A 115,343-nucleotide genomic window follows, 5' to 3' on the forward strand; every position below is an offset into this window, starting at 1 on the left:
CTACCTTTCTACCTATTAAATTCTCGAATTTGGCCCGGTAAGGCTCATAATTTACCCCGCCGTAAATAAAGAGGTCAAAATTTGGAAAAAGATCCCCAACCTTTTTTCCTGTTTTTTGCTGAAGTCTTTCAAAATACATTTGCACCCAGGAGGGAATACCGCTAATCACGCTCATATTCTCATTTCGGGTTTCCTCCACAATGGCATCTACCTTGGTTTCCCAGTCTTCAATACAATTGGTTTCCCAGCTGGGCAGCCTGTTTTTTTGGAGATAGGAAGGAACATAATGCGCCACGATTCCTGAGAGCCGGCCCAGTTTCACTCCATTCTTTTCTGAAAGCTCGGGGCTACCCTGTAAAAAGATCATCTTTCCATCCACAAATTTTGCGTTTCCTGTTTCTGCGATATAGCACAAAATCGCATTTCGGGCGGCATCGATATGTGTGGGCATTGATTCTTTAGTAAGCGGAATATACTTTGCACCGCTGGTAGTTCCCGAGGTTTTGGCGTAATAAAGCGGTTTCCCCGGCCACAGTATATCGGGTTTTCCCGCCACCATTTCGTCTACATATTCGCGTAACTCCTCATAATCCCTAACGGGCACGTTTTTGACGAAATCGGCGTGGTTTTTTATGTTTTCGAAATTGTGATCTTTTCCGAATTTGGTGTTTTTAGCCTGTTCAATTATCTCACGAAACACCTTCTCCTGGGTGGCTTCCGGATGTGAAGCCCAGGAATTGATTTTCTTTCTTATGTAGGCTGCGAATATTTTTGCAGCAAATGCTTTTAGAGACATATTTTAATCAAAATCTATATAATCTGTTGGGTCTACAGGCACTCCTTCGTTCCAAAGTTCAAAATGCAGGTGAGGGCCTGTACTAAATTCTCCGGTAGAACCTGCAGTGGCAATCACTTCGCCGGCTCTCACGGTGTCTCCCTGTTCTTTGGTAAGGGAGGCATTGTGTTTATAGACCGAAAGCAAACCGTAACTGTGTTTTAAAATCATCACATAACCCGTAGCTGTGGTCCATTCAGCGAAAATAACTCGCCCATCGGCTACGGCTTTAATCGGCGAATTTCGTGCTACTACTATATCTACCGCGTAATGCCTGTTTTTAGCGTCATAAGCTTCAGAGATCGAACCTTTAACCGGTGCAAATAATGAAAAGTCTATATTATCGGTATCTCCGGGAAGCAGATTATACTTGTCTTCCTGGGCTACCTGCTCACGTAAAAGCGAGTCGGCACGCGAGGGTTCTATGGCTTCAATTTCAAGATATTCTGAATTTCCCTCAAAGGTAGAATCACGGTTTAAAGCACCAAAATCGCTCTCCCCGCTAAGCACGCTTTTAATAGAATTTAAATACTGGTTATTGATGCGCAACACCCGTTGCAAAGAATCTGTTTTATAAGCCAAAGTCGCCGACTGTCTTTTAAGCTCGGCACTGGAATAACCCGGGATATACTCCCTTAGAGGGGTAAAGGAAATAATTATTGTGGTAAGTGCGATTAGAAAGATAGCACTGGCCGTGACTGTGACAAACACATTAAGCCGGGTGAGTTTAAATGAGAGTCGTTCTTCAAAAGTGTCTTCATTCAAAATAACCAAACGGTATTTATGCAGAAGTTTTTTGGCGAATTTTCTCTTATGTTCTTTAGGTTCGGCCATAATTTTTACAAAGATAAATGAAAATTTCGGCGGAAGGCTGTTCTGCCCGGGCTATTCAAAAGCCTTAAGTTTTCGCAATTCCCTATCTGCCAAAATTTGAAGTGATTAAGCCAGGCTTAGACTGAAAAGCACAGGACCCGGCCTGAATAAATTTACTGCTCATTAACGTATTAATACGTTTATTCTTGTTAAGTTTGTAATATTAAATATAGAGATTATGAATGCATTTATTTTACCGCTGGTTATAGGAGCTCCACAAATTATTCTAATCGTAGTGGTAATTCTCCTGTTATTCGGAGGCCGAAAAATACCTGAATTAATGAGAGGTTTAGGAAGTGGGATCAAAGAATTTAAAGATGCTTCCAAAGATGATGAGGATAAAAACAAAATTCCTGAAGACAAGAAATAAATTTTTCTCCTAAAAATATCGATGCCCAACTTTTTCAGGTTGGGCATTTTTTTTATTTGATTTTTGCCGATTGTAAGATGGCATCCAGTTCAAAAATATTGTCTCTTTTGCCTCGTGAGGGAGAGAAAACAAAACCTTCAAGAATCAAGTACCGGTTATTGGCTTCGTCTCTTACCGCGTAATTCACAAAAGGCCCGGCCATAAAAGCATTTTTCACTTCCCAGGTACCACGGGTTTCATAGGCGAATTTGCCGTCTATCTGGCTATCGAATAGATAAGGAGCATAGGCTTCTTCAGTAATCATATAACTGCCGTCTACCGGCCCGGGAATATGCGCCAAACCAATAGAATCTCTCAGGGCAATAATATTCCCAATTACATTGGTATCTTTTTCTATTCGCGAAAGCGGAACTTCATAGATAAGAATTTCCATATTCCCCTTCTGAATTTCTTTGCGAATCCAAACGAAATTTTCCTCTTCCAGGGCATATCTGTAAGCACTGGGAAATTTAAGCGATAAACCGAATTTTTTCTTTAAACGGGCGTCATCTTTAAGCGATTTGCCCATTCTGCGTTGCTTTTCCTTTAATTCGGTTTGTTTGAATAGCCGAACGATATTCTCGCCTTCCTTATCGAGTAAATCGCTTATTTGCTGCTTATCACCACGAACAATCACCCCGGTTTGAGGCCTTGAGTAAACATTTGAAACAACATTTACAGCGGTATCGGCCGATTCTTCTACCTTAAGAAATAAGCGGTTTTTGCGAACAAAACCCGAGAAGGTAGAGGGTGGAATCTGACTTAATGAGAATAAAGGCTCTTCCTGCGGAAGCCCTTCGACACTGGCCGCCAGGTTTCGTCTAATACTCTCTCCTACTTCCCCTTCCCATAGATCATTTTCAATTACAACAGTAACCTGGTTAATATTTCCTGAAGAATCGGTTAAGACTCTATCAGATTTTTCGTTGGAATCATTACAGGAAATAAACAGTAAAAAGCCTAATACGAGGTAAAGGGGGTTTTTCATTTTTAAAGTTTTAAATTATCAGGACCCGTTAGAAAGCTTCAATTTCATTCCGGGTTTCAGGGTATTATTACCCATTTGGTTCCAAGTCCTCAAATTTTGTACCGTAACGCCCGGAAATTTTTTCGAAATGCTCCATAAGGAGTCTCCGGGTTTCACTGTATAATATTGAGGCGCCTTATTTTGTTGGGAAGTTTTGCTGCTATTATTTGCAGTAGCAACCGGCTTACGCGGATAAATAGTAAGGTATTGCCCCACTCTTAAGTTATTGCTTCTCAGGTTATTCCAGGATTTAATATTGCTCACCCCTACCCCATAAGTTTGTGCAATTTTACCTAAATAATCCCCGCTTTTCACTCGATACCTTATGCGCTCTTCGGCTTCGGTATACTGAGGCAATTCTTTTTTATTTTCTTCAATATCTCTCGCTGCATAATTATAAATCTCGGCTTCGTTGGTTACAAACTTTCCGGTAACCGTAGAGGGCAATCTTAAAACCGATTCCCTTCCTTCAATATGCGGAATCACATCGAGCTTGTATCCCGGATTCAAAAACTGAAGCATTTCCTTTCTCACTCCTGTTACTTTCGCAATATGGTCGAAAGTAAGCATTTGTTTCACGTGTAAGGTATCGGTTTCAAAATAAGCCAGTTCGGGTTTTTCTGGTTGAAACCCGTGCGCATCGGCATACTCGAATAAATACATCGTAGCTAAAAAGGCAGGAACGTAACCGGCAGTTTCTCTTGGGAGAAATCTTCTTAGGTGCCAGTAATTGGTAGAACCACCGCTTCGTCGTATGGCTTTGGAAACATTTCCGGGGCCTGAATTATAGGAAGCCAGGGCAAGGTCCCAGTCTCCAAAAGTTTTATAAAGACTGGAGAGATATTTGGCTGCAGCTTCAGTAGCCAGCATTGGGTCCATACGTTCATCTACATAAGAACTCACATCGAGCCCGTGCATTTTCCCGGTGGCGAACATAAATTGCCAGATTCCGGTGGCACCCACCCGCGAGCGGGCCCTGGGATTCAATGCCGATTCCACGATGGCCAGGTATTTCATCTCTAAGGGAATATCATACTTATCCATTTCGGCTTCGAACATAGGAAAGTAATATTCACTAAGCGCCATAAGTCTTTCCATAGAGCGCTTATTGCGTTTTAGATAAGATTTAATCACGCTTTCCAGCGACGGATTATATTCTACATTAAAAGGGGTTCTGGCATTTAAACGGGCCAAACGGGCCTTGAGGGTATCGGTAGAAAGCTCTTCGAATACAACTTCGTTGTAATCCTGCTGAAGCATTTCTTCCTGCAGGGTATCAAAAAGATCTGAATTGGTTAATTCGGCACGCCAAATCGAGTCTATCCTGGCTGCCTTGGGCATATCTTTAAGCTCTACTTTGGCCGATTCCCTGATTACTGCAGAAATGGGAAGCCTGTCTTTAAATTCAGGGTCGGGATGGGTAAGAACAATTTCACTGCTGTCGACCTTTTGAAAAATCTGAACCCGAAAATTGGCCTTTTCAACCTGTTTCCCGTTTTGCTCTTTCTGTGCATAGGCTCCTGTTACTCCCAGGGCCAACAGCAATGAAAATATCCTTTTAAGCATGGCGTTTTTTATTGTTTGTTAAGAAAACGCAAAATAAACAAAATTCGTACCCGATTAGCCTTTAATGGCTTCAATTCCGGGTAGGGATTTTCCTTCCAACATCTCTAACATGGCACCACCGCCAGTAGAGACATAGCTTACCTGATCTTCGAAGCCGAATTTTTTAACAGCAGCAACCGAATCTCCACCTCCTACCAAAGAGAAAGCGCCATTTTTAGTCGCTTCTGCAATGGCTTTTCCAAGGTTAATTGTTCCTTTTGAAAAAGTATCCATTTCGAAAACTCCAAGGGGGCCATTCCAAAGAATGATTTTTGATTTTTTGATGATTTCAGCGAAATTTTTGGTGGTTTCAGGACCTACGTCCAGTCCCATCCAACCATCGGGAATATTATCAACTGCTTCCACCTGGGTATTGGCCTGTTCAGAAAAACTGTCGGCGATTACCGAATCTACCGGAAGATGTACCTCCACTCCTTTTTCTTCGGCCTTTTTCAAAATTTCCAAAGCCAGCTCCTGCTTATCTTCTTCAACCAGCGAATTTCCAATTTTACCTCCTTTGGCCAAAATAAAGGTATAGGTCATCCCTCCGCCAATAATCAAATGGTCAATTTTATCAAGTATGTTCTCTATCACAGTGATCTTTGAAGAAACCTTTGCGCCTCCAAGTACCGCGGTAACTGGTTTTTCTTTAGAATGTAACACCTTGTCCAGGCTTTCGATCTCACGGGCCAAAAGATAGCCGAAACACTTCTCTTCAAAAAATTTGGCTACAATGGTAGTTGAAGCATGTGCTCTGTGAGCGGTACCAAAAGCATCATTCACATAAATATCTCCCAGTTTGGAAAGTTTTTGTGCAAAATCTTCATCGCCTGCCTTTTCCTCGTTGTGAAATCTCAGGTTTTCCAATAGAAGAATTTCACCAGGTTTAAGGGAATCGGCAGCTTGCTGCACATCTTCTCCCACGCAATCATTAACAAATTTGGGCTCTACGCCAATTATTTCTTTAAACTTGCTAATTATATGTTTTAAGGAATATTTTTCTTCTTTGCCTTCAGGACGACCCAGGTGTGACATTAAAACCACGCTACCACCTTCTTCAAGAATTTTTATTATGGTGGGTTTGGCAGCTTCAATTCGGGTGGCATCGGTTACCTCTCTATCGGCATTTAAGGGTACGTTAAAATCTACCCGTATCAAGGCTTGTTTGTCTTTAAAATTAAAATCTTCTATAGTTTTCATACTTATGCTTTCTTACAAATATAATTTTTTCCGAAGAGATTAAAGTGTATATAAATTTTATATTTGCCTATGCTATTTTCAGAAGTTATCGGGTTAAGTCACCTCAAGAATCACCTTACCACCACGGCCGATAATATGCGAATTCCGCACGCTCAATTGTTTGTGGGAAATAACGGCAGCGGCACTTTGCCCCTGGCCATCGCTTATGCCCGATACGTGCTTTGTAAAAATACCGGCGGAGAAAATAAAAACGGGAATGAAAGCTGCAATCTTAAATTCGGAAATTTCTCTCATCCAGACCTGCATTTTGCCTTTCCTGTAGCCACTACAAAAGAGGTGAAAAAGCACCCGGTTTCCTCTAACTTTTTAACTGAATGGCGGGACTTTTTGAAGTCAAATCCCTACGGAAGTTTATTCGACTGGTATCAAAAACTGGGCATAGAAAATAAACAGGGCCAAATTGGTGTAGATGAAGCCCAGGATATCGTAAAAAGACTATCGCTCAAATCTTACGAAGGCGGATTCAAAGTGATGATTATCTGGATGGCTGAAAAAATGAATGCGGCAGCCGCCAACAAATTGCTTAAGCTTATCGAAGAACCACCCAAAGACACCCTGTTTTTATTGGTTACCGAAGATGAAAAGCAAATTATTCAAACTATACGTTCCCGTTGCCAGGCTTTACATTTTCCCCCGCTACCCGAAAACGACATTGCCGATTTCCTTATCAGGAAAGAAAACTGCAATGCGGCTGAAGCTTTAAAAATCGCTCACCAGGCAAACGGAAGTTACACCCGTGCACTTCATCTTATGAAAAAGGATTCGGGTGACGAACAATTCGAAACCTGGTTTATTACCTGGGTGAGAACCGCTTTTAAAGCCAAAGGGAATAAAGCCAGTATCCTGGGTCTTATTGACTGGAGTGAAGAAATTGCCGGTGCCGGGAGGGAAACCCAGAAAAACTTTTTGCTGTATTGTATGGATTTTTTCAGGCAGGCCCTTATGCTCAATTATCAGGCCCGCGATTTGGTGTATTTGGAACCTGCTACCAAAGGTTTTCAGCTGGAAAAATTCGCGCCATTTGTACACGGCGGGAATATAGCGGCAATCACCAAAGAACTGGAAGAGGCAACTTACCATATTCAGCGAAATGCCAACGCACGAATTATCTTTACCGATTTATCCATAAAACTAACCCGACTATTACACGCTAAATAATTGTTTATGGCAAACTTACTTAACCACATTACCGAAATTCTTATTTTAATCTTTATCGCAATTACCTTTCTGCAATCGGGCATCGATAAAGCAACCGACTGGGATGGAAATATCTCCTGGTTAAAAGGTCATTTTTCCAAAACCATACTTGCAGGCAGTGTTCCGTTTATGGTGGGAGTGATTTTGATCATAGAGATCATCACCGGGGTTCTGGCCATTTTAGGAATCATCTGGCTTTGGTTATATTCCGAGGCAGATTTCGCCCTGTATGCTGCCATTTTAGCCTGTATAACGCTGTGTATGCTGTTATTTGGACAGAGAGTCGCCAAAGATTACGCAGGGGCTTTTACTTTAACAGGATACTTTATCATTAGTATTTTTGGAGTTTATCTGCTTTCATAGACCAAGAAGCTATAAAATAAAAACGGCCTGTTGCATCTAAAACAGGCCGTTTTTATTTTTGACTAATTTAAACTTAGTCTTTCTTATATCTCTCGTTTAGATCTTTTAAAATTTCTTCGGTGATATCACGACCTTCTTCAGCATACATAATGCTGGCAGATTCGTTAGACCCAAAGATATAGGTATAGTTGTTCTCTTCTCCATATACCTTTACATAGTCTTTTACTTTATCTACCAAAGAATCTATAGCTGCATCGCTTTCCTGGCGCAATTGCCCTCCAACAGTTTGTTGCTGCTGCTGAAGTCTTTGCTGTTTTTGCATTAACTCCTGCTCGCGCTCCTGTCTCTGGGTATTGTTCATACTCCCCATTTTTTCCTGGTATTCCTGAACCTCCTTCTGAAATTCTCTGGCAGCAGAATCCAATTCCTGTCTTACCGACTCAGAACGGGTGTTGAATTTAGCTTCCACATCTTTCATTTCAGAATATTCCTGAATTAAACGGGTGGTATCTACATAGGCAGTCTTTTCATTCGAACAGGCTACAAACATTCCGGCAGTAATTGCCACTATAAAAAGTTTTTTCATTTTGCTTGATTAATTTATTTCGTGACAAAGGTATAAAACATAATTTTTAATCCCTGTCTAATATTTATTGGCTTCCACCCAAAAAATCACAACAATCAAATAAACTGATAATAAAAAATTCTAATATAAAATTACTTTATCAAAAAAGAGGTAAATACAAGCCTTATAATCAATTTAAAAAATAAACCCACCCAGAACCCTGTAATTTAGGCCTAAAAGAGCTTAAAACGTCTTAAAATCGAAAATTTAGCTTTTTTTGAAGAAATAGACTAGGGAAGAATACTCTGAAGTTTGTTTTGCCTTTCTATTCGATTTCCACCCGTTTAAAAAAGCGACCGGTAAATTAGTTTTCCCGGTTTTATATTTTTCAGATAAGAGAGATACATAATAGGCATCGAAAATCAGCGGGCGGGTTTTTAAAAGTTCAAAGCCATTTTTTTGAAGTAAACTTTTTAAGCCGTTTTGGGAAAAATGCCAAAGGTGTCGGGGCACGTCATAAGCGGCCCAAAATTCTTTATATTTTTTTGCGTCATAACTTTTAAAGTTAGGCACGGCAATCACCAAAATTCCATTTTGCTTTAGAAGCCTTTTAAAATTTAAAATTTCGGCTTCAGGATCTGGAAGGTGTTCCAGCACATGCCAAAGGCTTATGACATCAAAATTATCCTGGGTAAGCATTTCTAATTTTTCGAAAAGTTGCAGGCCTTTTTCTTCAGCTCTTTTTCGGGCTTCCCTTCCAGGTTCGATCCCGTAAATTTCAAAATTTTGTTTTTTTGCTTCTATTAAAAAATCACCGGTGCCGGCCCCCACATCTAAAATTTTTGCCTTGGGAAAATACTCCTGTATCCAGCTTATTTTTTTCTGAAGCATATACTTTTTTACGCCTCCATAAATTTTATCGCTAAGAGATTTTCGAGAATCTGAATGGGAGATATAATTCTCGCTTTTATAATACTGCTGAAGATTTTCGGGAACGGGTTCGGTTTTTAAAACCTCTGTTTTTTCATCGGCAAGCAACTGAAATTCCTCCCCGCTTACCAGGTAATCTTTACAGCTTAAAAATTGATTTTGAAATGGCATAAAGGCTAAAAATAAAACCCGGGATTTTAGCCCGGGAAAATTATTGTTCCACGTGGAACGGCACAAATTTTATCTTCCCATATAAACAAGAAGCACCGAAATATCATTAGGACTTACCCCGCTAATTCGGCTCGCCTGGGAAACGTTTACAGGTTGAATTTTATTCAACTTTTCACGAGCTTCAAAAGACATCGATTTGATTTTACTATAATCAAAGTTCTTTGGAATTCTCACCTCCTCGAGTCGGTTGAGTTTATCGGCGTTGTTTTTCTCCTTCTCTATATACCCGGAATACTTCACCTGAATTTCGGTTTGGTCTAGCATCTCTTTATTTAAATTATGCTCCTGAATATAATCTTCAACACCGGGAAATTTTCTGATATCTTCCATACTAATTGAGGGCCTGGAAAAGATCTTAAAGATCTTATCGCTCTGCTTCATCGGTGAAGAATTATAGTCTTCCAAAACAGGATTCGCATCTTCGGGCACCACACTGGTTTCTTTGAGAAAGTTTACAAAATCAAAAGATTTTTGTTTTTTCTCCTCCATTTTCTTGAGGCGCTCTTCCCCGGCTAATCCAATTTTATAGGATTTTTCTGTTAGCCGAAAATCGGCATTATCCTGTCTAAGCAGGGTGCGATATTCGGCACGGGATGTGAACATCCTATAAGGCTCTTCTGTACCTTTGGTGATGAGATCATCGATTAAAACCCCGATATAAGCCTCGTTTCTTTTCAAAGTAAATTCATCTTCTTCCTTTACTTTTAAGGCCGCATTAAGTCCTGCCATCAAGCCCTGAGAAGCTGCTTCCTCATATCCCGTAGTACCGTTAATTTGGCCGGCAAAATAAAGCCCTTCCACCAACTTTGTTTCCAAAGTATGTTTTAACTGCGTGGGCGGAAAATAATCATATTCGATCGCGTAACCCGGCCTAAAAAATTTTACATTTTCAAATCCGGCGACACTTCGCAAAGCTTTAAATTGAACATCCTCGGGCAGTGAAGTTGAAAAGCCATTTACATAAACTTCCACAGTATCCCAACCTTCGGGTTCTATAAATAATTGATGCCGGTCTTTATCGGCAAAACGGTTGATTTTGTCTTCTATCGATGGGCAATATCTGGGACCTATACTTTGAATTCTTCCATTAAACATAGGCGAACGATCAAAACCTTCTTTAAGGATTTCGTGCACTTCGTTAGAAGTGTAAGTCATATAACAGGAGCGCTGTTTTTCCAGGGGCCTGGTTTCATCCAGATAAGAAAATTTACCCGGCTTCTTATCCCCGGGTTGTTCAATCATTTTAGAATAATCGAGCGAACGACCATCTACCCGAGGGGGAGTTCCGGTTTTCATTCGGCCAGCTTCAAAACCGAGATCAACAAGATCTTTTGTGATTCCGGTCGAGGCTCTTTCACCGGCTCTACCTCCACCAAAGTTTTTATCGCCAATATGAATCAATCCGTTTAAAAAAGTACCATTGGTGAGCACTACAGATTTACCAAAAACTTCAAGTCCGAGATTGGTTTTTACGCCAACAATTTTATCGTCTTTTACGATTAGCCCGGCAACCATTTCCTGATAGAAATCGAGATTTGGGGTACGCTCCAACCTTAGTCTCCAGTCTTCGGCAAAGCGCATTCTATCACTCTGCACCCTGGGGCTCCACATGGCAGGCCCTTTAGATTGGTTAAGCATTTTAAACTGGATGGCACTGGTATCGCTCACCAGGCCACTGTACCCGCCAAGAGCGTCGATCTCCCGCACAATTTGCCCTTTTGCAATCCCACCCATAGCCGGGTTGCAGCTCATTTGGGCAATATTCTGCAAATTCATAGTGATAAGCAGGGTTTTTACACCCATATTGGCAGCAGCAGCGGCAGCTTCACTACCGGCGTGCCCGGCTCCTACAACTATAACATCATATTCCTTTTCAAACATAAAAGCTCTGCTTTTTCAGTTATTGTTCCACGTGGAACATTTGAATTTTTTCCTCTTCCTTCTGTCGCATTACACGACTTTCACTTTCAGATTTATCCTTATATCCGCAAAGATGAAGTAGGCCGTGAGCCATCACCCGAAGCAATTCGGTCTGGAATTCCTGGTCGAAATTCTGTGCATTTTCAACGACTCTTTCGGTGCTTATGTAGATGTCACCGCTAAGAAGATTTCCAGAAGTATAATCGAAACTGATAATATCGGTATAGGTGTCGTGATTTAAATAATCTACATTGATTTTGTGCAGATATTCATCGTCACAAAAAATATAGTTGATCTCACCTAATTCTTTAGCTTCTGAAGAAGTTATTCCCGCCAACCAGGCCTGGTATTTTTCCTCCCCTTCCAGTTGAAAGTCATTTTCTGAAAAAAAGTTAATCTTCTGTTCGCTCAAAATATTCTTTTACTTTGCGTTTATAATTTGGCCGCAAAGGTAAGATTTGTCTATTTAATATTTCGGTGGAATTGAAATATTCTTTAGCCTTAAGAAGTTGATCCTGGGAAGACTTGTTGAATTCCTCCAAATTCGTAGTTGCCTCTCTTCTATCGTCCTGCCCCTGTTGTTTTTCTGCCTCTTCAAATTTCAGCAATTCATGTTGTAAATCCTGAAAGTTCTCCAGTAAATCGGGATCAAAAGATTTCTCCAGAAGCTGCTCTTCCAACTGCTGCATTTTTCGTTCCAAATCCCCGGTTTTTTCTCCGCTGCCATCCTTCTTGTTGAGTTCTTCCAGACGCCTTCTTAATTCCTGTTGTTGCTTGTAAATTTCAAAGAGATCAGAATTCATTTGTTCTTCACCTCCACCTTCTTCTTTTGGTTTTCCTTCACCATGTTTTTCCAGGCCTTCCCTGAATTGTTCCTCCAATTCCTGTTGTTGCTGAATAATATCGGGCAGCTGAAATTCCTGTTCCCCTCCCTGCCCGGGATTCATATTCATTTGCTGCTGCATATTGCCAAGAATATTGCTTAGCAAATACGCGAGATTATTAGCCCCGGTAACTACGTATTGCTGACTGGCAGTTCCCTGCGGAACTTCATTATCAGAAAGCCTTTCAATCGCCTGCTCAAGGTCAAATTCTATATCGGTTAAATTCTTTGTAATCTCTTCATTGATGAAAGGATTCTTCATCGCCAGTGCATATAAACTATCGTCTATATGTTCAAAATGTTCCCGTAAAGTATTCTGTTGTCTCAGTGCAGCAGCATAAGCAGGGTTTTCTCTTCTCATCTCACGGAATTCCAATAATAGATCTTCCTGGTTGAAAGAAAAACTTACAAGATTATCAAGTATCTGTCGAAGGCTTCCAATGTCAGCCTCCAATTGCTGCATTGACTGCTGCTGGCTGCTTTGCTGCATTTTCTTTGACATTTCCTGCATTTGCTCACCGGCTTCCTTTTGATTTTCCCCGGCTTCCTTTTTCTTATCTTCCTGTAATTTTTGTTCAGCCTCCTGCATTTCTTTCTCTATGCTTTCTTCATCAATAGAATCGCGGCCAAGTTCTTTGGGCTCTTTTAAATCTTCATTATCCTTTTCCAGTTGATCCATCGCCTCCTTAAATTCCTGGAATTTCTCATTTATTTCCTGTTGTTTTTCAACTGAATTATTTTGTTCATCCAATCCTAAATCTTCCTGCTTTTTCCCAAGTTCATCAAGATCTCTGGCCAGTTTTTGAAGCTTTTCCTCTACATAATATCTTTTGGTAATCTCCAGCAACTGTTCAAGATTTCGTTCCCCGCTTTGGTTCTTTTTAGACAGTTCATCTAATTTCCTGCCCAGTTCTTCCTTTTCAAGTTTATTGGCTAATTCTTCAAGTTGCCTGAGCAATTCTTCCTGTTCTTTTAATTCTTTTTCATTTTTTTCAAGCCTTCTTTTTAGCTCCTGGTTGAGTTCCTTATTCTCGGGTTCGATGCGTTCTTCCTCAAAACTTTGTTTTAGCTTTTCAGAATAATTCTTCATTATTTCATTCTGCTGTTTTTGTCTTTCCAGAAAATCACGAAGCTTTTGACGCTGGTTATAATTAAGCTCCCCAGATTCTTTTTGAAACCTTGAAATTTCTCCTAATTGTTCCTCGGAAGTTTTCATTTTTTCCAGGCGTTCCTGAATTCCCTGAATCGATTCTCCCTGTCGCTGAAGATTTTCGGTTTCTACCTCGGCCCTGGTTTTTTTCCGATAAGAAAATACTTCAGAATCTTTATATTTCGCCCCGTTTACCCCGTCATTATCCCAAACCCTAAAATACACCTGATAGGCCTGCCCGGCTTCCACTTCAAGATTCCCGGGAAAATCCCGATAAAATTCGGCCAGAGAAGATTTTGAAACCGGAATTTTCACTTTATTTTCTCCTTCGGGATTGCTTTCAGGAAAATATCTCAATTCCAAAAGGCTAATCGCATAATCATCGCTTAATTTCCCGTAGAAATAAAGGCTTTCCCCGTCAAGACTATCTACTTTTTTAATTACCTCAATCTCAGGTCTTTCGTCTGGAATTACCGACAACAAATAGTTAACAGGTTCATAATCATCGATTTGTGAATTTGAAGCGCTTATGCTATAAGCGGCATCCCGATAAATATTCCGGCTATAGTCGAGGCTGTCGTATTCAACGGGCAGCTGCAACAGGCTATCCGAAAATTTTAAATGTAATTTTTGAGCATTTAAACTTTTAAACCGCCAGGTAATTTTAGTGCCTTCGGGAATTACTGCATTTCCCGTAGAATTTAAAACCTCATTCGTTCGGGCGGTATAAGCGGGATAATCAAGATGCATTTGCATGTCGAGGATCCTGGGAACTTTTACTACTTCTATTCGATTCTCCAGGCTAACATTATTGGCATTCAATTCAAAATCCAGGTCAGATTTAAGCCCGGTAAAATTATATTCAAATTTCCCCGTAGAAGTTTTTCGCATAAAATAATTCTGGCCCTTAAATTTAAGACTTATCTCTTCGGGAATCAGTTTTCCCATTGTTTCTACCTGAAGTAAAAACTCCTCCCCTTCTCTAACTTTAAGCTCATCGTTGAGAATTAAAAAAGAAAATACTGCAGGGGCTGTATATTCCTTATTGTAGTTGAAAAACCTTTCGGAAGGACCGGTTAAAAGACTGGCCTGGCCACTAAGTATAAAGGCCAAAATTAATATGATGGGGAATGCAGCGTATTTTATGTATTTCGAATTCTTTTTAAAATCGACTGCACGGGAAAATGGAATCGGCGATAATTCGGCCGATTTCTGTTCGATCCCGGCCAGGAGCAATTCGCTTTGTCTCGAATTTTCCCTGAGCTGAAGCAGGTTGGTCAATTTGTCGTTCACTTCAGGAAAGTGTGTACCAATAATTTCGGCAGCCCGGTGACGGCTTATACCTTCCCTTAGCTTAAATAATTCAAGTATGGGTTTGAGAATAAAAATTCCGAAGAGAAAAATTTCGACTATAAGAAATGACCAGAATAAAAGACTTCGGCCAGTGGTACCTAACCAAAGAAAATGTTCGATTAAGATATTCAGCAGAAAATAAAGCAGGCCTATGGCAAGAAAAAGAAGCATTCCTTTTATGAGACGGTTTAAATAGTACCGCCGCATAAAGGCTTCCAGCTTTTGTTCAATACGTTTAAACTCCCCCATTTTCCTTTTTCCACTAAAAGCCTAAAAATACGATAAAAAAGACAAAATTCAGGATGAGAGATTTTCGAGAGGGAATTCAGCAAAAATCGATTTCTGCGCTATAAATAAGCTTGTATCTTTGTGCCCTAAATCAAAATTTGATTATGACTGCTAAAGTAAGAGTTCGTTTTGCGCCAAGTCCTACAGGACCATTGCATATTGGAGGAGTTAGAACCGCTCTATACAACTACCTATTCGCAAAAAAACATAAGGGTGATTTTATTCTTCGCATAGAAGATACCGATCAAAACCGTTTTGTGGAAGGAGCCGAGGAATATATTAAAGAATCTTTGGAATGGTGCGGAATACCCTACGATGAAGGCCCGGGGAAAGAAGGAAAATTTGGTCCTTACCGCCAGAGTGAGCGAAAGGAAATCTATAAAAAATATGCCGATGCCCTCATCGAAAGCGGCAATGCCTATTATGCCTTCGATACAGCTGAAGCTTTGGATGAACACCGAAAACAACACGAAGAAAAAGGAAAAACCTTTATTTATAACTGGCATAATCGCTTAAAGCTCGATAATTCCCTTAGCCTGGAAAAAGAAGAGCTTCAAAATCGCCTGGAAAATGGTGAAGAATATGTGATTCGTTTTAAAGCACCTGAAGATGAAACCTTAAAACTAGAAGACGAAATACGGGGTGAAATGAGTATTGATACTTCGGTATTGGATGACAAGGTTTTGTTTAAAAGCGACGGGATGCCCACCTATCACCTGGCCAATATTGTTGATGATCATTTAATGGAAATCACTCACGTGATTCGTGGAGAGGAATGGTTGCCTTCATTGGCCCTGCACGTGTTGTTATATCGTGCATTTGGCTGGGAAGTGCCTAAATTTGCACACCTTCCATTAATTCTAAAGCCACAGGGAAAAGGAAAATTAAGCAAACGAGATGGGGATAAAATGGGCTTTCCGGTTTTTCCATTAGAATGGAAAGACCCAAAAAGCGGCGAAGTTTCCAGCGGATACAGAGAGGAAGGCTATTTTCCGGCAGCGGTGACCAATATGCTGGCATTTTTAGGCTGGAACCCGGGAACCGAACAGGAATTTTTTAAATTGAATGAACTGGTTGAGGCTTTCGAATTAAGCCGGGTTCAAAAAGCAGGTGCGAAATTCGATCCTGAAAAAACCAAATGGTTCCAGCAACATTATCTTCAGCAGGCAGATTTAGAGGTACTCACCGATAAATTTGTAGAGGTATTGGAAGATAAAAAAGTAACAGCTGAAAGAGATTTTGCCAAAGCGGTAGTTTCGCTTATGAAAGAGCGGGCGGTTTTTGTACAGGATATTTGGGAGCAGGGTTATTTCTTTTTTATAGGTCCTACCTCCTACGATCCCAAAAATGCGAAAAAAGCCTGGAAAGAGGATACCGCGAAATTAATGCTGGAGCTGGTAGAGTTGTATAAAAACCAGGAGGATTTTAAGGCTGAAGCGGTTCAGGAACGTACAAAAGCCTGGATTGGTGAAAAAGAAGTAGGCTTTGGAAAGGTAATGCAACCGCTACGTCTGGCCCTGGTTGGTTCCTTACAGGGACCCGATTTATTCGTAATTGCAGAATATATTGGCAAACAGGAAAGCAATGCGAGAATTCAAAAAGCGATTGAAGTACTGGGATAGAACCTGGATATATTAAAATAAAAAGCCTGTGACACAAATCACAGGCTTTTTTATGCGTTTTAAGCAACGATTTTCTATTTCGAGGAGACTATTACCCTTTTTACTCCAATAATCTTGGAAACAGCCTTTAAAATGATCGCTTTTTCGGCTATAGAACCCAACATACTTCCCATTATAGAAATTGGTGATAAGGCCGATTTGGTTTGAGCCATTTTTAATTTCATTTCCTCCCTGTCGATCTGGGTTTGAAGTTTTAAAATTTCAAGATCTCTGTCTACTTCTTCAAATGAACTGTACACTTTCATAATCTATTTTTTAAAAAAACTTCTGGAGAATTTGCGAAGAACGAGGCGTTCAAGGGGTTTTCTTCCGAAGATTAAAAATAATATCATCAAAAGAACATAGATACCGGCTACGATAAAATACCCTGCCGATGGCGAATCAAGAGCCTGGCTAATACTTATTGCCACAGCAACCGAAAGCAGGATTAATGCCAGAATAAAAAAAATAGCCAGAACAAGGCCAATTGCAACAGCAATTACACTTTTCGTGGCTACTTTAAAAAATTCGAGTTTATAATATTCAACATTGCTTTGCGCAAATGCCTGAATATTCTCGTTTAACTCATCTATGCTTTTTGATATTTTTTCAAATGCCATAAATTAAACTATACTACGGCTTTATCGGGTTTAGAACCTCCCTGGCCTTTGCCGCTTTTTTCCTCTTTGTGCAGTTTGGAATTTTGCTTGCGCAGTTCTTCCAGTTTATGCTCCATAGCTAATAGAATATCGTCGGCTTTATGGCTGGCAGATGAAAGAGTTTCTTCCAATCTTTCTTCAAAACTTGCACGGGCCTTTTTAGCTCTGTCACTTAGATTAGCCGAAGTTTCCTGATATTTTTTAGATAGATTATCCTGAGCCTTTCGGGCGTCATCCTGTAACTTCTTTCTGGTTTTCTCACCGCTCTCTGGTGCGTAAAGAAGACCGATTCCTGCTCCAATTGCAGCACCGGTAATAAGGGCCAACAATGTGCTTCCTGTATTTGCCATAATGAAATTTATTTTTATTAGTTAATGCAATCAAAGATACAAGATGCCTTGTTGCATCGCTGTTAATGAGCGGTTAATATGTTAAATTTCTTTACTAAAAATTTCTTAATACTATTTAAGTTTAGCCCAGGAATCACGCAATCCAACAGTGCGATTAAACACCAGCTTGTCTGAAGTAGAATCTTTATCCACACAAAAATAACCTATGCGTTGAAACTGAAATTTATCCTGTACTTCTGCATTGGCCAGCCCGGGTTCCAGGTATCCGGTAATTACCTGCAGGGAATCAGGATTTACAAATTCAAGGAAATCCTTTTCCTTATCCTTATCGGGTTCTGCTACGCTAAATAAGCGATCGTAAAGGCGAATTTCGGCTTCTATGGCGTGTTTTACCGAGACCCAGTGCAGGGTTCCCTTCACCTTTCTCATAGACTCCTCTGTACCGCTACCACTTCGGCTTTTAGGATCGTAAGTACAGTGAATCTCCTTGATTTCACCATTCTCATCCTTAACCACTTCTTCGCCTTTTATGATGTAAGCATTTTTTAATCGTACTTCTTTCCCCAGCGTTAACCTGAAAAATTTACGATTGGCCTCTTCTTTAAAATCTTCTTTTTCGATATAGATTTCTCTCGAAAACGGGATCTCTCTGCTTCCGGCCGACTCATCTTCCGGGTTATTCTCGGCTTCCAACCATTCTTCCTTATCTTCCGGATAGTTCGTAATAACCAGCTTCACAGGATCTAAAACAGCCATAACCCTCGGTGCCACTTTATTGAGATCTTCGCGGGCACAAAATTCCAGATGGGCCACATCTATGATATTTTCCCTTTTTCCAACTCCAATAGAATCGGCGAAATTTCTAATGGCACTGGGTGTATAACCTCTTCGTCTTAATCCTGAAATGGTGGGCATTCTGGGATCATCCCAGGATTTTACCACTCCCTTTTCAACCAGTTGCATCAGTTTTCGCTTGCTCACTACGGTATGGCTTAAATTTCTCCTGGCAAATTCGCGTTGTTTTGGAAGAAAATCTCCCGGCTTACTTACCTTTTCAACAAACCAGTTGTATAATTCTCTATGCGGAAGAAATTCAAGCGTACAAAAAGAGTGTGAAATACTTTCAATAAAATCGCTCTCCCCGTGGGCCCAGTCGTACATTGGATAAATCTTCCACTCGCCTTTGGTTCGGTGATGATCTTTATGCAAAACCCTGTACATCACAGGATCGCGCATCAACATATTGGGAGAAGCCATATTGATTTTGGCCCTTAAAACGTGGCCTTTTTCAGGAGTTTCCCCATTTTTCATCTGCTCGAAAAGTTCCAGATTTTCTTCTACTGACCGTTCCCTGTAAGGACTTGCTGTTCCGGCCTGGGTGGGTGTGCCCTTTTGAGCCGCAATTTCTTCGGAAGTTTGGGAGTCTACATAGGCATCTCCGTTTTTTATCATTTCAACAGCCCAGTCGTAGAGCTGTTGAAAATAATCTGAAGCATAGCATTCCTTTTCCCATTTAAACCCAAGCCATAGCACATCTTCTTTGATGGCATCAACAAACTCCTGTTCTTCTTTTATAGGATTGGTGTCATCAAACCTAAGATTAACCGGGGCATTATACTGCTCCCCCAATCCAAAATTTAAACATATCGAGGAGGCGTGACCAATATGCAGGTATCCGTTAGGTTCAGGAGGAAATCTGAATTTCAGCTCTTCCCTTTTATAATTAGCTTTAAGATCTTCTTCTATGATTTGCTCAATAAAGTTGAGCGATTTTTTGGTTTCCGACATAACTTCTTTCAAAATAAAGCGCAAAGTTACCAAAAATAAGATCGCCAGAAACACCCATTCCCGGCTAATAAGCTCTATTTTTCCCGCTCTGGCATTAGACCTATACCCCATAAAATTTCATTTAAGCTATCTTTGCCCAAAATGCAGTTATGGGAAGCATAAAACTTAAAAATATAAGAGTATTCGCTTATCACGGATGCCTGGTAGAAGAAGGCAAAATTGGCAGCGATTACAGAGTAGATTTAAAAATTAAAGGGGACTTATCGAATTCAGCCAAAAGCGATGAATTAAAGGATACTATAGATTATGTACATCTAAATCATATCGTCAAGGAAGAAATGGCGATTAGATCGAAACTTTTAGAAACAGTGGCCGAGCGGATTCTAAACCGGATTTTGGAGGAAATTCAACTGGTACAGCAGGTTAAGGTCGCGGTTTCTAAAATTAATCCACCTATTGGGGGAAATGTGGCTATGGTAACAGTAAGCCGCAGCAAATCCCGATAAAATTTTGGTTTCATAACCTAAAAATTTTATTACATTTGCCATCCAATTTACGGCATCGTGGCCGAGTGGCTAGGCAGAGGTCTGCAAAACCTTGTACAGCGGTTCGAATCCGCTCGATGCCTCCAAAAAGCTCCTTTTTTAAGGGGCTTTTTTTATGGATGAATTTTAATGAAAATTAAATGGTAAGTGGTTCTCTAGAGGCTTCGGGACGCTCTATTCAGTAAAAATAGCAGCTTATTCGGGTGCCTGCTGAAAGTCGTACTCGTTAAGGCTGTCACCCGGGGTAATGGTTTCAATCTGATCTTTGATATTGTTTACCTGGTCGGGAAAAAGGCCCTGGCTTATTAAGATTCCACCGAAGACGATAAGCATAATGCTTATTCCCTTTTTCATATAATAAATACGATTTGGAGTAAGCTTTCTATTAAGTTTTTTGGCCAGTAAAATTTTAAAAATATCGATTATGAGGTAGGTTATTAAAATGGTGCTGAAAAAAACTGTAATCCGGTTTGGCTCCATTTCGAGTTTGGGACCAAATACTATGATAAGGCCCAGCCAAAATCCCAAAACACCCACATTGATAAAATTTAATCCAAAACCTTTGGCAGCCAGACCAAAATAATCGCTTTTATTGAGTTTTCGAATTTCGGGAGTATCATCTTCCTGTTGCAAAACCCTTTTGGTTTGAATTAAACTCATAAGTCCGTAGGTGGCCAGAATAGCCCCTCCAAAGATGAATAAAGCAGGATCATCTTTTATCCTGGTAAGCAGTTTTGTAGTACTAAAATAAGCGATGAGAAGAAAGATAACGTCGGCTACAATAACTCCTAAATCGAAAGCAAAAGCAGCTCTGAATCCCTTAATTGCGGCGGTTTCCAGCAACACAAAAAATACAGGGCCCAGCAAAAATGCCAAAAAGAAACCCAGCGGGAGTGCTGCCAAAATATCCTGCATCATAATTGAGAATTATTCAAGCAAAGGTAGGATTTTAGTTCTTTTTGATAACCTTACCACCAAATAAGGTATCCTCTTCAATGTATTTCGGATTTCCGTATACGTTTACAGTGCCGCCGGCGCGAACTTTGGCAACTACCTCCCCGCTGGCAGAAATATCGCCAACGCCACCCGCGCTTATGCGTATATTGGTATCTATACTTAAATGATTTTTAGCGTAAAATTTTCCGCCTGTATTGATATTTACTTCCTGAATATCGCTTTCGCCTTCTATTTCTATAGTCGCACCGGTAGTGACATCGGCATTTAAAAGCTTCAGCTGAACCCGGGCAAAAATATCTGAAGCTTCCGAAGCATTTAAAGTTAATTCTTCCTGTTTTACTTCATTTTCAAAACGCACCGAAGCATTTTGACGGGCATCTAATACCTGGATTTTAGCATAATAAAGTTTAACTTCAGTATCATCTTCATCCCAGATATTATCGATGCTTACGCGAATTTTAAGTTCTCCGTCATCGATCTTAAATCTCACTTTCTCCCGGCTTTTTCCGGTGATTTCGGCCCGGTTGCTGTCACTCTCAATGAGTTTCACGCTTAAGCCGTTGTAAATTTTAACCCGGTTAAAATCTTCCAGCTCGTGAGTGGTGATTTGTGCGTTACCTACTGAAACACAAAAGATGAATAGTATCAGCAAAAAATTCTTCATAACTTCTCTAATCTTCCTTCTTCCCGTGCATATTGAAATCGAGGTGGCGCTTGGTAAGATCGGCATTTTTCACACTTACGTAAACCTCATCACCTAACTGATATACATTTTTGGTTTTTCTACCTACAACCGCATAATTTTCCTGGTCGAACTCGTAATGATCGTCGCTTAGGTCGCGTAAACGAATCATTCCCTCGCATTTATTCTCAATAATTTCAACGAATATTCCCCATTCGGTTACTCCTGAAATGACACCCAAAAACTCCTGGTCCTGGTGATCCTGCATAAATTTCACCTGCATATACTTGATGGAATCCCGCTCAGCATTGGTGGCCAGGTTTTCCATTTCACTACTATGGTGACATTTTTCTTCATATTCCTCTTCACTGGCGGTTTTTTCATCGTCTAAATACCGCTGAAGCAGCCTATGTACCATTACATCGGGATAACGCCTAATCGGGGAGGTAAAATGTGTATAATAATCAAAAGCCAGCCCGTAATGGCCTATATTTTCCGTGCCATAATAGGCCTTACTCATAGTTCTAATGGCCAGGGTATCAACAAGATTTTGTTCCTTTTTGCCCTGTACATTTACCAATAAATTATTTAAGCTACTACTTATTTTTTTCTTGTTGCTTAAGTTTAATTTGTGCCCAAATTTGGCAACAAGGCTGCCTAATGCTTCTAATTTAGAATCGTCGGGTTCATCGTGACAACGGTACACAAAGGTTTTTTTCTCTTCGGCTTTACCAATGTATTCGGCTACCTTTCTGTTGGCCAGAAGCATAAATTCTTCAATTAATTTATTGGCTTCTTTTTGAACCTTGAAGAAAACTCCAACAGGTTCGTTTTCTTCATCAAGATTAAATTTTACTTCCACCTTATCGAAAGAAATCGCTCCCTCGCGCATTCTAACCGAACGCATTTTTTTTGCGAGTCGGTTTAATTCCAGCACGGCACTTACGATCTCGTCCTGAACTTCATAAGCTCCCTCTCTAATCGAAATTTCTTCAGGAATTTTATTGCTTTCGGTTTCGATGATATGCTGAGCTTCTTCGTAGGCGAATCGCGCATCAGAATAGGTTACCGTTCTTCCAAACCACTGATTTTTAACCTTTGCATCCTTATCTAATTCAAATACTGCAGAGAAAGTGTACTTTTCTTCATTAGGCCTTAATGAACAGGCATTATTCGATAAAACCTCGGGTAACATGGGAACCACACGATCTACCAGGTAAACCGAAGTAGCCCTTTCATAGGCTTCCTCATCGAGTATAGTTCCGGGTTTTACGTAGTGTGAAACATCGGCAATATGAATACCAATTTCAAGATTTCCGTTTTCCAGCTTTTGGAAACTCAGGGCATCATCGAAATCTTTGGCATCGGCAGGATCTATGGTGAAGGTCAACACATCACGCATATCGCGGCGATTTTTGATTTCTTTTTCCTGAATCGAGGTATCCAGATTATTGGCAAAATCTTCAACTTCTGCAGGGAAATCGTGCGGAAGCCCATATTGAGCCAGGATTGAATGAATTTCGGTATGATGTTCGCCGGGAGTTCCCAGCACTTTTTTGATATTTCCGAAGGGTGAATCGGCTTTTTCGGGCCATTCTTCAAGTTCTACCACAACCTTATCCCCGTCTTTTGCATCGTTTAATTTATTGCCCTGTACGAAGATATCGGTATACATCTTGGGATCATCGATCACCACAAAACCAAATTCTTTCTTCAGTTGAAGAATCCCAACAAATTCATTGCGTTTTCGATTAATAATACGGGTTACTTCACCTTCAGATTTCTTATTTCTTCGCCTGTTGAAAACATAGATTTCAACCTCATCGCCATGAAAAGCAGTGTTGAGATTATTTTGCGAGATGAAAATATCGTCGTTTAAATCCTCAACCACCACATAGCCAAAGCCTTTGGTAGTCATATCGAGAATCCCGGTATAGTAATCTTTAGATGAATTTATCTTAAACTTACCTCTTTCAACCTCTTCAATCTGATTCTTGGCCGCCAGTTGGGCAAGTTTTCGAATAATATGATTGCGGCTGTTGGCATCATTAACGCCAAGTTTGGCAGCAATTTGTTTGTAATTAAATGTTTTCCCGGCCTCTTTTCTCATTATTCCTGTAATACTCCTGGCCAGATCTCCCTGCCCTGCAGGGTTCTTTTTTTTCTTCTGTTTACTCATTCTTTTGTAATAATGGATAAAATTACTGCATATAAGTTACAATAGATTAATTTGAGTGTAAAGTTTTGTTAAGCAGAATTTAAATGTGAAAATTTTAAGAAAATATACCCTGCGAAATGAATAAGGGAAAACCCCTAAAATTTGGTATAAAATTTGAAAATGTAAAAGTTATCTTAAAACATTCTTAAATTTGAATTAACTTTAAAATTGGCCTAAATAGCTAATTTTAGATTCTGAAAACCAGGGAGATGAAAAAATCGCAAAGCATATCACTTCTTTTTATCCTCATTTTTTTGTTGGGTATTTTAGGTACAATTGGGTATGTAAATCGTTCCTTAAACAAGAAATCTGAAATCGATTTGCATATCTCCCCGGTGCAGCAAATTAACAGGGCAGCTTTTCAGGTTTAAGTGCTATCTTTAAGTAACTCATTTTTAATACTATGAAAGAGTTCACTTTTCTGGCCAGCTTCACTTATCCCCACGAATACGCCGTATTGCGGCTGGTCTTTGACCAGGAAGGCATTAGATATTTGCTAAAAAATGATACTTTAATAGGCTTGCTACCTTTTTATTCCTACGCCCTGGGAGGAATAGATTTACTGGTTCACTTCGACGACTTTGAAAAAGCAAAAAAGATTTTCGATCGGTTTAATGAAGATCCAAATCATCTTCGCATCGTATAGTTGTTAACAAGCTTATTATTATTATTTATTTCTTCTTTTTTAAAAAATTAAAAATGATGGTGTATTATGGGCTGTTAATTTGTGCAATAAAATTCTGAAGCTTTATTTGTTAAATCCGATACTTGTATTCACTAACAACTTATTAACATTGCTTTAAATTTTTAAAGTCCTGATTCTCTAATGATTTTAAGACTTAGTTAACAATAGTTGAAAAAGAAATCTTAATAGCAGCGCTTGAAAACTTTCATAAAAATTCTTGTTTACAACCTGTTTTTGATTGCTCATAACTTTGCCAAAAATAACCCACTTATAATTTGAGTTATCCAGAAAAAAGTTGCTATTGAAATTTTACCCGTATAAAGCAAATCTCTTTTTTATTTAATCATCAAAGTTTATCCACATGTTTGTGTAAAACGCAATACCTTGAAAATTAAGTCACTTTAAAAAGTAATTAACAAGGCTGTTTATTACGGTTAATAACCCAATTTCTTAACTTTGTTCTCCTAAAACCCATATTATGAAAATCGCCATAGGAAACGATCACGCCGGTACCGAATACAAAAAAAAGGTAGTTGATTTGCTAAAAGAAAGAGGAATTGAAGTAACCAATTATGGTACTAACTCTAATGATAGCGTAGATTATCCCGATTTTGTGCATCCCGTAGCCAATGATGTTGAAAATTCAAAAGTAGATTTCGGTATTATTATTTGTGGCAGTGGGAATGGTGCAAATATGACCGCCAATAAGCACCAGGGTGTAAGATCGGCTTTATGCTGGACCAGTGAAATTACCAAACTTGCCAGAGAGCATAACAATGCCAATATTTTAAGTATTCCTGCCCGTTTTGTTTCAGAAAACCAGGCCCTGGATATGGTGAAGACCTTTTTAGAAACCCCTTTTGAAGGAGGCCGTCATCAAAACCGAATCGATAAAATCCCGGTGCAAAATTAATGTCACATAAGCATTCGCACTCTCACCACGATCATACCCATTATCACGGTCAATTAGCGGGACGTAATTTAATAATTACCATCCTCCTTAATACATTTATTACCCTGGCCCAGGTAATCGGTGGTTTTATAAGTGGGAGTCTCGCGCTGCTTTCTGATGCGCTGCATAACTTCAGCGATGTTATTTCGCTTGTGATAAGTTTAATAGCGCATAAACTGGCAAAAAAGGAAGCCAGTCTCAATAAAACCTTTGGATATAAAAGAGCCGAAATAATCGCTGCTTTTGTGAATGCCGCTTCTTTAATAGTGGTTGCCGTATGGCTCATTATAGAGGCGATTGATAGATTCAGAAACCCTAAAATTATAGATTCGGGCCTTGTGATCTGGCTGGCTGTTTTTGCGATTTTAGGCAATGGTTTCAGCGTGTTGCTATTGAAAAGAGATAGCAAGGTTAATATGAACCTTAAATCGGCTTATATTCACCTTTTTACCGATATGCTGGCCTCTGTGGCTGTGCTTGCCGGCGGATTATTGATGAAATACTACGAGATGTACTGGGTAGACTCGGCACTTACTTTAGCCATCGCTCTTTATCTTATAGTAGTTGGCTGGGATTTGCTTAAAAACTCAACCCGGGTGTTGATGCTCTTTACTCCTACCGATATCACTTTGGAAGAAATCGCCGAGAAAATTGCTGAAATTCCGGTTATTAACAACGTACATCACGTTCATGTTTGGCAATTGAATGAAGATGAGACCCACCTGGAAGCCCACGTAGACTTTAACGAAAATATCAACTTACAGGAATTCAATATTATTCGCGCTCAAATTGAGGAACTGGTTTATAAGGAATTCAACATCAACCACGTAAATATTCAACCCGAATTTGGACGCGACGGAAATAAAGATTTAATAGTACAGGACTAGATGCAGATAGAAATAAAAAAGTTTGAAGAACTTAATTTAGATGAATTATATAACATACTTCAGCTAAGGTCTGAAGTGTTCGTGGTAGAACAAAATTGCGTGTACCAGGATATCGATGGCAAAGACCGGGATGCCCTGCATATTTTAGGAAAAAAAGATGGAAAAATCATCGCCTATACCCGTTGTTTTGACAGCGGATATTACTTTGAGGCTGCTGCCATAGGCCGGGTGGTGGTAAAAATGAATCAGCGAAAATTTGGTTATGGGCATCGCATTATGATTGTTTCGATCGAAGCTATAAAAACCCATTTTAAAACTGAAAAAATCAAACTTTCGGCACAGCGCTATCTTACAGCCTTTTACGAAACGCACGGATTTCACCAAACCGGGGAACCTTACCTGGAAGATGGAATTCCGCATATCGCGATGGTGAATTATGCTATTTCAGAATAGTGGAATAACGAGTAGCATCGTTTAATACTTTTTGTGCCTCCTTTATTTCAGGATTATGCTGCACATAATATTCGTATAAACCTTCTTTATAAAAATATCGCTTGATGATCTCATCGGTTAATAAACTGGTGATTTCAGGTTTTTTATCTTCCAGTTCCTGTTTTTTATCGGCTTCAATTGCTGTTGAAATCTCCTTATAGCGCGGAAGCACCAATTGTTCCATCCCCTCATCTTTGGCTGTAGCCAGTAATTTTTCCAATTCCTTTTCAGTATTGGTTTGGTAGGTGAAATCTATCTTCTGAAGATATGTTTTAAAGTCATTCCAGTTAGCTTCAGTGAACTGAAAATTTTCAGGTTTTTGTAGCTCATTTTTATAGTAATAATCAGTAGCAAAATCAAAAATAGCATCCTGTACCAACAAGGCTGTGGTAATCTCAGAATAAGCTGAAGTCTCCAGTTTTATATCGGGTTCAATGCCGCCTCCGTCAAATACCTTTCTACCGTTTCGGGTAGAGAATTCAGTAAAAGATTCATTTTTTAGGGCATTTCCTTCCTTATCCCTGTTGCGGTAATTTAAAGCCTGAATACACCTTCCGCTGGGAGTATAATATCTGGAAATTGTGATTTTTAACTGGGTGCCATAAGCCAGCTCTTTGGGTCTTTGCACCAAACCTTTTCCGAAGCTTCTCGCACCAATAACCACTCCCCTGTCTAAATCCTGCACCGCTCCGGCCACGATTTCACTGGCCGAGGCACTTCTTCCGTTCAGCAGCACAGTTAACGGGATTTTACTGTCTATCGGCTCTTTTTGAGTGAAATATTCCTTGTTGTATTTATCGATGACCGATTTTGTGGTAGTGATAAGTTCTCCCTTGGGAATAAAAATATTGCTCACATTTATCGCCTCTCCCAGCAATCCGCCCGGGTTACCTCTTAAATCCAGAATGATCTTATCGGCTCCCTGATTTTTTAAATCTTTTAAAGCCCTGGCCACTTCGCTGGAAGCTTTGGCGTTGAATCGCGAAAGTACAATATAGCCGCTGTTATCGTCCAGCAGGCGGTAAAATGGAACAGCTTTCAGGTTTACAGAACCACGGGTTAAAGTGGTGGTTTTAATGTCGCCCTGCCTTTGGTATTTTATTTCAACCGGGCTGTTGGCAGCTCCATTAAGCAATTCTCCCGCATCTTCCTGAAAATCTTCAACACGTATCCCTCCAATCTCCAGAAGTTCATCTCCGGGCTTTAAACCGGCCTTGTCGGCAGGATAATCTTTATAGGTTTCCAGGATGGTAAGTTTATCCTTTCCTGCTTTCACCGCAGCTCCAATGCCGGTATATTCTCCCGAGTTGTTAATTCTTGCAGCCTCAACATCCTGCTCGTTCCAATAGTTGGTGTAAGGATCCAAATCGGCCAGCATAGATTGGATAGCGGTATCCATTAGCTCTGCAGGGTTGGTTTCCTCTACATAGTTCATATTGATCTCCTTGAACAAAGTGGTGAAGATTTCAATTTGCTTGGCGATCTCGAAAAAATCGCTGCGGTAGGTGGTGCTTCCCATCACTAAGAAGGCTCCAGTTATTAGTACAAATCCGGCTTTTAAAACTCTATTTTTCATCGCTCGTTTCCTTTTCATTAAAATTTTTAAAAATATGCCGAATGCATTTTTCCAACTGTGAATAACTGCTTTCTTCCCTGGAAATATAAATAAACATTAAGGCGTATGACTTATTGATTTCATTGTCAACAAGGTACTTATTTTTTCGGTAAATTTCGCGCATCAGGCGCTTGATTCTGTTTCTTTTAACGGCTGTTTTTATCAGTTTTTTCGGAACCGATACCGCAACCTGAAACTGACTTTCTCCAGCCTGCTCCAATGGAAGATAAACCAGCTTAAGCGGAAATTTCTTTAACTGCCTGCCCTCGGTGAACAGCCGGTCTATGATAATTTTACTCTTGAGTTTTTCTTTTTTTCCGAAGCTTTGATCCATAGCTCAAAAGTAACCAAAATTAAGCCGTGTCTTTTGGCTGAAGGCCATAAAAAAGCCTCCCTGCAGAGGAAGGCTTTTTGAAAAATGTTGAAAATGTATTATTCTGAAGTATTTTCAGCTTCATAAACATTATCCTCGCGGTTAACATCGGCCATCATCTGCGAAGGATCGATCTCAATTTTTGCAATTTCAGAAAGCGGGATATCCAGGCTCATTTCATAAGTTGGATAGGCCCAGGCCCAATCTTCCAAAATTTTCTTTGAGTCATCTGCCAATGGTTTTTCCCATCGCATCATTCTCAGCGGGATATAATAAAGGCTGGTCTCTCCTCCTGTGGTGGTCACCTCTACCTCTACCGGCATTGGCATAAGCCCGTTTCGCTGTAATTTAACTTTTGTTCCCTGGTTTTCTTCGGAAACTTCAGCGATAGCATAGTCGATTTTATTGGTGGTTTGAGTCCAATCCATTAAATACCAATCCAGTTCTGCTCCCGAAACTTTTTCGGCTACACGAATAAAGTCATTTGGAGTGGGATGTTTAAATTTCCAGTCGTGGTAATATCTTTTTAAGGTTTTTTGAAGGTTTTCTTCCCCGATGATGTAACCTAACTGAGCCAAAAATACAGCTCCCTTAGAATAAGCTGAAGCACCATAAGCCCCATTTAGCGCAAACCTGTCGGCGTGGGTACTCTGCGGCTGCTCCACTCCCGAATTGGCCAGGGCCAGGTAGCTGCGGTAAGAACCAGAATGTGGATTTTCAGAATTTTGATCCATCACTTCATTCATCGCCAGGCTCGAGATATAGGTGGTAAAACCTTCATCCATCCATTCGTGTTTGCTCTCGTTGGTAGCCATTAAATGCTGAAACCAGGCGTGAGCGAGTTCGTGGGCTGTTACTCCTACAAGGCTACCAAAACTGCGCTCTCCGGTGATTAGGGTTAACATGGCGTATTCCATTCCGCCGTCACCGCCCTGCACTACGGTATATTGATCCCAGGGATAGGGGCCTATATGCTCATTGAAAAACACCAGGAGATCTTCGGTTTTCTGCTGAAGATTTTTCCAGTTTTCTTTGATCTCTTCATTGTCTTTGTAAAAGAAATGAAGCACTGTACCATCGCTGGCGGTTCGTTTATCGTGAATATATTCAGGATCTGCAGCCCAAGTGAAATCGTGCACCTGTGGAGCTACGAAATGCCAGGTATGTTTTTGACCTTTTGCAGGCTTTACCTTTACGCCTTCATCTTCGTAACCGTGACCAATCTCATTAGGGTTTTGAAGATAGCCAGTGCTGGCTACGGTATAATTTTTATCGATGCTTAGTTTTACATCAAAATCACCCCATACGCCGTGAAATTCTCTGCCAATGTAGGCATCGGCGTGCCAGCCTTCAAAATCGTATTCGGCGAGTTTAGGAAACCACTGGCTCATAGAAAGTGCCACGCCTTCAGAAGAATTTCTTCCCGATCTTCTAATTTGCTCAGGCACCTGCCCCTCGAAATCCAACTTGAAGGTGGTTTTCGTTCCGGGTAAAATAGGTTTATCGAGTTCAACTTCTAAAACAGTTCCCGAAACTTTATTTTCAAGAGCTTTTCCATCCTGTGTGAGATTGGAAATCTTTAAGTATCCCTGCTGCTCGGGGCTAAGTTTTGAGATTCTGTCACCCACTCTCCTATCGGGATCCTGTATGGTTCTTGAGCGAATATCCATCTCAGAATCGGGCTGAAAAGCATTGAAATAAAGATGATAAAATACCCGGTAAAGCGTATCTGGAGAGTTATTGGTATATACCAATTCCTGTTTTCCCGTATACCGGAAATTTTCAACGTTCATATCGACTTCCATCGTATAATCTACGTGCTGTTGCCAGTAGGAAGTATTGTTTTGAGCAAAACCCAATCCTGAAATTAAAAGGCTTAGGCTTAAGATGATTTTCTTCATAAGTAAGTTTTATTATTTGGTCTGTGAAGCTAAAATTAAGGCGTTATAGAGATTTACCATTTTACCTGAAGTAGAAAGTTCAGCAAAATCCTTTACCTGGCTTTGCTCTTCTCCTACTCTAACTCTGGCCTTAACCGGTAATCCGCTATTCATAATTACCTGTTTTACCTGGGCGGCGGTTAATTTTGGATAAAATGATCTTATAATGGCTGCAACCCCGCTTACCGCCGGTGCTGCCATAGAAGTTCCCTGTAGATATTCGTATTCGTTATTTGGTGTGGTAGACCAGATTTTGGTGCCGGGTGCAAAAACATCCACGTTTCTAATTCCGTAGTTTGAAAATCCGGCTACAAGACCAGATCCATACTCATAATTTAAAGCTCCTACGGTTAGGAAATTATCCACGAATTCTTCAGGATTATCGGGATTCTGGTCGTTTGGATAAACGCGTTTTACCTCTAAATCGGTACTTTCATTTCCGGCTGCATTAACGATAAGCACATCATTTTCGGCGGCATAGCGAATCGCATCTTCCACCCATTCAGGATTTGGAGAAAAATATTTTCCGAAGCTGGTATTGATGATGCTGGCACCATTGTCTACGGCATAACGTATGGCGAGGGCGATATCTTTATCGTATTCGTCTCCATCGGGTACGGCTCTAAGCGTCATGATAGCTACATTGTTTGCCACTCCTTTAATCCCGATATTGTTATCGCGATTGGCCGCAATAATCCCCGCCACGTGGGTCCCGTGTTTTAAATCTTCTTTATCTGAAGAAGGTCCCATCACATTAGGATTTCCGTAGTCGGTATCATTGATGTCATAGGGATCGTCACCAACTATGGCTCTCCCGTCGAGCTCCATATTAAAATGGGAATCCAGTCTATCCTGGTAGTACTCGATGGCCTCATCGAGCTCGGCTAAGGCTTCAGGAATATTTTCATTTACATTATCCTGAATTTGCTGCAGCATCGCCTTATACTGCATAAGTTGCTGATTGTCGGTTTGTAGGGCCGATAAATCTTCTTTGGTGTAATCTTCGGTTCCCAATTGTGAACTTACTGCCGCGTGGGCATTGACCAATTGTTGCTTGATTTGCTGATATTGATTGATATTCTGCGTGGTTTCAGAATATTCCTTTTCATACTCGGCTTTGGCTTCCTGGTAATAGATATATTCAGCTCTATCTGCAGTAGAGATCGAACTGGCAGGTTTGTTTTCATATTTTGGGCGCAGGCGCTTGTAAATACGGGTATATTCCATATTTTCTTTTACCGCATCACCCAGAAAATTCCAGCCGTGTATATCGTCTACATAACCGTTGTTATCATCGTCTTTTCCGTTATTCGGAATTTCATTCGGGTTCCTCCAAATACTGCCCTGCAGGTCTTCGTGCTCTATATCTACCCCGCTGTCTATCACCGCGACGATAACCCGTTTTCCTTTTTGATTTTTAATGATTTCAGTATAGGCCTTATCCACACTCATTCCCGGGATGGTGTCCGCAATCAAATCGGCTCCCCCCCAACCCTTAAGCTGGGTTTCAGAAAGGTCACTGATTTTTAAAGGGATAGAATCTATATTCGAAATTGGGGTGGAAACAATAGTGGGTGCACTACTGCTACAGGCCGAAAGCAAGACCGCAAAAGCAGCCGCGGCCAGGGGACGATAAAAAGGTATTTTCATAGCTTGTTTTTAATTGAATAACTCGTTAAAGGTATAGGTTTTATCATATCTGGGACCTTTCTCTGTATTTTTCAGACTTATGATCTCGTTATGCGCATCGTGTTCCATAAACAGGAAATATTCTTCTTCTATTGCCTTCTGAAGAAATTTTTCTTTTTCTGAAAGCGTTAATAATGGGCGGGTATCATAACCCATTACATAAGGCAAAGGCACGTGGCCTGCGGTAGGCAAAAGATCGGCCATAAACACCAGCTTTTTGCCTTTGTAGGTAATATGCGGAATCATTTGTTTATCGGTATGCCCGTCTACAAACAGTACGTCAAAACCTAAATTTTCAGCATTTACCTTTTGCTCTCCATTTTTACGATCAATAAAATTCAACTGGCCGCTCTCCTGCATAGGCAAGATATTTTCTTTTAAAAAAGAAGCTTTTTCGCGGGCGTTGGGTTTGGTGGCCCATTCCCAGTGCTCCTTATTGCTCCAGAAGCGGGCATTGTTGAAGGCCGGTTCAAATCCGCTGCGGTCTTTGTTCCATTGAATGCTTCCACCGCAATGGTCAAAATGCAAATGAGTAAGGAAAACATCGGTGATATCATCTCGATGAAATCCGGCTTTTTTTAAAGATTTATCAAGCGAATGATCTCCCCAGCGGTAATAGTAACTGAAGAATTTTTCGTCTTGCTTATCTCCCAAACCATTATCGATTAGAATGAGCTTGTCGCCATCTTCAATGAGAAGGCAGCGGGCTGCGATATCTATCATATTATTTGAATCGGCCGGGTTGGTTCGTTGCCAGAGGCTTTTGGGGACTACCCCAAACATAGCTCCGCCGTCGAGTTTAAAATTCCCGGCTTCAATAGGATATAATTTCATGAATTACAAAATTTTTGCGGGTATGCAAATTAATAAATGCCGGGAAGAAAACCGAGTTTATTTATGATCCACTAAAAAAATCACTTTTTCATCGGGTAAAATGTCATCCCTGTAATGAAAGGGACGGGTACTTCCCTGTTGGTTTTTAATCACCAAGGGTAAAATTTCTCCATTTGTGCTTCGATGATTTTTAACCCACTCCCGCGTAGAAATTTCTTCTTCGATAAGTTCTTCAGTTTCTCTGAAATTCCCGGTATTTAGGCGATGAATCCAGGGATCGGGGTCGGTTTTGTTGGCAAACATAGAGGAAGCGCCCACGGGGTCCAGCAGGTCTACATCGGCACCATCTTTACTGGGAGCAACCAACACATATTTATTGGGTACGTAAAAGAATTCATCGGCCTGCCTGGCGGCCAGCAGGTTGATTTCGCTGTTTCCGGTAAGGGCGATAAAAGTCGATTTTTCAGCTGCTTTGGCCTCTTCCATGGTTTCTTCCTTTAAAATATTTCCGTGCAAGGCTTTAAAACCTTCTTTTTGGGCAGCATTTACAAAATCCCGGTTGGCATCGACAAGAGTGATATCGGTATCGCCTTTGAGTTTATTGGCCAGGTAAATCCCCAGCGGATTAGCCCCCAGAATGAGATAACCCTGCCTGGATTCCTGGTGAATTAATTCTCCTCTTTTTTTCAGCCAGTTGGTAGTCCAGGTTAAAAATACGGGCACGGTAAGCGTGGTGAGTATGGCCATAAATACAAGAATGGAAAAAATTTCAGCAGTGATAATTCCCATTTGCAGGCCAATTCCTGCAATAATAATTTCAACGGCGCCACGGCCATTCATCCCGGTTCCCACGGTAATTCCTTCGCGCCAGCCATAACCGCTGGGAAGGTAGAATAATGCGGTTCCCAGGATTTTCCCCAGCATAGCTACTCCAATCACCGCTACCAGTAGTATTAAATCGGTTTGAAAAACATCGAGGGTTACGTTAAACCCGGCAGTCACAAAGAAAATAGGGGCCAAAAAACCTATCGAGATATCGTGAAAAATATTGGTTACCTCTTTTGAAATTTGTCGGTTAAAAACCCCGTCTCTAATGAATAGCCCCGCCATAAATGCTCCTAAAATACTGTGAAGCCCTGCCATTTCTGCCAGTTCTGAAAACAGAAAAACAATGATGAGAATAAGGGTGAAATGCATGGTGCGGCTTTTCACATCCATTTTGGTGAGATACCTGCCAAGTAAAGGCATCAGGTAAATCCCGGCGAGCACAGTCGCAGCAAAGAAAAGTATGGCTTTAGTAGCTACCCAGGCTATGCTCAGGGTATCAATATTTCCTGCATCTACATAACTAATAATTCCAGCAAAAATCACCAGGGCCAGGGTATCTGAAATAAGGGCACCGGCCATAAGCACGTAGGCAATTCGGGTATTGAGCAATTTTAAATCGACCAGAATGCGGCTTTTTGTTGCCAGGGAGGTGACCCCCACGGCAATAGCGACGAAAACCGCCGCGATTTGAGTTCCCCCAAACCAGATTATGGTATAATAACCCAGGGCAAAAGGCACGATAAACCCACCTACTGCCGCTAATAACCCGGCCCAACTGGCCTTGCCCAGGTCTCTGAAATTAATTTCCAGGCCTATATATACCATAAGCAAAATGATTCCCACCTCGGCAAGCACATTGAGCATTTCTGAAGTTTCCATAAGCCCAAATACGGCAGGACCCAAAACTATCCCTATGACCAGCTCTCCCAAAATCGCAGGATAACCAAAACGTTTCGCTGCCGAACCTCCTATCCAGGCGGCTATTAAGATGATGAGAATGTTTAAAATATTGAGTTCTTCCATAGTGAAGTGGTGGTTAGCAGCCGTAAAATAGGTTTTATTTGAATTTCAACAAAATTAAGACTGCGATTAGCCCGCCATAACCGAATGTTAGGGAATCTATAAAAGCGAAGGGGGAAATGGTGGGATGCTACTATTTTCCTATTTTTACTAAGCTTTCCTCAGCTAAATTATGCGAGATATTAAGGGGGAAGTTTTAAACTATACCCGGCCAATAGACTGAACTATGAATGAATTTCTCGAAATTTTACAACACGAATTTGAATTGCCTTTTTCAAATCCTGTTCTGGTTTTTGCCCTTATTCTTTTAATTATTCTTATTTCCCCAATTCTCTTCAGGAGATTGAACATTCCCGGTATTATCGTATTAATCATAAGCGGAATTATCATCGGGCCCTATGGTGCCGGTCTTTTGGAACAAAATGCCGCTATAGACCTATTCTCCAAGATCGGGTTGTTGTATATCATGTTTATCGCGGGTCTGGAACTGGATATGAATCAATTCAAAATCAATAGAAATAAAAGTTTGCTTTTTGGATTTTTCACCTTCATCTTGCCGCTGGCTATCGGTTTTCCGGTTTGTTATTATTTACTGAATTACGATTTCAACGCCAGCTTTCTCACCGCCAGTATGTTTGCTACCCATACGCTGATTTCCTATCCTATTGTAAGCAAGATGGGGGTCTCTAAAAATGAAGCCGTGGCCATTACCGTTGGAGGCACCATTTTAACCGATACTGCTGTACTTATAATTCTTGCGGTAATTCTCGGAAATGCCCAGGAAGGTGGCCTGAGTATGGATTTTTGGATTCGCCTGGTGATCTCCCTCAGTATTTTTGTGGCTATCATGTTCTTTCTGGTTCCGCGAATCGCAAAATGGTTTTTTACAAGACTCGAAAAAGAAAAACATTCCCATTATATTTTCGTGCTTGCCGTGGTTTTCCTGGCCGCCTTTCTGGCTGAATTGGCCGGGGTAGAAGACATTATTGGAGCCTTCCTGGCGGGATTGGGCCTTAACCGTCTTATTCCTCATTCTTCAGCCCTTATGAACCGAATTGAATTTATGGGAAATTCATTGTTCATCCCATTTTTCCTTATAAGCGTGGGAATGTTGGTAGATATAAGCGTAATTCTAACGGGCTGGATGGCTATAGCCGTGGCATTAACCCTTTCTATAGTTGCAATTTCAGGGAAATGGCTGGCTGCATTTTTCACACAACTGGCTTTTAAATACACTGCAGCCCAGCGAAAAGTAATTTTTGGCTTAAGCTCGGGGCACGCCGCTGCCACCCTGGCCGTGATCATTGTGGGTTATAATGCTGAAATTATAGATATCAATATTCTTAACGGAACTATTATTCTTATTCTAATCACCTCGATTGTGGCCACATTTGCTACTGAAAAGGCAACCGCCAAAATGCTGGCTGAAAAAAAGGATATCAATCCTGAAGAGATCAAGCAAACTGAGACCTACAAGATGGAAACCATCCTGTTACCTCTGGCCAATATGGTGAATTTCGATAAGTTGGTAGAGTTTGCCATTTTAATCAAGGATAAAGCTTCGCTAAATCCGGTTTCGATTCTTTCAGTAGTACCAAACGATGAACAGGCCGAATTGAATATAGCACAGGCCAAAAACAAACTCGACGGATTTGTATCACAGGCTTCGGCTTCAGAAACCGATGTGGATATTACCGCTACCATAGACCAGGATGTGGCGCAGGGAATCTCCCGCAAATCCCGTGAATTGATCGCCGATCTCATCATTATGGGATGGCCTACCAGTTCGGGAGATGAAGTTGTAATCGGGGAGAAGATGCAAAGCATAATAGATCAAACCAAAAAAACTGTTTTTCTATGTGACGTGCGCAAACCCTGGGCTACTAACGAAAAATTAATTGTAACGGCTCCTGTTGGTTTTGAAGAAATGCCGGGATTTGAACTATGGCTTAAAAAAGTGATCAAAATGGCCGAAGAATTGAGCATTCCCATTGTGATGTACTGTTCAGAAAAAACCCAACAAAGCATAGAGTCCAAAACCGAAGAATTGAATCTTAGAGCGCCTTTTGAATTTAAAAAATTCAACAACTGGGATGATTTTCTTGTTATCGCCAGAGATTTGGGGTCTGAAGATATCATTATGCTGGTTAGTGCCAGAAGGGGAACTCCGGCTTACCGGGAGATACTGGAAAGTATTCCCTATAAAATGGAAAAATACTTTGAAGAAAACACCAGGATTATTGTGTACCCGCAATAATTGAAGCCGAAAAATTTGAATAGGAAAAGGCCTATTCTTCCACAGCGTCCATTAATTCATCGGTGATTTCGAGGTTGTGATACACATTTTGCACATCTTCATCATCCTCAAATTTATCGGCCAGCTCAAGTATTTTCTTTGCATCTGCTACAGGAAGTTCCAATCGGTTCATTGGGATTCTTTGAACTTCTGAAGATTTTGCTTCAATATTGAGATTTTCAAGTTTTGAAGACATAAGTCCGAAATTGGTAAATTCAGTATAAACCGTGATAAAATCTTCCTCTTTTTCGATTGTGGTGGCTCCGCCTTCGATGAGTTCCAATTCAAATTCTTCCAGGTTCATGGCGATTTTCTCGCGTTCAATTACAAAGACCCCTTTTTTATCAAAAAGAAATTCAAGAGAACCATTAGTTCCCAGGTTTCCGCCATTTTTCGAAAAAATGGAACGCACCGAGGCTACAGTTCTGTTGGTATTATCGGTGGTACACTCAACGAAAAAAGCGATGCCATTTGGGCCATAGCCCTCGAAGCTTACCAATTCATAATTATCGGCATCGGCGCCGCTGGCTTTCTTTATTGCGCGCTCGATGGTGTCTTTGGGCATATTCACTCCCTTGGCGTTGGAAATAGCGTTTCGCAACGCCGGATTGGCCTCGGGATCTGGCCCGCCACCTTCTTTTACAGCCACACTAATTTCCTTGATCGCCCGGGTAAATTGTTTAGCGCGTTTTTTATCCTGTGCGCCCTTTCTATGCTTGATATTCGCCCATTTGCTATGTCCCGCCATTATATTTAGTCTTTAGTCTGAAGTTGGTGGACTAACAAAATTAAAAAACTTCATAAAAATAAAAAGGCCTCGAAATTCCAGCGAGGCCTTAGTAAAAAATATAAAAATTTAGAATCTAATCATTCAACTTCAGCACTGCCATAAAGGCTTCCTGTGGAATTTCTACATTTCCAACCTGTCGCATTCGTTTTTTACCCTTTTTCTGCTTTTCAAGAAGTTTTCTCTTCCGAGAAATATCTCCTCCATAACATTTGGCGGTAACGTCTTTACGCAGGGCTTTTACGGTTTCCCGGGCAATAATTTTAGACCCTATAGCCGCCTGAATAGGAATATCGAATTGTTGTCTTGGAATTAGTTCCTTCAGCTTTTCACACATTTTCTTACCTATATCGTAGGCATTATCTACGTGAAGCAGGGCAGAGAGGGCGTCTACCACATTTCCGTTAAGAAGCACATCTACCTTTACCAGTTTAGATTGTCGCATTCCGATAGGGGAGTAATCGAAAGAAGCATAGCCCCGGGATACGGTTTTTAGCCGGTCGTAGAAATCAAAAACAATTTCGGCCAGAGGCATATCAAACGATAGTTCCACGCGTTCGGTGGTAAGATAAGTTTGGTTGGTGATTTCCCCTCTTTTTTCGATACAAAGGCTCATCACATTCCCAACATAATCGGCCTTGGTAATGATGGTCGCCTTTATAAATGGTTCTTCAACACGATTTAAGGAAGAAGGCTCCGGCAGGTCTGAAGGATTATTTACCAGGATAAGATCATCGGGGTTCTTATTGGTATAGGCGTGGTAAGACACGTTGGGAACGGTGGTGATCACAGTCATATTAAATTCTCGCTCCAGCCGCTCCTGAATGATCTCCAGGTGAAGCATTCCTAAAAATCCGCAACGAAATCCAAAGCCAAGCGCTGCAGAACTCTCGGGGGTAAAAACAAGAGAGGCATCGTTAAGCTGAAGCTTTTCCATCGAACTGCGCAGTTCTTCGTAATCTTCGGTATCTACAGGGTAAATTCCGGCGAATACCATAGGTTTTACATCCTCGAAACCGGCAACAGCCTCGGTGGTTGGATTTTTTGCATCGGTAATGGTATCACCCACTTTTACCTCGCGGGCATCTTTAATTCCGGTGATGAGGTAACCTACATCCCCGGTTTTTATTTCCTGTTTGGGTTGCTGTTTTAGCCTTAAAGTACCTACTTCATCGGCAAAGTAATTTTTTCCGGTAGCTACAAACTTGATATTCTGACCTTTTTTAATACTTCCGTTAATTACCCTGAAATAGGTTTCAACCCCACGAAACGGGTTATAAACCGAATCGAAAATCAGCGCTCTTAGCGGTGCATCTACTTTTCCGCTGGGAGCCGGGATACGGGTGATAATGGCTTCAAGAATTTCTTCAATTCCCACTCCTGTTTTTGCACTGGCAGGGATCACATCGGCAGGATCACACCCCAAAAGATCTACGATATCATCGGTTACTTCTTCGGGGTTTGCGCTGGGGAGATCTACCTTATTCAAGACCGGAATGATCTCCAGGTCATTTTCCAGGGCTAAATACAGGTTAGAAATGGTTTGTGCCTGTATACTTTGCGCCGCATCTACCACCAGCAAAGCTCCTTCACAGGCAGCGATAGAGCGCGAAACCTCATAAGAGAAATCCACGTGGCCGGGAGTATCGATTAAATTAAGCACATATTTTTCACCTTTATACACATAATCCATTTGAATGGCGTGACTTTTAATCGTGATGCCACGTTCGCGTTCCAGGTCCATACTGTCCAGCAGTTGTTCCTGTTTTTCACGATCGGTCACCGAGCCGGTAGAATCTAAAAGTCGGTCGGCAAGGGTACTTTTTCCGTGATCTATGTGTGCGATGATGCAAAAGTTGCGTATATGCTTCATATTCTAATCTATACTGAAAAGAAGGCAATTCACCTTCAAAATTAAAGTGTACAAATATAGGGTATTTTAAAGAAGGCTTCGAATCCTTTTAATCCCGAAATGCGTAAATTTTCGCAAGCTTTAAGCTCTCAATTGCTTTTTAAAATTCTGCTGAGACTTTTTTTGCGCCGGATTTTCTTTAAGGCCAAAAATTTTTAAAAGCTATTCTGTTTTTATAAAAATTTAGAATAAGTAGCCGGGTTTTTAAAAAAGTTTCTTTTTTTTGTAGGAAGCATTTTTATTATAGGTTTGTTAGGAAATCCTAAGGTTTTGTTTAACAGTAATAAACCTTACAACATTCTTTGAATTATGGCAGCACAAGCTCAGGCATCTAATAGCAGCACCAATAAGTCGATCATCATAATTGGAGCGCTTTTCTTCATTTTCGGTTTTGTAACCTGGTTAAACTCCCTATTAATACCTTATCTCGAGATTGCCTGTGAATTAACAAAATTCCAATCCTTCTTTGTCACTTTTGCCTTTTATATAGCCTATGTGGTGATGGCGCCAATTTCTACCAAGACTCTAAATTGGTTAGGATTCAAAAAAGGTATGTCTGTAGCGCTCATAGTTATGGCTGTGGGAGCCCTGTTATTTATTCCGGCTGCCATTATGCGTACCTATTTTCTTTTTCTTGCCGGCCTGTTTATTATGGGTAGCGGCCTGGCAATTTTACAAACCGCTTCGAATCCTTACGTAACCATAGTTGGGCCGGCTGAAAGTGCAGCAAAGCGCATTAGTATAATGGGGATTTGCAACAAATTAGCAGGTGGAATTGCCCCGATCCTTATCGGATTTTTCCTGCAGCTGGATAAGGCCGATGAATTGCAGGCAAAAATTTCTACCCTTAGCGCAGCCGAACGAATTGAAGAATTAGATGCAATGGCCCTGAGAGTAATTCCGCCTTATATAGGAATTATCATCGTGTTGCTATTGCTGGCCTTATGGGTTTTTAAATCGAGCTTACCAGAAATAGATACCGATGAAGAAGATGAAGACCTCAGCCTTCAAAATGCAGGGAAGAAGAGCGTTTTAGATTTTCCGCATGTGATTTTGGGCGTAATAGCGCTATTTTTATACGTTGGAGTAGAGGTAATAGCCGCCGACAGTATTATTAGTTATGGGATGGAACAGGGAGTTTCACTGAGTATTGCAAAATACTTCGCCACTGGAACTATGGTCGCTATGGTGATAGGATATTTAATAGGAATTGTGAGTATACCCAGGTTGGTAACTCAGGAAAATGCCTTAAAAATTTCAGCAGTAACAGGAATTCTGTTTTCTGTAATTGCCATCTTTACTTCAGGTTATGTCTCCCTGGCATTTATAGCCCTTTTAGGATTAGCTAACTCATTAATGTGGCCTGCCATCTGGCCTTTAGCTCTGGCCAATGTAGGTAGGTTTACAAAGGCTGCTTCTTCCTTATTGGTTATGGGAATAGCCGGAGGGGCTATCATTCCGTTAGCCTATGGAGCTCTTGCAGAAAACTGGAATGCCCAGGATGCATATTGGGTACTTATTCCCTGTTATTTATTCATCCTTTTCTTTGCAGTAAAAGGTCACAAAATCAAATAAAATTTTAAGCTTATGAAGTTCGTTTCTTATTTACTTCTGCTCTCATTTTTTCTGAATTTCCAGGCGATAAATGCCCAGGAAGAAAATTCAGCAATAAACCATATCATCCCGGCACCTTCTAAAATCGAATGGAAAAACGGGAAATTTCGTCTCCCAGAGCGAACCACGCTTTGCTACGGAGAGGGTGCCCGCACCGCCGCAAACTGGCTGAAGAAATTACTTGACAATACCCAGGCGCAGGCTTACCCAATGCGCGGGGGCGAATGCAACGGATTCAACCTTGAGATCAATCCCGATTTGGAAGGAGAGCTGGGCCGGGAAGGCTATAAGCTCGATGTTTCAAAAAATGCCGTATTGATGGAAGCTGCTTCTGAAGTCGGATTATTCTATGCCGTGCAAACCTTTAGACAAATGCTTCCGGCGGGAATCGAAAAAGGAAAAATTTCCGAAGAAATCGAATTAAAACAGGTAAGCATTACCGATGTTCCGCGTTTCGAATGGCGTGGATCTATGCTCGATATTTCCAGAAGTTTCTTTGGAGTAGAGTACATTAAAAAGCATATCGACAGGATGGCTCTTTATAAGCTCAATCGCCTGCACCTGCATTTAACCGACGACCAGGGTTGGAGAATAGAGATAAAGCAATTGCCTGAACTAACGAATAAAGGAAGTATGGGCGCTGTAAAAGGTGGCCAATCTGGATTTTTAACCCAGGCGCAGTATAAGGAAATCCAGGATTATGCCCTGGCGAGAAACATTATGATAATTCCTGAAATCGATATGCCAGGCCATATTTATTCAGCCTTAATGGCCTATCCCGAGCTTAATTGCGATGAATTTGCCAATCTCGAACCAAGAATGGCCACCCCTCCCGCGCTTTTCCATGAGTATAAAGTGGGCTGGAGCAAACTCTGTCTTGAAAAACCCGAGATCTATGAATTTGTAGCAACCGTCCTGGGCGAAATGGCAGAGATTACCGAGGGGCCTTATTTGCATATTGGTGGCGATGAAATCAAAGATAAACGCTATAAAGAATTCGTAGTGAAAGCCGATTCTATAGTGCGTGGTCTTGGAAAGACGACAATTGGCTGGGAAGAGGTGACTCAGGCCAAAGTAGATGAAAGTTTAATCAGTCAGCGCTGGAACGGGAAGACCAAATCTGAAGTAAGTGTTAGACAGATAGAGTCTATTTGTTCAGCCTTTTATTTTGATCATGCCAATATTCCCGGACAGGAGTTTACCAATAATTGGTGTAAGAAATCTGGTGTTTCCTTAAAGAATGTGTATTCGGTTAAAATAAATAATAAAAATGTGATCGGGGTAGAGGCCCCGGTTTGGACTGAAAAAGTACTGAGCAATGAAGCTGCCGACGACAGGTTCTGGCCTCGCAGCATAGCGATGGCCGAGGTGGGTTGGAGCCTCCAGGAAAACCGAAATTATGATGATTTTTTAAACAGGCTGGGCTCGCACGGGCAACGCCTGGAAAATATGAAAGTGAATTTTTTCAGAAGTCCTGAAGTGGAATGGAATAATGAAAGCGGGGCAGGAGTATTTTCAGATTTTATGCCTGCTCAATAGTCGATAAAAAATTTAAAAAGAAAAGGAAAAATGCAGCAAAAGAATCCCGATACCGAAAAGTCCTCTATTTATAATGATTTAGAGAAGATGAGCACCCAGGAGTTGCTCAGCAACATCAATAAAGAAGACAAAAGCGTTCCCGATGCTATTGAAAAACAACTCTCTGCCATTGAAAAGCTGGTACAGGTAATCGTTCCCAAAATGCAGGAAGGGGGCCGTCTTTTTTATATAGGCGCCGGAACTAGCGGTAGGCTGGGGGTTTTAGATGCTTCGGAATGTCCTCCCACCTATGGCGTAAGCGATGATATGGTAATAGGTCTTATTGCCGGGGGCGATATTGCCCTTAGAAAAGCCGTTGAAAACGCTGAAGATGATACCGAACAAGCCTGGAAAGACCTTCAGGAATATCAAATTTCAAATCAGGATGTGTTGGTGGGAATAGCCGCTTCAGGCACCACCCCATACGTAATTGGCGGAATCGAAACCGCCCGCAAAAATGGAATAGCCACCGGCTGTATCACCTGCAGTTCCGGGAGTCCGCTAGCCGCAGCCAGTGAATATCCCATAGAGGTAATCACAGGCCCCGAATTTGTTACCGGAAGCACCCGAATGAAGGCCGGTACCGCACAAAAACTCGTGCTCAATATGATATCTACCAGCGTTATGATCAAACTTGGGCGCGTTAAAGGCAACAAAATGGTAGATATGCAACTTTCCAATAAAAAACTGGTAGGTCGCGGTACCCGAATGATCATGGAAGAACTTGGGGTAGATGAAAAAACGGCTTCAGAATTGTTAAAAAATTATGGCAGTGTTCGGGCCGGAGTGCAAGCCTATCGGGAAAAACTTAAATAAAAATTTTATTTAAGTCAGGTATTTATTTAAAAAAAATCTTTAAAATTTCATCATTTTAATTATTACCATATATTTAACGTTTAGAAATCTATATATTTTTAAGCGGATATAGGTATTTCTACTAACAGCTAACAGATTTATTAAAACAAATTTTACATTATGGAAAAACGATTGCGTAAGCCTTTATTACTATTGCCGTGCTTCTCTTCAACTTACATAGATGCACAAAATTTTAAAGAACCTTTTAAATTATAAGCAATGGAAAAAAATAATAAATTAGGATATAAATATTACCATATTGGATTAATATTCACTTTATTTTTTATAGGGAATATAAATGTATTTGGACAAACAACACAATATAGCTTTCAGGGAACTGTTGTTGATAAATCGACTAATTTACCTTTGTCTGGTGTAGCTGTTTTCCTTCAAAACACGAACAGAGGTGCATCTACAGATTTTGATGGAAATTATACTTTCACCGCGAATTTAGAGCCAGGAAATTACACAATCGTAGTAGATTATATTGGTTTTAAAACCCAGCGTAAAAGCATAGAGTTGGGAACTGATAGTATGATTACGACTAATTTTGAATTAACAGAAGACTTACTAAATTTAGATGAAGTTGTAATCACAGGAAACGTTATTGGTACCAATAAAAGGGCCTTAGCAATTAACCTATCTTCTGTAGATGCCGATAATCTTACCAATAATGCTTCAGTTCAGGTAGATCAGGCTCTTCAGGGGAAAATAACCGGAGCTTTGGTGACGCAAAATTCAGGTGATCCTGCAGGTGGTATCTCGGTTCTTTTACGTGGCGCTAGCAGTCTAGGAGGCAACCAACCGTTATATATTTTAGACGGAGTAATTTTAAATAATTCAAGCAATGAGTTGGTAGATATTGGAGGTAATTCTCAAAATAGATTAGCCGATTTAAATCCTGAAGATATTGCTAAAATAGAAGTAATAAAGGGTGCTGCTGCCTCAGCTATATATGGTTCAAGGGCCAATAACGGGGTTGTTCAAATCTTTACCAAAAAGGGAAAAAGTGGAGAGACCGTATTTAATTTTAATACTACAGTAAGAGCCAGCAGTCTAAGAAAGGAAATTGAGTATAATACTGCACCACTGGCCTGGGAAGATCCGTTTGATAGAAATAATTTAAATACAGTACCGGTTCAAAGATATAATCTTCAGGATGAAATTTTTGAAACCGGTATAGGGATAGAAAATTTTCTTTCTATGAGTGGAGGAGACGAGGATACCCAATATTATATATCGGCGGCTCAAACCAATAATGAAGGAATTGTAAAGAATACAAATTTTAACAGGATTAATTTTAAAACCAATGTTGTTCAACAGGCTTTTGATTGGCTAAAGGTGACCGGTGATTTTAATTATTCCAGAAGTGTTAGCGAAGATGTGCCAAATGGGGGTATTAATGCAGCTTATGGTGCGATTACAGGGTTTTTATTTAGCGATAATTCAATTAATCCTGCTCCCAACGAATCTGGGGTGTACCCGGTTACTTCACTTCTTGTTCCCAGAACGAATCCGGCTGAAGCAGTAAACAGGTTTGATTTTGGTAATAAAACAAATCGATTTATTACCAGTTTTAAATTGGATGCAGATATCACTGAAAATTTAACCGCATCCTACGTTTTTGGATTAGATTATTATAACCAATCTGCAACTGCCTTTTTACCCGTAAATAATACTTCCTCAATCGGGGATGGTTTTGCTCGTCGTTCTGACAGAAATAATTTTCAATATAACAGTGATTTAAATTTAAGTTATGCTGTAGATCTCACGGAGGATATTGAGTCGACTACCATAGTAGGTGGAACTTATCAATTTCAGGAGATAGAAACAATTTCCATTCAGGCTACTGGTTTACCACCTGTGATAGAAACGGCTACTTCAGGTGGGATCTTAGAACAGGGTGAAAGCAGAATTCCTTTTACTTTATGGGGTGGTTTTGTACAACAAACTTTTGGATTTAAGAATAAACTTTATATAAATGGTGCGTTAAGAACAGATGGGTCTTCAGTTTTTGCTGAAGATCAACGTAATCAATTATATGCTAAGGGAGGCTTTTCTTATATAATTTCTGAAGAAGATTTTTGGCAAGATGTTTTAGGTGATACTTTTAATACCTTAAAGTTACGTGCAGCCTGGGGTCAATCGGGAGGACTTAGCGCGCTACCAGCATTTAGTCGATTTACCAATTTCACCCCAGGGGCAATCAATGGACAAAATAGTTTAATCTTAGGTTCGCAGCTTGGTAATATAGATGCATCTCCGGAGCGCCAATCTGAAACTGAAATAGGTTTTGACGCTGGGTTGTTTAATGGAAGAGTAGGAATTGAATTTACTTATTATCAGCAAAAAGTTTCTGACCTTCTTCTAAATAGAGAGTTAGCCCCTTCAGCAGGTTTTGCTTCCAGATTTGAAAGTGTTGGAACTTTGGAAAATACGGGTGTGGAAATTATGCTTAGAGCAAACCCAATTAGAACAGATGATTTTAATTGGAACATTTCCACAACATATACCAGTAATGAAAATGAAATAACGAATGTAGCAGGTCAACAATTTGCCTTGGCCGGAAGTTTTTCTACTAACTACGTAATTGAAGGTGAATCTTTAGGTGTTTTCAGAGGTTCATTTTATGCCAGAGATGAAAACGGAACGATTCTTTTAGATGATGCTGGTTATCCGTTTCGAGGTACTAATGAAGATGGATCTACAGCTAAAGTAATTGGAGATCCCAATCCAGATTGGTATGGATCTCTTATTAATGAATTCAGTTATAAAAATTTTAATTTTAGAATTCAATTTGATGCAGTACAGGGCTTCGATGTCTTTAACTGGAATAGAAGGCTTTTAGATAATGTTATTTTTGGTGGAGGTTCTAACGTAGGTGAAGAATTACGTGGAAACAGACCAAAGGCATATGGAGGGGCCCAGGCGGGAATTTTTGAAGAATATGTGGAAGATGGTTCTTTTGTCAAATTAAGGGAGGTCTCCTTATCTTATTCTATTAAAGATCCTATTCAATACATTGACAATGTAAGATTTAGTCTAGTTGGAAGAAATTTGATTTCCTGGGATAATTATAGTGGATGGGACCCCGAAGTAAACACAGGTGGACAGGGAAATGTTAGAGGATTTGATTTTGGAGCCGTACCCATTCCAAGAACCTATCAGTTCGGGATAAGCGTAAGTTTCTAACCAATAAAATATTAGAAAAAATGAAAAAATATAGATATTTAAAATTAGGTTTTATTTGCTTTCTTTCTTTACTCAATGGATCATGTGAAACAGATTTTAGTAATCCAAATCAAGCTACAGATGAACAAACCTACTCTTCTAGAGAAGGAATTTTGGCTGCTTCAATTGGAATGCAACAATTATATTCAACCAGTGCATTGCGTTGGAATATAGAAACTCCGGCAATAACTACAAGAGAAGCTGCAATCACAACTACCTTTCAAAACATGATTGAACTAGAGGATGGCGGAAGTGTCTTGCCAAATTTTAATGCTAATATAAATGGACTTTGGAGTACGAATCTAAGGATAATGAAAATTTCCGAAGAACTGCAGAATAATATTCCGGCATTGGAACTCGCCCCAGGCACTCAAAGTGGTCTTTTAGCATTCGCCAAACTTTTTAAGGCGATGACAATAGGTAATTTAGCTCAAAATTTCGAGCAAGTGATTGTAGAAACTGAACAAAATAACAATGCCGAATTTGTGAGTAGACAGGAAGGTTATGAATTTGCCATATCCCAATTAGAGGAAGCCTTATCTTTAATAAATGCGAATCCTGTGTCAGATGAATTCACCAATGAAATTACTGTAGGAAATATTGATCTTTCTAATTCTATTCAGGCCATGATTGCCAGATATAGCTTGTTCGCAGGAAATTATGAAAAAGCGATTACTGCTGCAAATAGTGTAGATCAAAGTTCAGTTTCTTTGTTTTACTATGACGCAATAAATCTTAACCCTATATGGTCTAGGGTTTATTTAAATAATACTCCTAATTTCAAACCAAGAGATAATTTTGGCCTTCCACAAGAGTTTGATTTTAGTGAAGAAGATGGACGGTTTGATTTTTATCTAATTCCATTAGAGGAAACTAATCAAAATGGTCTACCTATTGAAGATCTAGCAGGATTTTTTGATGAGAATACAGAGCCAATTCCTCTTTATATTCCAGATGAAATGAATTTAATCATAGCCGAAGCAAATCTGAGGAAAAGTGATCCCGACATCGCAACTGCAATTAATGCTTTAGATCGCGTAAGAACCGATACTAATGATCCTCTTGGCATCAACGCAAATCTGGCTCCATATACTGGCAGTAATGAAATCAGCGACCTTTTTAGGGAAATATATAAAAATAGAAGAGCAGAGCTGTTTTTAACAGGATTAAGTTTGGAAGATAGCAGACGTTTTAATCGTCCCGAGCCGAGTTTAAGCGCCGGAAATTATGATGAAGAACGTAATAGAAATTTTTATCCCTATCCTGAAAGAGAACGGAATAGTAATCCAAATACTCCCGCAGATCCAGAAATATAGGATTTTTAGGATAATTGAAATTAATGGGCCTACTTCTAGAATCGAGGTAGGCCCATTTTCATATTTAAATTATTTTCTAATTATTTTTAGCTACAACAAAATCCTCATTAAGAGTTCCGCATGAAACAACTAATCATAATTCTTGGATTCGCCAGTTTTCTCTTTAGCTCCTGCAAATCCACCCAACCCGCGCCCGAAATGCCTGCGCCAGAGGTAGCCAAAACCGATACGATTCCCGCGCCTCCTGAACCTCCGGTGGTAGAAGAAAAGGAACAAATCGCCGGCATTACTCCCTGGAACGCAAAAACACCTTTAAATATTGAAGAATTTCGCGCAGCCTGGGTAGCTACCGTAGCCAATATCAACTGGCCCAGCAAACCGGGACTTTCTACAGCTCAGCAACAAAAAGAAGCCCTCGAGCTGCTCGATTATCTCGAAAAACACAATTTTAATGCGGTTATTTTCCAGGTGCGTCCGCAGGCCGATGCGTTATACCAAAGCGAGCTCGAACCCTGGTCTTATTATCTTACCGGAAAGCAGGGCAAAGCGCCAGAGCCCTTTTACGACCCGCTTCAATATTGGATTGAAGAGGCACATAAACGCGGCCTCGAATTGCACGTATGGCTTAATCCTTACCGCGCCCATCATACCGCCGGGAAAGAAATCAGTGAAAATTCAGTAATAAAAACCAATCCCGAACTCGTAGTGAAACTCGAAAACGGAATGTGGTGGATGGACCCCGCCCAGAAAGGCACCCAGGATCGCTCTGCCGCCGTGGTGATGGACCTGGTGAAACGATATGACCTGGACGGAATTCATTTCGACGATTATTTCTATCCATACGATTCCTATAACAACGGCAAAGATTTCCCCGACGATAACAGCTGGAGAGCTTACCAGGCTGCCGGCGGCGAAATGTCCCGGGGAGACTGGAGACGTGATGCGGTAAATACCTTTATCAAGCGTATTTACGAAGAGATCAAAGCCGAAAAACCCGAAGTCAAATTCGGCCTTAGCCCTTTCGGAATCTGGAGACCTGGTTATCCACAGTCGGTTACAGGTTACGATCAATATGATAAACTCTATGCCGATGCCAAACTTTGGCTTAACGAGGGCTGGATAGATTATTACACCCCTCAATTGTACTGGAAAATTGCCCAGCCCGGGCAAAGTTTCCCTGAATTGTTAGGCTGGTGGCAAAGCGAAAATACCTTGCAAAGACACCTGTGGCCGGGAATGAATGTAGGCTTAGGCGGTGACGAAAAAAATATCACCGAAGTGATCAATCAAATAATGATCACCCGGGGAATGCTTCCGCAAAGCAAAGGTGCTGTGCACTGGAGTATTGGGCCACTTTTAAAACACAAAGAACTTTCTGAAGCGATCAAAGAAGGGCCGTACCGCAAAAAATCTCTTGTGCCGCCAAGTCCCTGGCTCGATAATGAACCGCCTGCCAAACCGGTGGTTTCAGCTAAAATTGAGAATGACAGAGTGAATATTTCCTGGGATCATTCAGATTTTGAAGACGTCTTTCGCTGGGTGGTATATTTTAAATACGAAACCGGAACCTGGGATTATAAAATTCTATCCGCTAATGCGCGCCAGCAATACCTGCAAAAAGAAGTGGGAGATAAGAAGCGAAAACTCCAAAAAGTCGGCATTACTGCAGTAGACCGCAGCGGCAATCAAAGTGAATTTTTTGAAATACAAATAAATTAATAGCCTATGACCCCCCTACTGGTTTTTGGCGTAATTGCCGCGTATTTTATTTTATTGATGGCCATAAGCCAATTTACGTCCCGGCAGGCCGATAATAATACCTTTTTCACGGCTAACCGACAGTCACCCTGGTTTTTGGTGGCTTACGGGATGGTGGGTGCCTCGCTCTCGGGTGTTACCTTTATTTCGGTGCCGGGAGAAGTGGGAAATACCGCCTGGACCTATTTGCAGTTTGTGATGGGAAATATGCTGGGTTATGCCGTGATTGCCCTGGTGCTTATTCCGCTGTTTTATAAACTAAGGTTGATCTCAATTTATGAATACCTTAAAGACCGCTTTGGGCAAAACTCCTATTATGCCGGGGCTTCCTTCTTTTTGATCTCGCAAACTATTGGAGCTTCCTTCAGGCTTTTTCTGGCCGCCCTGGTATTGCAAATCGCGTTTTTTGATGCTTTCGGCATCCCTTTTTGGGTAACGGTGCTTATCACGATTTCCCTTATTTGGGTATATACTTTCCGTGGCGGAATTAAAACCATCGTATGGACCGATACTTTGCAAACCACCTTTTTGCTCCTGGCGGTACTCATAAGTATTTATATGATCGTAGACCATATGGAACTAAACACAACTCAGGTATTTTCTGTAATTGCTGAAAGCGAATTATCAAATATTTTCGATTGGGACTGGCGTTCGAATACGGCTTTTTATAAGAGTTTCCTGGCCGGGATGTTTATCACCATTGCAATGAATGGCCTGGACCAGAATGTGATGCAGAAGAATCTTACCTGTAAGAACCAGGGAGAGGCTAAAAAAAATATTTTCTGGTTTTCTATCGTATTTTTCCTTTCCACCCTGCTTTTTCTGGCCCTGGGCGTACTTTTGTACAAATACGCCGCCGACCAGGGAATTGCAGTTCCTGAAAGAAGCGACGATCTATACCCGTTATTGGCGCTTAATCACTTCGGAATTCTCGCCGGGATCGTGTTTTTGCTCGGGATCGTGGCTGCAGCTTTTTCCAGCGCCGATTCAGCATTAACTGCGCTAACCACTTCATTTTGTGTGGATATACTCGATATTCAGAAAAAAGAAAAAGATCAGAAAAAAACGAGATTGCTGGTGCACATTGGTTTCACCGTGTTAATGTTTTTGGTGATCGTCGCCTTTAATGCGGTCAACGACAGCAGTGTGGTGAGCGCGGTTTTTAAAGTTGCCGGCTTCACTTATGGACCTCTGCTCGGGCTGTTTGCCTATGGCCTGATCACAAAAAATCCGGTGAAAGATAAGTGGGTGCCATTAGTGTGCATTTTATCGCCGATCATTTCGGTGATTCTCGATTTTAATTCGGAAGCCTGGTTCGATGGCTATAAATTCGGATTTGAAATTCTGCTGGTAAATGCCGCGATAACTATGGCCGGGCTTCGTATTTTATATCTAAGAAGACCGGGTTATCTTTAGGCTATTGATTAAATTTGAAGATGATGCAGCTTAAATTCTATACTTACAATCTCGAACTAAAAAACACCTTTACCATAAGTCACGGGTCCCGGGATTTTCAGCCTACCCTTATCGTTGCTTTAAGCGATAAAGGTTTTACAGGCTACGGGGAAGCTGCGGCTACTTCGTATTATGGAGTAACTACCCAGGGAATGCAAAAAGCGATCGAAGCTATAGCTCCGGTTATTTCAGAAAATATCGACACAACTCCTGAAGAACTTTGGGAAATCACCAATCCGCATTTAAAGGAAAATCCTTTTGCGCAATGCGCTCTTGATCTGGCGATGCACGACCTACACGGCAAACGAAACGGCAAACCACTGTACGAAATGTGGGGTTTAAGCCTGGAGAATATTCCGCTTACCAATTATACCATAGGGATTGATTCGGTCGAAAAAATGGTGCAGAAGATCAAAGAATTTCCCTGGCCTCTGTATAAGATCAAATTGGGTACTGAAGATGATGTGGCTATAGTTCGTGAGTTAAGAAAGCATACCAAGGCAGTTTTTCGCCTGGACGCCAATGCGGCCTGGACGGCAGAGCAGGCGATTGAAAATGCCAAAGCCCTAAAAGATCTAAATGTTGAATTTCTCGAACAACCTTTAAAGGCCAATGACTGGGAGGGAATGAAATTGCTGAAAAAAGAAAGCGTTCTTCCGCTAATAGCCGACGAGAGTTGTATTCTGGAGAGTGACGTGCAAAAATGTGCGGGATATTTCGACGGAATTAATATTAAACTCACCAAATGCGGCGGCCTCACCCCCGGGAAGCGAATGATTCTCGAAGGCCGAAGCCTCGGCCTTAAGGTGATGGTAGGCTGTATGACCGAATCTGCCGTGGGAATTTCGGCTATTGCACAGTTATTGCCGCTGTTGGATTATGTAGATATGGACGGTGGTTTATTGATTAAAAATGATATCGCCGATGGGGTAAAGGTATATGATGAAAAAGTGCATTTCCCCGAAAGAAACGGCACCGGGGTGGAGCTTTATGAGAAGTAATTAAAAGACCTGCAAGGTCTTCAGAAAGCCACTTAAGATTCGACCTGCAATATTTATGAAAAGGCGATCAGAACATTAAACTATAAAGGTCTTGAAATAGTGAGTTAAACAAAACCTGCAAGGTTTTCAAAACCTTGTAGGTCTAAACCCAAACTATGTAGGTCTAACACAAAATAAATTGATTAGAAAATGAAATTGCTAAAACAAACTTACCTGCCATTTATAATGCTTTTCTTTCTTTTCGCAGCCTGTGAGGAAAATCAGGAACGAGAGGAGGAAAATCCGTTAGAGACTCAAATTGCTGAGGTGAAGAAAGAATACGCCCCCGATGGCCGGGTAGCCTTATTCGACGTGCGGGCCGAAAAGCAGGGCGAAACCTATGTGCTAAGAGGAGAATCGAACGATCCTGAAGCCGTTCAAAAGCTTCAGCAGGAGCTTGAAGCTGAAAATATCAAATTCCGGGACAGCATTAAAGTTTTGCCAGATTCAGAAACTTTGGAAAACAAGGTGAGGGGAGTGGTAAAGATTTCCGTAGCTAATATACGCGATGAACCCAAACACTCTGCACAGCTGGTGACTCAGGCCACTTTAGGAATGCCGCTAAAGGTTTATAAAAAGAAAGACGGCTGGTATTATGTGCAAACCCCAGAGGGCTACCTGGGCTGGGTAGATTACGGCGGACTCCAGAATATGACCGAAGACGAACTTAACACCTGGAAAGCAACTGAAAAATTGATTTTCCTGGAAACCTCGGGATTTTCGTATCAGGAGCCAAACCGGAACTCTCAACGGGTATCAGACCTGGTTGCCGGGAACGTTTTAGAGCTTGTAGGGCGACAGGGCAATTATTATGAAGTAAAATACCCCAGCGGCAAAAAAGCCTTCGTAGAAACAGCTTATTCGCAGCCTTATGAAGAATGGCTGGGGAACCTGGAGCCTACTGAAGAAGATTTAATCGCCACCGGAAAGGAATTGATGGGTGCGCCCTACCTCTGGGGGGGAACTTCTACCAAGGGAGTGGATTGCAGCGGCTTTACCAAAACGGTTTTCTTTTTAAACGGAATGGTTTTGCCCCGCGATGCTTCGCAGCAAATTCATACCGGGGAAGAGGTGGATACCGAAAAGAACTTCGAAAATCTTGAAAAAGGCGATTTGCTTTTCTTCGGAAGACCCGCCACCGATTCTACTTCAGAAAGGGTGATTCACGTGGGGATGTGGATTGGCGATAATAAATTCATTCATTCGATGGGCGAGGTGCACATAAGCAACTTTGACCGGGAAGCCGAAGATTTCGATGAATACAATTACAACCGATATTTACGCACTAAAAGGGTTTTTAACAAGGAAGATCAAGGCCTTATTTATCTTAAAAATTCAGACCTGTTTAGCCTTCCTGAAACCGAAGAGGTGAAAATGTAAGTGGTTAGAAATATTATTTTAAATCATCCTCCTTAATCTTTTAATTATGGAGGATGATTAATTTTGGAAAATACTTAATTTCATCCTACAGGTCGTATATTTACTGTAAATAAACCAGTTATGGATTTAAAGAGCCGAAAATTAAAAATTATTGACTACCTCATTCATCTTAATGATGAAAACGTGGTAAAGGAGATCGAATCCATTCTATATAACGAATTTGATGCAGAGGAATTCAGGAAATTTTCTAAGGAAGAATTAATTAAAAGAACTCAAAAATCTGAGAAGGATATAGAAGCCGGTAGAGTTATTTCACAGGAGGATGTAGAGAGGAAATTTAATATGTAATGCGTTAATGGAAATTTTTTGGACTGATTTCGCTATTCAAAACCTAAAGGAGATTATAGATTATCATAATAAAGTAGCTGGTCCATCAGTTTCAATTAAAATCCAAACGGATATTTTTACTGCTGTAAAGCATTTAATTAAAAATCCCGAAATGGGAGTAATCGAACCTTATTTAAAAGGTTTCCCGGTTATTTATCGATACATATTAAGCAAAAACTATAAAATAATTTATAGGATAGAAAATCGAAAAATCTTTATCACTGATATATTTGATACGAGACAGAACCCTAATAAAATATCAAGATCAGAACAATAAATACGAGTACAGTTTATTTAAAAGGAATTTTATTAGACTTTCAGTTTGTGAAACATTATTAATTCCATTCCTCAAAGCTTTCATCCTCAAAAACATCATCTATAAGCAGGGCATCATCATTATTTTCAGCCATTTCCCTTAATTTTTCTTCCCAATTTTCTCTTCCAAAACTAGCTTTCATAAAATGAATGGTTTAAATTTTAGATTATTGCAATAAGTAATTTACTGAATTTCAGTAAACTTAAGAGCTGAAATTTATGAAAAAAAGAGCTACAGGGATCTACCAACCTCTCGACTGCGCTCGAGGTGACAATTCCTCCCGACTGCGCTAGGGTGACATTGGAAATTAATTATTTGTCTTCTTTCTTAAACATATAATAGCCACCGCCCTGGTCCCAGCTGCAAAAAATTAAGCTGTCTCCATTAGGCGAGACTCCAATCCCCCGTGGTTCTGCTCCATTGACTTCTGGAAGTTCCAGAGTCCACATTTGTTTGGCGATTTCGTCGCGAAAATGAAAGCTGGAAGGGGAGACCCCGCTTGAACGCACTGCTGCATACAGGGAATTTCCAACTACCTGGATTGCACTGCTTCCGGCATTGATACTGCTAATATCTTTTTCTTTGATATAGTTAATCCCGTCTTCGCTGCTATACACCTGGATTCGGGGGCTACCTGGATCGGGGAAATATAATTTCTTCCCATCAGGGCTCATATCGAAAGTCCTGGAAAGGTTTCGGCCTTCGAGTTTCAACTGGCGAAGGAGTTCAAAACCACTTCCATTTTGCTGCAAAACATAATTTGGATCTTCGGCAAACAATGACATCGCATAGATTTCTCCATTTTCGGAAGCCCGGGGAGCGGTGATGGCGCGGGCGCCATCAGGGGCTTCCCAAACAGCAATTCCCTTTCCGGTATTTGCATCGATTTTGATCAATCTTCGGTTAATTCCCGCCAGAATATTTCCGTCATTATCTACTCCAATTCCGTTTACGGGATTGAGTTTGTAGGTTTCCCCATCGATTTCCACCGTAGTTAATGGCGAAAATGATGCATCTTCTCCTTCGGAAGTTTTGATAATAAGTCCGCGGTTGTAATCGGCCAGCCAAATCTTTCCTTCTTTATCCCATTCTGCGCCATAGCCAGCCCCTTCTGCTATTTTGCCTGAAAATTTATAAGCCGGAGCGGGGACTTCCACCAAATCATCCAACTCCTCATCAGATTTTACCAACTGAAGTCTTTTTACCTCAGAAGCGCTAAAGTGTTTACCATCATTGGCAAGAACACGATGAAAAAAGGCCTGTTTTTCGCCGATCTCGCTTTCTGGCATTTTAGAATACCATTCGGCTTCGGTCATTTTCAGATTTTGCTTTCGCCCGGTTTTTTTGGTCAATACCAGCTCCTGAAATGCTGCATCTTTTGCCACCTGGTACACATAAGTCACAAAATCTCCTTCGGGGTCTTCAGCTTTTGTCCATTCAAATTCCATTAAAGCTTCAATATTTCTCACGCCATAAGTGTTTTGAGATTTATGCGAATTGATTTCAGGCGTCTTAGGGGGCTTATTTCCTTCTGAATAGATTTGGGTGCGTAAAACATTGTTTGGGCCTTCCAAACTAGCGTAAACCGCTCCCGCAGCCAGTAAATCCCGCAGTTCTTCGCTAAGCCTAACCTGGGTTCTGAATTTTGAGTTTTTAAGGTCTTTTTTCTGAATGCTGATTTTTGTGATTTCCAGCCCGCTTTCTCCATTTCTACCCCGATAAAGCACTAGCCGTTCAGGCTGGCCGGGAAAATTGAAATAATCGATTTCCAGCATCAATTCCTCTTTTTCAATCCTGGCTCTTAAATGTCCCAAACCTTTGCTCTTATTTTCAGAAGAATTCAAGCCGCTAAAGAATCCGCTGAATTTTTCAGCCGAATTAATATCCCGGCGAAGCATATAGCCATTTACCCCGAACATCGCTGTCGGCAAACGGGTTTGGTCCAACAGCGGCATTTCTGATGCTTTTTCTTTTTTAATATCGTAGGTGCTGTAAACTATGCTATCACTTTCCTTAAAAATATCCATTATCGTGATGCTGTTCACCGGTGCCTTATCAATATCCAGCCAACTTCTGGCCCCCGAGCCGGCAGCCCCGGTGTTTAAAAGTTCCAGTTTTCCTTTACGGCCGGGATAATAGGCGTGTTGGTGCCCGCTTATGTAGGTATGCACCCGGTACTTTTCAAGTAAAGCCTGTAGCTTTTTAGGATCTTCCAGAACATTGCCTTTAGAATCCCGTTCCTGGGCCACGCTGTAAAGCGGCATATGGCCCATCACGAACCTGTATTTTGCATTTTTTGCTGCAGGAGTAGAAAACTGCTCTTCCAGCCATTTTAGATTTTCATCTGTAATCACCGGCGAGGAAGCCTCCCAGGAAACGATAAAAATCTCATTTTGCAAGAAGGAATAATAATTTGGAAACTGACTGTCATCTACAAATTCCAAACCGGGTTTATTCCTATTTTCTCTCCAGAATTTTCTCGCGAAATCGTGCTCTACAGGGTAGGAGCGGGGCCCATCGTGGTTTCCCAGGGTAAAGGCAAAAGGAATCCCGGCATTTTTCAAGGGCGCTGCAATATGTTCATTAAATCCGTCCCACATTTTCGCCAGTCGTTCCACATCAGAAATTCCCATCCCGGCAACCATATCGCCTCCGCAAATCACCAAATCGGGTTGCCAGAAACGCGGCAAGCGATTAATGATACTATCTACCTGCCATTCATAATTGGCTGCGCCAAGACCTGAATTTAAGTCTGAAATCACTGCTATTCTTACATCTCCTCTCTTCGGAAGTACAGGCTGTTCCCGGGTTTCAACCAGTCTTATGGCATCTACAAGAAATTTTCCTTCAGCAGCACTCATGATTTCCAATTGGTCTTTAGGACCTATTTCAAAATTTCCTAGCACATTCCATTTTCCAAGATTGCTGAAATTCTGCTGGTTGAGAGCAATGGTATCACTTTTCCCGTTTTTATGAAGAATGTAATTTACTTTTGCTGTAATTTCTTCAGGATGCACCGGAAACCAAATCCCTAACTGATATTGCTTTCGCTCGATTCCCTCAAAGCTGTAGACTGCCTTGTTTATCGAGTTTGAGCTGGCCGTTCTGGCCGGGCTTTCTCCGTAAAAATTAACCTGATTGCTGCTTTTCCAGATGCCGGTTTCGGCATAATTTTTAGAATCGGTATCCAAAATAATCACCTGCTTTTCAGAATCCGGTTGAATTTGACTTAGCACCAATGCCCCCGCATTTTTTCTAAGGCTGTTACGGTTTCCTCCGGTAATATCGGCCGGGATATTTACCACCTCATCGGCCGCTACCATAGCCGAAGAGCCGCCACCATCAAGATTCAGGGCTTCTTTGGCGCCAATCTGGAGCATTAACCGGCCCAGTTCAGGAAGGGTCACGCCGGCGCTGGCATCCTGCCTACCGTCTACCAGCATCATAAGCAGGGTGTTATTATCTTTATAGCCAATCGCCGTTCTGGGATGACGTATTAAATGACTGCCTCCAAACGCCTCTTCCTTGCTGCTTACACGAAGTTTTCCGTTTTTTACTAAAACCGGGCCTCCGCCAACCGCCTGACTTACCTCCCATTTTTCCGAAGCCGAATTTATATCCGGAAACTCAAATTTATAGGGTACTCCCTCTTCTATTCCTGAATTTGCCCAAACGATTTGCGGCTGGCCGCGATGCATTCCAAAAGCACCTCTGGTAATCTCTTCTGAAGGCCCCGGAGCGATGGTCTCGCCATCTTCAACGATAAGGCTTACCGATGAAGTTGCCGCAAAATAGCCTCCGTTTATAGCTAAAATCCCCTGGGATTTCTCGTAGGTTTCTTTGGTGGTTTCCCGTATGCTGTTGCTGCCAATAGAGCGCAGCTTGAGATTTTCATCTCTAAGATCGATTTCGGCATACATCGCTCTAATTGGCTTCCCATCGGGCAATTTTCCCCAGGCGCCGAAAACTTGAACCGATTTGGGCAAATTGATATTGAGATCTTCCCGGGGCTGCCAGTCCATTTCTATTTCCTGGGCCTGAAATGAGAGAACGCCAAAAAGGCCTAAAATGAAAAAATAGATTTTAGGAAAATTCATAAGCTATGGTTTTAAATTCTAGTTTTTTGCTCTTAGCAAAGGTAGTTTCGAATACAAATCATCACCCGGGCAACTGGTTTCTGCCTGGTCTTTATGACCGCTAATCGTGTTTCTGGGAATATTATATTCTGAAGAGAGAAACGATATCAATTGTTGTAAACTCTGCCATTGCTCAGGCAGCACCATTTCTTTATTAAAATCGCCTTCCAGCACGATTAAAACGTGGCCTTCCAGATCGTAGTCGGTATTGGAGTCGCCCTGAAAATTGATATCCCGACCTTCGGCTATTTCTCCACTGCTCGCGATATAAAAATGGTAGGGCACATCTGGCCAGGCTTTTTTAATGCTGCCATCGGCCATAGGGGAATCATTCTGGGAAAATTTTTGCAGGGCCTGTAATTTGGCTTCGGTGCTCAAATTAGGTTTTTGAGGCATTCCTGTGTGGTGTATGGTAAAAAACTGCGGCTTATGTAAATTCATTTCGCCTTTGGGAGGTTTTGCATTCCAGTCTGCGCGGGATAACCAAGCTAATTCACTTTCGGAAACTTGTGATTGTGCAGCAGCAAAACTTAGAAAGAACGAAAAAAAAACAATAAAACCGATTCTGAACATAGAGCCGCAGTTAGAGGTATTTTTGTTGTAAATGGTAAAGTATTTTTATCTCATTTTGAGTTAAGGGCAAATCTGTATTCTCCTGAATAAAATGCAGCTTAAAGGCCTTCCTGGCCGCTTCAGGATTGGAAATATCAAATCCTATGGTTTTAAGAGCAAGGTTTATATTGAAATTATTCGGAATCATTTCAGGGAAAACCAGCACATCCAGCAAAGGTATTCTTTGCGCCAGGCCTTGAGCCGGGAAATGTTTTAGTCGGTTTGGCGGGAAAATTTCCCATTCCATTTTTAGTTCATTCACTTCAGCTTCATCATACCACAGTCCAAAGCCTTCTTCAGCCAGTCTTTCCCACGGAAAAGTTTTATTAGGATCTACCTTTCGGCTGGGAGCAATGTCTGAATGCCCGATGAAATTTTTTGCGGGGATTTTATAATCTTCCTTCAGAATTTTTAATACCCCGATCAAACTGGCGATTTGAGCTTCAGAGAATTCCTCGAAACCATTGTTGTCGAGTTCAATTCCTATAGAAGAGGAGTTGAGATCGGTATTATTCCCCCACTGGCCAATTCCGCCGTGCCAGGCCCTGAAATAATCGTTGAGCATATGATACACCTCCCCATCGCGCCCAATCACATAATGTGAACTCACATTGGTTCTGGGCAGGGTAAAGGTTCTTAAAGTTTGCGCTACCGAATCCTGCGCGGTGTGGTGAATTACCACGTAGTTGGGTTTGCGCAGATTAAAATTAGTAGTTCCCACCCGGTACTCGCCATATTTGAGTGCGGATTCATTATGCTTTTCCGGGAGAGGGAACTTGCTTAATTGCTTTGCATAGGCCTTTGCCTGTTTTTTATGTTCTCTATTGGTTTTGGAATATGGATTGGAGGCACAGCTTGCCAAAACCAACATAAGAATGAGAATATTTAAAAAGGCAGCAGCTTTTTTCATCGCAATTGCTTAAAAATTAGAATTTCCAACGAACAAAGGCTTCCATAGCCTCATAATTCGCTAAACCAAGTTTATCATAGGCTTCAGCGGTTTCCCGGTTGCGTTCTTCGGCGCGAACCCAGAATTCTCTTTCGTCATCGCCGGGGAAAACAGGCCTGTCTTTTTGAGATTGATGCTGAAAAATCGCTTTTCTTTTGCGCTTCACCTCTTGCGGCGAAAGCGGTACGGCCATTTCTATTTCGTGGATCTGGAATTCCTGCCAGGCGCCACGATACATCCAAAGCCAGCAGTCTTTGGTCCATTCTGCGGTTTCCCGAAGGCGGGTAAGGGCTTCAAGTATAATTCTGAAACATACGATATGCGTCCCGTGGGGGTCGGCAAAATCACCTGCGGCAAAGACCTGGTGAGGTTTTATTTGCTGCAGCAATTGCATGGTCAATTCCACATCTTTCTCGGTCACCGGATTTTTCACCTTTTTCCCGGTTTCATAAAATGGCAGGGCCATAAAATGAATATTTTCGTCTTCCAGGCCTGCATATCGCGCTCCGGCAATAGCTTCCGATTTCCGAATAAATCCTTTTACATTCTGAATTTCGGGCAGGTCTATATCGTTAGGTTGTTTCTCCTCGAAGAAGTTGCGCATTTTTTCATAGGTTTCTTCCAGCTCCCTGGTGTCTTCACCCTGGCTTCGGTTAAAATCTATGGCAAATTCAACATACCGCAACACATCGGTATCCCAAACCGCGGTATTTCCCGAGGTTTGATAAGCTACATGCACATCATGCCCCTGGTCTACCAGTCGAATAAAAGTTCCTCCCATAGAAATCACATCATCATCGGGATGTGGAGAGAAGATAAGCGATCGTTTTTGCGGCGGATCTTTTCTTTCGGGCCGCTGGGAATCATCGGCATTAGGCTTTCCACCCGGCCAGCCGGTGATGCTGTGTTGCAATTGATTGAACACATCGATATTGATATTATAAGCCGGGCCGAAATCGGTTGCCAGCTGCGCCATTCCGTGGTTATTGTAATCTTCGTCGGTGAGTTTCAGAATGGGTTTATTTACTTCAGAAGAAAGCCAGATCACCGCTTTTTTAATAAGTTGTTTATCCCAAACGCAGTCTTTTACCAGCCAGGGCGTGTCGAACCTGGTCAATTCAGAAGCGGCATCTTCATCGAGGATAAACTCAACATTATCTGAAAGCTGTAAATAAGTAGCGGGAACATTTCCTGAAATTTCACCTTCTACGGCCTTTTTGATGATCGGGGCTTTTTTACGGCTCCAGGCCATAAGCACGATTTCCCGGGCTTTAAAAATAGTCCCGATTCCCATCGTGATCGCCTTGGTGGGCACGTTTTCTTTTCCACCAAAATCACGGGAAGCATCGCGTCTTGTAAGATCATCCAGGGTTACCAGCCTGGTACCCGAGTTAGGAGCTGATCCCGGCTCGTTAAATCCAATATGCCCGGTTCGTCCAATTCCCAGTACCTGCAAGTCTAACCCGCCAACTTCTTCAATCTTATTTTCATACTGAAGACAGTATTCGGCGATTTCTTCCTTTTCGAGAGTTCCGTCTGGAATATGAATATTTTCGCGTTGAATGTCTATATGCTCGAATAAATTTTCATCCATAAAGCGTACGTAGCTTTGTTTGGCTTCGGGCTGCATGGGGTAATACTCATCCAGGTTAAAGGTGATCACATTTTTAAAGCTCAGGCCCTCTTCTTTGTGAAGCCTTACCAACTCTTCATATACTCCAACGGGCGTTGCACCCGTAGCCAGGCCAAGCACGGCGTATTCTGCGCTTTCCTGTTTTTTCCTGATGATTTTGGCAATGCGGGCGGCTACCTTTTTGGAGGCAATATCCTCGTTAGGGTAAACGCTTACCGGAAGTTTTTCAAAACGGGTTTCTTCCAAGAGATTTAATCGGGCCATAGGTGAAAATTGTTCTGTAATCTTGTTATTTAACTTATGTATGATTTTACCAAACTTACCTGGTCTTTAAATATTTCGTCCATCACCGCAATAGTACCTCCATACAGGCTGGAATTAGAGCCTAGCTGTGAAAGTTCAATATTGGTGCGTTCTTTAAGCTGCATCATACAATAGGTGTTCATCGCCTGTTGTATGGGGGTTGTAATAAATTGTTTGGCATCGGCAATTTTTCCTTCCAGGATAATGAGCTCGGGGTTGAAAATCTGGATTAGAATCGCTATTCCCTTACCGAGTTTCATTCCTATATCAGACAATACATTTATCGCGAACTGGTCGCCTTTATTGGCGGCTTCGATGATTACCTCGGGTTCAAGTTTCTCGAGTTCATCATTCAATAAATTGTTGAGAATGGAGGTTTGTCCGGCTTTAAGTCCTTCTTTGGCTTTTCTCACCAAAGCCAATCCTGAAGCCTCGGTTTCCAGGCAACCGCGTTTTCCGCAGTGGCATAATAAACCCTCTTCAGCAAAAGGGATATGACCAAACTCACCTGCAAAACCCGACTCCCCCGAGTGCATTCTACCGCCCATTATGATACCAAGGCCAATACCCCAGTCCATAGAGATTACCAATACATTGCTCTTTCTGCGGGCCAATCCGAAACGGAACTCGGCCAGGCAGGCACTTTTGGCATCGTTAAGAATCACTACGGGTTTTTTGAATTTCTTCTGAAATTTCTCTTTTAGAGATTCGGGTTCCTGCTCGGTGAGATAATAAGTAAAGTTTTTTCCGGCTTCAGCCGAAACCAGCCCGGGCATACTAATGCCAACTCCCAAAATTTGCTCGACATCCAAATCGGCGTTTTTGATGAGTTTTACAGACCAGTCATAAAGGGTGTCTACTATATTGGAATCGGGGGAGATGGAACTTTGCATCACCTCCTCCTTTATAATAGTATGATTATTATCGATTATGGCCAATTTTATCCTGAAGCGTTCAATATGAATGCTCAGCACAAAAAATGAATGCTCCTGCAGGCCGTAAAGATCGGGTTTGCGACCACCTTCCGACTTGCCGCGCCCGTTTTTACTCACTATTCCGTCTTCTATTAGCTGGTTTAGTAAAGACATAGAAGTGGGAAGACTTACATTAAACCTGCTGCAAATCTCGGCATTGGAAGTATCGCCATTAAGAAATAGATGTTTAACTATTTTTAATTTTTGAAGAAATTTTTTGCGTTCTACATTGCTGCTTTCGGCAATTTTTTCTTCATTTATTAAGAATTCGTTTAAATCCTTGGTCATTGTGTGGTGTAATTTGGTTAGGCTGCCAAAATAAAATCTTTTTTAAAATAAGCCGCTAAAACAAGTTTAAAAGTAGATAAAAAAAATAATCTGGAAAATACTTTTTCTATTTTTTTATAAAAGATTGATTATTTAGACAAAATTTATACTTTTATGCGGAAGAAATAAAAAGGGAATTTTAAAAGCCTTCCTTATATGTCCCGGGAAATTACACTGCCGCCCACAGCCAGGGCGAAAAAATCTCAGCGCTATTTTGCTCTCGATGTCTTGCGGGGCCTCACTGTTGCCCTTATGATTCTGGTAAATAACCCCGGTAGCTGGGGTCATATTTACGCCCCTTTTCGCCACGCCGCCTGGCACGGCTTCACCCCAACCGACTGGGTTTTCCCTTCCTTCCTATTTGTTATTGGCAATGCGATGAGCTTCAGTTTAAAGAAGTATGAACAAAGTTCTGAGGCGGTATTCCTTCAGAAAGTTTTTAAACGCTCGGCTTTAATTTTCCTTATTGGCCTGTTTATGAGTGCCTTTCCTTTTGTGTACAGAGAGGGAGGAGACCTGGCTTTAAAAGATCTCAGTCAAATGCGAATAATGGGGGTGCTGCAGCGCATTGCCCTTTGTTATTTATTTGCCTCCTTAATTATTCACTATCTGAAATTAAAATGGTCGGTGGTGACGGGCGTTCTAATCTTACTGGCTTATTGGTGGATAATGTGGTTTTTTGGCGATGCTCCAGATCCTTTTGGGCTAAAGACCAACGCCGCGCTTAAATTTGATTCTTTAGTATTGCCCGACGAAAATCTTTGGAAAGGCTTCGGGTTCCCCTTTGATCCCGAAGGAATCTTGAGCACTTTGCCGGCCATAGTAAATGTGATTTTTGGTTATGCTGCCGGGATTTTTATTCAGAAATCTGGAATTAATATGGGAACTATCCTGAAACTATTGGCGGCCGGCATAGTATTTCTGGGCCTGGCGCTGGTTTGGGATCTTTGGTTCCCTATTAATAAAGGAATTTGGAGCAGCAGCTTTGTGGTTTACAGCACCGGGTGGACCTTAATCGTGCTGGCTATTCTTATTTGGGTAACCGAAATCCTGAATTTTAAGAAATGGACTGGCTTTTTTGAAGCCTTTGGAAAAAACCCTTTGTTTATCTTCGTAATCTCAGGCTTGCTGGCGATGTTGCTCAATGTGATTTACCTCAATGGGCAGGCGATGAAAACCTGGATGTATCAAAATTTTTACCTGCAATGGTTTAGTGATCACAAGGCTTCGCTTTTATTTGCGTTAAGTTATTTGTTGCTAATGTGGTTACTGGGCTACTGGTTACATAAAAAAAGAATATATATTAAAGTATAAATTATCCGAAATCCAATGAATTTTAAGACCCCACTCCTGCTGCTTTGTGTTTTTTCATTTCTTGCCGGTTCCCTGTATGCCCAGGATCAAAAACCTCCATTTTTGGAATATCAGAATTCAAAATGGGTAGATTCTGTAATACAAAGTTTGAGTCCAGATGAGCGTATTGCTCAACTTATTATGGTAGCCGCCTATTCCAATCGCGGAGCCGATCACAAAAAAGAAATTCTGAAGCTCATAAAAGATCAGAAAATAGGCGGGGTGATCTTCTTTCAGGGCGATGCCAAAACCCAGGTAGAATTGATGAACGATTATCAATTAGCTTCTGAAGTTCCTTTGCTTGGCGCCATAGACGCCGAATGGGGTCTCGGGATGAGATTAAAAAACACCATTAGCTATCCTTATCAAATGGCCCTGGGTGCGATCCAGGATGATAAATTGATCTATGAACTGGGGCAGGAGGTAGCCCGCCAGATTAAAAGAAGCGGACTCCATGTAAATTTTGCGCCGGTAGTAGATGTAAATAATAATGCCAATAATCCCGTGATCAATTACAGGTCTTTTGGGGAAGATATGGAAAATGTTTCGCGAAAAGGCATAGCTTATATGCAGGGAATGCAGGATGCTAATTTGCTAACCACAGCCAAGCATTTTCCCGGGCACGGCGACACCGATACCGATTCGCATTACGCCCTTCCGCAAATAAATCACGCCTTTTCCAGGCTGGATTCCCTGGAGCTGCATCCCTTTAAGAAAATTATCGACACCGGAATTGGCGGGGTGATGGTAGCGCATTTAAATATCCCGGCTTTTGATTCTACCGGGGTCCCATCTACCTTGTCAAAACCCATCATCACCGGGATTCTAAAAGAACGCCTTGGTTTTGAAGGTTTGATCGTAACCGATGCGATGAATATGAAAGGGGTGACCACCGGCAATGAACCCGGAGTGGTCGACAAAAAAGCCATTCTTGCGGGGAATGATTTACTGGAATTTACTGAAGATGTGCCTCGTGCCATTAGCGAAATTCGCAAAGCTATAGACCAGGGACTTATTAGCCAGGCTGAAGTAGACCGACGGGTGAGAAAGATCCTGGCCGTTAAACAATGGGTTGGATTAGATGCATACGAAGAAATTCCAACCCGTGATATAAATGACGAGATAAACACGCCTAAAGCCGAATGGTTAAACCGTAAACTGGTGGAAGCCTCGCTTACGCTGCTGAAAAATGAGAACGACCTGCTACCCATAAAGGAATTAAAGGATGTAAAGATCGCTTCGGTTTCACTGGGCACCGATAAAAAGACCACTTTTCAAAAAGGTTTGGATTTGTATACCAAGGTGAAGCATTTTCAGCTGAAAATGGATGCAGGAGCCTCGCAGGTAAGCGAACTTCAGGAGAAATTACAGGATTATGACCTGGTGATTTTAGCGGTGCACGATGACAGCCGCTTTCCAAGAAATAATAACAAGTATTCCAAAGCTATTCAGCAGTTTATAAAATCTCGCGCGGCAGAAGAAAGTTCGATCATCACTTTTTTCAAAAATCCGTATTCGCTGGATAAATTCGAAGGAATCGAAAATGCCCCGGCTTTACTATTGACTTACCAGGATTCTGAAACTACCCAGGAAGTGGCGGCCCAGCTCATTTTTGGTGGCGGTGGCGCCGGTGGTAGACTGCCCATTAGCGTGGGTGAAAAATTTAAAGTGGGCGATGGCCTTGACCTGAACGATGGATTAAGGTTTAAATATACCCTGCCCGAAGATGCCGGGATGGATTCTGAAATCCTTATCAATGGCGTGGATTCTTTAATGAATGAGGCGATGGAGGCAAAGGCCATTCCCGGCGGTCAGATTCTGGTGGCCCGGCGGGGAAAGGTGGTAATGCATAAGGCTTATGGCTTTCACGATTACAGCGATACGATTCGCGTAAAAAAAAATGACCTTTACGACCTGGCTTCGGTGACCAAAATTTCAACTTCTATGGCAGCTTTGATGAAGTTGCACGAGGAAGGAAAATTTAGTGTAGACCATACTTTAGCCGATTATTTGCCTTCTTTCAGAAGATCGAACAAGGCCGATATTCCCTTATACGATATCCTTACACACCAGGGCCGGCTTAAGCCCTGGATTCCTTTTTGGCGCGATTTGCGAAGAAAGAATGAGAGCTATAAATGGTTTACGATAAAATCTGATTCTTCGGCGCGATACCCTATAAAAATCGCCGAAGATATGTACCTGCATCGCAATTACCCCGATAAGATTGTGAAGGAGATAAGAAACTCTCCCCTGGAAGCCGAAAAGAAATACAAATACTCCGATTTCTTCTTTATCCTGGCACCGCGTGTGGTAGAAAGTAGGATAGAAGGTGATTTTGCCGGATATTTGCAGGAGAATTTTTATGAGTCGCTGGGAGCAAGTTCCCTGGGATTCAACCCATTTAAAAGATACCACGCTAATGAAATCGTGCCTACAGAGCACGATTATTTATTTAGAAGAGAACCCATTCACGGTACGGTGCACGATGAAGGAGCTATTATGATGGGCGGAGTTTCGGGGCACGCCGGGCTTTTTGGCAATGCTAATGACCTGGCGAAATTACTTCAAATGTACCTGAATATGGGTGAATATGGCGGTAAACGCTATTTGAAAGAAGAAACCCTAAATGAATTCACCAAAACTCAATTTCCTGAAAATGGCAACCATCGCGCTCTGGGCTTTGACAAACCATACCTGGAGTACAGTGGCGAGAGCAGCAACACTGCAAAAGACGCCAGTAAGGCCAGTTTTGGGCATACCGGTTTTACCGGCATTATGGTGTGGATGGATCCCGAAGAAGACCTTTTATATCTTTTTCTTTCCAATAGAGTGCTGCCCACCAGAGAAAATACGCGGCTTTATAAGCTCAACACCCGCACCAATATTCAGCAGGTTTTATATGATGCCATTATAGATTAGGACTTTAAATTTTTAGGAATAGATTTGCCAATTTTGGTTGAAGGTTTTGAGGAAATCTTATATTTGACAGAATTTTCTTTAAAAGCCATTCTATTTTATGAGTAAAAGCTACTATTTCTTTTCGCTTACCCTACTTTTCTTAATTTCAAATTCTTTATATGCACAACATCGGGTTTCGGGGATATTGGTTGCTGAAAATCAGGAGACTGTGGCCTTTGCCACGGTGATGTTGCTGAATGCCCAGGACTCGGTTTCGGTATATAAGGGTACGGTTTCAGATGAAAAAGGTAAGTTTCAATTTGAAGAAATAGCCGCCGACACCTATTTGCTTAAAACCAGTTTTGTAGGTTTTGAGCCATTGCTTCAAAAAATAGAGGTGAAAGGAAACCGGGATTTGGGTTCCCTGCAAATGCGGGAGGCTTCAAATAATCTGGATGAGGTTACCATAAATGCCCGCAAACCCAAAATCACCCGCAGCATAGACCGCATTACTTTCGACGTTGAAAACTCTACACTTTCCACAGGGAATTCCTGGCAAATCCTGCAGCAGGCTCCCGGGGTTATTATGAGCCAGGGCGAACTAAGTGTACGAAATTCCAGCGTGACCGTATATATTAATGACAGAAAAGTGCAACTCACTTCGAATGAGCTGCAAAACCTGCTGGAAAGTTATTCCGCAGAAAATATTAAATCGGTTGAGGTGATTCATAATCCGCCGGCCCGTTATGAGGCCGAGGGCGGGGCAATTATAAATATCAATACCAGCAAAAGCCTTACTCCCGGCTATAAGGGGAGTCTCGAAGGAAATTTCACCCAGGGCATAGTGCCTAAATATCAACTGGGAACCAGTCATTACTGGAAAGGAGAAAAGCTAAATCTATTCGCAAACTACACCTTTAACCCCCGCAAGGAGATTAAGCGGGACGATAGCTATATTAATTTTATAGCTCCATCAAATATGGGCAATCCGCGCTGGGATACCGATTTTCAGCGAATCACCCGAAGCCAGGCACATAACGCCAACCTGATTTTAGATTATGATTTTGATGAAAAAAATCGCCTTAGTTTTTCAACTAATTTAATGCATTCTCCTAACCAGACTTTCGATAACTCCCAGCGCACCGATGTGACTAGTATGGGCAATGAGCCTTATTCCTGGTTTGAAAGTATCAGCGACGTAAATACCGATGAAACCAACCTGGCGATGGACCTTACCTATACCCATAATTTTGAAAACGGAGGGGAGTTATCGCTGAATTCGCATTACACGAATTTCAGGCAGGAAAGAGACCAGGGCGTTAGCACAGATTATTTCCAGGGGAATGGGGATCTTTTTCAACAAATCGAATTTGGCACCGATGCCTTGCAAAAAATTGATATTATCACCTCGCAGGCCGATTATTCCACTTTGTTTGGAGAGACTAATTTTGAAACCGGGCTGCGGTATTCCCATATTTATTCCCTTAGCGCTATCAATTTTCTTAATGCCGAAGATATTGAAGATCTGTACGAGAGATTATCTGATGCCTTTCGCTATCGGGAGCATATTTACGCGGGATATGTAAGCCTTTCTCACGATTGGGAAAAATGGAGTGTGCAGGCGGGACTTCGTGGGGAATACACCGATTTATTCGGAAAAACCGTTTTTACCACCGACACCAACAGCCAAAAATATTTTGAACTCTTCCCAACGGGCTACCTGGAATACAGGCTTAATGATAATCATAGTTTAAGCGTGGATTACAGCCGAAGAATTGACCGGCCACGGTACCAGAGTTTAAATCCGTTTCGTTATTTTCTTAATGAAAACGATTTTAATGCCGGAAACCCTAACCTGAGAGCCGCGATTAGCAATAATTACAATTTCACCTATTCGTTGCTGGGGCAATATTTTATAGATGTTTTTTATAAGGATTTCGGCGAATCACCGGCCAGTATCGCTTTTCAGAATAACCAACGCCGGTTTTTGCGAAGAGTGCAAATGAATTTGCTGGAAAATAAATCTTACGGAATAAGCCTTACTCACGGTCGCAGCCTTACTCCCTGGTGGTATGGGCAGGTATATGCCTCCTGGTTTCACGACGAGAACAGGTTTGAGGCTTTAGAAAGCGAAGCCTATTCGGCGACCAACGAGATCGATGCTGTTTTTGCGCAAATTTACAATGCCTTTACGCTTTCCAAAGACGGCACATTTTCAGGAAATCTCACCTTTTTATATGTTTCAGACTATATGAGCGGTTCCTATACTTTCGATCCTTTTTCCACCCTCAGCATCGGGTTGCGCAAGAGTTTATGGGATAACCGGGCCGTTTTGAGCTTAAATGTGAACGATATTTTCAACAACACCAACACCAGGTTAACCTCCCAGTATCTCAATCAGGATAATTCCTTTTTTGCCAGGGAGGAGACCCGATATATTCAAATCGGGTTTAAATATAACTTCGGAAACTTCCGACTAAAAGACAATCAGCGTAACATAAACGCCGCCGAGAGGGATAGACTGTAAAGGCCGGCCCCCTTCCCGAAAGCTTTCGGGACCCAATGGGGGAACTTCTGCTTCAATAAGACTAAAAAATTCTATTTACGGCAGTTTTCATGATTAAGGGCTGTAAGTTTAAACTGAAACCACTTTATTTCAATACTTTAATTCCCCCTTTGGGGGCTAAGGGGGCTTTTTGTATTTTTGCCCCCCAAATAAACCAATGTGGCTAAAATAGGAAACATAGATGTAGGAGACTTCCCGTTGCTGTTGGCACCGATGGAAGATGTGAGCGACCCGCCTTTTCGCGCTTTGTGCAAGGAGCAGGGTGCCGATGTGGTTTATACCGAATTCATTTCTTCGGAAGGCCTTATTCGGGATGCCGCCAAAAGCGTGATGAAACTCGATATTTACGAGAAAGAGCGCCCCGTGGGTATTCAGATTTTTGGCGCCGATTTGGATTCGATGCTGCAATCGGTCGAAATTGTTGAAAAATCCAATCCTGATATTATTGATATCAATTTTGGATGCCCCGTTAAAAAGGTGGTGTGCAAAGGAGCCGGAGCCGGAATTCTGAAAGATATTGACAAGATGGTTTCCCTTACCGAAGCTATGGTGAAACACACCAAACTGCCGGTAACCGTGAAAACCAGGTTGGGTTGGGATAAGGATTCCATTCGCATTGTAGAAGTAGCTGAAAGACTGCAGGATGTTGGCTGCCAGGCCATCTCTATTCACGGGAGAACCCGCGTGCAAATGTACAAAGGCGAAGCCGACTGGGCTCCGATTGCCGAGGTAAAGAACAATCCGCGAATGCATATTCCCGTTTTTGGAAACGGAGATGTAGACACTCCCGAGCGCGCTGTAGAAATGCGCGATAAATTCGGCTTGGATGGAGCTATGATAGGCAGGGCCAGTATAGGCTATCCCTGGTTTTTTAAGGAAGTGAAGCATTACTTTAAAACCGGCGAACATCTGGCCCCACCTTCAATGCAGGAGCGGGTAGACGCCGCCAGGAGGCATCTTCAAATGGCCATAGACTGGAAAGGTGAAAAATTAGGCGTATTTGAAACCCGCCGGCATTATACCAATTATTTCAAGGGGATTCCGCATTTTAAGGAATACCGTATGAAAATGGTTACCAGCGATGATGCAGTAGATGTTTTTGCTGCTTTTGATGAGGTAGAAGAGAAATTCGCCGACTTCCAATTCGCATAAAAATATCTGATTAGAATTAAGAATAGCTCCTCCCCTTATTTCAAGGGGAGGTAGCCGCAGGCCGGAGGGGTTTTTAGTTAATGATGAGCATTTAGCTCCAAATGTAACCACCCCTTTCTTCAGCTATGCTGAATTCATTCCCCTCCTTGGAAAGGAGGGGAGCTGTTTTCGTTTTTTCGAGTTTAGTTGGTAATTCCAAAACAAAAGCTCCTCCCTTATTCCAAGGGGAGGTGGCCGCGAGGCCGGAGGGGTTTGTTGTTCTCGAGAAGGATTTCGTTTCGGAAGCATCCACCCCTTTCTTCAGCTCCCGCTGAATTCATTCCCCTCCTTGAAAAGGAAGGGAGCTGTTTCTTTTCGCATGTTGTTTGATGTTCATTCAAAAGCTCCTCCCCTTATTTCAAGGGGAGGTGGCCGCAGGCCGGAGGGGTTTATTTCGCACGTAATGCCTTCTTGCTGCTTCCCGCAGCTATATAAGAAGCCAACACCCCTAAAACTCCAATAGTGAGCATTACAATCAGGATATTTTCAAGATTTATGGCAACCGGGTAAGGCAGGCTTGGCGTGATCATCACCAAATCAAATTGCAGCTGTAAGTAGATAAGAATGATAGAAAAAATCAGTCCCAGAATTCCACCGATTAAGGTTAGCAGCATTCCCTGCGTAAAGAAAATTTGTTTGATTTGAGGAGCAGAGGCTCCAAGGCTGTAAAGGGTTTTAATGTTTTCACGTTTATCGAGAATCGCGATGATGATAGAGCCCACTACATTAAACAGCGCAATAATGATCACCAGCGTAAAAATTAGGTATACAGCCAGGTTTTCGGTATTCAGCATTTTGTAGAGGGTTTCGTTAAGCTGTGCCCTATTTTTAATCTGCACCCGGTTTCCGAAGATTTGTTGCAACTGGTTAGTCACCGCTTTCACATTGGCTTCGGGCGTTAATTTGATTTCTATAGCCGAAATCTGATCTTCTTCCAGGTCAAGGAAATCTTTGGCAAAACCAAGGTTGGTAAAAACATACTTGTCATCCAGCTCTTCGTTTACGCTGTAAATTCCGCTTACGATCACTTTTTTTTGCGTAAAGGCATCGGTAGGGTTGAGCACCTGTCCCTTTCCGGGTTTGGGAACCATTAGGCTAAGCAGCGTATTGTAGTTAAATATACTAAGACTTAGCCGGCGGCTAATACCGTTGCCCACTACCACCTGGGCCTCGCTGGAGGTGAGCCAGCTTCCGTGCATCAAAGCTGAATCTATTTGGGTGACGCGCTGGTAGTTTTCATCTACGCCTTTGATCCAGGCGGTATGATTTTTTCCGCGGAATTCCAGAAAAACCCGCTCTTCGATAATTTTTGAATAATTCTGAACCCCCTGAATTTCCTTGACCTCGCCGGCTTCTTCCGCAGAGAAATCTATGATTTTTCCTTCGGCAGGTAAAATTTTTAGATCGGGATCGAATTCGTTGGAAAAGGAAAGGCTGAAATCTTTTAATCCCGAAAATCCCGAGAGTACTATGAACAACGAAAAAGCTCCTGCAAAAACTCCAATTGCGGCAATAATGGTGATGATATTAATGGCATTATTGCTGCTTTTGGTAAACAGGTAGCGCTTTGCGATGTACAGGGGGAATCTCAAGCTAGGATTTTTTGCGGCGCTCTAAAAGATCGGGATCCTGGATAGGATTTTCCTCGCCTTTGATAGATTTTTCAATACCTTCTATATATTCCAGAGAATCGTCTACATAATAACTGAGATCGGGCATTTTGCGCAACTGATTTTTAGTGCGCTGGGCCAGTTCGTGCTTTATCTTGGGCTTTTGCTCGTTGATTTCCTCTAAAATCTCTTTGGCAAATTTTGGCGGAAAAATACTGAGGTAAGCCTTGGCGATAGAAAGATCTGTAGTGACCTTTACCTTGGAAACCGAGATCAAAATTCCTGTTCTGCCCGCTTCCCTAAGGTGATTTTGAAGGATCTCTGCCAGATCCCGCTGTAACACTCCGCCAATTTTCTTTTGTCTGTTTGTTTCCATAGGGCAAAAATACGAACTTTGAAGATATAATTGGCTTTCCCTGCGGAAGCCTTTAATTGAAAGGAAATGAAGAAAATCGAACATATAGGCATAGCCGTAAAAGACCTTGATGTTGCCAATGCAACCTATAAAGCTTTGCTGGGCAAAGAGCCTTATAAGGCTGAAAGTGTAGAAAGCGAGGGCGTAACCACCTCCTTTTTTGAAAGCGGTGAAAGCAAGATCGAGTTACTGGGCGCCACCAATCCCGATAGCCCCATCGCGAAATTCATCGAAAAACGCGGGGAAGGCATTCATCATATCGCCTTTGCGGTAGATGATATTGAAGCTGAAATAAACAGGTTGGAGAAAGAAGGTTTTCAGCTGCTCAATACAACCCCCAAACCCGGTGCCGATAATAAGCTGGTCGCTTTTCTTCATCCTAAAAGTTCACACGGGGTGCTGGTAGAACTTTGCCAGGAAAAGTAGGCCCAACAGGCCCCACCCCAGCCCTCCCCGAACTAGGAAGTGGGCCCCACCCCAGCCCTCCCCAAAGTAGGAAGTGGGCCCCTCCCCAACCCTCCCCTAAGGGGAGGGAGTAAAAGCGCCCGTAATTTTTTTTGTCACCCCGACGCAGGAGGGGTCTCATCTGAGTGAGAGATTTATCACGATCTCTTCGGACTTGCCTTTCACGCTGATTTTTGGTGGATTACACAATATTCATCTCTGCGCAAATCATAAAAATCAGTGTTATCAGCGTTCTGTTTTGCTGAATTTTTCACGCAATTCCGATAACTATCGGGACTGCAAAGACGATCCTGGCCGAGCCTGCAGTCCCTTTCCTTTTTTGTCACCCCGACGCAGGAGGGGTCGCATCTGAGTGAGAGATTTATCACGATCCCTGCGGATTTGGCTTTAACGCTGATTTCTGGGGGGCTTACACATTATTCAATCTGCGCAAATCATAAAAATCAGTGTTATCAGCGTTCCGTTTTGCTGAATTTTTCACGCAATCCCGATAACTATCGGGACCGCAAAGAATTATTCGTGTATCCGTGGCAATTCTTAAGTAAGAAGTTAGAATAGATGCCTTTCCGAAAACTTTCGGGACTAGGGGGCTATAAATTTTGAAATAAAAGTTGCCCTGTTTACAGTATTTATCTAAATTTGCGCCCTCATTAGCCTTAATGAGCCGGTCCTATAGCTCAGCTGGTTAGAGCACTTGACTCATAATCAAGGGGTCCCTGGTTCGAGCCCAGGTGGGACCACCAACAACCTCGCTTTTAGCGGGGTTTTTTTATGCCTAATTTTTTCCTTTTTTAATTTATAAGAATTTCGAGTCCAGAGCCTGTCCCGATTGAATCGGGATGGGACCACTTTTAATACTTGTAAAGCCCTATAAACAGTGCGTTTGTGGGACTTTTTTTATTTTAGGGGCGGAGAGAGGGGCGTTATTTTTTAATTATATATTTAATTTATTATAACTCTTTATCGAATTAAATTGTTTTTATTAATATAACTTTGCTATTTCAATTAAACTATAATATATTGGTTGACTTGAAAACTATGAAAAAAGAATTTATACAATCCAATATTTTAATTCGTGGAAACTTTGTTCCTTCTAAATTTGATAAACTTTTTTTTATTAAAAGCGAATTGATTGAAGAAAATGAGTTTCTAGAAACTAGTAGTTTCACACCCAATATGACTAGAATTTTAACGAGTAGATTTGTCTTAACTATTCGTTCTAGTCAAATATTAATAGCTAATCGGAAGGATTTCAATGACGATTTTATTAAAGACATTGTTTTTAAAATAATAAGTGATGAAAATTCTGAGTGCAGCGCTGCAGGTGTAAATTTTAAATGGTTTGTTTTTAATGAAGATGACATTGAAGAACATACAAGAAAAGCCTTTTATCCTACAAATAGTAAAGTAATTAATCGTCATTTTGACAAAAGCAATTCAGCGTTTGGTTATTATGCCAGTACAGATTTTAAAGGTTCGCGTATGCGAATGGATATAAAGCCATCATTAATTAAAAATATTAAAGAAGATAGCGAACAAAAAATTTTACAATTTGAATTCAATTTTCATTTAAATTTTCAGCAAGAAAAATCTAACAAAGATCTTTTCGAAAAATTAAATAATTATAATTCTTATTTAGCTGAAGCTGAAAAAATCATAGAAGAGTATGAGTGATATAGATGATTATCTTTTAATTGAAAGTACTAACGAATATTTGGAGTTAGATGATTCCGATTACCTAATCGAGGAAGATGAAAGCTTTTTCTTTACTCGTTACCATATACATGGATCCTATATTAATGAGAACTTGTCAAATGATTTAACTGATCTAATTTTAGATTTTTCTAATAAAGAAACTTTTTATATTAAAGCAATAAAGAATCTTATAAAGCAAAAGGAATACATAAACCTAATGTATCAATTAAGTAATGATTTGATTTCAAATGAAGAGTTCAGCGAAGAGCTAGATAGAAATGAAAGCAAGTACCTCATCAAAATTGACCAAGAATTAAATATTAATAATTACAAAGCAATAGTTGGGATTCTTAATAAATTAAAAGAGGACTTTACCGAAGATGATGTTTCAGAAGTTTTTTCTTTGAAGACAAGATTTACAAATAGAGTTTTAAAGAATAAATTTGAGCTTGATTAATGAAACAGGTTCATGAAAATTCGACGATAGAATGTCTTTCGGCTCAAATAATTTCTAGAAAAATTGTACCCTCGTCATTTATCGAGATAGATTCGGTAGGAAGATGTTTCACATATAAATGTTACAGGAATAGTGAGGCAGTTATTTTGTCAGAGTTAACCCCATTAAAACCAAAATATAATAAACACTCCAATTTAAAAGAAGGTGATATTCTAGAATGTGATCAATTATTCATTGCAGTTAATAAAAATAGACCTTATACGCCTGATTTAATCAATCACACTTCCCGTCATAAAGCTCAATTGATGAAAACCAAAGAGTATACTATGGCGAAAATTTCTAAGCGTATTTTTAATATTCCTGAATTAATTCCACCTAAAAAAATAAATAAGGTCGTTAAGAAATCATAACTAGTTTAGATCTGATTTGCAATTCCTGAATATTGGAATTTTATCTTTCCCGGAAAATCATATTGTAAGAATTAAAAATTCATATTTGATATGTAACATATTCACTTCAACCTAATATATAACTTCTATTTTTTTCTATTCTTCTCATCCAACCTTCTATAAAGGGGTAGGGTCTTTCTATTAAGATCAATCATTTTGATTTGTAGAAATGGCTGATCTATATGATCTTTAACCTCAAACTCTTTTAAGACTGCATTTAAACGTTTAAACAGATCCGTAAACTCTGTCGTGATGTAAAAAAAGTCCGTGTAAAGCTCTGAAACACGCTTAGAACAGTTCCAAACTTTTTATCTTTCCCTTCCATATCATTTTATTCTTCTCAATAACCATCCATCTATCAACACTTTATGTAACAAAAGTAACTGTAGCCGGTAGGCTTAAGCCCTAAGTTTGCATTGCAAAATAAACCTGGAAACAGGTGAAAAAATATTTTAGATATGAATACAGAAGAAATCATAAAAAACAAACAGGCTACAATTGTAGATGTACGCACCCGCGCCGAATTTAATGGTGGCAGTGTGGCGGGAGCTGTGAATATTCCGCTAAATGAAATTCCGTTGAGAATGGATGAGCTAAAGGAACTGAATACTCCGTTGGTGTTTTGTTGTGCTTCCGGAAACCGAAGCGGGCAGGCAGTGGCTTATCTTAACCGCCAGGGAATGGAAAATTGCTATAATGGCGGCTCCTGGCTGGAGGTGAATTATCTAAGTTCTCAAAGCGCCTAATATGATCTCAAAACTTAAAGAACTTTTGGGATTGGGCCCGGCACACAATTACAGAGAGCTTCTTGAGCAAGGCGGCCTGGTAATAGATGTGAGAAGCAAAGCCGAGTACGCTACCGGTCATATTAAAGGTTCTAAAAATATTCCGTTGCCCGATTTGAATAATTCTAATCATCTTCTTAAAGATAAAAGCAGGCCAATTATTACCTGTTGTGCCTCGGGAATGCGAAGTGCTTCGGCAAAGAACTTGCTAAAATCAAAAGGCTATACCAATGTGCATAACGGCGGTAGCTGGGGAAGTTTAAAGAGCAAAATCAATTCGTGAAAAATAGAATTCTGAAAAACTGGACCTGGACCCGCGGCATCTATTTGATAATCGGCTTATGGGTGATTTCCCAGGGAACAGTAGATGGAAATTATATCGGAATTGTATTGGGCGCCTGGCCTGCAGCGATGGCGTTCTTCGGAATTGGCTGCGCCTCGGGCAGCTGTGAAGTTCCTCCTGAAGCCGATAGATAATAATGCACTCCTACTTTGTAGAGCTATCTTTCCTCACAGAATTTTTTAAAATCTACCTCTTTAGTGGTATTTCACAGGTTATTAATGCATTTTATCTTAGCCCTGTAATTTAATGGGAAATTATTAGCCCGGGATTCGTCGGGAATATTGAGGTAGGGCTCTATTTCCGGTTGTATGTTGGGGCATAAAAGGTTACTTTGATCCCAGGACTTAAATTTGTTTTCCCCTTAAACGCAAAAACCTTCAGACTCATCTGGAGGTTTTTTGTTTTTCCTCCTGTTTAGCGGTTTTTCAAAATTAGTATCTTTAGAAGCTTCAAAGCCAAAGCTTCATGCAAACTGAACTGCAAAAAATCACTGAACACTGGGCCATTGCCTATTCTACCAAACTCACCGGGACAGAGTCCTTTCAGCTTTCCGAAGAATTTAAAAGGCTTATAGCGCTTACCACCCCTGGAAATTCGTATTCCTATATCGTTAACCTGAAAGATATGAGTTTGGAATATATTTCGAATTCGGCTTCGGTTTTTATAGGAAAAGCCGCTTCAGAAATACAAATGCAGGATCTAATGCAAAATATTTTGCCTTCAGAAATCGAAAAAATAAAATTGAAGAGTCAGGTGATTAGCGGGTTCTACAATAAATTCCTACAGGGAAATGAGGGGCTGGATTATAAGAACATTTTCTCCTACCGAATGAAAGATGCGGCGGGAACAGTTAGAACCATGCTCTACCAGGCAATTCCTTTAAGTCTTTCTCAAGCCGGAACTCCGGCGCACGTATTATGCATTCAAACCGATGTTTCTCATCTTAAAATTACTGGCAGTAACGCGGTTAGCTTTTTGCATATCAATGGAGGCCCTTCCTATTTTAATGTAGATTCTACCGGTGGGAGTTTTGATCCCGCAAATTGTGATACCGGGAATTTTGCCGAACTCTTTACTGAAAGGGAAAGGCAAATTATCCATAAGTTCACCCTGGGTCGAAATGCAAGGCAGATTGCCGAAGAGATGCATCTTTCTGCCCACACGGTTAAAACCCATAGAAGAAATATTCTCCAAAAAAGCGGCTGTAACAACACCACCGAGCTGGTGGCCAAATGCCTTTCGTGTGGCATCATTTCTCCCGGATTGAATTAAGCCGTACAATTTTAGGTCTCCAATCGGGGATTTTATTTCGTAATTTCCGTTTTTTGCTAAAGTATGCGCTACTTTTTAGTTTTCTTTCTTTTCGGTCTGAGTCTGGCGGCCCAGGAATTGCCCCCGGTCACTAATTTCGACCCGGCTACCTACGGGGCAGGGAACCAGAACTGGATGGCCACCCAAAATGCTGAAAATCATATTTTTATCGCCAATAACCTGGGTTTGCTAAGCTACGACGGGGAACATTGGAGGTTGAATAAGGTCCCAAATTCCGGCCCTCTTCGCTCGGTTCTTAGCAGCGGCCAAAGAATATATTCAGGCGGATATATGGATTTTGGATTTTGGGAAGCCACTTCAACCGGGGAGTTAAAATATAGCAGCCTGGCAGGACTTTCTGAAGAAGGAATGATCGATAACGAGCAATTCTGGCATATCGAAGAACTCGACGATTATATCGTTTTTCAGAGTTTGCAGCGGCTTTTTATTTTTAATCAGAAATCAAAGGAGCTAACCAGCCTCGCGGCCGGAAATATCATTTCAAATTTATTCAAACTTAACGGGAAACTCTTTTTTCAGGTGGCCGAAGATGGTTTGTATTTTATCGAAAATGGGCAAATGACCCGGCTTCTTCCAAATTCGTTGATTCAGGACAGGCCTTTGGTGGGACTTTTTCCTTTCCAGGGTAAAATGCTTGCCGCAACCCGGGATGACGGCTTGTTTTTAATCGAAGGGAATTCCTGGGAAAGCTATCCTGTAGAAAATTACCCATTAGATGAAAGCATTTTTACGGCAAAATTAAGCCGTGATGAAAACCTGATTTTGGGCAGCATAGGCAGTGGGCTGCAAATCTTCAACCTGGAAACTTCAGAAAACTACAGGCTGGTGCAGCCGGTTATCAACAATAATACGGTGCTGGCGCTATTCGAAGACCGGGATGGAAATATCTGGGGAGGCCTCGATAATGGCCTGGTATTGATCAACCGGGAGAGTCCTTTTAGGCTATACACCGATATCTACGGAAAACTGGGCACGGTGTATTGCAGTTTTAAAAAGGGAGAGAATTTGTACCTGGGTACTAATCAGGGTTTATACTTAAATTCTGAAAACTCCGATACCTACGAACTGGTTCCCGGAACCAGCGGGCAGGTGTGGAGTATTTCTGAAATATATGGAAATCTCCTGGTGGGCCACGACCGTGGCGTTTTTGTAATAGAAGGCAATTCGGCTCGCCACGTTTTTGATGGGCCCGGGGTTTGGCAAATCGAAGAATTTAAGGGAGGCATTCTGCAGGGGCATTATGACGGCCTGAGTTTCTGGAAAAATGATGAATTCTCTGAAGATCCCGTTTATCTGGAAAACTGGGATCTTTCTACCCGTAATTTTGTGATCGAAGATTCAAGTACCCTTTGGGTAGGCCACGATCATAAAGGGGTTTATAAAATAAAAATCGACGAGGAGGTTAAGCAGCTTGACATCATCAGGAACTTTGAGCTTTCTTCAGTAGAAGGAATGGGGCTGAAGGTTTTCCAGCTTAATGAAAACATTTATTACTCTACCGAAGACAGGATTTTTAAATACAATTCCGGGAAAGATATTTTTGAAACGGGGAATGAGCTTGATAATTTATTAGACGAGCGCAGAATTAGCGGAATCTCCAGGGTTTTACCCGATAATACCTGGTGGAGTTTTGGCCGGCAGCATCTTATCTATGTGAGCAGTGACGCTTTCCAGGCCGGTTTAAACCTTAACCGGGTTGCGCTTCCGTTGGAATTTCGAACCATCGCCAAAGGTTTTGAGAGTATCTCTCAAATTTCAACAAACGAATATTTAGTGGGAAGTAATGTTGGCTATGCGATCTTTAAAACACCTATTCCTGCTGTTACCAGCCCAAAACTCAGCCTTCAGAAAGTGGCCACCGCCGCCCTTGAAGACAGTTTTGAGAGCAGAAATCTCGCCCTGGAATCTTTAAGCCTGCCTACAAAAATCAATAACATCAGTTTTGAGTTTAGCATCCCTGCTTATTCGAGATTAAATAAACCTATGTATAGTTACCGGCTTAAGGGGCTTAGTGCAGGCTGGAGTGACTGGCAACATACAGGCCGTGCAGCTTTTGAAAATCTGCCCCCCGGCGATTATGTATTTGAAGTGCGGGGAAAATTACAGGATTCTTTAAGCAATGTGGAAAGTTATGCCTTTAGCATAGCCGTTCCCTGGTATGCCAGCAATCTGGCCATTGTAATTTATGTGCTCTTGTTTTTGCTGCTTATTTTCCTGCTGCATAAGCTGTATTCTTCTTACTACGATAAGCAAAAAGCAAGGTTAATTGAGGAGAACCGCAAAAAACTCGAGATCAAACAGCTGGAATCTCAACAGGAAATTATCACGCTTCAAAACAGGCAACTCGAAACCGATGTGACCTCAAAAAACAGGGAACTGGCCGCCTCTACGATGAATTTGATCAAAAAGAACGAGTTCCTTAACGAATTGAAAGAGCAGTTGAGCGAGGCCAAAAATAAAGATGATATCCAGAAGGTGATTTCTGTGATCAATAAAAACATCAACGAGAAAGACAATTGGAAACTCTTCAAGGAGGCTTTCGATAATGCCGATAAGGACTTTTTGCAATCGGTAAAAGCAGCTCATCCCAATTTAACATCAAACGACCTGAAGCTTTGTGCCTATTTGAGGCTTAATTTATCTTCAAAAGAGATTGCTCCCCTGCTTAATATTTCGGTTAGAAGTGTGGAGATAAAGCGATATCGTTTGCGTAAAAAGATGGAGCTTGATCATGATCAGGGTTTGGTAGAGTATATTCTTGCCTTTTAGCGCCTTTACATTTCAAACTTTTTCCTCAACATCACCTCAACATTTCGCATAATGGCCCGATTTTCAGCCGCCTGTGCAAAAATTTTTTTACTTCTCCAAGAACCCAATTAACAAGGGCTTTGCAGGTATTGTATGGTTCATTTTTAAGATTTTTTTAAGTGTAGACTTTTTGTAAAGGTGGCTTTTCTTTTGCCTTAACAATTAGTTAATACTTTGTATCCTGAAATTAAAATCATCAACAAATGAATAAAACATTAATGCTTATTTTATTCTGTATAGGAAGCTTTTCCTTGCAGGCGCAAACCTTTTCGGTTTCAGGAACCGTCGACGAAGCAGCGACGGGACTTCCGCTTCCGGGTGTAAATATTATTGTAAAAAACACCAGTAAAGGAGTAGTAACCGATTTTGACGGGAATTATACTATAGATAATGTAGCAGCCGGGGAAGTTTTGGTCTTTTCGTACTTGGGCTTTCTTCCGCAGGAAGTACAGGTAACACCTGGGCAAAGTGTTATAAACATAAGTCTCCAGGAAGATTCTGAAGCTTTGGGAGAAGTGGTGGTTATCGGGTACGGAACCCAGCAACGCCGTGATATCACCGGGGCAGTTTCGGTAGTAGATAACAAAACCATAGAAGAGTTAAATCCCATTAAAATCGAGCAGGCCCTGCAGGGTACCGCTCCCGGGGTCAATGTGACTCCCTCTTCTGGAGCGCCGGGTGCAGGAATTAATGTAAATATTCGTGGTATAGCCTCCAACTCGGTAAACGGGCCGCTAATTCTAATAGACGGTTACCAGGGTGACCTTAATACTTTAAACCCTAACGATATTGAGTCTATCTCTATCCTTAAAGATGCCCAGGCGGCCATTTATGGAATTGCCGGAGCAAATGGGGTTGTTTTGGTAACTACCAAATCGGGGAAAAAGAATACTGCAGCTACCATACAATATGATACTTATGTGGGCCTTCAGGAGACATCCAGAAAACTTCCGTTGTTAAATGCTACCGAGTACGCACTGCTTTTAAATGAAAGCTATGCGAACAACGGCCAGCAATTACCTTATCCGGATGTTAGCGAATTGGGTAGAGGAACCGATTTTCAGAATGAGGTATTCGACACTTCTCCTATAATTAGCCATAATTTAACTCTAAACGGAGGTTCAGAAAAAATCACCTATTCGTTTGGAGGTTCACATTTATATCAGGAGGGGATTGTAGGCGCCGATAAATCTGATTTTAGAAGAACTACCGCCCGTTTCAATATTGGGGTAGATATTTCAGATAAATTTGATTTTAGTGCCAATACCATCTATACCAGCATTGATCGCAGGTCGATAAACGAAAACGGACTTGGGAGTGTGCTTTTTAACGCTTTAAACATCGCGCCAACTTTCGATCGCAATCAGGAAGATACTCAGGGTTTATTGGGTAATGAGATCATTAACCCGTTAGCTCAGATCGAGAACACCTTCAACGATTATAACCTGAACCGTTTCAACGGTTCTTTTAGCCTGGACTACACTCCGGCCGAAACCCTAACCTTCACCTCAAGAATTGGGTATAGCCTGGCCAACAGCAAGGGCAAGGATTTCGCGCCGATCATCAACTACGGGCCCGGAAAAGTGTTTAACAATGTTAGAAGCCAGGTTAACCAGAACCGAATTAATGATAATTCTTACACCTATGACCTCTTCGGAACTTTTGAAGATACTTTCAACGATACTCATCACGTAACCGCCACCGGTGGTATGACCGTGATTCGCAACTGGGGAGACGGGCTTTTTGCCAGTGGTTATGATGTACCGAATAATTCCTGGGATTTTGCCGATATCAGCCTAACCACAGGAACCAACGATGGTCTTAACAACAGTGCCTATAAATACGATATCAGAAAATTGTCTTTCTTCGGAAGACTTCAGTACGACTATAAAGGAAAATACCTGGTTTCAGGGATGTTGCGTAGAGATGCCTCTACCAGATTTGGTCCTGAAAACCGAGTAGGTTACTTCCCTTCTGCTACTGCGGGTTGGATTTTATCTGAAGAAGATTTTCTTAATGATTCAGAAAGCATTTCTTTCCTGAAGTTAAGAGGAAGTTTTGGTATTCTGGGTAACGATGAAGCCGGTGGAGCCGAATTTTATCGCTCGCTGCTTGATGGGGAAGCCACGTATGTGTTAAATGGCGCCCTGGTGAACGGAACTGCTTTGGGCCGTATCGCAAACCCGGCCTCAGGTTGGGAAGAAGCCGAAAAGATCAATATTGGTATGGATCTTAGATTATTCGGAAACAAAATCGATATCACCGCCGATGTTTTCCGTGAAGATCGTAGAAACCTTTTGGTAGCAGGAATTCCTGTTTCGGGAATTTTTGGTGGCGGCGCCCCGGGCTCGGGAGCACCAACCATCAACGCAGGTACAACCCGTAATGAAGGAGTTGAATTCGCCATTAATTTCAAACAAACCATAAGTGAGGATATCAATTTCAACATTGGATATAACGCAACTTTGCTTAGAAATGAAGTAACTGCAGTAAACGGTACTGAGTTTTTGCCGGGTGGTCAGTTTGGAGTAGGGCAGCCACAGCCAGCAAGATTCCAGGCTGGATTTCCGATAGGTTATTTCTTCGGATATAGAACCGACGGAATTTTCCAAACTCAGGCAGAAGTTGATGCTCACCCATCACAGGCCGCTCTTGGCGCGCCGGCTTCTCCCGGAGATCTAAGATTTGTTGATACCAACGGCGATGGTGTGATCAACGCCGACGACCGTACCAATATTGGAGATCCAATCCCCGATGCGATTATGGGTCTTAATTTGAACTTCAATTTTAAGCAATTCGATTTCACCGCCTATACCTATGCTTCTATAGGAAACGATATGGTGAGAAATTACGAAAGAAATCAGCCGAATGTAAACCGGCACGCCTACACCCTTGAAAGATGGACCGGGCCTGGAACCAGTAACGAAGTTCCAAGACTTACTACCGGGGCGACTTCAAATGTTGTATTCTCAGATTTCTTTGTAGAAGATGCTTCTTATGTAAGACTTCAAAACGTACAGCTGGGATATAGCCTTCCAAAAACAAGTTTGGATGCTATCGGGATCAACCGACTAAGAATTTACGCTTCAGCTCAAAATCTTTTTACCCTAACCAATTACAAAGGTTTTGATCCTTCAGCCTCTACCGGTGAAGCCATTGGTGGTGGGATAGACTACGGATTTTATCCGGTGCCAAGAATATTCCTGGCCGGTGTAAACCTTAACTTTTAAAAAATAGCCTGATGAAGAAATATAACACCATATTTAACAAAATGCTTCTGTTGCTCCTGCTGGCTTTCAGTTTTGGCTGCACCGAAGATTACCTGGAAAAAACCGAAGAGTACAATATAGACTCTGAAAATTATTTTAATTCTGAACAGGATTACTACAATGCCCTAATTGGGGTGTATGATATCCTGCAATCTACCTACGTAAATGTATTGCTGGGCGAAATCGCATCAGATAATACCCTTAGCGGCGGGGAAAGTGCTAACGACGTGATTGGCTTTCAGCAGGTAGACGAGATGACGCATACTCCAATAAATGACAACCTGGACGATGTTTGGGATTGGAATTTTGCCGGGGTACAGCGGGCTAATTACATTCTGGAATTTCAGGATAAAACCGATTTCAACGGAAAGGAAATGATCCTTGCTGAAACCAGATTCCTTCGAGCTTACTTCACTTTTGAATTGGTGAAATGGTTTGGGCCAATTCCGCTAAAAGGTGACGAGCGATTTGTTTTGGGTGACGAAACCAGCATCCCCCGTGCTTCTGAAGCCGAGGTATATGCGCAAATTGAAAGCGACCTTAGGTATGCTATAGACCGCCTTAACTACACCGCTCCCGAAACCGGGCGGGTGACCAAAGGTGCTGCGATGGCGCTGCTTGGAAAGGCCTATCTGTATCAGGAGAAATTTGATGAATCGGCAGCGATTCTTACCGAGCTAATCGATAACGGGCCGTATGCCCTGGCCGATTTTGCCACGCTTTTTGAGTTTGAAGGCGAGAATAATGAAGAGTCGGTTTTTGAGGTGCAGTACACCGGGGAGCAAGGTGCCGGCTTTGGATGTCTTCAGTGTAGTGAAGGTAACGTAGCCGTAGGTTTCCAGGGAATTAGAAACTACAACGGGCCTTTATTTGAGTCGGGCTTTAGCTTTAATGTTCCCACTCAGGAAGCTTATGAGATGTTTTCTGAAGATGATATTCGAAGAGATTATTCTATCCTTGATATTGAAGCCTGGGCGGCAGAGACCGGAGCTACCTATGCTGAGGGTTATAAACACACCGGGTATTTTAACCGAAAATACCTTCCGCGTATCAACGATAATATGGGAGATGCCAACCTAACCCAGCCTAACAATTACCGCGCGATTCGCTTTGCCGATGTTTTGCTTATGGCTGCCGAGGCTTTAAACCGTGGTAATATAGACGATAGTCGCGCCAGAGGTTACCTCAATTTGGTACGTGAGCGTGCAGGTCTTGAAGAAGTGAACCTCTCAGGAAATAATTTAACCGAAGCTATTTTCGAGGAACGCAGAAAAGAACTGGTAGGTGAAGGTCACCGTTTCTTCGACCTGGTACGTACCGGCAGAGCTGCACAAAACATCGACGGATTCACAGCCGGGAAGAATGAACTATTCCCAATTCCGCTAGAAGAAATTGAATTTTCTCAGGGTAACTGGGAACAAAACCCCGGGTACTAAAAAATTAGAATTATGAAAAAACACTATAGAATTTTATTCGCATTGTTTTTGAGTTTTGCAGTTTTTAGCTGTCAAAGCGATGATGATGCCTTGATAAATCTTGACGGAATTGCGGCACCCGCCAATTTGGGTGCCAGTTTCCAGATCGCTCAGGATAACTCTGGCCTGGTAAGCATTACCCCAACCGGAGAGGGTGCGGTGACCTATACCATAGATTTTGGAGACGGTTCCCCGGCTTCAGAAGCTATAAAAGTTGGAGAATCTGTAGAACACGTATATGCCGAAGGAGAATACGATGTAACTGTTACCGGAACCAACCTTGCCGGAAAAACTGCGACAGGGGTTCAACCATTAACGGTTTCTTTTCTCGCTCCTGAAAACCTTGAAACCGAGATCGTAAAAGACGCCAACGATAATTATACAATTTCGGTATCGGCATCGGCACAAAATGCGGCGATGTTTGAGGTTTATTTCGGAGAGAATGAAGATGAGGAGCCTACCCCGCTAATGCCGGGAGAAAGCGTTTCCTACACCTACAGCAGCATTGGAACTTACAATGTTCGCGTAGTAGCCCTTAGTGGAGGCGCTGCCACCACCGAAGTGGTTCGTGAAGTAAGCATCACCGATCCGCTTTTCCTTCCAATAGATTTTGAATCGGAAACCCTTAATTACAGCTTCGATAATTTTGGAGGTGGAGAAGGAGCCGGTGCCCCGGTGATCGATAATCCCGATTCTTCAGGAATAAATACCAGCGCCAAAGTAGCCTCTTATACCAAACCTGCAGGTTCTGAAGTTTGGGCTGGTTCTACCATCGCATTAGATGAGCCAATCGATTTTTCTACCAACAGGTACATAAGCGTAGATGTTTGGTCTCCAATCGCGGGAGCCGAGGTATTATTCAAGATCGAAAACCTCGGAAATTCAGAAATTTTCGTGGAATCTTTCGCAACCACTACTGTTAGTGAAGGCTGGGAAACCCTAACCTTCGATATGAATGAAATCGATCCGTCTGTGGATTATGGCCGTATCGCATTATTCTTCAACTTTGGTGTTTCGGGAACCGGGGAGACTTATTATTTCGATAATATCAAAACCACCAGGTTAGAACTGGTAAGATTGTCTCTAACATTTGAGTCTGAAAATACAGCTTATGTGTGGAATGGCTTTGGAGGAGCAGGAGCTTCTGTGATCGATAATCCCGATGCTTCAGGATTAAACACCAGTGCAAAAGTTACTGAGCTTGGTAAAGGAAACGGAGCCGAAACCTGGGCAGGTGTGGCTATGGATTTAGACGAAGCCCTGAATTTCGCCAATGGTACCACGATTACTATGAAAACCTGGTCGCCTAAAGCCGGTGCACCAATTTTGCTGAAATTCGAAGATTCACAGTCTGAACCCGACGGGAACGGAAATCCTTCAGTTTTTGTTGAGGTGATTCAAAATACTACTGTGGCCAATGAATGGGAAGAGATGACTTTCGACCTAAGCAGTTTTGAGGCATTCGATGAGAACATTAGCTATGATAGGATTATAGTGTTCTATGACTTCGGAAATGTAGGTGAAGGAAGCAGCTTCTACTTTGACGATGTTCGCCTGGGCGATGCCCAAACCGATTATATTTCCTTATTCAGCGATTTTGCTGAAGATGTACCGGTAGACACCTGGAGAACCGATTGGTCGGCTGCAGATTATGCAGAAGTTGAATTCGACGGCGGCCTGGTGAAACAATACAACAATTTAGATTTTGTTGGAATTGAGACCGTAGCTAATCAAATAGATGCTTCAGCAATGACGCATTTCCATACCGAAATCTATACCGGCAATGCAACCACTTTCAGGGTGAAACTGGTAGATTTTGGACCCGATGGCGGTTTTGGTGGAGGTGACGATACCGAACACGAGGTGGTTTTTGATGATTTGCCATTGAACGAATGGGTAAGTCTTGATATCCCGCTTTCGACTTTTGAAAACCTTCAGAATAGACAAAATATTGCCCAGTTAATTTATTCGGCAGTACCTGCGGGAGAGGCGAATGTGTACTTGCGTAATATTTATTTCCACAACTAAAAAAGCTTAAAAAATGAAAAATATATTAATAACAGGTCTTGCGATTTTTGCGCTGATATTTTTATCGGCCTGCAGCAATGACGATTATGATATTGGCGAAATTACCGCGCCATCCAATCTCACGGTGACCACCCAGGTGATTGGGCAAACTGAAGAAATGCCCGATGGCGACGGAAGCGGTGCAGTTAGTTTTCAGGCCAGTGCCGATAATGCGATGACCTATAAATTTATCTACGGCGATGGTTTTGAGGAAGTTTCTCCCAGCGGAAGAACCACTCATAGCTTTAACGAAAATGGTGTAAATGAATATACCGTGACCGTAATAGCTTCAGGAACCGGAGGAGCCTCAGCAAATACAACAACCACCGTAAGAGTATTTAGCGACTTCAACGACCCTGAAACCAAATCTATGCTTACCGGAGGGAGTTCGAAAACCTGGTATGTGGCAGCTTCACAACCCGGCCATTTAGGAGTGGGACCCAGCTCGGGAGAAGGTTTTACCTCACCCATTTGGTATGCGGCTGTTCCATTTGAAAAAGCAGGTTCACCAACCAGCGCTTGCTTTTATGAAGACGAACTTACCTTTAGTTTGGATGCTAACGATAATATCGTTTACAACTACGACAATATGGGGCAGACCTTCTTTAACGTAGACTACACCCAGGATTTTGGAGGTAGTGGCGGTGAAGATCAGTGTAATGCCTTCACTCCTGCCGAGAGCTATAATGTTTCCCTGGCACCTTCGAGCTCAGGTTTACCAGCCGATGCCACTACCGGTACGGTGATAAATATTTCAGGCGGCGGATTTATGAGCTATTATATTGGCGCCAGTTCGTTCGAAATCCTTGAAATGACCAATAATTATATGCACGTTAGAGCTGTAATGGGGAATAATCCCGCGCTGGCCTGGTACCTTAAGTTTACCACCGCCCAGGGCGAAGAAGAGGAAGAAGAACAGGCCGAATTGGAAACTCAGTTCGAAAATCTTGTTTGGAGTGATGAATTTGATGCCGGGGATGCGCCCTCAGATGAATTCTGGAATTTTGAAATCGGAAACGGAGAAAACGGCTGGGGTAACCAGGAAGCCCAGTACTACACTGCCGATAATGCAGTGATCGAAGATGGGATTTTAAACATCAACCTTATTGCTGAAGCTACCAATGGGTTCAATTATTCTTCATCCAGAATCACTACTATGGATAAATTTGAGTTCCAGTACGGAAGGGTTGAAGTGAGAGCAAAACTTCCTGAAGGAGGCGGGGTTTGGCCGGCTATCTGGATGCTGGGAGCCAATTTCGATGAAGTGGGCTGGCCTGAAACTGGTGAGATCGATATTATGGAATATAAAGGTAACGAACCCGATATTGTACACGGCTCGCTTCATTTTCCCGGGAACTTCGGCGGAAATGCCGTAACCGAAACCACTATGGTAGAAAATGCTTCAGATGAATTCCATAACTATACTGTAGAGTGGACCGAAGACCAAATCATTTTCGCGGTAGATAATAAGATCTTCCACGTTTTTGATTATACTGAAGATACTCCCTTTCACTCGCCATTTTTCTTAATCCTGAATGTGGCAATGGGTGGAACTTTTGGAGGAGAAATCGATCCCGCCTTTGAACAAAGCGCGATGGAAGTAGATTATGTAAGAGTGTATCAATAGATATATTTTAACTACAAACTGCCTGTTGAGATCTACCCGGGCCTGTACCGCAGGCCCGGGCAATCATAGAGATGTGGATTATACTGAATTTTACCTTGGGCCATAGGTAAAGCATTTCCTTTGATCTTCTTCAGGCAGTTTTTTTATTGAATAGTATGAAGAAATTAAATTTATTTGGTGTTTTCCTGATGAGCTGTTTTTTAGCAAATGCTCAGGATGCTACCATAAAAAGTGAGGTTCAGCAGGTAGAAACCAAAGTCGATTCGGTTTTGGCGATGATGAGCCTTGAAGAAAAAGTAGGGCAACTGGTTCAATATAACGGAAGCTGGGATTTAACAGGACCTGCTTCAGAAATGGGAGCCAAAGAAAAAGAAGAGAACCTCAAGGCCGGGAGAGTTGGTGCGATGCTGAATGTACTTTCAGTCGAAGCTACTACCGAAGCTCAAAAGCTGGTAATGGAAAATTCCCGCCTTAAAATCCCGCTGATGTTTGGGTACGATGTGATTCACGGTTATACCACCATTTTCCCGGTACCACTTGCTGAAACGGCGAGTTGGGACCTGGAAGCTATGGAAGAAACCGCAAGAATCGCCGCATTGGAATCTGCAGCCAATGGAGTGAACTGGACTTTTTCTCCTATGATCGATGTTTCCCGCGATGCGCGCTGGGGTCGAATTATGGAGGGTTCTGGGGAAGATACCTATTTAACTTCCCAGGTAGCTGTGGCGAAAGTAAAAGGATACCAGGGTGATGATTTATCCAATCCGCATACGATCGCGGCTACGGCCAAACACTTTGCCGGATACGGATTTGGAGAAGCAGGCCGGGATTATAACACTGTACATATTGGTGAAAACGAATTGCACAATAGCATCCTGCCGCCTTTTGAGGCCGCAGCAAAAGCCGGAGTAGCCACTTTTATGAATGCCTTTAACGACCTTGATGGAATCCCGGCCACGGGACACAAAGTGCTTCAAAGAGATATTCTGAAAAGAGATTGGAACTGGGATGGTTTTGTGGTTTCAGACTGGGGTTCTATTCCAGAAATGATCGAACACGGGGTTGCCAAAGATAAAAAACAGGCCGCCGAAATCGCACTTAATGCCGGAAGTGATATGGATATGGAAGGCGGCGCTTATGAAAGCAGCCTTGTAGAACTGGTTAATGAGGGGAAAGTGAGCGAGGAATATATCGATGATGCTGTTCGCAGAGTCTTACGCGTAAAATTCAAATTGGGTCTTTTTGACGATCCATATTTATATGCTAATTCTGAGCTGTTAGGTGAAATTCCTTTTGAAGAGCATAAAGCAGTAGCCAGGGAGGTGGCAAAAAAATCTATCGTTTTGCTGAAGAATGAACAGGACCTGCTGCCAATAAAGGAATCGGTTATGAAAATTGCGGTTATCGGGCCTCTGGCAGATGATAAGGATACCCCAATTGGAAACTGGAGAGCCCAGGGAGAAGCAAATTCTGCGGTTTCTTTGCTGGAAGGTTTAAGAACTAATATGACCGATGATGTTGAAATTGCCTATGCCAAAGGAGCCGATTTGGGAATGGGAGAGCGCAGCTTTTTAATGCCTCTCGAAATCAACAAAACCGATAAATCGGGCTTTGAGGAAGCTATTAAAATAGCTAAGGAAGCCGAATTGGTGGTGATGGCCCTTGGGGAAGATGCTTTCCAGACCGGAGAAGGCCGAAGCCAGGTGAATATCGGCCTGGCGGGCGTACAACAGGAATTACTCGAAGAGATCTATAAGGTGAATCAAAATATCGTTTTGGTGTTGATCAATGGCAGGCCTCTGGAAATTAAATGGGCCTCAGAAAATATACCTTCTATTGTAGTGGCCTGGCAGTTGGGTTCTGAAAGCGGAAATGCCATAGCCGATGTTTTGCTTGGCGATTATAATCCTTCAGGAAAACTTCCGGTGTCTTTTCCAAGAGCGGTGGGGCAGGAACCCCTGTATTACAACCAAAAAAACACAGGTCGTCCCTTTAATCCCGAGCACGTGACCTATTCAGGTTATACCGATGAGGAAAAAGACGCCTTGTATCCTTTTGGATTTGGGCTTAGCTATACCAGTTTCGAATACGGGGACTTAAAACTTTCAGCAGAAGAAATTAGCGAAGGAAACCCAATTGAGCTTAGTTTTTCTCTGAAAAATACCGGAAAAACGGCAGGTAAGGAGATCGTTCAGCTTTATATTAGAGATCTAATTACCAGCACCACCCGACCTGTGAAGGAACTTAAAGGATTTAAGGCCGTTAGTCTGGCGCCAGGCGAAAGTCAAAGCCTGAGCTTTGAAATAGATGAGCCAATGTTGAGGTTTTATGGTGCAAGCAAAACCTGGGAATCTGAGGCCGGGGAGTTTGAAGTTTATATTGGCGGAAACTCCCGCGACCTGAAAAAGGCCACATTTAATTTAAAAAAATAAAGATGTACATAAAACGAATACTACCTGCCCTGGTTTTGGGCCTTGGCCTTACTGCCTGCGATGCCCAGGAAAACCTCATTTTTGAGGATAATTTCGAAGGGGATGCTCTAAATATGGAATACTGGAATTACGAGACAGGCGATGGCTGTCCCAATCTTTGCGGCTGGGGAAATAATGAAAGACAAATTTACAGCGAAGATTATGTCGAGCTAAAAGATGGAAAACTGGTAATCACTGCAGATAAGGTAGGGGACACCTATTACAGCGGAAAGTTAAACACCAAAAACAAGATCGAATTTCAATATGGAACGGTTGAGGTTCGCGCAAAACTTCCCGACGGAGAAGGACTTTGGCCGGCGATCTGGATGTTGGGGAATAATATAGATGAGGTGGGTTGGCCTGCTTCAGGCGAGATCGATATTATGGAATTTGTAGGAAGGCAACCCGATACCATTCATAACGCCCTGCACACCCCGGCCAGTCACGGCGATACCGAAAATATTAAAACCACCCCCGTAAAAAATGCAACTTCAGAATTTAGAGTATTTAAAATGAACTGGACTGAAGATGCCATTAGCTTTTATATCGATGGTGAGAAAACCTATACTTTTTCGCCTTCAGAAAAGAATGAGGAGACCTATCCTTACAATCATCCTTTCTATTTACTGTTGAATCTTGCCATTGGGGGGAATTTTGGAGGTCCTGAAGTGGATGACTCCATTTTTCCGAAGCAATTCATTATCGATTATGTAAAGGTATATAAAGACTAAAATTTTGTTCTGTGTTATGTGGAAAGGCCCGGCCAGTTTTTGGTTGGGCTTTTTGTTTAAGAGGCTGAAAATAAGCCTTTTAACGAATTTACAGGAATCTTATCGACTATTTATGAAGGCTTTATAACTTTTTCCTACTTTCAAAGAACCTACCTCAAATATAAAATACCAAACTTTGCCTTATTTAATGGGAGTTGCCGGAGAAAAAATTTTGCTGAGTTGATAGTTTTTGTATTTTTCCAGCCCGAACCGCTCATTTTGAATGACTGTCATGGAAAAGAAGGCCCGTGGAATATCGCAAAATTTGGTGTAAATTTAATCTGAGCTAAGCCCCGGGAGCTTAAATCAAAAGCCTGAAAATTTGGTTTATGGTAAAATGCATTTTATTATGTAGTACATTACGCGCTTTTATGAGGGGAAAAATCACATATTTTATCATTTTGTCGGCGATTTCGATGCTTTGGTCGTTAGAAGCTGTCGGGCAGATGATTCATAATATGCCTGAGCCTCAGATGCAAAGTGTACCACCCCCTCCCGGTCTTCCCATAGACTTCGGCATTTCCGCCTTAATCGCTGCCGGCCTTGGCCTCGGGATTTTTCACCTTCAGAAGAAAAAATAATTATTTCAATTCCTGTATACGTTTTACGTATTTCCCAATCACATCGAATTCGAGATTTACCTCATCGCCGGCTTTTAGATGTTTAAAGGTGGTATGCTCGTAGGTATATGGGATAATCGCCACGCTAAACCTGTTTTGTTGTGAATTTACCACGGTAAGGCTTACCCCGTTTACCGTAATCGAACCCTTCTCGATAGTGATATTTTGAAGGCCCGGGTCGTATTCGAAGCTAAAAATCCAGCTGCCGTCTTCCTCTTTAATATCGGTACAAACGGCCGTCTGGTCTACGTGGCCCTGCACGATATGGCCATCGAGGCGATCGCCGAGCCGCATTCCGCGTTCCAGGTTCACAGGGTCTCCTTCCTGTAATTTACCCAAATTGGTTTTTTGCAGAGTTTCCTGAATGGCGGTAACCATATATTCTTCGGCTGCCAGGCTCACCACCGTAAGACAAACCCCGTTATGAGCCACGCTTTGATCTATTTTTAATTCTGAAGTCATTGCGGCCTTCACCCAGATATTTAGATTGCCTCCAGCGGTTTCGAGCTTGCTAATGCTCCCTGTTTCTTCGATGATTCCGGTAAACATGTTGTAGAATATTGGTTACATTTGTGTAGTCAAAAATAGAAATAAAAAACCGGGAAGATTTATGAAACCAGCTGAAAAGGTAAAATTGGGAATTAGCATTGGAGATTTAAACGGCATTGGCAGCGAGATCGTGCTTAAAACCTTCGATGACTCCCGAATGCTGGATTTTTGTACTCCGGTAATCTTTGCCTCGGCCAAACTCATTACCTTTCTCAAAAAACATTTTAAACTCGAATTTCATTTTCAGGGGGTAGATAGTGCCTCGAATGCGATAGATGGTAAAATTAATGTGGTGAATGTCTGGAAGGAAAATGCCACAGTAAAATTTGGAGAAGAAGATGTTTATGCCGGCGACTATGCTTTTAAATCTTTGGAAGCTGCGACAAACGCCCTGAAAAAAGATGAAATTGATGTTTTGGTCACTGCGCCTATCAATAAAAAGAGCATTCAAAGCGATAAATTCGCCTTCCCCGGGCATACCGATTATCTGGCCAGGGAACTGGGTGGGGAGAGCCTAATGTTTATGGTAAGCGACGAACTAAAAGTGGGCTTGCTCACCGATCATGTAGCCTTAAAAGACATAGCCAATGTGATCACTCCTGAAGTTATTCAGAAAAAAATAGATTTGATCCAACAAAGCCTGAAGCAGGATTTCAGGGTTCAGAAGCCGAAAATTGCGGTTTTGGGGATCAATCCGCATAGTGGTGATAACGGGGTAATCGGGAAAGAAGATGAAGAAATATTAAAACCCACGCTTGAAAAAATGCGTGAAAAAGGACAGTTGGTTTATGGACCATATTCGGCCGATAGTTTCTTCGGAAGCAAAAATTATAAGAATTTTGATGCGGTAATCGCCAGTTATCACGACCAGGGCCTTATTCCTTTTAAAACTCTTTCCTTCGGAAATGGTGTAAATTATACCGCCGGACTTAAAAAAGTGCGAACTTCCCCCGACCACGGTACCGCTTTCGAAATCGCCGGAAAAGGTGAGGCTAATATCAATAGCTTTAAAGAGGCTGTTTTCAGGGCTATTGAAATCTATAAATGCAGGGAAGAATACGCCGCACTCACTGAAAATCCGTTGAAAAAACAACGAAAAAAGATATAAACAAATTTCTGTTTATAAACATTCTATAATTTATTAATTTTTATATCTTTGCAGCCGCTTTAGCCTCAAGGCTTAAGAAGGAAATTGACGTTGTGATGAGGAAACTAGCCGAATATACAATACCCTATGTAGGTTTAAAGCTGGGGAAACACCAGTTTGAATTTGAGGTTGGTAATGAGTTCTTTGAACATTTTGGATATGAAGAGTTTAACAGCGCACAGGTAAAAGTGGAGCTGTTATTCGAGAAAAAGTCTACCATGATGGAGCTTTGCTTCAGGGCTACGGGAAGTGTCAATATAAACTGTGACTTAACCAATGAACCTTACGACCAGCCTATAGATGCTGAGTTGTTTCTGGTGATTAAGTTTGGAGATGAGTATAATGATGAAAATGAAGATTTGCTCATCCTGCCACACGGGGAATACGAGGTAAACGTGCAGCAATATATCTATGAGATGATTGTGCTGGCCGTGCCGCTTAAAAGAATACATCCGGGGGTAGAAGACGGGACTTTAGAATCTGAAGTGTTGGATAAACTGGACGATTACCAGCCAAAAGAAGAGAAATTGAAAGATGAAGGGGATACAGATCCCCGATGGGATAAATTAAAAAACTTATTAAACGATAAATAACAGGAAGCCATGGCACATCCAAAGAGAAAAATCTCGAAAACCAGAAGAGATAAAAGAAGAACTCATTATAAAGCATCGGTACCAAAAATTGCTACCGATCCTACAACCGGTGAGGCGCATTTGTATCACAGAGCTCACTGGCACGAAGGAAAACTTTACTATCGCGGCCAGGTGCTAATCGATAATACAGAAGAAATAGAAGCTTAGAACTTTTTAGAGCTTAACTATATACAGGAAACTCTCACAATGTGGGAGTTTTTTGTTTTAAGTTGAATAAGTCCTAAAAAGGCCTTAATTTGCACCCCTCATTCTGGAAATTTTCATTACTTTTCCAAGATGTTTTGGAGCGTTCCAGGCTTGGAACGCAGGTGTTTAAAATAGATTCTATGAATAAAATCACAGCTGCAATTACTGCTGTGGGTGCTTACGTACCCGAAGATGTGTTATCCAATAAGATGTTGGAGGAGATGGTGGAGACCAATGATGAATGGATAACTTCAAGAACCGGCATCAAAGAACGCCGGATACTTAAAGACCCCGATAAAGGAACTTCTTATCTGGGCATTCAAGCCGCCAAAAACCTTATTGAAAAATCGGGTGTAGATCCTGCCGAAATCGATCTTGTGATTATGGCCACTGCAACTCCCGATATGCCGGTAGCTTCTACCGGTGTGCACGTAGCCACTCAAATAGGAGCTGTAAACGCCTTTGCTTACGATTTGCAGGCTGCCTGTTCCGGGTTTTTATATGGAATGTCTACTGCCTCTGCCTATATAGAATCTGGCCGTTATAAAAAAGTACTTCTTATCGGTGCCGATAAGATGTCTTCTATAATTGATTATACCGATCGTACTACCTGTATCATCTTTGGAGATGGTGGCGGTGCTGTATTGTTCGAACCCAATGTAGAAGGTTTTGGACTACAGGATGAGATTTTACGCAGTGATTCTATAGGAAGAGAATCACTGAAAATCGCCGCTGGGGGATCTCTTATGCCTCCCACCGAGCAAACCGTAGCCCGTAAACTGCATTTTGTAAAGCAGGACGGGAAAACTGTATTTAAATTTGCGGTTTCCAATATGGCCGGAGTGAGCGAAGAGATTATGCTTCGCAACCAGCTTGGTCACGACGATGTAGACTGGTTGGTGGCACACCAGGCCAATAAGCGAATAGTGGGAGCTACGGCAAACCGAATGGGTGTAAAAGACGAAAAGGTGCTTATGAATATTGAGCGCTATGGGAATACAACCTCGGCTACTTTGCCTTTGCTTTTATACGATTACGAGAAAAATTTTAAAAAAGGAGATAATTTGATTTTTGCTTCATTTGGAGGAGGTTTCACCTGGGGAGCCGCCTGGTTAAAATGGGCTTATAATTCTTAAAAAACCAACACCCTAATATTATGGATTTAAAAGAAATTCAGAATTTAATAAAGTTTGTTGCCAAGTCTGGTGCCAGTGAGGTGAAACTGGAAACCGGTGATGTAAAAATTACAATCAAAACCGGAGGGGACGAGAAAGAAACTACCATTGTACAACAAGTGCCTATGGGAGGGCAAATGCCTGTGCAGCAACAAGCTCCGGCTCCTGCTCCACAGCAACAGGAAAGCGCGGCTCCTGCGCAGGAAGCCGCAAAATCATCTGGAGATGATGCTAATTATATCACGGTAAAATCGCCGATTATAGGTACTTTTTACCGCAAACCTTCTCCCGATAAACCGGCCTTTGTAGAGGTAGGAGATTCTGTAAAAGAAGGAGATGTACTTTGTGTGATTGAAGCTATGAAACTTTTCAACGAAATTGAAAGTGAAGTAAGCGGAAAAATCGTGAAGGTACTGGTAGACGACTCCTCACCTGTGGAATTCGATCAGCCATTGTTTTTAGTAGACCCATCGTAAACTGCGTTGCGGAAAAACCACAAAGCATTAACGAAAAGAGATTGATTTGGAGCTAAGCTCGAAGTCCCGGTAAATCTTCCGGAAAAATCTCGATTATCGAGTAGAACCCTGCAATTTTACCTGAAGTTTTCTCAACAAACTTCAGCCAAAAAACAATAGGTATGTTTAAAAAAATATTAATTGCCAACAGAGGAGAGATTGCCCTGCGCATTATTCGAACCTGTAAGGAAATGGGGATTAAAACCGTGGCGGTATATTCTACTGCCGATGCCGAAAGCCTTCACGTTCGCTTTGCCGATGAAGCCGTTTGTATCGGGCCACCGCCAAGTAACCTTTCCTACCTTAAAATTTCAAATATCATAGCCGCTGCCGAAATTACCAATGCAGATGCTATTCACCCCGGATACGGATTCCTTTCTGAAAACGCCAAATTCTCCAGAATTTGTGAGGAGCATGATATAAAATTCATCGGTGCTTCAGCAGAAATGATCGGGAAAATGGGAGATAAAGCCACCGCCAAAGCCACGATGAAAGCTGCGGGAGTGCCTTGTGTTCCTGGATCAGAAGGAATACTTGAGAATTATGAAGATTGTTTAAAAACAGCCAAAGAAATCGGTTTTCCGGTGATGCTTAAAGCCACCGCCGGTGGTGGAGGTAAAGGGATGCGCGCTGTTTGGAAAGAAGAAAATCTACAGGCTGCCTGGGATTCTGCACGTCAGGAATCCAGCGCCGCCTTCGGAAACGACGGGATGTATATGGAGAAACTCATCGAAGAGCCGCGCCATATCGAAATCCAAATCGTGGGAGACAGCAGCGGGAAAGCCTGCCACCTTTCTGAAAGAGATTGCTCTGTACAGCGCCGTCACCAAAAACTTACCGAAGAAACTCCTTCTCCATTTATGACCGATAGCCTTCGGGAAAAAATGGGAGAAGCCGCAGTAAAAGCTGCTGAATTTATAAAATACGAAGGTGCCGGTACGGTTGAATTCCTTGTGGATAAACACCGCAACTTCTACTTTATGGAAATGAATACACGAATCCAGGTAGAGCATCCTATTACCGAGCAGGTGATAGACTACGACCTTATTCGTGAGCAAATCCTGGTAGCTGCGGGAGTGCCGATTTCAGGAAAGAACTATTATCCGCAACTGCACTCTATAGAATGCCGAATCAATGCTGAAGATCCTTACAATGGTTTTCGTCCCTCACCCGGGAAGATCACCAATCTTCACGCCCCGGGAGGCCACGGAGTGCGTATAGATACACACGTGTATAGTGGATACATCATCCCGCCAAACTACGATTCTATGATTGCCAAATTGATCACCACCGCCCAAACCCGGGAAGAGGCGATCAATAAAATGAAGCGTGCGCTCGATGAATTCGTGATTGAAGGGATTAAAACCACAATTCCATTCCATAGACAACTTATGGATCACCCCGATTATATAGAGGGCAATTATACCACTAAGTTTATGGAAGATTTCAAAATGAAACCATTAGAAGAGGATAACTAGGTTTTTCTCTTGTGAGATTTAAATAAAAGACCTCACAGGTTTCAAAAACCTGTGAGGTCTTTTTTATTTCGTAAATTCATTGAAAAATTAACCTGCTCAATGAATCTTTCCTACTGGGAAACCCAAACCTGGTTTTCAAATATCGACTTTTGTATTATTGGCAGCGGAATCACCGGCCTTAATTGCGGCCTGCAGCTCAAAAAGAACCATCCAAAGGCCAAAATTTTAATTTTAGAAAGGGGCCTGTTGCCCAATGGGGCCAGCACAAAAAATGCCGGATTTGCCTGCTTTGGAAGTATTTCTGAAATTCTCGAGGACCTGAAAACCCATTCTGAAGAAGATGTATTACAGCTCATCCAAAAAAGAAGAAAAGGCCTGGATTTGCTTCGGAATAATTTAGAAGATGCCAATATTGGCTACCGGGAGTATGGAGGCTATGAACTTTTTACCAAAGAAGACTCGGAACTTTTTGAAGAATGCAGTTCAAAAATCGGGGAGGTCAATCGGCTTTTAAAACCTCTTTTCGGAACTGAAGTTTTTAGTGTTGAGAAGAACATTTTTGGATTCAGGGAAATTCAGAAAAAATTGGTTTACAACAAATTTGAGGGCCAGCTCAACACGGGAAAAATGATGCAGGAATTGTTGAAGAAAGCACAGACTGCAGGAATTAAAATTATAAATTCTGTTAGTGTTCAGGAATTTTCAGACGGTGCTAATTCAGTTAAAATCAAATGCGATAAGTTTGAATTTTCAGCCCAGAAGCTGCTCATCGCCACAAACGGCTTTGCCCGGCAGCTGGGAATAGAGGAGGTAAAGCCCGCCCGCGCCCAGGTTCTTATCACCAAACCCATAAAAAATCTAAAAATTAAAGGCACTTTTCATCTGGATAAGGGCTATTATTACTTCAGAAATATTCACGATAGAATCCTGTTTGGAGGAGGCAGGAACCTCGACTTTAAAGCGGAAGAAACCACAAGCCTGGACCAAACTCCCCTCATTCAAAACCGGCTGGAAAATCTTTTAAAAACCAGTATTTTGCCGGAAACTACCTTTGAAATAGAGCAACGCTGGAGCGGGATAATGGGTGTTGGAAACAGCAAAAAACCTGTGATAAAACAATTGTCAAATAATGTATATTGCGGGGTGCGCCTTGGTGGAATGGGCGTGGCGATTGGCAGTTTAATCGGTAAAGAACTCTCAGAGCTTGTAAAATGATAAAAAAAATCTTCAGAATTGTTTGGAAAAGCCTCGTGAGCCTGGTGTTGCTTTCCATTCTGCTTGTTATTCTTTACGGCTGGGTTCCCGTGCCTTATACGCCGCTTATGGCCATTAGGAGTTTTGAGAATCCAGATGAGAAAATTCAGCATCAATGGGTGCCGCGCGAGGAGATTTCTCTGCATCTTCAATTAGCCGTGATCGCCAGTGAAGATCAAAATTTTATGAATCATAATGGTTTCGATTATGAAGCTATTCAGGAGGCGATTGAAGATAATAAAAAGGGGAAGAGAGTTCGGGGGGCCAGTACGATTTCTCAGCAAACCGCAAAGAATGTGTTTTTGTGGCCTTCCAGAAACTGGTTTAGAAAAGGCCTGGAGGTGTATTTTACTTTTCTAATCGAAACTTTTTGGAGTAAACAGCGAATTTTAGAAGTGTATTTAAACAGCATAGAAATGGGCCGTGGGGTTTATGGCGCTGAAGCAGCTTCCCGACATTGGTTTAATAAATCGGCTTCGCAATTAACTCCTTTCGAAGCGGCTGCCATTGCAGCGATTCTACCCAACCCCAGGGAATATCGTGCAAATCCTGCCAGTGGCTATATTGAAGACCGAAAAGCCTGGATCGTAAGGCAGATGAAAAATTATGGAAAATTCAGTTTTGAAAAGCGGGAAGAATGAGCGAGCTAAAACATCTATTGATAGAAAAGGCCAAAACTTACGTTGAGGAGCGCATTGAAAAAATCCATAGAAATATCGACGACTTGCAGGCTGCGCTCAAGCTGGAGACCAAATGCTCGATGGGCGATAAATATGAAACCGGCCGGGCGATGCTGCATTTGGAATTCGAAAAATTATCGGGACAGTTGGAGCAATACGGAAAGCTTAGAAAAACAATAAATTCTATCCCGCTCAAACAACAGGAACTTATTGGTTTTGGAAGTGTGGTAAAAACCACTGCCGCCAATTATTTTATAGCGATTCCCGCCGGAGTGCTGGAGGTAAATGCTGAAAAATTCTATGCCGTGGGCGTAAATTCTCCCGTAGCTCAGGCTTTAATTGGAAAAAAGGCAGGAGAAGATTTTCGGTTGAATGGTACTCAACTTAAAATTGAATCGGTAGTCTGATTAAATCCTGGAATTGATGATTTCTTCTGAGATATCAATCCCTGTGTGAGTGCCCGGCTCCAGAGCCGTCTCATTTTCTATAAAAATCGTTTGATCTTGCAAAAGGGCTCTCAACAAGTAATTTTTTCCGTTAAAATAAGATTCCTGCACTTCAATTTTAATTTTTGAATTGGGCCTAATCTTTATTTCGTGCGGATATAACAAGATCTTTTTTCTACTCTTTTCCTGAGGTTTCAGCAGTTTGAGCATAATTTCATTTACCTCTCCGAAAAGAGAGGCCACGTATCTGTTCGGCGGATTCCTGTATAAAAGCTCTGGGGAGTTCTGAGCGTGGATTTTTGCATTTTTGAGCACTATGGTCTTATCGGCAAAAGATAGGGCGTCGGTGCTGTCGTGAGTGGCTACAATACAGGCGATGTTATGCGCTTTGAGATATCGAAATAGCCGCCGCCGCAGTTTATTTTTTCTGAAATGGTCTATATGGCTAAAAGGTTCATCGAGCAGAAGCAATTCGGGTTCACGGGCTAGCGCACGTGCCAGGGCCACCCGTTGTTGCTGCCCGCCGCTTAGATGCCCGGCCTTTTGATTAGCGACTTCTGTCATTTCAACCACCTCTAAAAGCTCGGCGATGCGTTTTTTCTTTTTACGCGGGTACATATTGCTGAGATGTTTTCCAATATTTTCGGCTACGCTTAAGGGTGGCATCAAATCGAAATCCTGTGCCAGGTATTTTATAAAATCTTCTCCGGGTACAAGGTTAAATTCGGGCCCGCGCAATTCCCTGTCTCCCCAAAAGATTTTCCCGTCGGTATGCAGCAATCCATAAATAAGTTTTAAGAGGGTGCTTTTTCCGCAGCCGCTCTCACCAATTACCGAAAGGATTTCCCCTTTCTCGAGGGTGAAATTTATGTTTTTCAGGATGGGTTTTTCAGCATAAGCGAAAGAAACCTTATTTAATTTCAGCATAAATTTCTTGTTTAGGAAATGATAAAACCGGCATTGGCTTGTGACGATTTCCTTATCTTTTCAAAGGTAAAACTTCTAACGAAAAAGTTTCCGCTTAAGCCTATGGAAAAAATTGTGGTGTACGACCTTAATCAATGCCTGTATCGAAAATCTTCAAAAGACGAATTCTTTAAATTCATTTGTTATAAAAAAGGCCATAAACTCATTCACCTTGCACAGATTGGCTGGCTAAAGCTTATTGGTAAAACGCCGCTTATAGATAAAACCAGCTTCAAGGAGAATTTTTACAACTATCTAAACCATCTTTCTCCAGAGCAGGTGCAAAAATATGCACGACAATTCTGGGAGATCGAATATCCCGAATATTTCAGAAGTGAAATGGTAGAGGACATCAGGCGTTTTGCTGCTGATGGGGTTAAAGTCTATATCATCACCGGTGGTCTCGAAATTTATACGAAATACCTGGAAGAACTCCTGCCTTTAGAGGTTATGGGCACCCAAACCAAATATGAGGATGAAGAGTATAAAGTGATTGGTGAAGCCTGTAATGGAGAAGAAAAAGTGCGAAGGCTAAAAGAGGCAACGGCCGGGGATTATATTTTGCTCGAGGCCTATAGCGATGATGATGAAGAAATTCTCTATGAAGCTGAAAAAGGATATTTGCTGAAGGATGGCAAATTGGAATTGGTTGACAAAAAGAAAAAATAAAAAACCTCACAATTTCAGCATTACTGAAACTGTGAGGCTGGTTTGAAATTAAAAAAACCTTATCCTTTTACTTCTTCCTTTGTTTTGCTGGGAAGCACTTCAAAGCCCATATTATAAAGGGTAAAGCCAAAGATATCGGCATATTCCTCTATGATCATTTTGGTGGGTTTTCCTGCGCCGTGCCCGGCTTTGGTTTCGATCCTGATAAGAGCAGGATTACTGCCAGCCTGCTTGTTCTGTAATTCGGCTGCAAACTTGAAGGAATGCGCCGGTACCACGCGGTCATCATGATCGCCGGTAGTTACCAGTGTTGCAGGGTATTCTACCCCTTCTTCCAAATTGTGAACGGGAGAATAATCAAGAAGGTACTGAAACATTTCTTCATTATCTTCAGCGGTTCCGTAATCGTAAGCCCAGCCGGCTCCGGCGGTGAAAGTGTGATAACGCAACATATCCATTACCCCAACTGCAGGTAAGGCGACTTTCATAAGCTCAGGACGCTGGGTCATAGTAGCTCCTACCAGAAGTCCGCCATTTGAACCTCCGCGAATGGCCAGGTAATCGCTTGAAGTATAATTTTCTTCGATAAGATATTCGGCAGCTGCGATAAAATCGTCAAAAACGTTTTGTTTGTTGAGTTTGGTACCGGCATCGTGCCATTCTTTACCATATTCACCACCACCACGCAGGTTAGGAACAGCGTACACGCCGCCCTGTTCCAACCAAACCGCATTGGCAGTGCTGAAAGAAGGGGTTAGGCTAATGTTGAATCCGCCGTAACCGTACAGCATAGTTGGGTTTTTTCCGTTTAATTCCAGGCCTTTTTTATGCGTGATAATCATAGGAACCCTGGTGCCATCTTTTGAGGTATAAAACACCTGCTTACTTTCGTAATCTTCGGGATTGAATTTGATATTGGGTTTGTTGTAAACTTCAGAAGTACCTTCTTCAATATTCAGTTTAAAAATAGTTCCCGGGGTTACATAATTGGTAAAGCTGTAATACAGCTCCTTATCTTCTTTTTTAGCACCAAAGCCACCGGCAGAGCCAACTCCCGGAAGTTCAATTTCTCTCACCAGGTTTCCATCGAAATCATATTGCTCAACCTTAGAAACGGCATCTACCATATACCGGGCGAAGATATAGCCGCCAGCTGTAGATGGGCTAAGCACATTTTCGGTTTCGGGAATTACATCTTCCCAGTTTTCGGGAGCAGGATTTGCAGCGTCTACTTTCACCACTCTACGATTTGGCGCATCGAGATTGGTTACTATGAACAAAGTGCTTCCATCGTTGTCCATCACATAGGTATCAGAATCTTCGTGATCGAGGATAGTTACCAGTTCAGGGTTTTGCTGCTGAAGGTCCATCATAAAAAGTTTCCCGCCCGAAGTTGAATTTCTGGCTGAAATAAAGAGATAGCGATTATCTTCTGAAACACTTCCGCCCACATAGCGATGTTTTTGAGCTTCAGAATCACCAAAAATGACTTTATCTTCAGCCTGGGAAGTTCCCAGCTTATGATAGTAAAGTTTATGCTGATCGGTTTTGGCAGAAAGCTCGCTGCCTTCCGGCTTTTCGTAGCTAGAATAGTAGAAGCCATCGTTTTCTTTCCAAGAAATTCCACTGAATTTCACGTCTTTTATCGTGTCTTCTATAGCTTCTCTGGTTTCGGTATCGATGATGATGATTTTTCTCCAATCGCTACCACCTTCAGAAATAGCATAGGCTGCCTTGCTTCCATCTTCAGAAAAACTAAGTCCGGCCAGGGAGGTAGTGCCATCTTCGCTAAATTCATTAGGATCTAAAAACACCTCGGCATCGCCGTCTTCGTTTTTCTTGCGATAAACTACATAGTGATTTTGCAGGCCGTCATTCTTTGAGAAATAGATGTGATCTCCTTCTTTTCTGGGAGCACTTATTTTCTCATAATTCCAAAGCTCGGTTAGTCTCTCTTCGAGATCTTTTCTAAAGGGAATATTTTCAAGATAATCAAAGGTTACTTCATTTTGGGCTTTTACCCATTCGCCTGTTTCCTCACTGCGGTCGTCTTCGAGCCAGCGGTAGGGATCTTTGATCTCGGTACCAAAATAATTGGTAACGGTATCTACTTTTTTAGTTTCGGGATATTTCAAGCTTAATTCTTTTTCTTGATTGTTATCATTACAGGAACTCAGAATTCCAATGGCAAACAAGGGGATAAATATTTTTTTCATAAAATTTAATTTAATACACCCAAAAATAGCTAAAATCAGAGCTATAATGCAATGAGACTTAAATAAATAAAGGCCGGAATGTTAAAAACCGGCCTTTATTCTTATAGATTTAAAAAAATTCTAGTGATCGTGACCGTGGTCAGTATCGCTGTGTTCTCCTTCGATATGAATCTCAAGGAAAGCCTGCTGCTCATTTCCGGCTCTATCGGTAACATAAACCCCAAAATGATAGGCTCCTTCACTAATAGGCTCGCCGTTAATCTCAGTAGGAATATCTATGTGCTGATCAGCTTCATAAGTAGTATTTCCGGGTTCGATCTGGAAAACCATATCATAACTCCAGGGGTTATCCTGGTGCTCCTCGCTTTTTAAATAGGCGTGGGTATGATCATCGAAAGCATTGTGAATTTCGATTTTGTAGGAAGCCAATTCTTCATTGTCGGTAAAGAGAGCTTCAAAGTGAATTTCCTCTCCGGGAGCGAATTCTTCTTCGTCATGCGGTTCCATTAGGCTAATCACCGGCTTTTCGGTATCAGGTAATGTCGCATCGTCGTCACTACAAGCGGTTAATACTAAACTTAAACTAATGCTGAATAAATAAATTAATCTGGTTTTCATTTTTTGAATTTTTTATTTCTGAAATAATTGTTTTTGTAATCTTATAATCTGGCTAATTCCCTGCCTTCCGGGGGGCCGCGCAGGCTAAAATTGAAATCTGGTTCGTGTACGTAAAACTGCAAGCCTGCGAAGGCGGGTTTTAGATTAATAATTTCCTTTTTTGAAAAATCGGAAATTAGGCCGGGCTCCAGCCACGCATTGGTGGCCTGAAAATGCCAGGCGCAGGAATGCCAGCCTAAATCGGGCGTGGGACTGTGTAAATCTACTTCCTGCTCGGCAATGATTTTATGCGGAATTAAGGCATAATGAAATCCCGAAGCAAGCTGCGGCGTAAGAAAGCCGAGCAGCAGGAAAAAAGCGATATGTTGCTTCAGTTTTTTCATTGACCTATAGGAATTCTTATCATGAGCTGCAAATTTCGGCCCATTTCGGGAATTTCCAGAGCTCTGTAAAAGTTGGTATGATTAAAATACCTGGTATTAAAAATATTCGTAGCCCTGAAGTTTAAATTGGCGGTGAAATTCCCCAAATTCAGGTTGGTGCTTAATCCGGCGCCAAAAAGCTGATAGCCAGGGGTGATCTCTTCATTTTGAGCAATTCGATCCTGCTCAAGGGCGAAAGTGGTATTGGCAGAAATCTCGGTGTTTTCAAAGGTCTTCGAATCGGGAAATAAAGTATAGCCAACCTCCGCAAAACCATTCACAGGCGGGGTAAAGGGCAGCGGGTAATTTCTCCCGTTTTCGCGATCTAACTGGCGATTATAGAGATACTCAAAGCTAAAGGCGGTGTGCAGCCGCTCGAAAAATTGTTTTTCAGCATTAAATTCCACCCCGGCCAGCACGGCTTCACTTTGCGTGAACTGGTAAATTTGCCCTGCGTGCGGTAAAATAGAGAATTCCCCACTGGGGTTCAGAAAAATATAATTGCTGAAATAATACACATAAGGGCTCAAACCAAGACTTAAGGAATTTTTTCTGTAATTCAAAGCAGCATCCAAAACATAACCCTGTTCAGAACTAAGATTGAAATCTCCGCGTTCGTGCCTAAAAGAACCGTGATGAATCCCGTTGGCGCCCAGCTCGATGGCAGTAGGAAGTCTAAAACTGCTTCCGGTGTTAAAACTAAGGTCCCAGTTATTATCCAGATTAAACAGCGCGCCGGCCATCAGGTTGAAATTTCTGAAATTTCGGGTGCCTCCCTCGCTTCGCAGGGCGTAGTCCCGAGCTTCAGCATCAGGTAAACCCCGGCGAATGAGATAATCGTATAAATTGGGGTCGTAGGCTTCTTCGATCTGAATTCTACTAATATCAAATCGCCCTCCCAGACTAAACTGGGTGTTTTGGGTTGCCTGCCATTTATGGATGAAAAAGGCCGCATAGTTTGTGCGGTCATACTCCGGAAGCAGGAAATTGAAACCGGCGATATTGTTGTTCTGATGCTGGGTTTGAAGCCCTATTTCAGATTCGTGCTCTTCAGAAAAGGTTTTGGAAAATTTTAATTGAGCATCCCAGGTGTTTAAATTAAAATCCAATTCTAAATCTGGATTCACATCGGCCGGCTGCTGGCCGCTGTAATGCGTATGAAATCTACTCCATTCCTGGCGGTGGTTGTTTTGAAAGCCCAGGTTTAAGCTAAGGCTCGAACTGCTGAAAAACCACTCGTTTTTATTCAGAATCTTAAAATGATTCACCCTTTGAAACGGATAATCGATATTCCTTTGGTCGCCATCATCCTGTACCCGGTTTATCGACGGCACCCCGTGAGCTCCCGGAAAAAACCCCGACTTAAAATAGACATTGCTAAAGCTTAAACTCCCCTTGTATTGTTCACCAAAATAACCAAGTTGAGCGTAAAGGTTATTTTCTTTTCCGGCAGTATTTTTCAAACGCTCGTTGAAAATGGGAATATTGCGGGAGAGGTAAATGATATTATCGGTCGGTACGTTATAATCTCCAAATTCGGTGGCCGTGGCCTTGATTTTATAGAAAAATTTGTCTTTTCTATAAGATAGATTGGTAGAGGCGGCAAGGGTATTATTCACACTTTTAGCAAAACCAATCACCTCCCCGGAAAGACCTTTTTCAGGCACCCGGTCGTTGATGATTTCAACCACTCCGCCTATAGCATCACTACCATATTCAATGGCGCCAACGCCTTTTTTGATTTCCACGCCTTCAACGTTTAAAGCGTCTATTTCGAGGCCGTGATCGGCGCCCCATTGCTGGCCTTCCTGTTTAATGCCGTTTTCGCTAACTGCCACACGATTGAAGCCAAGCCCCCGAATGATGGGTTTTGAAGTTCCCGCACCAATTTCCATCGCGTTTACTCCCGGGATTCGTTCCAGGCTCTGCGCCAGGGACCCCGAAAACTGCTCCTGGATGAAATCTTTGGAAACCCGTTCTATATTTTGCGAGCTGCTGCGACGTTGAATGGCACTTATCATCACCTCATCCAGCCCGGCCATATCTTCCTCAAGTACAAAATTAAGGACTCTGTCTCGTTGCAGATTAACCAGGGTGTCAATTTCTCTAAAACCCAGGAAAGTAACATTGATGCGGTATTCGCCTTTGGGGAGGTTAAGGGAATACTCCCCGCCACTTTTGGCCAGCGCAAAATATTGCCCGATATGAATATGAGCATTTTCCAGCGGCAAACCAGATTCATCGGTTACCTTGCCTTCCAGCCTAACCTGTTGGGCCTGAAGGAAAATCGGGAAAAATACTAAGAATAATATTATGCTAAATTGCCTCATAAATTTGTCCGGAATTCGGGTTGTAACTGCTGTAAAATTAAGACTGAAGTAGGCTTCGCTGTCTTTTGGATTTTGTGAAAAATTCCACAAAATTCATTGAGCTATCAAAGCTTAGATTACGACAGGGGGTGCCCGAAGAGCAAAATAGGAAGCAGCCTCAGGATTCACTGAAGCGGTTAAGGAAATATTATAGGCAATAGCCTCGAATGGAGGGTAAACTATCCAGGTGTTTTCTGGCGGAAGTTCAAAAGTGGTGAAATGAAAATCACATAAATCACAATCGTTAAGATCGCTGGCGAAATTAGAAGTTTTCTCAACCTCTCCCTGAGCAGAATCGTGAGTGAGGGAATGAACAGAATTCATTACGCCCGAACCCATAAAAATTATGGCAAAAATCAGGGCGATATATATTTTCATTTCTCTCATCAATTCGCAAAAATAGGAAACCCGATTGATTTTTTCGGGTTTCCTTCAAAGTTTATACTTATCGCAAGTATTATACCAGCTTATTTTTCACCAGATATTCCGCGATTTGAATGGTATTGGTTGCAGCTCCTTTTCTAAGGTTATCGGCTACCACCCACATATTTAGGGAATTGGGTTGTGAATAATCTCTTCGAATTCTGCCTACAAACACATCGTCTTTGCCTTCAGCATAAATTGGCATCGGGTAAGTATTGGTATCGGGGTTGTCCTGAACCGTAACTCCTGGGAATTCACTTAGCAATTTGCGAACTTCAGCCTCTTCAAAATCCTGCTCAAATTCAACATTCACCGATTCTGAATGCCCTCCCACCACCGGGATTCTAATCGCGGTTGCACTTACATTCACCGAATCATCTCCCAGTATCTTTTTGGTTTCTTTAGTGAGTTTCATCTCTTCCTTAGTGTATCCGTTTTCCTGGAAAACATCACAGTGTGGCAGCGCATTTTTGTGAATAGGATAGGGGTAGGCCATTTCGCCCTTCTCTCCTGCAAATTCATTTTCTAATTGTTGTACGGCCTTTACCCCGGTGCCCGTGATCGACTGGTAGGTAGAAACGATTACCCGTTTGATTTTATACCTGTCGTGCAGCGGCTTTAGCGCCATTAAAAGCTGAATGGTAGAACAGTTAGGGTTGGCGATAATTTTATCTTCTGAAGTTAATTCTGAAGCATTAATTTCTGGAATCACCAGTTTTTTGGAGGCATCCATTCGCCAGGCTGAAGAATTGTCTATTACGGTGGTGCCGTTTTCGGCAAATTTTGGAGCCCATTCTAAAGAGGTGTCTCCCCCGGCAGAAAAAAGTGCGATATCGGGTCTAATATCTACAGCGGCCTGCAAGCCAATTACTTCGTATTCCTTTCCGTTAAACTCAATCTTCTTTCCAACCGATCGCTCTGAAGCTACCGGGTACAATTCACTAACCGGGAAATTTCTTTCTGCCAGTACTTTTAACATGATCTCGCCCACCATCCCGGTGGCGCCAACTACTGCTACTCTCATAACTTAACTTTTGTCATTCCCCTGAAGACGGGAATCTATTATCTTTTCTTTTAGTCTTTCCGCACCCTGGCCAAATATTTTACAAACTCGGGCGGAATTCTATTTTTTTGAAATCCTTTTTATTATAGACCTCACAGGTCCCGATAGCTATGCGGGATCAAAACCTGTGAGGTCTAAAAATAACCAGCCGCAAATTTATTATCCCGGCACTAACTTACCCAGTTTCAGCGCTTAAAATTGTTCAGAATTATGGTTTTTGAACTAATTCGCAATTTTGGTTAAAAAAAGACCCCACAGATGTCTGCGGGGTTTAGTTAAATTGCGATTTACATAAAATGAGCAGTGTAGCGGTGCTCGTATTTTCAAATCTCCTTAAGGAGTTCTGTTCTGTTTTTTCAGCTCGTCTCTAATTTCGATGAGCAATTCTTCCTGAGTAGGACCTTTTGGAGCTGCAGGAGCTTCTTCCTTTTTCTTCTTGGTTCGCTCGTAGGCTCTCAGTACCAAAAATATAAAAAATCCTACGATAATAAAGTGAATAATGGCATCGATCAAATTTCCGTAGGTGAGTATGGCCGCCTCGGCTGCCTGCGCGGCTTCCAGACTTTCGTAGTCGCCGCCGTCTAAGGCGATGAATTTTTGAGAAAAATCTTCCCCGCCCGTAATCACCCCGATAATAGGCATAATCACATCGGCTACTACCGATGATACAATCTTATTAAAGGCTGCACCAATTACAACCGCCGTAGCAAGAGCTACGATATCGCCCTTCATTAAAAAGGCTTTGAAATCTTTAAAAAATCCCATAGAAGATGGTTTAGTTGATTAGTTTCAACTAAATTACATAAATAATTAATAAATCTTCAGAAATTATTTTTCAGGCAGGATGATGCGTTTTACTCTTTGGGAAATCCCGGTAATTAATTCGTAGGTAACAGTGCCGCCGGCCTGGGCGAAAAAGCTTGCCTTTTGCGGGCCTCCAAAAACGATTACTTCATCTCCTTCAGCACAATCTATTTCGGTGACGTCTACCATAATGATATCCATGCAAACATTGCCCAAAATTGGTGCGAACTCATCATTGATAATCACACCTGCCTTGCCATTTCCGTAGATTCTTTTAATGCCATCGGCGTGTCCCAGGGGCAGAGTGGCAATTCGGGTGGGTTTGGGAGCGATAAATTTTCTTCCGTAACCCAGGCTGTCTCCCTCCTTTAATTCCTGAATTTGAGAAATCACTGTTTTTAATGTACCCACCGGCTTTAAAGAAGCATTCAGTTTTTCATCATTGGCAAATCCGTAAAGCCCCAGCCCGCAGCGCACCATATCGAAATGTGCTTCGGGATAATTAAAAATCGCAGAGCTATTGCAAATATGAAATAAAGGCGGTTGTTCAAATTCTCTAAGCACCTGCATCCCGATTTCCCTGAATTTATAAATCTGGCCTAAAGTAAATTCTCTCTCTTTCCAGTCTTCACTTACCGCCAAATGCGAAAATACCGAAGCCAGCCTCACCGAACCCGTATTCTTCAGCAGTTGGAACATAGTTTCACTATTTTCTTCAGTAAACCCAAGGCGATTCATTCCTGTGTTAAGTTTAATATGAACAGGGTAGTCGAGCAGGTTTAAATCTTCAGCAAGCTCAATAAATTCCTTTAAAACCCTCTCGCTATAAAGATTAGGTTCAAGACAATTGTCGATAATGCTTTTAAAATTAACCGGTTGCGGGTGCAAAATCAGAATAGGTTTGGTGATCCCGGCTTCTCTTAGGCGTTCGCCTTCGTAAGTATAGACCACTGCAAAATAATCGGTGCCCAGCTCTTCCAATTTTTTGGCGATCGCTATAGAATCATTGCCATAGGCATAGGCCTTGACCACCGACATAAACCGGGTTTCTTCCCCGAGTTTTGACCGAATGTGTCTATAATTGTGTTCTAATGCGGCCAGGTCTATTTCCAGGCAGGTTTCCTGTGCTTTAGGCATCTTCTTTATTAAGCTTTGAATTGAATTCTTCAGGCTCTTTTACTTCCATTTTGCGAAGTTTTTCGTGTATCATGGCTTTATAATAAGCCGCGCGGCTTAAAGGTTCGTACTCTTCAGTCTCACCAAGAAAAACCAGGTCATCGTTTACCGATTTTCGGTAGCTGTATTGTGCCAGGTTTCCCGTGCGGGTGCATACTGCGTGGACTTTGGTGACATATTCGGCGGTAGCCATAAGATTGGGCATAGGACCAAAAGGATTTCCCTTAAAATCCATATCCAGGCCGGCGACGATTACGCGAATTCCGCGGTTGGCAAGGTCGTTACAAACGCTAACGATCTCATCATCGAAAAACTGTGCCTCATCTATTCCCACCACATCACAACCATCGGCCAGCATAGGGATATGAGAAGCCGAAGGTACCGGCGTAGACCTGATTTCGTTGGCATCGTGAGATACTACCATCTCCTCGTCGTAACGCTTATCTATGGCGGGCTTAAAAATTTCAACTTTTTGACGGGCAAACTGGGCGCGTTTCAGCCTGCGAATGAGCTCTTCGGTCTTGCCAGAGAACATACTGCCGCAAATAACTTCTATCCAGCCAAATTGCTCCTTATGATTTACTGTATTTTCGAGAAACATTTCGTAATTTTCAGATCGAAACGGGACTTGCCGCTTTGCGATAAAGGTGGAACAAATTTATTAAAAAAGCAAGCCGGGAAAGCCCGGGCCGGTCTAAAGTTATTAAGGGGAAACTTAATAATTTAATGGCTTATTTCGTTTATATGTTATCTAGTTTTATTGCTGAAAATATTTCGTTATGAAAGAGAAAATCCAGGCCGAATTAAAAAATCTGGCCTCCGAAATACAAAAAGGAGATTTTAATACTGAAGATCTAAAAATCAAAGCCCTGAAGCTTTTTGAAAAACTCAGTTTGCTGAGCTATACCGAAAAATTTATGGCTGAAGAAACCAAAGAAATCAAAGCTGAGGTAGAGCCAACTCCCGTGGAAACCGAGTCTGCGCCAAAGCCTGCTGCTTCCGAAATTAAAAAAGAGGAGTCTCAAAGTTTTGGTTTTGACGATTTTCCAGACGGTACCCAGTATCGCGATGAAGAGGCCATCACCGAGCCGGCAACCGAGAAAATAAAGGATATAGTGGCGCAAATGCCACCTGAAACTCAAAAGGTAGATCAGCTTTTCGATGACATCGAAGAGCCGGTTAAGCCCAAAGCCGAACAAAAACCTGCGGCGAAACCTGCACCAAAACCACAGCAACCTCCGGCACCAAAAAATGATTTCAGAAATATTGGGGTAGATTACGATAACCTGCCCAATTTTGAGCCTTTAAATAACCGCCAAAAGGAAAACCGGCCAAAATCGGTTAACGACAGGCTCAAAAAAGGAATCAATATCGGTTTAAATGAAAGATTGTCCTTTATCAAGCATCTTTTTGATGGCAATGCCGCCGATTACAACAGGGTGCTTTCCCAACTCAATACAATAGATTCGCTGGAAGAAGCTAAAAAGTTCATCGAAAAGATCGTGAAACCCGATTACAATCATTGGGAAGGTAAGGAGGTTTATGAAGAACGTTTTCTGGAACGAATAAGCAATAAATACGAGTAATATTTATGGCTAAGCTTTACCTGGTGCCTACTCCCATTGGTAACCTTGAAGATATGACTTTTAGGGCGGTTAGGCTGCTTAAAGAAGTAGATCTTATTCTGGCCGAAGATACCCGAAACAGCGGGAAACTTTTAAAGCATTTTGAGATCGAAACCCCAATGCAAAGCCACCATATGCACAATGAGCACAAAACGGTGACTTCTATCGCAGAGCGCATCAAAGCCGGTCAAACCATTGCATTGATTAGCGACGCTGGAACTCCGGCAATTTCAGACCCGGGATTTTTACTGGTGCGCGAATGCATTGCACAGGGCATAGAAGTAGACTGCCTGCCCGGGGCGACAGCCTTTGTGCCGGCC

Annotated in this window: 97 protein-coding genes and 2 tRNA genes (2 of these 99 only partly in view); 55 read left to right on the forward strand and 44 right to left on the reverse strand. The window is 41.8% G+C overall.

All coding sequences use genetic code 11. From position 1 onward, the window contains the following. Positions 1-796, reverse strand: the 5' portion of a protein-coding gene (locus tag ACW6QP_RS00890) for a GH3 auxin-responsive promoter family protein (RefSeq protein ID WP_457908948.1). 704 nt of this gene lie to the left of the window's left edge; only the first 796 of its 1,500 coding nucleotides appear in the window; the start codon lies at positions 794-796; its stop codon lies off the left edge, out of view. Positions 797-799: 3 nt separating this feature from the next. Continuing rightward, entirely contained in the window at positions 800-1,669 is an 870-nt protein-coding gene (locus tag ACW6QP_RS00895; protein ID WP_457908949.1) for a M23 family metallopeptidase, read from the reverse strand. A 217-nt stretch (positions 1,670-1,886) separates the two neighbouring features. Between ACW6QP_RS00895 and tatA the strand changes: the two genes are divergently transcribed. Continuing rightward, a complete protein-coding gene (tatA, locus tag ACW6QP_RS00900; RefSeq protein ID WP_457908950.1) occupies positions 1,887-2,078 on the forward strand; it encodes a twin-arginine translocase TatA/TatE family subunit in 192 nt (63 codons plus the stop codon). 52 nt (positions 2,079-2,130) lie between these two features. On the opposite strand, the gene ACW6QP_RS00905 is transcribed toward tatA, so the two are convergent. The 3 genes from ACW6QP_RS00905 to ACW6QP_RS00915 are packed head-to-tail and all read right to left on the reverse strand — an operon-like array spanning position 2,131 to position 5,949. Beyond that, on the reverse strand, positions 2,131-3,105 hold the full coding sequence (locus ACW6QP_RS00905; protein WP_457908951.1) for a DUF4837 family protein: 975 nt from the start codon (positions 3,103-3,105) through the stop codon (positions 2,131-2,133). An 18-nt stretch (positions 3,106-3,123) separates the two neighbouring features. Next, positions 3,124-4,710 carry a LysM peptidoglycan-binding domain-containing protein gene (locus ACW6QP_RS00910; RefSeq protein WP_457908952.1) on the reverse strand — a complete coding sequence of 529 codons (1,587 nt, stop codon included), beginning with the start codon at positions 4,708-4,710 and terminating at the stop codon, positions 3,124-3,126. A gap of 54 nt (positions 4,711-4,764) precedes the next feature. Beyond that, positions 4,765-5,949: a phosphoglycerate kinase gene (locus tag ACW6QP_RS00915; RefSeq protein ID WP_457908953.1), complete on the reverse strand. Its 1,185-nt coding sequence runs from the start codon at positions 5,947-5,949 to the stop codon at positions 4,765-4,767. A gap of 69 nt (positions 5,950-6,018) precedes the next feature. Between ACW6QP_RS00915 and ACW6QP_RS00920 the strand changes: the two genes are divergently transcribed. After that, a complete protein-coding gene (locus ACW6QP_RS00920; protein ID WP_457908954.1) occupies positions 6,019-7,167 on the forward strand; it encodes a DNA polymerase III subunit in 1,149 nt (382 codons plus the stop codon). A 6-nt stretch (positions 7,168-7,173) separates the two neighbouring features. Beyond that, complete coding sequence (locus ACW6QP_RS00925) at positions 7,174-7,569, forward strand: DoxX family protein (protein WP_457908955.1); 396 nt, start codon at positions 7,174-7,176, stop codon at positions 7,567-7,569. Between the two features lie 73 nt (positions 7,570-7,642). Here ACW6QP_RS00925 and ACW6QP_RS00930 read toward each other — a convergent pair whose 3' ends face one another. From ACW6QP_RS00930 to ACW6QP_RS00950, 5 genes are all read right to left on the reverse strand, one after another. Beyond that, positions 7,643-8,155 carry an OmpH family outer membrane protein gene (locus ACW6QP_RS00930; RefSeq protein ID WP_457908956.1) on the reverse strand — a complete coding sequence of 171 codons (513 nt, stop codon included), beginning with the start codon at positions 8,153-8,155 and terminating at the stop codon, positions 7,643-7,645. A gap of 246 nt (positions 8,156-8,401) precedes the next feature. Next, a complete protein-coding gene (locus ACW6QP_RS00935) occupies positions 8,402-9,235 on the reverse strand; it encodes a class I SAM-dependent methyltransferase (protein WP_457908957.1) in 834 nt (277 codons plus the stop codon). A 69-nt stretch (positions 9,236-9,304) separates the two neighbouring features. Further along, the gene (gene mnmG / locus ACW6QP_RS00940) at positions 9,305-11,176 is read right to left on the reverse strand and encodes a tRNA uridine-5-carboxymethylaminomethyl(34) synthesis enzyme MnmG (RefSeq protein WP_457908958.1); all 1,872 of its coding nucleotides are present in this window, start codon (positions 11,174-11,176) and stop codon (positions 9,305-9,307) included. Between the two features lie 19 nt (positions 11,177-11,195). Then, positions 11,196-11,627, reverse strand: a complete 432-nt coding sequence (gene ybeY / locus ACW6QP_RS00945; RefSeq protein ID WP_457908959.1) for an rRNA maturation RNase YbeY — start codon at positions 11,625-11,627, stop codon at positions 11,196-11,198. Next, on the reverse strand, positions 11,608-14,850 hold the full coding sequence (locus tag ACW6QP_RS00950) for a DUF4175 family protein (protein WP_457908960.1): 3,243 nt from the start codon (positions 14,848-14,850) through the stop codon (positions 11,608-11,610). Before ACW6QP_RS00950 ends, ybeY begins: the two co-directional genes overlap by 20 nt. Before the next feature lie 143 nt (positions 14,851-14,993). On the opposite strand from ACW6QP_RS00950, the gene gltX reads away from it, so the two are divergent. Beyond that, the gene (gene gltX, locus ACW6QP_RS00955; protein ID WP_457908961.1) at positions 14,994-16,511 is read left to right on the forward strand and encodes a glutamate--tRNA ligase; all 1,518 of its coding nucleotides are present in this window, start codon (positions 14,994-14,996) and stop codon (positions 16,509-16,511) included. Between the two features lie 74 nt (positions 16,512-16,585). On the opposite strand, the gene ACW6QP_RS00960 is transcribed toward gltX, so the two are convergent. The 4 genes from ACW6QP_RS00960 to ACW6QP_RS00975 all read right to left on the reverse strand — a co-directional run bounded on the left by ACW6QP_RS00960 (position 16,586) and on the right by ACW6QP_RS00975 (position 19,347). Beyond that, entirely contained in the window at positions 16,586-16,816 is a 231-nt protein-coding gene (locus tag ACW6QP_RS00960; protein WP_457908962.1) for a DUF6327 family protein, read from the reverse strand. A 3-nt stretch (positions 16,817-16,819) separates the two neighbouring features. Continuing rightward, complete coding sequence (locus ACW6QP_RS00965) at positions 16,820-17,170, reverse strand: phage holin family protein (RefSeq protein ID WP_457908963.1); 351 nt, start codon at positions 17,168-17,170, stop codon at positions 16,820-16,822. A gap of 8 nt (positions 17,171-17,178) precedes the next feature. Next, positions 17,179-17,559, reverse strand: coding sequence for a YtxH domain-containing protein (locus tag ACW6QP_RS00970; protein ID WP_457908964.1), 381 nt, complete (start codon positions 17,557-17,559; stop codon positions 17,179-17,181). 111 nt (positions 17,560-17,670) lie between these two features. Further along, positions 17,671-19,347, reverse strand: a complete 1,677-nt coding sequence (locus tag ACW6QP_RS00975; RefSeq protein WP_457909410.1) for a glutamine--tRNA ligase/YqeY domain fusion protein — start codon at positions 19,345-19,347, stop codon at positions 17,671-17,673. 149 nt (positions 19,348-19,496) lie between these two features. Between ACW6QP_RS00975 and folB the strand changes: the two genes are divergently transcribed. Beyond that, complete coding sequence (gene folB, locus ACW6QP_RS00980; protein ID WP_457908965.1) at positions 19,497-19,853, forward strand: dihydroneopterin aldolase; 357 nt, start codon at positions 19,497-19,499, stop codon at positions 19,851-19,853. A 51-nt stretch (positions 19,854-19,904) separates the two neighbouring features. Beyond that, positions 19,905-19,978 (forward strand) — tRNA-Cys (locus tag ACW6QP_RS00985). Positions 19,979-20,087: 109 nt separating this feature from the next. Here ACW6QP_RS00985 and ACW6QP_RS00990 read toward each other — a convergent pair. From ACW6QP_RS00990 to rnr, 3 genes are read right to left on the reverse strand one after another with little or no spacing between them, the layout of a single operon-like run. Then, positions 20,088-20,810, reverse strand: coding sequence for a LysE family translocator (locus ACW6QP_RS00990; RefSeq protein ID WP_457908966.1), 723 nt, complete (start codon positions 20,808-20,810; stop codon positions 20,088-20,090). A 31-nt stretch (positions 20,811-20,841) separates the two neighbouring features. Then, positions 20,842-21,513, reverse strand: coding sequence for a head GIN domain-containing protein (locus ACW6QP_RS00995; RefSeq protein WP_457908967.1), 672 nt, complete (start codon positions 21,511-21,513; stop codon positions 20,842-20,844). 7 nt (positions 21,514-21,520) lie between these two features. Beyond that, positions 21,521-23,710, reverse strand: a complete 2,190-nt coding sequence (gene rnr, locus ACW6QP_RS01000) for a ribonuclease R (protein WP_457908968.1) — start codon at positions 23,708-23,710, stop codon at positions 21,521-21,523. Between the two features lie 248 nt (positions 23,711-23,958). Between rnr and ACW6QP_RS01005 the strand changes: the two genes are divergently transcribed. The 5 genes from ACW6QP_RS01005 to ACW6QP_RS01025 all read left to right on the forward strand — a co-directional run bounded on the left by ACW6QP_RS01005 (position 23,959) and on the right by ACW6QP_RS01025 (position 26,726). Beyond that, positions 23,959-24,120, forward strand: coding sequence for a hypothetical protein (locus ACW6QP_RS01005; protein ID WP_457908969.1), 162 nt, complete (start codon positions 23,959-23,961; stop codon positions 24,118-24,120). 32 nt (positions 24,121-24,152) lie between these two features. Then, complete coding sequence (locus tag ACW6QP_RS01010; RefSeq protein ID WP_457908970.1) at positions 24,153-24,395, forward strand: DUF2007 domain-containing protein; 243 nt, start codon at positions 24,153-24,155, stop codon at positions 24,393-24,395. Between the two features lie 517 nt (positions 24,396-24,912). Further along, positions 24,913-25,347 (forward strand): ribose 5-phosphate isomerase B, encoded by a 435-nt coding sequence (gene rpiB, locus ACW6QP_RS01015; RefSeq protein ID WP_457908971.1) that lies wholly within the window; start codon positions 24,913-24,915, stop codon positions 25,345-25,347. After that, entirely contained in the window at positions 25,347-26,273 is a 927-nt protein-coding gene (locus tag ACW6QP_RS01020) for a cation diffusion facilitator family transporter (RefSeq protein ID WP_457908972.1), read from the forward strand. Before rpiB ends, ACW6QP_RS01020 begins: the two co-directional genes overlap by 1 nt. Beyond that, on the forward strand, positions 26,274-26,726 hold the full coding sequence (locus ACW6QP_RS01025) for a GNAT family N-acetyltransferase (RefSeq protein WP_457908973.1): 453 nt from the start codon (positions 26,274-26,276) through the stop codon (positions 26,724-26,726). Here the strand turns inward: ACW6QP_RS01025 and ACW6QP_RS01030 are convergent. The 6 genes from ACW6QP_RS01030 to ACW6QP_RS01055 all read right to left on the reverse strand — a co-directional run bounded on the left by ACW6QP_RS01030 (position 26,713) and on the right by ACW6QP_RS01055 (position 35,067). Further along, positions 26,713-28,341, reverse strand: a complete 1,629-nt coding sequence (locus tag ACW6QP_RS01030) for a S41 family peptidase (protein ID WP_457909411.1) — start codon at positions 28,339-28,341, stop codon at positions 26,713-26,715. The genes ACW6QP_RS01025 and ACW6QP_RS01030 overlap by 14 nt on opposite strands. Beyond that, the gene (rnpA, locus tag ACW6QP_RS01035) at positions 28,331-28,714 is read right to left on the reverse strand and encodes a ribonuclease P protein component (protein ID WP_457908974.1); all 384 of its coding nucleotides are present in this window, start codon (positions 28,712-28,714) and stop codon (positions 28,331-28,333) included. The genes ACW6QP_RS01030 and rnpA overlap by 11 nt, the downstream gene beginning before the upstream one ends. A 98-nt stretch (positions 28,715-28,812) precedes the next feature. After that, positions 28,813-30,654: a M1 family metallopeptidase gene (locus ACW6QP_RS01040; RefSeq protein ID WP_457908975.1), complete on the reverse strand. Its 1,842-nt coding sequence runs from the start codon at positions 30,652-30,654 to the stop codon at positions 28,813-28,815. A 12-nt stretch (positions 30,655-30,666) separates the two neighbouring features. Then, positions 30,667-32,343, reverse strand: a complete 1,677-nt coding sequence (locus tag ACW6QP_RS01045) for a S8 family serine peptidase (protein WP_457908976.1) — start codon at positions 32,341-32,343, stop codon at positions 30,667-30,669. A 9-nt stretch (positions 32,344-32,352) separates the two neighbouring features. After that, positions 32,353-33,216 carry an MBL fold metallo-hydrolase gene (locus ACW6QP_RS01050; RefSeq protein WP_457908977.1) on the reverse strand — a complete coding sequence of 288 codons (864 nt, stop codon included), beginning with the start codon at positions 33,214-33,216 and terminating at the stop codon, positions 32,353-32,355. A 57-nt stretch (positions 33,217-33,273) separates the two neighbouring features. After that, entirely contained in the window at positions 33,274-35,067 is a 1,794-nt protein-coding gene (locus ACW6QP_RS01055; protein WP_457908978.1) for a cation:proton antiporter, read from the reverse strand. A 223-nt stretch (positions 35,068-35,290) separates the two neighbouring features. Here ACW6QP_RS01055 and ACW6QP_RS01060 point away from each other — a divergent pair, with 223 nt between their 5' ends. Beyond that, positions 35,291-37,321 carry a cation:proton antiporter gene (locus ACW6QP_RS01060; RefSeq protein ID WP_457908979.1) on the forward strand — a complete coding sequence of 677 codons (2,031 nt, stop codon included), beginning with the start codon at positions 35,291-35,293 and terminating at the stop codon, positions 37,319-37,321. A 31-nt stretch (positions 37,322-37,352) separates the two neighbouring features. Here ACW6QP_RS01060 and ACW6QP_RS01065 read toward each other — a convergent pair whose 3' ends face one another. Next, entirely contained in the window at positions 37,353-38,108 is a 756-nt protein-coding gene (locus ACW6QP_RS01065) for a YebC/PmpR family DNA-binding transcriptional regulator (RefSeq protein WP_457908980.1), read from the reverse strand. Positions 38,109-38,223: 115 nt separating this feature from the next. Further along, complete coding sequence (lepA, locus tag ACW6QP_RS01070; RefSeq protein WP_457908981.1) at positions 38,224-40,020, reverse strand: translation elongation factor 4; 1,797 nt, start codon at positions 40,018-40,020, stop codon at positions 38,224-38,226. A 348-nt stretch (positions 40,021-40,368) separates the two neighbouring features. On the opposite strand from lepA, the gene ACW6QP_RS01075 reads away from it, so the two are divergent. From ACW6QP_RS01075 to ACW6QP_RS01125, 11 genes are all read left to right on the forward strand, one after another. After that, positions 40,369-41,634, forward strand: a complete 1,266-nt coding sequence (locus ACW6QP_RS01075) for a sugar MFS transporter (protein WP_457908982.1) — start codon at positions 40,369-40,371, stop codon at positions 41,632-41,634. A 12-nt stretch (positions 41,635-41,646) separates the two neighbouring features. Continuing rightward, positions 41,647-43,212: a beta-N-acetylhexosaminidase gene (locus ACW6QP_RS01080; RefSeq protein WP_457908983.1), complete on the forward strand. Its 1,566-nt coding sequence runs from the start codon at positions 41,647-41,649 to the stop codon at positions 43,210-43,212. Positions 43,213-43,242: 30 nt separating this feature from the next. Next, a complete protein-coding gene (gene murQ, locus ACW6QP_RS01085; RefSeq protein WP_457908984.1) occupies positions 43,243-44,067 on the forward strand; it encodes an N-acetylmuramic acid 6-phosphate etherase in 825 nt (274 codons plus the stop codon). Between the two features lie 258 nt (positions 44,068-44,325). Next, positions 44,326-47,298: a SusC/RagA family TonB-linked outer membrane protein gene (locus tag ACW6QP_RS01090; RefSeq protein ID WP_457908985.1), complete on the forward strand. Its 2,973-nt coding sequence runs from the start codon at positions 44,326-44,328 to the stop codon at positions 47,296-47,298. A gap of 20 nt (positions 47,299-47,318) precedes the next feature. Continuing rightward, positions 47,319-48,653 (forward strand): hypothetical protein, encoded by a 1,335-nt coding sequence (locus ACW6QP_RS01095; protein WP_457908986.1) that lies wholly within the window; start codon positions 47,319-47,321, stop codon positions 48,651-48,653. Between the two features lie 120 nt (positions 48,654-48,773). Further along, positions 48,774-50,372 carry a family 10 glycosylhydrolase gene (locus ACW6QP_RS01100; RefSeq protein WP_457908987.1) on the forward strand — a complete coding sequence of 533 codons (1,599 nt, stop codon included), beginning with the start codon at positions 48,774-48,776 and terminating at the stop codon, positions 50,370-50,372. A gap of 6 nt (positions 50,373-50,378) precedes the next feature. Beyond that, entirely contained in the window at positions 50,379-51,827 is a 1,449-nt protein-coding gene (locus tag ACW6QP_RS01105; RefSeq protein ID WP_457908988.1) for a sodium:solute symporter, read from the forward strand. A 23-nt stretch (positions 51,828-51,850) separates the two neighbouring features. Beyond that, entirely contained in the window at positions 51,851-52,867 is a 1,017-nt protein-coding gene (locus ACW6QP_RS01110) for a dipeptide epimerase (protein WP_457909412.1), read from the forward strand. Between the two features lie 189 nt (positions 52,868-53,056). After that, the gene (locus tag ACW6QP_RS01115) at positions 53,057-54,286 is read left to right on the forward strand and encodes a C40 family peptidase (RefSeq protein WP_457908989.1); all 1,230 of its coding nucleotides are present in this window, start codon (positions 53,057-53,059) and stop codon (positions 54,284-54,286) included. Between the two features lie 120 nt (positions 54,287-54,406). Then, positions 54,407-54,634 (forward strand): hypothetical protein, encoded by a 228-nt coding sequence (locus ACW6QP_RS01120; RefSeq protein ID WP_457908990.1) that lies wholly within the window; start codon positions 54,407-54,409, stop codon positions 54,632-54,634. A gap of 7 nt (positions 54,635-54,641) precedes the next feature. Beyond that, positions 54,642-54,950, forward strand: a complete 309-nt coding sequence (locus tag ACW6QP_RS01125; RefSeq protein WP_457908991.1) for a type II toxin-antitoxin system RelE/ParE family toxin — start codon at positions 54,642-54,644, stop codon at positions 54,948-54,950. Positions 54,951-55,008: 58 nt separating this feature from the next. Here ACW6QP_RS01125 and ACW6QP_RS01130 read toward each other — a convergent pair whose 3' ends face one another. The 6 genes from ACW6QP_RS01130 to ACW6QP_RS01155 form a co-directional block, all read right to left on the reverse strand. Continuing rightward, the gene (locus ACW6QP_RS01130) at positions 55,009-55,131 is read right to left on the reverse strand and encodes a hypothetical protein (RefSeq protein WP_457908992.1); all 123 of its coding nucleotides are present in this window, start codon (positions 55,129-55,131) and stop codon (positions 55,009-55,011) included. A gap of 169 nt (positions 55,132-55,300) precedes the next feature. Beyond that, on the reverse strand, positions 55,301-59,086 hold the full coding sequence (locus ACW6QP_RS01135; protein WP_457908993.1) for a phosphodiester glycosidase family protein: 3,786 nt from the start codon (positions 59,084-59,086) through the stop codon (positions 55,301-55,303). 18 nt (positions 59,087-59,104) lie between these two features. Further along, positions 59,105-59,566 carry a peptidoglycan recognition protein family protein gene (locus tag ACW6QP_RS01140; RefSeq protein WP_457908994.1) on the reverse strand — a complete coding sequence of 154 codons (462 nt, stop codon included), beginning with the start codon at positions 59,564-59,566 and terminating at the stop codon, positions 59,105-59,107. A 142-nt stretch (positions 59,567-59,708) separates the two neighbouring features. Further along, entirely contained in the window at positions 59,709-60,647 is a 939-nt protein-coding gene (locus ACW6QP_RS01145; protein ID WP_457908995.1) for an N-acetylmuramoyl-L-alanine amidase, read from the reverse strand. A gap of 16 nt (positions 60,648-60,663) precedes the next feature. Further along, positions 60,664-62,604, reverse strand: a complete 1,941-nt coding sequence (gene nagB, locus ACW6QP_RS01150) for a glucosamine-6-phosphate deaminase (protein WP_457909413.1) — start codon at positions 62,602-62,604, stop codon at positions 60,664-60,666. Positions 62,605-62,612: 8 nt separating this feature from the next. Further along, positions 62,613-63,884 (reverse strand): ROK family transcriptional regulator, encoded by a 1,272-nt coding sequence (locus ACW6QP_RS01155; RefSeq protein ID WP_457908996.1) that lies wholly within the window; start codon positions 63,882-63,884, stop codon positions 62,613-62,615. A gap of 195 nt (positions 63,885-64,079) precedes the next feature. On the opposite strand from ACW6QP_RS01155, the gene ACW6QP_RS01160 reads away from it, so the two are divergent. The 4 genes from ACW6QP_RS01160 (at position 64,080) to dusB (ending at position 71,892) form a co-directional block, all read left to right on the forward strand. Further along, complete coding sequence (locus tag ACW6QP_RS01160) at positions 64,080-65,237, forward strand: acyltransferase family protein (RefSeq protein WP_457908997.1); 1,158 nt, start codon at positions 64,080-64,082, stop codon at positions 65,235-65,237. A 15-nt stretch (positions 65,238-65,252) separates the two neighbouring features. After that, positions 65,253-68,195 (forward strand): glycoside hydrolase family 3 N-terminal domain-containing protein, encoded by a 2,943-nt coding sequence (locus ACW6QP_RS01165; protein WP_457908998.1) that lies wholly within the window; start codon positions 65,253-65,255, stop codon positions 68,193-68,195. A 97-nt stretch (positions 68,196-68,292) separates the two neighbouring features. Continuing rightward, a complete protein-coding gene (locus ACW6QP_RS01170; protein WP_457908999.1) occupies positions 68,293-70,701 on the forward strand; it encodes a TonB-dependent receptor domain-containing protein in 2,409 nt (802 codons plus the stop codon). Positions 70,702-70,899: 198 nt separating this feature from the next. Next, complete coding sequence (gene dusB / locus ACW6QP_RS01175) at positions 70,900-71,892, forward strand: tRNA dihydrouridine synthase DusB (protein WP_457909000.1); 993 nt, start codon at positions 70,900-70,902, stop codon at positions 71,890-71,892. Between the two features lie 428 nt (positions 71,893-72,320). On the opposite strand, the gene ACW6QP_RS01180 is transcribed toward dusB, so the two are convergent. After that, on the reverse strand, positions 72,321-73,523 hold the full coding sequence (locus ACW6QP_RS01180) for an ABC transporter permease (RefSeq protein WP_457909001.1): 1,203 nt from the start codon (positions 73,521-73,523) through the stop codon (positions 72,321-72,323). A gap of 1 nt (position 73,524) precedes the next feature. Further along, a complete protein-coding gene (rbfA, locus tag ACW6QP_RS01185) occupies positions 73,525-73,917 on the reverse strand; it encodes a 30S ribosome-binding factor RbfA (RefSeq protein ID WP_457909002.1) in 393 nt (130 codons plus the stop codon). Between the two features lie 66 nt (positions 73,918-73,983). Here rbfA and mce point away from each other — a divergent pair, with 66 nt between their 5' ends. The 16 genes from mce to ACW6QP_RS01265 all read left to right on the forward strand — a co-directional run bounded on the left by mce (position 73,984) and on the right by ACW6QP_RS01265 (position 93,930). After that, positions 73,984-74,382: a methylmalonyl-CoA epimerase gene (gene mce / locus ACW6QP_RS01190; RefSeq protein WP_457909003.1), complete on the forward strand. Its 399-nt coding sequence runs from the start codon at positions 73,984-73,986 to the stop codon at positions 74,380-74,382. 705 nt (positions 74,383-75,087) lie between these two features. Beyond that, positions 75,088-75,164 (forward strand) — tRNA-Ile (locus tag ACW6QP_RS01195). Positions 75,165-75,459: 295 nt separating this feature from the next. Then, a complete protein-coding gene (locus ACW6QP_RS01200) occupies positions 75,460-76,095 on the forward strand; it encodes a hypothetical protein (RefSeq protein WP_457909004.1) in 636 nt (211 codons plus the stop codon). Next, complete coding sequence (locus ACW6QP_RS01205; protein ID WP_457909005.1) at positions 76,088-76,573, forward strand: hypothetical protein; 486 nt, start codon at positions 76,088-76,090, stop codon at positions 76,571-76,573. The genes ACW6QP_RS01200 and ACW6QP_RS01205 overlap by 8 nt, the downstream gene beginning before the upstream one ends. Beyond that, on the forward strand, positions 76,573-76,983 hold the full coding sequence (locus ACW6QP_RS01210) for a hypothetical protein (RefSeq protein ID WP_457909006.1): 411 nt from the start codon (positions 76,573-76,575) through the stop codon (positions 76,981-76,983). Before ACW6QP_RS01205 ends, ACW6QP_RS01210 begins: the two co-directional genes overlap by 1 nt. Before the next feature lie 497 nt (positions 76,984-77,480). Then, entirely contained in the window at positions 77,481-77,768 is a 288-nt protein-coding gene (locus ACW6QP_RS01215) for a rhodanese-like domain-containing protein (protein WP_457909007.1), read from the forward strand. A gap of 1 nt (position 77,769) precedes the next feature. Next, positions 77,770-78,090 (forward strand): rhodanese-like domain-containing protein, encoded by a 321-nt coding sequence (locus tag ACW6QP_RS01220; protein ID WP_457909008.1) that lies wholly within the window; start codon positions 77,770-77,772, stop codon positions 78,088-78,090. Continuing rightward, entirely contained in the window at positions 78,087-78,284 is a 198-nt protein-coding gene (locus ACW6QP_RS01225) for a hypothetical protein (protein WP_457909009.1), read from the forward strand. Before ACW6QP_RS01220 ends, ACW6QP_RS01225 begins: the two co-directional genes overlap by 4 nt. 331 nt (positions 78,285-78,615) lie before the next feature. Beyond that, a complete protein-coding gene (locus tag ACW6QP_RS01230) occupies positions 78,616-79,422 on the forward strand; it encodes a response regulator transcription factor (protein WP_457909010.1) in 807 nt (268 codons plus the stop codon). Positions 79,423-79,485: 63 nt separating this feature from the next. Next, positions 79,486-82,251 (forward strand): triple tyrosine motif-containing protein, encoded by a 2,766-nt coding sequence (locus ACW6QP_RS01235; protein ID WP_457909011.1) that lies wholly within the window; start codon positions 79,486-79,488, stop codon positions 82,249-82,251. A 242-nt stretch (positions 82,252-82,493) separates the two neighbouring features. Further along, positions 82,494-85,520: a SusC/RagA family TonB-linked outer membrane protein gene (locus ACW6QP_RS01240; protein ID WP_457909012.1), complete on the forward strand. Its 3,027-nt coding sequence runs from the start codon at positions 82,494-82,496 to the stop codon at positions 85,518-85,520. A gap of 11 nt (positions 85,521-85,531) precedes the next feature. Then, entirely contained in the window at positions 85,532-86,995 is a 1,464-nt protein-coding gene (locus ACW6QP_RS01245; protein WP_457909013.1) for a RagB/SusD family nutrient uptake outer membrane protein, read from the forward strand. 12 nt (positions 86,996-87,007) lie between these two features. After that, positions 87,008-89,062, forward strand: a complete 2,055-nt coding sequence (locus ACW6QP_RS01250) for a PKD domain-containing protein (protein ID WP_457909014.1) — start codon at positions 87,008-87,010, stop codon at positions 89,060-89,062. A 13-nt stretch (positions 89,063-89,075) separates the two neighbouring features. Then, positions 89,076-90,728: a family 16 glycosylhydrolase gene (locus ACW6QP_RS01255; protein ID WP_457909015.1), complete on the forward strand. Its 1,653-nt coding sequence runs from the start codon at positions 89,076-89,078 to the stop codon at positions 90,726-90,728. Between the two features lie 155 nt (positions 90,729-90,883). Then, a complete protein-coding gene (gene bglX, locus ACW6QP_RS01260) occupies positions 90,884-93,160 on the forward strand; it encodes a beta-glucosidase BglX (protein ID WP_457909016.1) in 2,277 nt (758 codons plus the stop codon). Between the two features lie 2 nt (positions 93,161-93,162). Then, positions 93,163-93,930 carry a glycoside hydrolase family 16 protein gene (locus tag ACW6QP_RS01265; protein ID WP_457909017.1) on the forward strand — a complete coding sequence of 256 codons (768 nt, stop codon included), beginning with the start codon at positions 93,163-93,165 and terminating at the stop codon, positions 93,928-93,930. A 620-nt stretch (positions 93,931-94,550) separates the two neighbouring features. On the opposite strand, the gene ACW6QP_RS01270 is transcribed toward ACW6QP_RS01265, so the two are convergent. Continuing rightward, positions 94,551-95,138, reverse strand: coding sequence for a riboflavin synthase (locus tag ACW6QP_RS01270; protein WP_457909018.1), 588 nt, complete (start codon positions 95,136-95,138; stop codon positions 94,551-94,553). A 61-nt stretch (positions 95,139-95,199) separates the two neighbouring features. On the opposite strand from ACW6QP_RS01270, the gene pdxA reads away from it, so the two are divergent. The 9 genes from pdxA to ACW6QP_RS01315 all read left to right on the forward strand — a co-directional run bounded on the left by pdxA (position 95,200) and on the right by ACW6QP_RS01315 (position 102,633). Further along, a complete protein-coding gene (gene pdxA, locus ACW6QP_RS01275; protein ID WP_457909019.1) occupies positions 95,200-96,246 on the forward strand; it encodes a 4-hydroxythreonine-4-phosphate dehydrogenase PdxA in 1,047 nt (348 codons plus the stop codon). 95 nt (positions 96,247-96,341) lie between these two features. After that, the gene (locus ACW6QP_RS01280; RefSeq protein WP_457909020.1) at positions 96,342-96,878 is read left to right on the forward strand and encodes a YceD family protein; all 537 of its coding nucleotides are present in this window, start codon (positions 96,342-96,344) and stop codon (positions 96,876-96,878) included. 9 nt (positions 96,879-96,887) lie between these two features. After that, positions 96,888-97,085: a 50S ribosomal protein L32 gene (rpmF, locus tag ACW6QP_RS01285; RefSeq protein ID WP_037318365.1), complete on the forward strand. Its 198-nt coding sequence runs from the start codon at positions 96,888-96,890 to the stop codon at positions 97,083-97,085. 179 nt (positions 97,086-97,264) lie between these two features. Beyond that, a complete protein-coding gene (locus ACW6QP_RS01290; RefSeq protein ID WP_457909021.1) occupies positions 97,265-98,260 on the forward strand; it encodes a beta-ketoacyl-ACP synthase III in 996 nt (331 codons plus the stop codon). A 20-nt stretch (positions 98,261-98,280) separates the two neighbouring features. Beyond that, positions 98,281-98,775, forward strand: a complete 495-nt coding sequence (gene accB / locus ACW6QP_RS01295; protein WP_457909022.1) for an acetyl-CoA carboxylase biotin carboxyl carrier protein — start codon at positions 98,281-98,283, stop codon at positions 98,773-98,775. 161 nt (positions 98,776-98,936) lie between these two features. Then, entirely contained in the window at positions 98,937-100,292 is a 1,356-nt protein-coding gene (gene accC / locus ACW6QP_RS01300) for an acetyl-CoA carboxylase biotin carboxylase subunit (RefSeq protein ID WP_457909023.1), read from the forward strand. A 99-nt stretch (positions 100,293-100,391) separates the two neighbouring features. Next, a complete protein-coding gene (locus ACW6QP_RS01305; RefSeq protein WP_457909024.1) occupies positions 100,392-101,507 on the forward strand; it encodes an NAD(P)/FAD-dependent oxidoreductase in 1,116 nt (371 codons plus the stop codon). After that, on the forward strand, positions 101,504-102,187 hold the full coding sequence (gene mtgA / locus ACW6QP_RS01310) for a monofunctional biosynthetic peptidoglycan transglycosylase (protein WP_457909025.1): 684 nt from the start codon (positions 101,504-101,506) through the stop codon (positions 102,185-102,187). Before ACW6QP_RS01305 ends, mtgA begins: the two co-directional genes overlap by 4 nt. After that, positions 102,184-102,633, forward strand: a complete 450-nt coding sequence (locus tag ACW6QP_RS01315) for a transcription elongation factor (protein ID WP_457909026.1) — start codon at positions 102,184-102,186, stop codon at positions 102,631-102,633. Before mtgA ends, ACW6QP_RS01315 begins: the two co-directional genes overlap by 4 nt. Here ACW6QP_RS01315 and ACW6QP_RS01320 read toward each other — a convergent pair whose 3' ends face one another. After that, positions 102,634-103,599 carry an ABC transporter ATP-binding protein gene (locus ACW6QP_RS01320; RefSeq protein WP_457909027.1) on the reverse strand — a complete coding sequence of 322 codons (966 nt, stop codon included), beginning with the start codon at positions 103,597-103,599 and terminating at the stop codon, positions 102,634-102,636. An 18-nt stretch (positions 103,600-103,617) separates the two neighbouring features. Here ACW6QP_RS01320 and ACW6QP_RS01325 point away from each other — a divergent pair, with 18 nt between their 5' ends. Next, on the forward strand, positions 103,618-104,307 hold the full coding sequence (locus tag ACW6QP_RS01325) for an HAD family hydrolase (protein WP_457909028.1): 690 nt from the start codon (positions 103,618-103,620) through the stop codon (positions 104,305-104,307). 59 nt (positions 104,308-104,366) lie between these two features. Here ACW6QP_RS01325 and ACW6QP_RS01330 read toward each other — a convergent pair whose 3' ends face one another. The 9 genes from ACW6QP_RS01330 to ACW6QP_RS01370 form a co-directional block, all read right to left on the reverse strand. Continuing rightward, positions 104,367-106,523 carry a prolyl oligopeptidase family serine peptidase gene (locus tag ACW6QP_RS01330; protein WP_457909029.1) on the reverse strand — a complete coding sequence of 719 codons (2,157 nt, stop codon included), beginning with the start codon at positions 106,521-106,523 and terminating at the stop codon, positions 104,367-104,369. A gap of 120 nt (positions 106,524-106,643) precedes the next feature. Continuing rightward, entirely contained in the window at positions 106,644-107,141 is a 498-nt protein-coding gene (locus ACW6QP_RS01335; protein WP_457909030.1) for a DUF4625 domain-containing protein, read from the reverse strand. Between the two features lie 41 nt (positions 107,142-107,182). Further along, positions 107,183-107,524 carry a hypothetical protein gene (locus tag ACW6QP_RS01340; RefSeq protein WP_457909031.1) on the reverse strand — a complete coding sequence of 114 codons (342 nt, stop codon included), beginning with the start codon at positions 107,522-107,524 and terminating at the stop codon, positions 107,183-107,185. After that, positions 107,521-109,893, reverse strand: a complete 2,373-nt coding sequence (locus ACW6QP_RS01345; protein WP_457909032.1) for a TonB-dependent receptor — start codon at positions 109,891-109,893, stop codon at positions 107,521-107,523. Before ACW6QP_RS01345 ends, ACW6QP_RS01340 begins: the two co-directional genes overlap by 4 nt. A 111-nt stretch (positions 109,894-110,004) precedes the next feature. After that, positions 110,005-110,310, reverse strand: a complete 306-nt coding sequence (locus ACW6QP_RS01350) for a DUF2946 family protein (RefSeq protein WP_457909033.1) — start codon at positions 110,308-110,310, stop codon at positions 110,005-110,007. Positions 110,311-110,389: 79 nt separating this feature from the next. Continuing rightward, entirely contained in the window at positions 110,390-111,379 is a 990-nt protein-coding gene (locus ACW6QP_RS01355) for an aspartate-semialdehyde dehydrogenase (RefSeq protein ID WP_457909034.1), read from the reverse strand. A 372-nt stretch (positions 111,380-111,751) separates the two neighbouring features. Further along, the gene (mscL, locus tag ACW6QP_RS01360) at positions 111,752-112,183 is read right to left on the reverse strand and encodes a large conductance mechanosensitive channel protein MscL (protein WP_457909035.1); all 432 of its coding nucleotides are present in this window, start codon (positions 112,181-112,183) and stop codon (positions 111,752-111,754) included. A 63-nt stretch (positions 112,184-112,246) separates the two neighbouring features. Continuing rightward, positions 112,247-113,359, reverse strand: a complete 1,113-nt coding sequence (alr, locus tag ACW6QP_RS01365; protein WP_457909036.1) for an alanine racemase — start codon at positions 113,357-113,359, stop codon at positions 112,247-112,249. Then, positions 113,352-113,999, reverse strand: coding sequence for a thymidine kinase (locus ACW6QP_RS01370; protein WP_457909037.1), 648 nt, complete (start codon positions 113,997-113,999; stop codon positions 113,352-113,354). Before ACW6QP_RS01370 ends, alr begins: the two co-directional genes overlap by 8 nt. 178 nt (positions 114,000-114,177) lie before the next feature. On the opposite strand from ACW6QP_RS01370, the gene ACW6QP_RS01375 reads away from it, so the two are divergent. Next, entirely contained in the window at positions 114,178-114,984 is an 807-nt protein-coding gene (locus ACW6QP_RS01375; RefSeq protein ID WP_457909038.1) for a hypothetical protein, read from the forward strand. 5 nt (positions 114,985-114,989) lie between these two features. Beyond that, positions 114,990-115,343: the 5' portion of a 16S rRNA (cytidine(1402)-2'-O)-methyltransferase gene (gene rsmI / locus ACW6QP_RS01380; protein WP_457909039.1), read on the forward strand. 318 nt of this gene lie beyond the right edge of the window; the window shows 354 of its 672 coding nt (coding positions 1-354); its start codon is at positions 114,990-114,992; the stop codon falls past the right edge of the window.

This window comes from Salegentibacter haimaensis (assembly GCF_054121495.1).

What these genes read in the sequence shown, in the direction of transcription:
- ACW6QP_RS00895 (WP_457908949.1), bottom strand. Translation starts at nt 1,669, where the DNA reads ATGGCCGAACCTAAAGAACATAAGAGAAAATTCGCCAAAAAACTTCTG.
- tatA (WP_457908950.1), top strand. Translation starts at nt 1,887, where the DNA reads ATGAATGCATTTATTTTACCGCTGGTTATAGGAGCTCCACAAATTATT.
- ACW6QP_RS00905 (WP_457908951.1), bottom strand. Translation starts at nt 3,105, where the DNA reads ATGAAAAACCCCCTTTACCTCGTATTAGGCTTTTTACTGTTTATTTCC.
- ACW6QP_RS00910 (WP_457908952.1), bottom strand. Translation starts at nt 4,710, where the DNA reads ATGCTTAAAAGGATATTTTCATTGCTGTTGGCCCTGGGAGTAACAGGA.
- ACW6QP_RS00915 (WP_457908953.1), bottom strand. Translation starts at nt 5,949, where the DNA reads ATGAAAACTATAGAAGATTTTAATTTTAAAGACAAACAAGCCTTGATA.
- ACW6QP_RS00920 (WP_457908954.1), top strand. Translation starts at nt 6,019, where the DNA reads ATGCTATTTTCAGAAGTTATCGGGTTAAGTCACCTCAAGAATCACCTT.
- ACW6QP_RS00925 (WP_457908955.1), top strand. Translation starts at nt 7,174, where the DNA reads ATGGCAAACTTACTTAACCACATTACCGAAATTCTTATTTTAATCTTT.
- ACW6QP_RS00930 (WP_457908956.1), bottom strand. Translation starts at nt 8,155, where the DNA reads ATGAAAAAACTTTTTATAGTGGCAATTACTGCCGGAATGTTTGTAGCC.
- ACW6QP_RS00935 (WP_457908957.1), bottom strand. Translation starts at nt 9,235, where the DNA reads ATGCCATTTCAAAATCAATTTTTAAGCTGTAAAGATTACCTGGTAAGC.
- mnmG (WP_457908958.1), bottom strand. Translation starts at nt 11,176, where the DNA reads ATGTTTGAAAAGGAATATGATGTTATAGTTGTAGGAGCCGGGCACGCC.
- ACW6QP_RS00950 (WP_457908960.1), bottom strand. Translation starts at nt 14,850, where the DNA reads ATGGGGGAGTTTAAACGTATTGAACAAAAGCTGGAAGCCTTTATGCGG.
- gltX (WP_457908961.1), top strand. Translation starts at nt 14,994, where the DNA reads ATGACTGCTAAAGTAAGAGTTCGTTTTGCGCCAAGTCCTACAGGACCA.
- ACW6QP_RS00960 (WP_457908962.1), bottom strand. Translation starts at nt 16,816, where the DNA reads ATGAAAGTGTACAGTTCATTTGAAGAAGTAGACAGAGATCTTGAAATT.
- ACW6QP_RS00965 (WP_457908963.1), bottom strand. Translation starts at nt 17,170, where the DNA reads ATGGCATTTGAAAAAATATCAAAAAGCATAGATGAGTTAAACGAGAAT.
- ACW6QP_RS00970 (WP_457908964.1), bottom strand. Translation starts at nt 17,559, where the DNA reads ATGGCAAATACAGGAAGCACATTGTTGGCCCTTATTACCGGTGCTGCA.
- ACW6QP_RS00975 (WP_457909410.1), bottom strand. Translation starts at nt 19,347, where the DNA reads ATGTCGGAAACCAAAAAATCGCTCAACTTTATTGAGCAAATCATAGAA.
- folB (WP_457908965.1), top strand. Translation starts at nt 19,497, where the DNA reads ATGGGAAGCATAAAACTTAAAAATATAAGAGTATTCGCTTATCACGGA.
- ACW6QP_RS00990 (WP_457908966.1), bottom strand. Translation starts at nt 20,810, where the DNA reads ATGATGCAGGATATTTTGGCAGCACTCCCGCTGGGTTTCTTTTTGGCA.
- ACW6QP_RS00995 (WP_457908967.1), bottom strand. Translation starts at nt 21,513, where the DNA reads ATGAAGAATTTTTTGCTGATACTATTCATCTTTTGTGTTTCAGTAGGT.
- rnr (WP_457908968.1), bottom strand. Translation starts at nt 23,710, where the DNA reads ATGAGTAAACAGAAGAAAAAAAAGAACCCTGCAGGGCAGGGAGATCTG.
- ACW6QP_RS01005 (WP_457908969.1), top strand. Translation starts at nt 23,959, where the DNA reads ATGAAAAAATCGCAAAGCATATCACTTCTTTTTATCCTCATTTTTTTG.
- ACW6QP_RS01010 (WP_457908970.1), top strand. Translation starts at nt 24,153, where the DNA reads ATGAAAGAGTTCACTTTTCTGGCCAGCTTCACTTATCCCCACGAATAC.
- rpiB (WP_457908971.1), top strand. Translation starts at nt 24,913, where the DNA reads ATGAAAATCGCCATAGGAAACGATCACGCCGGTACCGAATACAAAAAA.
- ACW6QP_RS01020 (WP_457908972.1), top strand. Translation starts at nt 25,347, where the DNA reads ATGTCACATAAGCATTCGCACTCTCACCACGATCATACCCATTATCAC.
- ACW6QP_RS01025 (WP_457908973.1), top strand. Translation starts at nt 26,274, where the DNA reads ATGCAGATAGAAATAAAAAAGTTTGAAGAACTTAATTTAGATGAATTA.
- ACW6QP_RS01030 (WP_457909411.1), bottom strand. Translation starts at nt 28,341, where the DNA reads ATGAAAAATAGAGTTTTAAAAGCCGGATTTGTACTAATAACTGGAGCC.
- rnpA (WP_457908974.1), bottom strand. Translation starts at nt 28,714, where the DNA reads ATGGATCAAAGCTTCGGAAAAAAAGAAAAACTCAAGAGTAAAATTATC.
- ACW6QP_RS01040 (WP_457908975.1), bottom strand. Translation starts at nt 30,654, where the DNA reads ATGAAGAAAATCATCTTAAGCCTAAGCCTTTTAATTTCAGGATTGGGT.
- ACW6QP_RS01045 (WP_457908976.1), bottom strand. Translation starts at nt 32,343, where the DNA reads ATGAAAATACCTTTTTATCGTCCCCTGGCCGCGGCTGCTTTTGCGGTC.
- ACW6QP_RS01050 (WP_457908977.1), bottom strand. Translation starts at nt 33,216, where the DNA reads ATGAAATTATATCCTATTGAAGCCGGGAATTTTAAACTCGACGGCGGA.
- ACW6QP_RS01055 (WP_457908978.1), bottom strand. Translation starts at nt 35,067, where the DNA reads ATGGAAGAACTCAATATTTTAAACATTCTCATCATCTTAATAGCCGCC.
- ACW6QP_RS01060 (WP_457908979.1), top strand. Translation starts at nt 35,291, where the DNA reads ATGAATGAATTTCTCGAAATTTTACAACACGAATTTGAATTGCCTTTT.
- ACW6QP_RS01065 (WP_457908980.1), bottom strand. Translation starts at nt 38,108, where the DNA reads ATGGCGGGACATAGCAAATGGGCGAATATCAAGCATAGAAAGGGCGCA.
- lepA (WP_457908981.1), bottom strand. Translation starts at nt 40,020, where the DNA reads ATGAAGCATATACGCAACTTTTGCATCATCGCACACATAGATCACGGA.
- ACW6QP_RS01075 (WP_457908982.1), top strand. Translation starts at nt 40,369, where the DNA reads ATGGCAGCACAAGCTCAGGCATCTAATAGCAGCACCAATAAGTCGATC.
- ACW6QP_RS01080 (WP_457908983.1), top strand. Translation starts at nt 41,647, where the DNA reads ATGAAGTTCGTTTCTTATTTACTTCTGCTCTCATTTTTTCTGAATTTC.
- murQ (WP_457908984.1), top strand. Translation starts at nt 43,243, where the DNA reads ATGCAGCAAAAGAATCCCGATACCGAAAAGTCCTCTATTTATAATGAT.
- ACW6QP_RS01090 (WP_457908985.1), top strand. Translation starts at nt 44,326, where the DNA reads ATGGAAAAAAATAATAAATTAGGATATAAATATTACCATATTGGATTA.
- ACW6QP_RS01095 (WP_457908986.1), top strand. Translation starts at nt 47,319, where the DNA reads ATGAAAAAATATAGATATTTAAAATTAGGTTTTATTTGCTTTCTTTCT.
- ACW6QP_RS01100 (WP_457908987.1), top strand. Translation starts at nt 48,774, where the DNA reads ATGAAACAACTAATCATAATTCTTGGATTCGCCAGTTTTCTCTTTAGC.
- ACW6QP_RS01105 (WP_457908988.1), top strand. Translation starts at nt 50,379, where the DNA reads ATGACCCCCCTACTGGTTTTTGGCGTAATTGCCGCGTATTTTATTTTA.
- ACW6QP_RS01110 (WP_457909412.1), top strand. Translation starts at nt 51,851, where the DNA reads ATGCAGCTTAAATTCTATACTTACAATCTCGAACTAAAAAACACCTTT.
- ACW6QP_RS01115 (WP_457908989.1), top strand. Translation starts at nt 53,057, where the DNA reads ATGAAATTGCTAAAACAAACTTACCTGCCATTTATAATGCTTTTCTTT.
- ACW6QP_RS01120 (WP_457908990.1), top strand. Translation starts at nt 54,407, where the DNA reads ATGGATTTAAAGAGCCGAAAATTAAAAATTATTGACTACCTCATTCAT.
- ACW6QP_RS01125 (WP_457908991.1), top strand. Translation starts at nt 54,642, where the DNA reads ATGGAAATTTTTTGGACTGATTTCGCTATTCAAAACCTAAAGGAGATT.
- ACW6QP_RS01130 (WP_457908992.1), bottom strand. Translation starts at nt 55,131, where the DNA reads ATGAAAGCTAGTTTTGGAAGAGAAAATTGGGAAGAAAAATTAAGGGAA.
- ACW6QP_RS01135 (WP_457908993.1), bottom strand. Translation starts at nt 59,086, where the DNA reads ATGAATTTTCCTAAAATCTATTTTTTCATTTTAGGCCTTTTTGGCGTT.
- ACW6QP_RS01140 (WP_457908994.1), bottom strand. Translation starts at nt 59,566, where the DNA reads ATGAATTTACATAAGCCGCAGTTTTTTACCATACACCACACAGGAATG.
- ACW6QP_RS01145 (WP_457908995.1), bottom strand. Translation starts at nt 60,647, where the DNA reads ATGAAAAAAGCTGCTGCCTTTTTAAATATTCTCATTCTTATGTTGGTT.
- ACW6QP_RS01155 (WP_457908996.1), bottom strand. Translation starts at nt 63,884, where the DNA reads ATGACCAAGGATTTAAACGAATTCTTAATAAATGAAGAAAAAATTGCC.
- ACW6QP_RS01160 (WP_457908997.1), top strand. Translation starts at nt 64,080, where the DNA reads ATGTCCCGGGAAATTACACTGCCGCCCACAGCCAGGGCGAAAAAATCT.
- ACW6QP_RS01165 (WP_457908998.1), top strand. Translation starts at nt 65,253, where the DNA reads ATGAATTTTAAGACCCCACTCCTGCTGCTTTGTGTTTTTTCATTTCTT.
- ACW6QP_RS01170 (WP_457908999.1), top strand. Translation starts at nt 68,293, where the DNA reads ATGAGTAAAAGCTACTATTTCTTTTCGCTTACCCTACTTTTCTTAATT.
- rbfA (WP_457909002.1), bottom strand. Translation starts at nt 73,917, where the DNA reads ATGGAAACAAACAGACAAAAGAAAATTGGCGGAGTGTTACAGCGGGAT.
- mce (WP_457909003.1), top strand. Translation starts at nt 73,984, where the DNA reads ATGAAGAAAATCGAACATATAGGCATAGCCGTAAAAGACCTTGATGTT.
- ACW6QP_RS01200 (WP_457909004.1), top strand. Translation starts at nt 75,460, where the DNA reads ATGAAAAAAGAATTTATACAATCCAATATTTTAATTCGTGGAAACTTT.
- ACW6QP_RS01205 (WP_457909005.1), top strand. Translation starts at nt 76,088, where the DNA reads ATGAGTGATATAGATGATTATCTTTTAATTGAAAGTACTAACGAATAT.
- ACW6QP_RS01210 (WP_457909006.1), top strand. Translation starts at nt 76,573, where the DNA reads ATGAAACAGGTTCATGAAAATTCGACGATAGAATGTCTTTCGGCTCAA.
- ACW6QP_RS01215 (WP_457909007.1), top strand. Translation starts at nt 77,481, where the DNA reads ATGAATACAGAAGAAATCATAAAAAACAAACAGGCTACAATTGTAGAT.
- ACW6QP_RS01220 (WP_457909008.1), top strand. Translation starts at nt 77,770, where the DNA reads ATGATCTCAAAACTTAAAGAACTTTTGGGATTGGGCCCGGCACACAAT.
- ACW6QP_RS01230 (WP_457909010.1), top strand. Translation starts at nt 78,616, where the DNA reads ATGCAAACTGAACTGCAAAAAATCACTGAACACTGGGCCATTGCCTAT.
- ACW6QP_RS01235 (WP_457909011.1), top strand. Translation starts at nt 79,486, where the DNA reads ATGCGCTACTTTTTAGTTTTCTTTCTTTTCGGTCTGAGTCTGGCGGCC.
- ACW6QP_RS01240 (WP_457909012.1), top strand. Translation starts at nt 82,494, where the DNA reads ATGAATAAAACATTAATGCTTATTTTATTCTGTATAGGAAGCTTTTCC.
- ACW6QP_RS01245 (WP_457909013.1), top strand. Translation starts at nt 85,532, where the DNA reads ATGAAGAAATATAACACCATATTTAACAAAATGCTTCTGTTGCTCCTG.
- ACW6QP_RS01250 (WP_457909014.1), top strand. Translation starts at nt 87,008, where the DNA reads ATGAAAAAACACTATAGAATTTTATTCGCATTGTTTTTGAGTTTTGCA.
- ACW6QP_RS01255 (WP_457909015.1), top strand. Translation starts at nt 89,076, where the DNA reads ATGAAAAATATATTAATAACAGGTCTTGCGATTTTTGCGCTGATATTT.
- bglX (WP_457909016.1), top strand. Translation starts at nt 90,884, where the DNA reads ATGAAGAAATTAAATTTATTTGGTGTTTTCCTGATGAGCTGTTTTTTA.
- ACW6QP_RS01265 (WP_457909017.1), top strand. Translation starts at nt 93,163, where the DNA reads ATGTACATAAAACGAATACTACCTGCCCTGGTTTTGGGCCTTGGCCTT.
- ACW6QP_RS01270 (WP_457909018.1), bottom strand. Translation starts at nt 95,138, where the DNA reads ATGTTTACCGGAATCATCGAAGAAACAGGGAGCATTAGCAAGCTCGAA.
- pdxA (WP_457909019.1), top strand. Translation starts at nt 95,200, where the DNA reads ATGAAACCAGCTGAAAAGGTAAAATTGGGAATTAGCATTGGAGATTTA.
- ACW6QP_RS01280 (WP_457909020.1), top strand. Translation starts at nt 96,342, where the DNA reads ATGAGGAAACTAGCCGAATATACAATACCCTATGTAGGTTTAAAGCTG.
- rpmF (WP_037318365.1), top strand. Translation starts at nt 96,888, where the DNA reads ATGGCACATCCAAAGAGAAAAATCTCGAAAACCAGAAGAGATAAAAGA.
- ACW6QP_RS01290 (WP_457909021.1), top strand. Translation starts at nt 97,265, where the DNA reads ATGAATAAAATCACAGCTGCAATTACTGCTGTGGGTGCTTACGTACCC.
- accB (WP_457909022.1), top strand. Translation starts at nt 98,281, where the DNA reads ATGGATTTAAAAGAAATTCAGAATTTAATAAAGTTTGTTGCCAAGTCT.
- accC (WP_457909023.1), top strand. Translation starts at nt 98,937, where the DNA reads ATGTTTAAAAAAATATTAATTGCCAACAGAGGAGAGATTGCCCTGCGC.
- ACW6QP_RS01305 (WP_457909024.1), top strand. Translation starts at nt 100,392, where the DNA reads ATGAATCTTTCCTACTGGGAAACCCAAACCTGGTTTTCAAATATCGAC.
- mtgA (WP_457909025.1), top strand. Translation starts at nt 101,504, where the DNA reads ATGATAAAAAAAATCTTCAGAATTGTTTGGAAAAGCCTCGTGAGCCTG.
- ACW6QP_RS01315 (WP_457909026.1), top strand. Translation starts at nt 102,184, where the DNA reads ATGAGCGAGCTAAAACATCTATTGATAGAAAAGGCCAAAACTTACGTT.
- ACW6QP_RS01320 (WP_457909027.1), bottom strand. Translation starts at nt 103,599, where the DNA reads ATGCTGAAATTAAATAAGGTTTCTTTCGCTTATGCTGAAAAACCCATC.
- ACW6QP_RS01325 (WP_457909028.1), top strand. Translation starts at nt 103,618, where the DNA reads ATGATAAAACCGGCATTGGCTTGTGACGATTTCCTTATCTTTTCAAAG.
- ACW6QP_RS01330 (WP_457909029.1), bottom strand. Translation starts at nt 106,523, where the DNA reads ATGAAAAAAATATTTATCCCCTTGTTTGCCATTGGAATTCTGAGTTCC.
- ACW6QP_RS01335 (WP_457909030.1), bottom strand. Translation starts at nt 107,141, where the DNA reads ATGAAAACCAGATTAATTTATTTATTCAGCATTAGTTTAAGTTTAGTA.
- ACW6QP_RS01340 (WP_457909031.1), bottom strand. Translation starts at nt 107,524, where the DNA reads ATGAAAAAACTGAAGCAACATATCGCTTTTTTCCTGCTGCTCGGCTTT.
- ACW6QP_RS01345 (WP_457909032.1), bottom strand. Translation starts at nt 109,893, where the DNA reads ATGAGGCAATTTAGCATAATATTATTCTTAGTATTTTTCCCGATTTTC.
- ACW6QP_RS01350 (WP_457909033.1), bottom strand. Translation starts at nt 110,310, where the DNA reads ATGAAAATATATATCGCCCTGATTTTTGCCATAATTTTTATGGGTTCG.
- ACW6QP_RS01355 (WP_457909034.1), bottom strand. Translation starts at nt 111,379, where the DNA reads ATGAGAGTAGCAGTAGTTGGCGCCACCGGGATGGTGGGCGAGATCATG.
- mscL (WP_457909035.1), bottom strand. Translation starts at nt 112,183, where the DNA reads ATGGGATTTTTTAAAGATTTCAAAGCCTTTTTAATGAAGGGCGATATC.
- alr (WP_457909036.1), bottom strand. Translation starts at nt 113,359, where the DNA reads ATGCCTAAAGCACAGGAAACCTGCCTGGAAATAGACCTGGCCGCATTA.
- ACW6QP_RS01370 (WP_457909037.1), bottom strand. Translation starts at nt 113,999, where the DNA reads ATGTTTCTCGAAAATACAGTAAATCATAAGGAGCAATTTGGCTGGATA.
- ACW6QP_RS01375 (WP_457909038.1), top strand. Translation starts at nt 114,178, where the DNA reads ATGAAAGAGAAAATCCAGGCCGAATTAAAAAATCTGGCCTCCGAAATA.